The 115343-nt window shown below is 53.1% G+C and carries 108 protein-coding genes, 4 tRNA genes, 1 other RNA gene and 3 pseudogenes (2 of these 116 only partly in view); 59 read left to right on the top strand and 57 right to left on the bottom strand.

What is annotated here, in order from left to right; all coding sequences use genetic code 11:
• The 7 genes from KE671_RS02945 to KE671_RS02915 all read left to right on the top strand — a co-directional run.
• Window positions 1-249 carry the 3' end of a heavy metal response regulator transcription factor gene (locus tag KE671_RS02945; protein WP_023320379.1) on the top strand. Its footprint begins 432 nt before the window's first position, so 249 of the gene's 681 nt are visible here — the last part of the coding sequence; its start codon lies off the left edge, out of view; the stop codon is at window positions 247-249.
• A gap of 14 nt (window positions 250-263) precedes the next feature.
• A complete protein-coding gene (locus KE671_RS02940) occupies window positions 264-1721 on the top strand; it encodes a heavy metal sensor histidine kinase (RefSeq protein WP_206161632.1) in 1458 nt (485 codons plus the stop codon).
• A 100-nt stretch (window positions 1722-1821) separates the two neighbouring features.
• A complete protein-coding gene (locus KE671_RS02935) occupies window positions 1822-2442 on the top strand; it encodes a flavodoxin (protein WP_432759326.1) in 621 nt (206 codons plus the stop codon).
• A 51-nt stretch (window positions 2443-2493) separates the two neighbouring features.
• Complete coding sequence (locus tag KE671_RS02930; protein ID WP_206161630.1) at window positions 2494-3144, top strand: DUF4405 domain-containing protein; 651 nt, start codon at window positions 2494-2496, stop codon at window positions 3142-3144.
• Between the two features lie 104 nt (window positions 3145-3248).
• Window positions 3249-3728 (top strand): (R)-mandelonitrile lyase, encoded by a 480-nt coding sequence (locus tag KE671_RS02925; RefSeq protein ID WP_206161629.1) that lies wholly within the window; start codon window positions 3249-3251, stop codon window positions 3726-3728.
• On the top strand, window positions 3706-4467 hold the full coding sequence (locus KE671_RS02920; RefSeq protein WP_206161628.1) for a carboxymuconolactone decarboxylase family protein: 762 nt from the start codon (window positions 3706-3708) through the stop codon (window positions 4465-4467). The genes KE671_RS02925 and KE671_RS02920 overlap by 23 nt, the downstream gene beginning before the upstream one ends.
• 138 nt (window positions 4468-4605) lie before the next feature.
• Window positions 4606-5670, top strand: a complete 1065-nt coding sequence (locus KE671_RS02915; protein WP_206161627.1) for an alpha/beta hydrolase — start codon at window positions 4606-4608, stop codon at window positions 5668-5670.
• 52 nt (window positions 5671-5722) lie between these two features.
• On the opposite strand, the gene KE671_RS02910 is transcribed toward KE671_RS02915, so the two are convergent.
• On the bottom strand, window positions 5723-6595 hold the full coding sequence (locus KE671_RS02910; RefSeq protein WP_206161626.1) for an aldo/keto reductase: 873 nt from the start codon (window positions 6593-6595) through the stop codon (window positions 5723-5725).
• Window positions 6596-6815: 220 nt separating this feature from the next.
• Here KE671_RS02910 and KE671_RS02905 point away from each other — a divergent pair, with 220 nt between their 5' ends.
• On the top strand, window positions 6816-7715 hold the full coding sequence (locus KE671_RS02905; RefSeq protein ID WP_123707304.1) for a LysR family transcriptional regulator: 900 nt from the start codon (window positions 6816-6818) through the stop codon (window positions 7713-7715).
• Between the two features lie 89 nt (window positions 7716-7804).
• On the opposite strand, the gene KE671_RS02900 is transcribed toward KE671_RS02905, so the two are convergent.
• The 4 genes and pseudogenes from KE671_RS02900 to KE671_RS23020 form a co-directional block, all read right to left on the bottom strand.
• Entirely contained in the window at window positions 7805-8596 is a 792-nt protein-coding gene (locus KE671_RS02900; protein WP_206161625.1) for a carboxymuconolactone decarboxylase family protein, read from the bottom strand.
• A gap of 27 nt (window positions 8597-8623) precedes the next feature.
• Window positions 8624-8974, bottom strand: coding sequence for a cyclophilin-like fold protein (locus KE671_RS02895; protein WP_206161624.1), 351 nt, complete (start codon window positions 8972-8974; stop codon window positions 8624-8626).
• A gap of 218 nt (window positions 8975-9192) precedes the next feature.
• Window positions 9193-10242 (bottom strand): NAD(P)-dependent alcohol dehydrogenase, encoded by a 1050-nt coding sequence (locus KE671_RS02890; protein WP_206161623.1) that lies wholly within the window; start codon window positions 10240-10242, stop codon window positions 9193-9195.
• 365 nt (window positions 10243-10607) lie between these two features.
• Window positions 10608-10694 (bottom strand): annotated as a pseudogene (locus tag KE671_RS23020) (LysR substrate-binding domain-containing protein); the annotation flags it as partial.
• Here KE671_RS23020 and KE671_RS23015 point away from each other — a divergent pair.
• Window positions 10673-10972: an Lrp/AsnC family transcriptional regulator gene (locus KE671_RS23015; protein WP_432759323.1), complete on the top strand. Its 300-nt coding sequence runs from the start codon at window positions 10673-10675 to the stop codon at window positions 10970-10972. The pseudogene KE671_RS23020 and the gene KE671_RS23015 overlap by 22 nt on opposite strands.
• On the opposite strand, the gene KE671_RS02880 is transcribed toward KE671_RS23015, so the two are convergent.
• Entirely contained in the window at window positions 10969-12096 is a 1128-nt protein-coding gene (locus tag KE671_RS02880; RefSeq protein ID WP_206161908.1) for an MFS transporter, read from the bottom strand. The genes KE671_RS23015 and KE671_RS02880 overlap by 4 nt on opposite strands.
• Before the next feature lie 140 nt (window positions 12097-12236).
• Entirely contained in the window at window positions 12237-13295 is a 1059-nt protein-coding gene (locus tag KE671_RS02875) for an alpha/beta hydrolase (RefSeq protein ID WP_206161907.1), read from the bottom strand.
• A 245-nt stretch (window positions 13296-13540) separates the two neighbouring features.
• Between KE671_RS02875 and KE671_RS02870 the strand changes: the two genes are divergently transcribed.
• A complete protein-coding gene (locus KE671_RS02870; protein WP_206161906.1) occupies window positions 13541-14443 on the top strand; it encodes a LysR family transcriptional regulator in 903 nt (300 codons plus the stop codon).
• Window positions 14444-14565: 122 nt separating this feature from the next.
• Here KE671_RS02870 and KE671_RS02865 read toward each other — a convergent pair whose 3' ends face one another.
• Both KE671_RS02865 and KE671_RS22765 read right to left on the bottom strand, forming a co-directional pair.
• On the bottom strand, window positions 14566-15486 hold the full coding sequence (locus KE671_RS02865; RefSeq protein ID WP_206161622.1) for a hypothetical protein: 921 nt from the start codon (window positions 15484-15486) through the stop codon (window positions 14566-14568).
• Window positions 15487-15729: 243 nt separating this feature from the next.
• Entirely contained in the window at window positions 15730-16209 is a 480-nt protein-coding gene (locus KE671_RS22765; protein WP_241029719.1) for a hypothetical protein, read from the bottom strand.
• 284 nt (window positions 16210-16493) lie between these two features.
• Between KE671_RS22765 and KE671_RS02860 the strand changes: the two genes are divergently transcribed.
• Window positions 16494-17345, top strand: a complete 852-nt coding sequence (locus KE671_RS02860) for an aldo/keto reductase (protein ID WP_206161621.1) — start codon at window positions 16494-16496, stop codon at window positions 17343-17345.
• A gap of 26 nt (window positions 17346-17371) precedes the next feature.
• Window positions 17372-18361, top strand: coding sequence for an aldo/keto reductase (locus KE671_RS02855; RefSeq protein WP_206161620.1), 990 nt, complete (start codon window positions 17372-17374; stop codon window positions 18359-18361).
• Window positions 18362-18395: 34 nt separating this feature from the next.
• Here KE671_RS02855 and KE671_RS02850 read toward each other — a convergent pair whose 3' ends face one another.
• The gene (locus tag KE671_RS02850) at window positions 18396-19289 is read right to left on the bottom strand and encodes a LysR family transcriptional regulator (protein ID WP_206161619.1); all 894 of its coding nucleotides are present in this window, start codon (window positions 19287-19289) and stop codon (window positions 18396-18398) included.
• A 148-nt stretch (window positions 19290-19437) separates the two neighbouring features.
• Between KE671_RS02850 and KE671_RS02845 the strand changes: the two genes are divergently transcribed.
• The 7 genes and pseudogenes from KE671_RS02845 (at window position 19438) to KE671_RS02815 (ending at window position 25300) form a co-directional block, all read left to right on the top strand.
• Window positions 19438-20211: an SDR family oxidoreductase gene (locus tag KE671_RS02845; protein ID WP_206161618.1), complete on the top strand. Its 774-nt coding sequence runs from the start codon at window positions 19438-19440 to the stop codon at window positions 20209-20211.
• 140 nt (window positions 20212-20351) lie between these two features.
• Entirely contained in the window at window positions 20352-20603 is a 252-nt protein-coding gene (locus tag KE671_RS02840; RefSeq protein WP_206161617.1) for a DUF1471 domain-containing protein, read from the top strand.
• Window positions 20604-20659: 56 nt separating this feature from the next.
• Window positions 20660-20979, top strand: a pseudogene (locus KE671_RS02835) (helix-turn-helix domain-containing protein).
• A gap of 377 nt (window positions 20980-21356) precedes the next feature.
• Window positions 21357-22277 (top strand): helix-turn-helix transcriptional regulator, encoded by a 921-nt coding sequence (locus KE671_RS02830; protein WP_206161616.1) that lies wholly within the window; start codon window positions 21357-21359, stop codon window positions 22275-22277.
• A 38-nt stretch (window positions 22278-22315) separates the two neighbouring features.
• Window positions 22316-23413 carry a chemotaxis protein gene (locus KE671_RS02825; protein WP_206161615.1) on the top strand — a complete coding sequence of 366 codons (1098 nt, stop codon included), beginning with the start codon at window positions 22316-22318 and terminating at the stop codon, window positions 23411-23413.
• Between the two features lie 46 nt (window positions 23414-23459).
• Window positions 23460-25031, top strand: a complete 1572-nt coding sequence (locus KE671_RS02820) for a cobalamin adenosyltransferase (RefSeq protein ID WP_206161614.1) — start codon at window positions 23460-23462, stop codon at window positions 25029-25031.
• Window positions 25028-25300 (top strand): YkgJ family cysteine cluster protein, encoded by a 273-nt coding sequence (locus KE671_RS02815; RefSeq protein WP_206161613.1) that lies wholly within the window; start codon window positions 25028-25030, stop codon window positions 25298-25300. Before KE671_RS02820 ends, KE671_RS02815 begins: the two co-directional genes overlap by 4 nt.
• A gap of 187 nt (window positions 25301-25487) precedes the next feature.
• On the opposite strand, the pseudogene KE671_RS02810 reads toward KE671_RS02815, so the two are convergent.
• The 3 genes and pseudogenes from KE671_RS02810 to actS form a co-directional block, all read right to left on the bottom strand.
• Window positions 25488-25778, bottom strand: a pseudogene (locus KE671_RS02810) (tyrosine-type recombinase/integrase); the annotation flags it as partial.
• A gap of 78 nt (window positions 25779-25856) precedes the next feature.
• A tRNA-Gly gene (locus KE671_RS02805) sits at window positions 25857-25930 on the bottom strand.
• Between the two features lie 79 nt (window positions 25931-26009).
• Entirely contained in the window at window positions 26010-26759 is a 750-nt protein-coding gene (gene actS, locus KE671_RS02800) for an amidase activator ActS (protein WP_206161612.1), read from the bottom strand.
• Window positions 26760-27080: 321 nt separating this feature from the next.
• Between actS and xdhA the strand changes: the two genes are divergently transcribed.
• The 3 genes from xdhA to xdhC are packed head-to-tail and all read left to right on the top strand — an operon-like array spanning window position 27081 to window position 30743.
• On the top strand, window positions 27081-29378 hold the full coding sequence (gene xdhA, locus KE671_RS02795) for a xanthine dehydrogenase molybdenum-binding subunit XdhA (RefSeq protein WP_206161611.1): 2298 nt from the start codon (window positions 27081-27083) through the stop codon (window positions 29376-29378).
• Window positions 29379-29388: 10 nt separating this feature from the next.
• The gene (gene xdhB / locus KE671_RS02790) at window positions 29389-30267 is read left to right on the top strand and encodes a xanthine dehydrogenase FAD-binding subunit XdhB (RefSeq protein ID WP_206161610.1); all 879 of its coding nucleotides are present in this window, start codon (window positions 29389-29391) and stop codon (window positions 30265-30267) included.
• Window positions 30264-30743, top strand: coding sequence for a xanthine dehydrogenase iron sulfur-binding subunit XdhC (gene xdhC, locus KE671_RS02785; protein ID WP_206161609.1), 480 nt, complete (start codon window positions 30264-30266; stop codon window positions 30741-30743). The genes xdhB and xdhC overlap by 4 nt, the downstream gene beginning before the upstream one ends.
• 88 nt (window positions 30744-30831) lie before the next feature.
• Here xdhC and KE671_RS02780 read toward each other — a convergent pair whose 3' ends face one another.
• The gene (locus KE671_RS02780; RefSeq protein ID WP_206161608.1) at window positions 30832-32610 is read right to left on the bottom strand and encodes a sigma-54 interaction domain-containing protein; all 1779 of its coding nucleotides are present in this window, start codon (window positions 32608-32610) and stop codon (window positions 30832-30834) included.
• Between the two features lie 467 nt (window positions 32611-33077).
• Here KE671_RS02780 and ygeW point away from each other — a divergent pair, with 467 nt between their 5' ends.
• From ygeW to arcC, 5 genes are read left to right on the top strand one after another with little or no spacing between them, the layout of a single operon-like run.
• Window positions 33078-34265 (top strand): knotted carbamoyltransferase YgeW, encoded by a 1188-nt coding sequence (gene ygeW, locus KE671_RS02775; RefSeq protein WP_042999387.1) that lies wholly within the window; start codon window positions 33078-33080, stop codon window positions 34263-34265.
• Window positions 34266-34321: 56 nt separating this feature from the next.
• Complete coding sequence (gene dpaL, locus KE671_RS02770) at window positions 34322-35518, top strand: diaminopropionate ammonia-lyase (RefSeq protein ID WP_206161607.1); 1197 nt, start codon at window positions 34322-34324, stop codon at window positions 35516-35518.
• A gap of 59 nt (window positions 35519-35577) precedes the next feature.
• Window positions 35578-36789: a YgeY family selenium metabolism-linked hydrolase gene (locus tag KE671_RS02765; protein ID WP_206161606.1), complete on the top strand. Its 1212-nt coding sequence runs from the start codon at window positions 35578-35580 to the stop codon at window positions 36787-36789.
• A 48-nt stretch (window positions 36790-36837) separates the two neighbouring features.
• Window positions 36838-38244 (top strand): dihydropyrimidinase, encoded by a 1407-nt coding sequence (hydA, locus tag KE671_RS02760; protein WP_206161605.1) that lies wholly within the window; start codon window positions 36838-36840, stop codon window positions 38242-38244.
• A gap of 13 nt (window positions 38245-38257) precedes the next feature.
• Window positions 38258-39190: a carbamate kinase gene (gene arcC / locus KE671_RS02755; protein ID WP_206161604.1), complete on the top strand. Its 933-nt coding sequence runs from the start codon at window positions 38258-38260 to the stop codon at window positions 39188-39190.
• Between the two features lie 101 nt (window positions 39191-39291).
• On the opposite strand, the gene yqeB is transcribed toward arcC, so the two are convergent.
• Both yqeB and yqeC read right to left on the bottom strand, forming a co-directional pair.
• Window positions 39292-40917, bottom strand: a complete 1626-nt coding sequence (yqeB, locus tag KE671_RS02750) for a selenium-dependent molybdenum cofactor biosynthesis protein YqeB (RefSeq protein ID WP_206161603.1) — start codon at window positions 40915-40917, stop codon at window positions 39292-39294.
• A 48-nt stretch (window positions 40918-40965) separates the two neighbouring features.
• The gene (gene yqeC / locus KE671_RS02745) at window positions 40966-41733 is read right to left on the bottom strand and encodes a selenium cofactor biosynthesis protein YqeC (protein ID WP_241029718.1); all 768 of its coding nucleotides are present in this window, start codon (window positions 41731-41733) and stop codon (window positions 40966-40968) included.
• Window positions 41734-41781: 48 nt separating this feature from the next.
• On the opposite strand from yqeC, the gene mocA reads away from it, so the two are divergent.
• From mocA to idi, 11 genes are all read left to right on the top strand, one after another.
• Window positions 41782-42354 (top strand): molybdenum cofactor cytidylyltransferase, encoded by a 573-nt coding sequence (gene mocA, locus KE671_RS02740; RefSeq protein WP_206161601.1) that lies wholly within the window; start codon window positions 41782-41784, stop codon window positions 42352-42354.
• A gap of 378 nt (window positions 42355-42732) precedes the next feature.
• A complete protein-coding gene (gene ygfK / locus KE671_RS02735; RefSeq protein WP_206161600.1) occupies window positions 42733-45837 on the top strand; it encodes a putative selenate reductase subunit YgfK in 3105 nt (1034 codons plus the stop codon).
• A gap of 2 nt (window positions 45838-45839) precedes the next feature.
• Window positions 45840-47168, top strand: coding sequence for a putative aminohydrolase SsnA (gene ssnA / locus KE671_RS02730; RefSeq protein ID WP_206161599.1), 1329 nt, complete (start codon window positions 45840-45842; stop codon window positions 47166-47168).
• Window positions 47169-47213: 45 nt separating this feature from the next.
• Window positions 47214-47993 (top strand): molybdopterin-dependent oxidoreductase FAD-binding subunit, encoded by a 780-nt coding sequence (gene ygfM / locus KE671_RS02725; RefSeq protein ID WP_206161905.1) that lies wholly within the window; start codon window positions 47214-47216, stop codon window positions 47991-47993.
• Entirely contained in the window at window positions 47990-50860 is a 2871-nt protein-coding gene (locus KE671_RS02720; RefSeq protein WP_206161598.1) for a molybdopterin-dependent oxidoreductase Mo/Fe-S-binding subunit, read from the top strand. The genes ygfM and KE671_RS02720 overlap by 4 nt, the downstream gene beginning before the upstream one ends.
• 162 nt (window positions 50861-51022) lie before the next feature.
• Entirely contained in the window at window positions 51023-52423 is a 1401-nt protein-coding gene (locus tag KE671_RS02715) for a nucleobase:cation symporter-2 family protein (protein WP_206161597.1), read from the top strand.
• A 17-nt stretch (window positions 52424-52440) separates the two neighbouring features.
• Complete coding sequence (guaD, locus tag KE671_RS02710; protein WP_206161596.1) at window positions 52441-53757, top strand: guanine deaminase; 1317 nt, start codon at window positions 52441-52443, stop codon at window positions 53755-53757.
• Between the two features lie 32 nt (window positions 53758-53789).
• Window positions 53790-55157 (top strand): NCS2 family permease, encoded by a 1368-nt coding sequence (ghxQ, locus tag KE671_RS02705; RefSeq protein WP_206161595.1) that lies wholly within the window; start codon window positions 53790-53792, stop codon window positions 55155-55157.
• A 63-nt stretch (window positions 55158-55220) separates the two neighbouring features.
• Window positions 55221-56669: a nucleobase:cation symporter-2 family protein gene (locus KE671_RS02700; RefSeq protein WP_206161594.1), complete on the top strand. Its 1449-nt coding sequence runs from the start codon at window positions 55221-55223 to the stop codon at window positions 56667-56669.
• A 1-nt stretch (window position 56670) separates the two neighbouring features.
• Window positions 56671-56796 (top strand): hypothetical protein, encoded by a 126-nt coding sequence (locus KE671_RS22760; RefSeq protein WP_225622841.1) that lies wholly within the window; start codon window positions 56671-56673, stop codon window positions 56794-56796.
• 133 nt (window positions 56797-56929) lie between these two features.
• On the top strand, window positions 56930-57475 hold the full coding sequence (gene idi, locus KE671_RS02695) for an isopentenyl-diphosphate Delta-isomerase (RefSeq protein ID WP_206161593.1): 546 nt from the start codon (window positions 56930-56932) through the stop codon (window positions 57473-57475).
• A 67-nt stretch (window positions 57476-57542) separates the two neighbouring features.
• On the opposite strand, the gene lysS is transcribed toward idi, so the two are convergent.
• The 5 genes from lysS to xerD all read right to left on the bottom strand — a co-directional run bounded on the left by lysS (window position 57543) and on the right by xerD (window position 63631).
• The gene (gene lysS, locus KE671_RS02690) at window positions 57543-59060 is read right to left on the bottom strand and encodes a lysine--tRNA ligase (RefSeq protein WP_206161592.1); all 1518 of its coding nucleotides are present in this window, start codon (window positions 59058-59060) and stop codon (window positions 57543-57545) included.
• Window positions 59061-59069: 9 nt separating this feature from the next.
• A protein-coding gene (prfB, locus tag KE671_RS02685) for a peptide chain release factor 2 (RefSeq protein ID WP_206161591.1) occupies window positions 59070-60168 on the bottom strand; the annotation gives its coding sequence in 2 pieces (ribosomal slippage) (window positions 59070-60092 and window positions 60094-60168; 1098 coding nt in all).
• A gap of 90 nt (window positions 60169-60258) precedes the next feature.
• A complete protein-coding gene (gene recJ, locus KE671_RS02680; protein ID WP_206161590.1) occupies window positions 60259-61992 on the bottom strand; it encodes a single-stranded-DNA-specific exonuclease RecJ in 1734 nt (577 codons plus the stop codon).
• A 5-nt stretch (window positions 61993-61997) separates the two neighbouring features.
• Entirely contained in the window at window positions 61998-62711 is a 714-nt protein-coding gene (gene dsbC, locus KE671_RS02675; protein WP_206161589.1) for a bifunctional protein-disulfide isomerase/oxidoreductase DsbC, read from the bottom strand.
• Window positions 62712-62734: 23 nt separating this feature from the next.
• Complete coding sequence (xerD, locus tag KE671_RS02670) at window positions 62735-63631, bottom strand: site-specific tyrosine recombinase XerD (RefSeq protein ID WP_206161904.1); 897 nt, start codon at window positions 63629-63631, stop codon at window positions 62735-62737.
• Between the two features lie 100 nt (window positions 63632-63731).
• On the opposite strand from xerD, the gene fldB reads away from it, so the two are divergent.
• A complete protein-coding gene (gene fldB / locus KE671_RS02665) occupies window positions 63732-64253 on the top strand; it encodes a flavodoxin FldB (protein WP_102603584.1) in 522 nt (173 codons plus the stop codon).
• Between the two features lie 71 nt (window positions 64254-64324).
• Here the strand turns inward: fldB and KE671_RS02660 are convergent, their stop codons facing one another.
• Both KE671_RS02660 and sdhE read right to left on the bottom strand, forming a co-directional pair.
• Entirely contained in the window at window positions 64325-64732 is a 408-nt protein-coding gene (locus KE671_RS02660) for a protein YgfX (RefSeq protein WP_206161588.1), read from the bottom strand.
• A complete protein-coding gene (gene sdhE / locus KE671_RS02655; RefSeq protein WP_042322123.1) occupies window positions 64713-64979 on the bottom strand; it encodes an FAD assembly factor SdhE in 267 nt (88 codons plus the stop codon). The genes KE671_RS02660 and sdhE overlap by 20 nt, the downstream gene beginning before the upstream one ends.
• Window positions 64980-65235: 256 nt before the next feature.
• Between sdhE and ygfZ the strand changes: the two genes are divergently transcribed.
• Window positions 65236-66216: a tRNA-modifying protein YgfZ gene (gene ygfZ, locus KE671_RS02650; RefSeq protein ID WP_206161587.1), complete on the top strand. Its 981-nt coding sequence runs from the start codon at window positions 65236-65238 to the stop codon at window positions 66214-66216.
• A gap of 113 nt (window positions 66217-66329) precedes the next feature.
• Here the strand turns inward: ygfZ and trhA are convergent, their stop codons facing one another.
• Window positions 66330-66989, bottom strand: coding sequence for a PAQR family membrane homeostasis protein TrhA (trhA, locus tag KE671_RS02645; RefSeq protein ID WP_206161586.1), 660 nt, complete (start codon window positions 66987-66989; stop codon window positions 66330-66332).
• A gap of 162 nt (window positions 66990-67151) precedes the next feature.
• Window positions 67152-67463: a N(4)-acetylcytidine aminohydrolase gene (yqfB, locus tag KE671_RS02640; RefSeq protein ID WP_206161585.1), complete on the bottom strand. Its 312-nt coding sequence runs from the start codon at window positions 67461-67463 to the stop codon at window positions 67152-67154.
• Window positions 67464-67514: 51 nt separating this feature from the next.
• On the opposite strand from yqfB, the gene KE671_RS02635 reads away from it, so the two are divergent.
• Complete coding sequence (locus KE671_RS02635; protein WP_206161903.1) at window positions 67515-68243, top strand: MurR/RpiR family transcriptional regulator; 729 nt, start codon at window positions 67515-67517, stop codon at window positions 68241-68243.
• A 119-nt stretch (window positions 68244-68362) separates the two neighbouring features.
• Window positions 68363-69796 (top strand): 6-phospho-beta-glucosidase, encoded by a 1434-nt coding sequence (bglA, locus tag KE671_RS02630; protein WP_206161584.1) that lies wholly within the window; start codon window positions 68363-68365, stop codon window positions 69794-69796.
• A 92-nt stretch (window positions 69797-69888) separates the two neighbouring features.
• On the opposite strand, the gene KE671_RS02625 is transcribed toward bglA, so the two are convergent.
• The 4 genes from KE671_RS02625 to gcvT all read right to left on the bottom strand — a co-directional run bounded on the left by KE671_RS02625 (window position 69889) and on the right by gcvT (window position 75207).
• Window positions 69889-70632: an SDR family oxidoreductase gene (locus tag KE671_RS02625; protein ID WP_206161583.1), complete on the bottom strand. Its 744-nt coding sequence runs from the start codon at window positions 70630-70632 to the stop codon at window positions 69889-69891.
• A 60-nt stretch (window positions 70633-70692) separates the two neighbouring features.
• Window positions 70693-73566, bottom strand: a complete 2874-nt coding sequence (gene gcvP, locus KE671_RS02620; protein ID WP_206161582.1) for an aminomethyl-transferring glycine dehydrogenase — start codon at window positions 73564-73566, stop codon at window positions 70693-70695.
• A gap of 131 nt (window positions 73567-73697) precedes the next feature.
• Window positions 73698-74087 (bottom strand): glycine cleavage system protein GcvH, encoded by a 390-nt coding sequence (gcvH, locus tag KE671_RS02615; protein ID WP_206161581.1) that lies wholly within the window; start codon window positions 74085-74087, stop codon window positions 73698-73700.
• A gap of 25 nt (window positions 74088-74112) precedes the next feature.
• The gene (gene gcvT / locus KE671_RS02610) at window positions 74113-75207 is read right to left on the bottom strand and encodes a glycine cleavage system aminomethyltransferase GcvT (RefSeq protein ID WP_206161580.1); all 1095 of its coding nucleotides are present in this window, start codon (window positions 75205-75207) and stop codon (window positions 74113-74115) included.
• Between the two features lie 173 nt (window positions 75208-75380).
• Here gcvT and KE671_RS23010 point away from each other — a divergent pair, with 173 nt between their 5' ends.
• Window positions 75381-75584 carry a hypothetical protein gene (locus KE671_RS23010; protein ID WP_432759322.1) on the top strand — a complete coding sequence of 68 codons (204 nt, stop codon included), beginning with the start codon at window positions 75381-75383 and terminating at the stop codon, window positions 75582-75584.
• A gap of 73 nt (window positions 75585-75657) precedes the next feature.
• On the opposite strand, the gene ubiI is transcribed toward KE671_RS23010, so the two are convergent.
• The 4 genes from ubiI to KE671_RS02590 all read right to left on the bottom strand — a co-directional run bounded on the left by ubiI (window position 75658) and on the right by KE671_RS02590 (window position 80084).
• The gene (ubiI, locus tag KE671_RS02605; RefSeq protein ID WP_206161579.1) at window positions 75658-76860 is read right to left on the bottom strand and encodes an FAD-dependent 2-octaprenylphenol hydroxylase; all 1203 of its coding nucleotides are present in this window, start codon (window positions 76858-76860) and stop codon (window positions 75658-75660) included.
• A 124-nt stretch (window positions 76861-76984) separates the two neighbouring features.
• Window positions 76985-78163, bottom strand: a complete 1179-nt coding sequence (gene ubiH, locus KE671_RS02600; RefSeq protein WP_206161578.1) for a 2-octaprenyl-6-methoxyphenyl hydroxylase — start codon at window positions 78161-78163, stop codon at window positions 76985-76987.
• On the bottom strand, window positions 78163-79476 hold the full coding sequence (pepP, locus tag KE671_RS02595) for a Xaa-Pro aminopeptidase (RefSeq protein ID WP_206161577.1): 1314 nt from the start codon (window positions 79474-79476) through the stop codon (window positions 78163-78165). The genes ubiH and pepP overlap by 1 nt, the downstream gene beginning before the upstream one ends.
• A 29-nt stretch (window positions 79477-79505) precedes the next feature.
• Window positions 79506-80084 carry a YecA family protein gene (locus tag KE671_RS02590; RefSeq protein ID WP_125339144.1) on the bottom strand — a complete coding sequence of 193 codons (579 nt, stop codon included), beginning with the start codon at window positions 80082-80084 and terminating at the stop codon, window positions 79506-79508.
• Between the two features lie 166 nt (window positions 80085-80250).
• Between KE671_RS02590 and zapA the strand changes: the two genes are divergently transcribed.
• From zapA to KE671_RS02575, 3 genes are all read left to right on the top strand, one after another.
• Window positions 80251-80580, top strand: a complete 330-nt coding sequence (gene zapA, locus KE671_RS02585) for a cell division protein ZapA (RefSeq protein ID WP_195296554.1) — start codon at window positions 80251-80253, stop codon at window positions 80578-80580.
• A gap of 41 nt (window positions 80581-80621) precedes the next feature.
• Window positions 80622-80805, top strand: a non-coding RNA gene (ssrS, locus tag KE671_RS02580) — 6S RNA.
• Between the two features lie 20 nt (window positions 80806-80825).
• Entirely contained in the window at window positions 80826-81422 is a 597-nt protein-coding gene (locus KE671_RS02575; protein WP_206161576.1) for a 5-formyltetrahydrofolate cyclo-ligase, read from the top strand.
• Between the two features lie 392 nt (window positions 81423-81814).
• On the opposite strand, the gene serA is transcribed toward KE671_RS02575, so the two are convergent.
• Together serA and rpiA are read right to left on the bottom strand one after the other, a co-directional pair.
• On the bottom strand, window positions 81815-83047 hold the full coding sequence (gene serA, locus KE671_RS02570; protein ID WP_206161575.1) for a phosphoglycerate dehydrogenase: 1233 nt from the start codon (window positions 83045-83047) through the stop codon (window positions 81815-81817).
• A gap of 267 nt (window positions 83048-83314) precedes the next feature.
• Window positions 83315-83974, bottom strand: a complete 660-nt coding sequence (gene rpiA / locus KE671_RS02565; protein WP_042322083.1) for a ribose-5-phosphate isomerase RpiA — start codon at window positions 83972-83974, stop codon at window positions 83315-83317.
• 159 nt (window positions 83975-84133) lie between these two features.
• On the opposite strand from rpiA, the gene argP reads away from it, so the two are divergent.
• Window positions 84134-85027 carry a DNA-binding transcriptional regulator ArgP gene (gene argP, locus KE671_RS02560; protein ID WP_042322080.1) on the top strand — a complete coding sequence of 298 codons (894 nt, stop codon included), beginning with the start codon at window positions 84134-84136 and terminating at the stop codon, window positions 85025-85027.
• Window positions 85028-85034: 7 nt separating this feature from the next.
• Here the strand turns inward: argP and KE671_RS02555 are convergent, their stop codons facing one another.
• The 4 genes from KE671_RS02555 to serB are packed head-to-tail and all read right to left on the bottom strand — an operon-like array spanning window position 85035 to window position 89573.
• Entirely contained in the window at window positions 85035-85934 is a 900-nt protein-coding gene (locus KE671_RS02555; protein ID WP_206161574.1) for a LysR family transcriptional regulator, read from the bottom strand.
• Window positions 85935-85956: 22 nt separating this feature from the next.
• Window positions 85957-87189: a multifunctional transcriptional regulator/nicotinamide-nucleotide adenylyltransferase/ribosylnicotinamide kinase NadR gene (gene nadR / locus KE671_RS02550; RefSeq protein WP_206161573.1), complete on the bottom strand. Its 1233-nt coding sequence runs from the start codon at window positions 87187-87189 to the stop codon at window positions 85957-85959.
• Window positions 87190-87210: 21 nt separating this feature from the next.
• Window positions 87211-88593, bottom strand: a complete 1383-nt coding sequence (gene radA, locus KE671_RS02545) for a DNA repair protein RadA (protein WP_044253979.1) — start codon at window positions 88591-88593, stop codon at window positions 87211-87213.
• Window positions 88594-88604: 11 nt separating this feature from the next.
• A complete protein-coding gene (gene serB, locus KE671_RS02540; RefSeq protein WP_206161572.1) occupies window positions 88605-89573 on the bottom strand; it encodes a phosphoserine phosphatase in 969 nt (322 codons plus the stop codon).
• Window positions 89574-89690: 117 nt separating this feature from the next.
• Between serB and KE671_RS02535 the strand changes: the two genes are divergently transcribed.
• Window positions 89691-90335 (top strand): YtjB family periplasmic protein, encoded by a 645-nt coding sequence (locus KE671_RS02535; RefSeq protein WP_206161571.1) that lies wholly within the window; start codon window positions 89691-89693, stop codon window positions 90333-90335.
• A gap of 25 nt (window positions 90336-90360) precedes the next feature.
• On the top strand, window positions 90361-91377 hold the full coding sequence (lplA, locus tag KE671_RS02530; RefSeq protein WP_206161570.1) for a lipoate--protein ligase A: 1017 nt from the start codon (window positions 90361-90363) through the stop codon (window positions 91375-91377).
• 99 nt (window positions 91378-91476) lie between these two features.
• Here lplA and deoD read toward each other — a convergent pair whose 3' ends face one another.
• The 4 genes from deoD to deoC form a co-directional block, all read right to left on the bottom strand.
• Window positions 91477-92196: a purine-nucleoside phosphorylase gene (gene deoD / locus KE671_RS02525; protein ID WP_206161569.1), complete on the bottom strand. Its 720-nt coding sequence runs from the start codon at window positions 92194-92196 to the stop codon at window positions 91477-91479.
• 109 nt (window positions 92197-92305) lie between these two features.
• Window positions 92306-93529 (bottom strand): phosphopentomutase, encoded by a 1224-nt coding sequence (deoB, locus tag KE671_RS02520; protein WP_206161568.1) that lies wholly within the window; start codon window positions 93527-93529, stop codon window positions 92306-92308.
• 51 nt (window positions 93530-93580) lie between these two features.
• A complete protein-coding gene (deoA, locus tag KE671_RS02515; protein ID WP_046487019.1) occupies window positions 93581-94903 on the bottom strand; it encodes a thymidine phosphorylase in 1323 nt (440 codons plus the stop codon).
• Window positions 94904-95009: 106 nt separating this feature from the next.
• Window positions 95010-95789, bottom strand: coding sequence for a deoxyribose-phosphate aldolase (deoC, locus tag KE671_RS02510; RefSeq protein ID WP_206161567.1), 780 nt, complete (start codon window positions 95787-95789; stop codon window positions 95010-95012).
• Between the two features lie 261 nt (window positions 95790-96050).
• On the opposite strand from deoC, the gene KE671_RS02505 reads away from it, so the two are divergent.
• Window positions 96051-97601, top strand: a complete 1551-nt coding sequence (locus KE671_RS02505) for a YjjI family glycine radical enzyme (protein ID WP_206161566.1) — start codon at window positions 96051-96053, stop codon at window positions 97599-97601.
• A complete protein-coding gene (locus KE671_RS02500) occupies window positions 97573-98436 on the top strand; it encodes a YjjW family glycine radical enzyme activase (protein WP_206161565.1) in 864 nt (287 codons plus the stop codon). Before KE671_RS02505 ends, KE671_RS02500 begins: the two co-directional genes overlap by 29 nt.
• Here KE671_RS02500 and KE671_RS02495 read toward each other — a convergent pair.
• The 8 genes from KE671_RS02495 to KE671_RS02460 all read right to left on the bottom strand — a co-directional run bounded on the left by KE671_RS02495 (window position 98425) and on the right by KE671_RS02460 (window position 104920).
• Window positions 98425-99207 (bottom strand): metal-dependent hydrolase, encoded by a 783-nt coding sequence (locus KE671_RS02495; protein ID WP_206161564.1) that lies wholly within the window; start codon window positions 99205-99207, stop codon window positions 98425-98427. The two genes, KE671_RS02500 and KE671_RS02495, sit on opposite strands and share 12 nt — an antisense overlap.
• Window positions 99204-100277 (bottom strand): patatin-like phospholipase family protein, encoded by a 1074-nt coding sequence (locus tag KE671_RS02490; protein WP_206161563.1) that lies wholly within the window; start codon window positions 100275-100277, stop codon window positions 99204-99206. Before KE671_RS02490 ends, KE671_RS02495 begins: the two co-directional genes overlap by 4 nt.
• Window positions 100278-100398: 121 nt before the next feature.
• A complete protein-coding gene (locus KE671_RS02485; protein ID WP_003019081.1) occupies window positions 100399-100560 on the bottom strand; it encodes a DUF1328 domain-containing protein in 162 nt (53 codons plus the stop codon).
• Between the two features lie 125 nt (window positions 100561-100685).
• Window positions 100686-101303 carry a molecular chaperone OsmY gene (osmY, locus tag KE671_RS02480; RefSeq protein WP_206161562.1) on the bottom strand — a complete coding sequence of 206 codons (618 nt, stop codon included), beginning with the start codon at window positions 101301-101303 and terminating at the stop codon, window positions 100686-100688.
• A 414-nt stretch (window positions 101304-101717) separates the two neighbouring features.
• On the bottom strand, window positions 101718-103307 hold the full coding sequence (gene prfC / locus KE671_RS02475) for a peptide chain release factor 3 (RefSeq protein WP_044327055.1): 1590 nt from the start codon (window positions 103305-103307) through the stop codon (window positions 101718-101720).
• A gap of 92 nt (window positions 103308-103399) precedes the next feature.
• A complete protein-coding gene (gene yjjG, locus KE671_RS02470; protein ID WP_061077931.1) occupies window positions 103400-104077 on the bottom strand; it encodes a pyrimidine 5'-nucleotidase in 678 nt (225 codons plus the stop codon).
• A gap of 14 nt (window positions 104078-104091) precedes the next feature.
• Window positions 104092-104538 (bottom strand): ribosomal protein S18-alanine N-acetyltransferase, encoded by a 447-nt coding sequence (rimI, locus tag KE671_RS02465; RefSeq protein ID WP_206161561.1) that lies wholly within the window; start codon window positions 104536-104538, stop codon window positions 104092-104094.
• The gene (locus tag KE671_RS02460; protein ID WP_206161560.1) at window positions 104507-104920 is read right to left on the bottom strand and encodes a DNA polymerase III subunit psi; all 414 of its coding nucleotides are present in this window, start codon (window positions 104918-104920) and stop codon (window positions 104507-104509) included. Before KE671_RS02460 ends, rimI begins: the two co-directional genes overlap by 32 nt.
• A 102-nt stretch (window positions 104921-105022) precedes the next feature.
• Here KE671_RS02460 and rsmC point away from each other — a divergent pair, with 102 nt between their 5' ends.
• From rsmC to KE671_RS02440, 4 genes are all read left to right on the top strand, one after another.
• Complete coding sequence (gene rsmC / locus KE671_RS02455; protein ID WP_206161559.1) at window positions 105023-106054, top strand: 16S rRNA (guanine(1207)-N(2))-methyltransferase RsmC; 1032 nt, start codon at window positions 105023-105025, stop codon at window positions 106052-106054.
• A 299-nt stretch (window positions 106055-106353) separates the two neighbouring features.
• Window positions 106354-106440: transfer RNA gene (locus tag KE671_RS02450), tRNA-Leu, on the top strand.
• Window positions 106441-106468: 28 nt separating this feature from the next.
• A tRNA-Leu gene (locus KE671_RS02445) sits at window positions 106469-106555 on the top strand.
• A 32-nt stretch (window positions 106556-106587) separates the two neighbouring features.
• A tRNA-Leu gene (locus KE671_RS02440) sits at window positions 106588-106674 on the top strand.
• 37 nt (window positions 106675-106711) lie between these two features.
• On the opposite strand, the gene KE671_RS02435 is transcribed toward KE671_RS02440, so the two are convergent.
• Window positions 106712-106948: a DUF1435 domain-containing protein gene (locus tag KE671_RS02435; protein ID WP_206161558.1), complete on the bottom strand. Its 237-nt coding sequence runs from the start codon at window positions 106946-106948 to the stop codon at window positions 106712-106714.
• Window positions 106949-107192: 244 nt separating this feature from the next.
• Here KE671_RS02435 and KE671_RS02430 point away from each other — a divergent pair, with 244 nt between their 5' ends.
• Window positions 107193-108257, top strand: a complete 1065-nt coding sequence (locus KE671_RS02430) for a diguanylate cyclase (protein ID WP_206161557.1) — start codon at window positions 107193-107195, stop codon at window positions 108255-108257.
• Window positions 108258-108369: 112 nt separating this feature from the next.
• On the top strand, window positions 108370-109158 hold the full coding sequence (gene fhuF / locus KE671_RS02425) for a siderophore-iron reductase FhuF (RefSeq protein WP_206161556.1): 789 nt from the start codon (window positions 108370-108372) through the stop codon (window positions 109156-109158).
• A gap of 28 nt (window positions 109159-109186) precedes the next feature.
• Here fhuF and KE671_RS02420 read toward each other — a convergent pair whose 3' ends face one another.
• Window positions 109187-110533 carry a PTS sugar transporter subunit IIC gene (locus KE671_RS02420; RefSeq protein WP_206161555.1) on the bottom strand — a complete coding sequence of 449 codons (1347 nt, stop codon included), beginning with the start codon at window positions 110531-110533 and terminating at the stop codon, window positions 109187-109189.
• A 235-nt stretch (window positions 110534-110768) separates the two neighbouring features.
• On the opposite strand from KE671_RS02420, the gene KE671_RS02415 reads away from it, so the two are divergent.
• Window positions 110769-111227 carry a YbaK/EbsC family protein gene (locus KE671_RS02415; RefSeq protein ID WP_206161554.1) on the top strand — a complete coding sequence of 153 codons (459 nt, stop codon included), beginning with the start codon at window positions 110769-110771 and terminating at the stop codon, window positions 111225-111227.
• A gap of 26 nt (window positions 111228-111253) precedes the next feature.
• Here the strand turns inward: KE671_RS02415 and bglJ are convergent, their stop codons facing one another.
• From bglJ to pobA, 4 genes are all read right to left on the bottom strand, one after another.
• On the bottom strand, window positions 111254-111886 hold the full coding sequence (gene bglJ / locus KE671_RS02410) for a DNA-binding transcriptional activator BglJ (RefSeq protein WP_206161553.1): 633 nt from the start codon (window positions 111884-111886) through the stop codon (window positions 111254-111256).
• A complete protein-coding gene (locus KE671_RS02405) occupies window positions 111847-112569 on the bottom strand; it encodes a helix-turn-helix transcriptional regulator (protein WP_206161552.1) in 723 nt (240 codons plus the stop codon). The genes bglJ and KE671_RS02405 overlap by 40 nt, the downstream gene beginning before the upstream one ends.
• Before the next feature lie 273 nt (window positions 112570-112842).
• Complete coding sequence (locus KE671_RS02400; protein WP_206161902.1) at window positions 112843-113718, bottom strand: helix-turn-helix domain-containing protein; 876 nt, start codon at window positions 113716-113718, stop codon at window positions 112843-112845.
• Between the two features lie 12 nt (window positions 113719-113730).
• A complete protein-coding gene (gene pobA / locus KE671_RS02395; RefSeq protein ID WP_206161901.1) occupies window positions 113731-114918 on the bottom strand; it encodes a 4-hydroxybenzoate 3-monooxygenase in 1188 nt (395 codons plus the stop codon).
• A 287-nt stretch (window positions 114919-115205) separates the two neighbouring features.
• Between pobA and KE671_RS02390 the strand changes: the two genes are divergently transcribed.
• Window positions 115206-115343, top strand: the beginning of a protein-coding gene (locus tag KE671_RS02390) for a threonine/serine ThrE exporter family protein (RefSeq protein ID WP_206161551.1). 639 nt of this gene lie beyond the right edge of the window; the window shows 138 of its 777 coding nt (coding positions 1-138); the start codon lies at window positions 115206-115208; its stop codon lies off the right edge, out of view.

Raw genomic sequence — 115343 nt, 5'->3', positions numbered from 1 at the left:
GCCGGAACGCGACTGGAACTCACTGCGAAAGAGTTTTCCCTGCTGAGCCTTTTGGCCCGGCATCAGGGGGAGATTCTGTCAAAGATGATGATAGCTGAGCAGATATGGGACATGAACTTTGATAGCGATGCCAACGTGGTTGAAGTGGCCATTAAACGCCTGCGAGCCAAAGTGGATGCGCCGTTCGACGTCAAACTGCTGCATACCGTTCGTGGCATGGGGTATGTCCTTGAAGTCCGGTCAGAATAGTGAAGGAGATAAGCATGCCTGAGCGTTCCATCTCCGTTCACCTGGCGCTGATGTTTGCCTTATCCGCGCTGCTGATTGTGTCCGTTATCGGCATCCTGCTCAGAAGCTCTTTGCATGACTCTTTGCAAAGGCAGATGCACAACGAATTGTTATTCCGTGAATCATTAATGAGCCCGTGGATCACCGCCAGAACCTCGGCTGACGGCTGGTCGACGTTGGCCAATAAATTCACTGTATTAACCAATTCTGAAGGTGAACGCGTTCGCTACTGGATAGTGAGCGATAACCCACGCTTTAGCATGGGGGGAACACCACCGGTGGGTGTTCAGTGGTCTTCTTTGCAGGAGGGCTTTAATAAAGTGCCCGGCGCATCGGAAGGCGCATGCTCGCTGTTTCTGTTAGTGAAAACTATCCCCGCCAACGGTGAAAGGCCTGAGCTGCGCTATATCGTTGCCATCGACTCCACGCCGTATATGGGCACACTGAATGCCTTCACCCGGACGCTGCTCATCATAGCCGCGCTGGGCGTGGTGATTGTCGCCTTGCTGGGATACATCGTATCAAGGATCGGTCTTCGTCCCGTTGGAGCACTCAGTAAAGAGGCCCAGCAGCTTGCACCGGGTGATCATGGCCAGCGCCTGAATACCCGCGCGTTGCCCGAAGAGCTGCAGCAACTGGCGTCATCATTTAATGGCGTGTTAGAACGTCAGGAAATCGCCTGGCGTCAGCTCGACAGTTTTAACGCCGATGTTGCGCATGAACTCCGTACCCCGCTGACCAACCTTATCGGCCAGACGCAACTGGGTCTCTCGCGCCGACGCTCGCATGAGGAACTGGAAGAATTATTGGGTTCCAATCTGGAAGAACTCGAACGCATGACGTCTATCGTTAACGACATGCTGTTCCTGTCCCATGCCCACGCGGGTGAACATGCGTCCCAGCTGACTAAGGTGTCCCTGCGAGAAGAAACCCTGAAAACAGCGGAGTATGTGGAACCTTCTTTTGCTGAAAAACAGCTTTCCCTGGATGTAGAGGGAGATGTCACCGCGCACATCGATCGGCGACTGTTCCACCGCTCACTGGCTAATTTACTGGAAAACAGCGCAAGGCATTCGCCGTCCAATAGTACGGTTACGGTGCGGTTAAGCGAAAAAGGTCATCAGGCCTGTGTTGAAGTGTCAAATCCGGGCGATCCAATAGCACCAGAACACCTACACCGGCTTTTCGAGCGGTTCTATCGCGTTGACACCTCCCGGGCGAGAAGTGATACCCACCATGGGCTGGGCCTGTCGATCGTCCGCGCCGTCGCCATTATGCACCGGGGGGATGTCTTTGCGCGTAGTGAAAACGGTAGCAATACCTTTGGGCTGACGTTTGCTAAACAGCCTGCCCCTATCCGCACAAAGGAACCCATGTCAGAGCGTCTTCCCTCTATGCCTGCTGACAAAATTGTCAGAGAGCCGTCAGTCTGATGTCAGGCTACCTGCGCCAGAATCACTGCCAAGACTCACAACGGCTGATTAAAGGAAGGAAACAGTGAGAATAAGAAAGGTATTTAGCGGGTTTCTGGCAATGATGGTCATGGGGCTTTTGGGACATCCCGCGTTCGCCGCAGAGAATTCATCCACACCGTCCCGCACGCTGATAATCTGGTTTTCCCAGCCCGAGGAAATGAAGCCCGATGCCGTGGACGGTTTTTCCGGGGCCAGCGTATTACAAAAATACACGCCAGAGACCGGCAGCACGCAGTTTGTTGCGCAGCTGATTCAAAAGCAGACTCGCGGAGACCTGTATCGCATTGAAACCGCCCCCCCCTACCCTCGCCAGCATGATGCACTGTTACGGGTTGCCGAAAAGGAGCAGCAAACTAACGCCAGGCCATCACTTAAAACGCCACTCCCCGACCTCAGCAATTACGATACCATTTACGTTGGTTATCCCATCTGGTGGTATACCATGCCAATGGTGATATATAGCCTTTTTGAGCAAAATGACTTTGCCGGTAAAACGGTCATTCCCTTTACCACCCATGGCGGTAGCCAGTTAGCCGACTCCCTGCGACAAATATCCCGCATGCAGCCGCAGGCCAGGTTAGTCACTCGTGCGCTCTCGATCTCGCGCAATGATGTTTCAGGCCCTGACGTACCCGCGCAGGTTGAACAATGGGTAAAACAAGTTCAGCCGCAGCGTTAACCCATCGGCATGAAGAAAATTTATATTTTCCAGGTCATGCAGGATACGCTGATGACATTACTTCTGCTGGTACTGATGGGATTTCATCTTCACGGTGAATTCGTGCATGAATGGGCGGGGATTATTTTTACGCTGCTCATTATGTTGCATTTATACCTTAACCGACATCGACTATGGTCACTGTCACCGAATATTCCGTTAACGATGCAGAGAGTTAACAGGGTCATTAACGCAGTGACCTTCGTTGTCATCCTGACCGCTATTGTCTCTGGCATGATGCTGTCCCGACATATTTTTCTGGCGCTGCCATTCCACAACCCGGCGAACTGGGTCAGAAAAGTACACATGACGTCGGTCCACTGGGGAATGCTCATTCTGGCGCTGCATATCGGGTTGCACTGGAAAATGTTGGCAACGTTTTTCTGCCGGTTCCTGAGCATATCCGGCAACTCACACCTTGCAAATATCATTATGCCAGGTGTTTTTTCGCTCATCGCACTACTGGGATTGTACGGATTACTGAGCCAGGACTATATCGATTATTTGCTGATGAAGGTCGACTTCTCCTTTTTCGATTACGATGAATCTGCCCTCCTTTTTTATTTCCGCTACCTGTCCATTATTGTTTTATTTGCATTAATGACGCGCCTTTTGCTTTGGTTTTTTATATTTAGAAAATGCAAAGCGATGCCACCACAATAGGAGTTAACTGACAGAATTGTCAGGCTGGCGTCAGTCTGACGACATGTCACTCTGATTAGAATCATTGCAGACCCTCCCCATCATCGTAGATAAGGACGCTTTGCATGATCAGACATTTACGTTATCTCGGGCTATTACTGCCCCTATTCGCATTTTCATCCTGGGCAGCGGAGCAAAATCTCGCTGTCCATATCGCCCCCGCAGGAAGTCAGAACACGGTATATGGGCCCGCCGAGAACTTTACCGGTCGCGTCCGGGTTGATCCTCTCTTCAAGCCAGATAGCGACATCCCTGTTTCCGGGGCTTATGTCACCTTTGAGCCTGGAGCCCGTTCCGCCTGGCATACGCATCCGGCAGGTCAGCGGCTGATTGTGACCTCGGGTGTAGGGCTTACCCAACAAGAAGGCCAGCCGGTGCAGGTTATCCGCGCCGGTGACGTTGTCTCTTGCCCGGCGGGCGTCAAACACTGGCACGGGGCGGCACCCGGCAGCGCGATGACGCATCTGGCAATAACCGGGATTGTGGATGGCAAAAGCGTTAACTGGAAGGAGAAAGTGACAGATGAACAATACCACGCCCATTAAAGCATTAGCGGCAGCTGTACTGCTGACCTTTGGTTTTGGCCTCGCGGCAAATGCTGCCCCCGTCGATAAAGGAACCTCAGACATGAACCACGAACAAAAGGTTTCAGATACGCTGTCAGCCCGCCAGCAGGCCATCCCGTTGATTGCGGCATCGATGGCCAGCAGTCAGATGGATAAGCTGAATGCAGCCCTGAATCAGGGACTGGATGCCGGACTCACGATAAACGAAACCAAAGAGATTCTCGTCCAGCTTTATGCCTACACAGGCTTTCCCCGTAGTCTGAATGCGCTTAGCGAACTGATGAAGGTCGTCGAAGCACGTCAACAACGTGGTATCAAAGACGTTGAGGGTAAAGAACCGGTTGCCCCGATCCCTGTCGGAGATGAGCTTCGCCGTGTCGGTACCGCAAACCAGACAAAAATCTCAGGCGCTCCCGTCCAGGGCCCGCTGTTTGATTTTGCCCCGGTGATTAACCAGTTCCTGCAAACGCACCTTTTCGGCGACATTTTCGCCCGCGATAACCTCGACTGGCAAAGCCGCGAACTGGCAACGGTTGGCGCATTAGCGGCCACGCCGGGCGTCGAAGCCCAGCTGTTATCGCATACACGAGCAAGCATGCGGGTCGGCCTGACGGCAGAGCAGCTGCGCCAGCTGGCACTGGTTCTGCGTGAACATGGCCAAAATGATGCAGCAACGCGAGCTGAAAAGGCTCTGCAACAGGCGCTCGATAGCAAATAAGGTAAGTTGATCAGAGACGATACGCGGCTAATCGTCCGCATTCATGAGTCTGCCAAATAAGGGCAATCAGGGGTGCTAAATAATTCACGCTGGCAACTCAGATATGATTGAACGGCAAACATAACAGAGGATGTAATCTTGAAGACTGTCTTAAAAACGCTGGCCATCTGCGTGGTGGCGGGTGGTCTGGTGGCTCAGTCGGTATACGCCGAGCCGCTGGTCATTCAGGAACAGGGAAGCTTTTCTGCTGGTGGCACCATCATCACCGCACCAGGAACATTTGACGCGAAAAAGCCGCTGGATTCAGCTGGCCAAACCTGGCACGGCGATCATGCCTCAGTGTTCTACCAAATCCCGGAGAATCCGCATAAATACCCTATCGTCATGCTGCACGGCGCTGGTCAGTTCTCCCGTACCTGGGAAAGCACCCCGGATGGTCGCGAAGGGTTCCAGAATATCTTCCTGCGTCGCGGGTTCTCAACCTATCTTGTCGATCAGCCACGCCGGGGCAGCGCCGGGCGCACGACGGTAGAAGGTACGGTTACGCCTAAACCGGATGAACAGATGTGGTTCAACCAGTTCCGCGTTGGCGTGTGGCCAGAGTATTTTAAGGGCGTTCAGTTCTCTCACGACAAAGAAGCACTGAATCAGTATTTCCGTCAGATGACCCCGAACACCGGGCCGTTTGATATCAATGTTATCTCTGATGCAATGTCTGCCGTCGTGGATAAATCCGGCCCGGCAATCCTCTTCACCCACTCTCAGGGTGGCGGGCCGGGCTGGTACACGGCGATGAAAAATGACAAGGTCAAAGCCATTATCGCCTTCGAGCCAGGCAGCAGCTTTGTCTTCCCGGAAAAAGAACTCCCTGCCCCTATGCCAAGCGCGTTTGACACGCTGAAGGGTGAGCCGGTGCCGATGGAGCAGTTTATGGCTCTGACCAAAATCCCGATTCTGATTATTTACGGCGATAACATACCGGATAAACCTGTCGCCATGCCCGCGCAGGACAGCTGGCGTGTACGTCTGGCGATGGCTCGCGAGTGGCGTGATGTGGTGAACAAGCATGGCGGGGATGTGACTGTGACACATCTGCCAGAAGTGGGAATTAAAGGGAATACCCACTTCCCGTTCTCTGATCTCAACAATGTGCAGATTGCTGATTTGGTGAGTCAGTTCCTGAAAGAAAAAAATCTGCAATAGAAAGAAGTCGTATTGAGCCTTCATTATTGAGGGCTCAATACCCAGATCAGCGTTAGCGATCGTGAATTTTCACACCAAGACAGCCACGCACAAATTCTGGATTAAAGTGTTTCACGGCATCACCAACGTAGCCTAAATCGAGCGTGTTAATTTGTTCCATTTCATTCTCAGTCAATGCGAAATCCCAGATGGCAAAGTTCTCTTCAATACGTTCCTGACGGGTGGATTTAGGGATAACAGTGACACCACGCTGCACATTCCAGCGCAGGACAACCTGAGCAACTGTTTTTTTGTGAGTATCAGCAATTCGCTGCAGCATTTCATTTTCATAGGGCTTATGCCTTCCGCCGCCTAAGGGGGCCCATGCTTCCGGCTGAACGTTGTAATACTTCATGGTTTCAAGTGCAGCAGGCTGCGCAAAGTAAGGATGCAATTCAACCTGATTCACCATTGGCCTGATTCTGACGGTTTCGCAGAAGTTTGCTAATACATGAGCATAGAAATTGGACACCCCAATCGCTTTAAGCTTACCGGCATCATAGGCATCTTCCAGTGCTCGCCACGCGCTGAAGTAATCACGCATAGCCTGATGCAGTAAATAAAGGTCAAAATATTCCAGCCCTGATTTTTCTAACGACGCCTCAATCCCTGCTTTGGCCATATCGTAACTGGCCATGTCCTGTACCCACAGTTTTGAGGTAATAAATAGCTCTTCGCGGCTACATAACCCTTCGGCAATAGCCTCGCGCACTGCGTCACCAACGGCATCTTCATTACCGTAAACTGCTGCGGTATCGATAAGGCGGTAGCCTGTACGAATAGCAGTCAATACTGACTGTTTACATTCTTCTTTCTCTGTTACCTGAAAAACACCAAAACCGGCCATCGGCATTTTCAGATTATTGTTTAATAATGAATAATCCACTTTTGAATTCCTCTGCCATAGCTGAATAATCATTCTAGAATAAAAAGACAGAAATCAGTAAGACGCGAAATCTGATATGACTTATGCACGATTTTCATAAATTACGCCCCAGAAAATCGACCTGCTTAACGCCGTAAATTACCTATCCATTAAGTGCCCCTTCGCTATGCATTACGCTACACTAGTCCATCACTTTCTTTTGGCAGTAGGGGGGGGCAGGTTGGCACGGGAAAACCTTAATGATTTAATGGCGTTTATAGTCGTCGCGCGTGAAAAGAGCTTTACCAAAGCAGCGGCACATTTAGGCGTTTCACAATCAGCCCTCAGCCATACTATTCGAACCCTCGAATCCCGTCTTGGGATGAAACTTCTGACCCGCACCACGCGCAGTATTTCGTTGACCGATATAGGGCAATCCATGTTCGATGACCTCGGCCCTTATATCGATGGGATCCAGGGGCGATTACAGTCACTGAAGGACCTCAACAGTAAAGCCGCCGGTACGGTACGTATATCAACGTCAGATTATGCAATTGGCTCTGTGATATGGCCCAAGCTTGAGCCGCTACTTAAGGAATACCCGGATATTACTCTGGAGCTGATTGATGACTATGCGCTGACGGATATTGTCTCTGGCCGCTTTGATGCAGGAACGCGGCTCGGTGAGCAAATATCTAATGGCATGATCTCAGTGCGTATCGGCCCGGATGTGCGCTTTGCTGTCGTCGGTTCTCCTGATTATTTTTCCCGTCACCCTTACCCGCAGCATCCTAACGATCTTATTGATCACAACTGCATCAATCTTCGGTTTCCCACCCACGGTAATTTGTATGTCTGGGAGTTCGAAAAAGAGGGAAAGAGCCTGAACGTCAAGGTCAGCGGTCAGCTTGTGTTTAGTCGTATCTATCAGAATTTGCAGGCCGCTATAGAAGGATACGGGCTGGCACACGTTCCCCGTGATATAGCAGAGAAACAGCTCGCCCGCGGCGAACTGATTAGCGTCCTTGAAGACTGGTGTCCTTACTGGGATGGTTATTACATTTACTATCCGGAAAACAGAAATCACTCGAAAGCTTTCCAGCTCGTGATTGACGCGCTGCGCCACTACAAACATCCCTGAACAGGCCCCGGCAGGATTAACGACATGTGACTCCTGGGAGAAAAAAGCCAGCATCTGTTCAGGTCCCGGCTTTTGCGAATCGTCATCCGTCAGGTGTGATTCCTGCCTGTAAATACCTCTTTAAATACAGGTAAGGCTGAGAAAATGTTTGGCCAGCCCGCCACAAAGGCCAGCTGTGTCAAGACCTCTGAGGCCTGAGTCTGGGTCAAACCATTATCCATCGCCCGATTAAGATGATACGGCACTTGCGCCACTTGCCCGGCGGTAACCAGTGCGCTAACCGTTACCAGGCTTCGGTCCCGTGGTGCCAGACCCGGCCGCAGCCACAGGTCAAGGAATAGTGCATCCGTGGTATATCTCACTACCCCCGGTGATACCTTGCCAAAGTTTGACTCAACCATCGTAGCACGTTGGTTTTCCGACGCTTTATCCAGAGGCAGGAAATCCACTTTATCCCCTGGCAAGGATGCCGTATCGATATGGCGGTGCGCAAAGACGTTGCGGGCAACCAGCGCCGCAGAGGTGGCGTTTGGCCAGCCAGCATAAAATGCCAGATGGGTAATAACCTCGGAGATTTCAGCGGGCTTCACGCCGCTATCCAGCGCCACGTTAAGGTAGTGCGGAAGCTCAGCCGTATCATTCCGACTGATGAGTGCTGCAATCGTGACCAGGCTTCGGTCGCGACGTGACAACTCCGGACGATTCCAGAGATCTTTTTCAATAAATCGTTCAGCATACGCAGCCATAGCGGGTGCGACTTCAGCAACGGCGCCATGTGTATCTTTTGATGTCATTTTCAAACTCCTGTTTTGCGTGGTTTGGGAAACGCATCCGCTCATCAATAACAGAGAAAGAATCGCCAGAAATGTTCTGCTTATCATTCATGTTCTCCCGCCGAGTGACGATGATTACCTCAACAGTTCAAATCTGGCGCTGTAGGTATCAGGGTGTACGGGCAATGCGTCCGGCTCATCTAATTGCCCAAGTTTTATTAAGCCAGGCACATAGCTATGAGATTTATAAAAAATAGCCAGATTTCCCCATGGGGCATAAAGGGTTATATCGCCTTTTTTTGCTGACGTTCCTTCAGGTGAACCTTCGGTGGTCAACCGGGAAGGCAAGTCACTTATTTTCTCTTCCCCTGCATAATCTTTGAGTTGCAACGTAAGCGGCAATAAGGCCGCAAACTCGCGGCTCACAGGAGAGTTATTCAAGGTAGCGGTAAGAGTTTTATCGTTAAGTATGATATTTATCTTCATTACGTCCCCCTCTGTATTTCGCGCGCTCGCCAGAGTCGAACACATGAATATAAGACCCAACATGACCGTTCCTGAAAATATGGAAAATACACGTTGGGTTTTTGAATAAATAAACATGAGGAGCCACTCGGACGATGTTAATTGCGACTGTTTTTAAAAAGACGCAGAGGTGTTGTGAAAGCGGTAGCAAACGCGCACTACCGCCTGTGTATTTGCGTTTATTCAGCGCTCAGCGAGGCCATATCAATGACGAAGCGGTGGGCCATGTCTCCCTGTGCAAGGCGAGCGAAAGCATCGTTGATCTGATCGATATTTATCATTTCGCACTCAGGATAGACATCGTGCTTCGCGCAGAAATCCAGGACTTCCTGGGTTTCCGCAATGCCGCCGATCAGCGAACCCGCAACGCGACGGCGTCCCATGATTAGAGGAACCGTGAGCGGTTCATCCATCAGACCAACCTGGCCGACAATGACTAACGAGCCATCAATATCTAATAACGGGGTATAGATATTCAGGTCATGCTTAACGGGTGCTGTATCAATAATTAAATCGAATGCACAGGCTGAATCCTGCAATGCCTGCGGATCGGAAGAAGGCAAAATGCCTTTCGCACCCAGCGCCTTTGCCTCTTCCTCTTTGTTCTTATTGCGGCTGATGACGGTCACCTCGGCCCCCATCGCCACGGCCAGCTTAACCGCCATATGGCCCAGACCGCCTAATCCGATCACGCCAACGCGACTTCCCGAACCCACATTCCAGGTACGCAGCGGAGAGAAGGTGGTGATACCAGCACAAAGGATCGGCGCGGTCTTTGCCAGGTCCATATTTTCCGGCACGCGCAGGACAAACTCTTCGCGTACGACAATATGTTTGGCGTATCCGCCCTGAGTGATTTCGCCGCTCAAGCGATCCGGTGCGCCATAGGTAGGAGTCATCCCGTTACGACAGAATTGCTCTTCGCCATGCTCACACTGATCGCAGTGCAGACAGCTATCCACCATGCAGCCAACGGCGACATGATCGCCTGGATGATATTTTTTAACATTCTGCCCCACGGACGTGACGACCCCCACAATTTCGTGCCCCGGGATCAATGGATAAGGCTGCGGGCCCCAGTCTCCATTGACCGTATGCAGGTCTGAGTGGCAAACGCCGCAGTAAAGAATTTCAATAGCGACATCGTTTTCACGTAAATCCCGACGCTCAAAATGATAAGGAACCAGTTTCGCGTCGGCAGCGTGCGCTGCATAACCAACCGTTTTCATTAATACCTCATATCGTGACGGGAAAATGGCGTTGTTTTAGTATGCAATCAGATAATTATGACAGATGAAGCCGTATCGCCTGTTAAAGACTGTTAATAACAACGCCCTTTTTCAGTTTCAGAATCAGTAAAGCCCCTGGTTAGCGCGTGCAATTATCTGGCAAGCAACGCGCCAATTAATGAAGGTGCCATATTCGATGCGAAGATTATTCGTCAAAACGATCATAAAGGTAACAACAACGACTTTCTTCGCACAACAGCACAATTGTGATATCAATAATGAACAAAATTAATAAATCGCAAAGATCACCATGAACATCTACGAGATTCGCCGCTCTGTACTTAACAGTGTGTTACTGATTTTTATCACGCCGTTCTGGCTATCAGAAAATCGATGAGCGCTTTCACTCTTTTGGTTTTACCCACGTTTTTTGGGGACCGTAGCGGTCCTGGATGGCTGCAAGCCGGGACGGTCGCTGTTAACGTTTCTGGTTATCGACACCAGTAGCTATCAAGCAACGCGCGCCCTTTTGCAGTTCACCAGCCGCAAGGAAGTGGAAGAGTTACACACCGTTGCCGGCGACGGCAGTGTCTTTATCAAAGTACGCGCCGCCGATACCGAATCGCTGGAAAATTTCCTTATGGAGATTCAGAGCCTTGAGGGCGTACGCTCCGTACGCAGCTATATTGCGCTTCCCACATTTCTGGAGCGCGGGCCCTCGCCGGATTAACGCGCACCGGCCTTCTGGCGTGCGGTAAAAAAGGTTAGTACGCACGCGCAGAGGAGCAGCACACTGCTCATGGCAAACGTGCTATGCCAACCAAGGTGGTCAAACACGATGCCTCCTGCCGTTGATCCAAGGGCGATGGAGAGCTGAATCACCGCGACCATGAGCCCGCCTCCGGCTTCAGCGTTGTCAGGCAACGTACGTGCAATCCATGTCCACCATCCGGTTGGCGCGGAGGTGGCCAGCATGCCCCATAACCCTAACAACAGAGAAACCGTCCAGACCTGATGCCCGGTCAGCATCAGGCCGATGGCAATGACGGCCATCAACCCAGGTATGGTCATCAGCGTGAGGTAGAATTTTCTGTTGAGGAATGTCGAGACGATCAATGTGCCAATAAAACCGGCTACACCGATAACCAGTAAAATCAACGATAAACCAGAAGCGTCAACCTGCGTCTCCGACTCCAGGAACGGGCGCACATAGGTAAATAGCGTAAACTGACCCATGAAAAACAGGCCACAGGCCAGCATGCCAACCGCAACCACGCAGCGGCTAAGTATGCGGAATACCGCTCCACGTGGCGTGTGGTTTTTATTAGCGTCCATACCAGGCAGGCTGATGCACTGCCAGATAAAGGCAACAACCGCGATGGGGACCAGGCACAAGAAAGCGCCTCGCCATCCGACTGTGGCCCCAAGATAGCTCCCCAGCGGTGCAGCCACTACCGTAGCCAACGCATTACCGGCGTTGAAAATCGCCAGCGCACGTGTGACCTGATGCTGCGGCACCAGACGAATCGCCGTTGCCGCAGACATCGACCAGAATCCGCCAATCGCAATACCAATCATCGCGCGACCGGCCATATACACCAGATAACTGGAAGCCAGCGCAATAATAAGCCCCGATACGGCCATCAGAAACGTCATTCCCAGCAGCAGAAACTTACGATTCATCTTTCCAGCCAGCGTTGAAAGCGTCAGGCTGGTCAGGACCGCCAACGCGCCAGAGATAGCAATTCCCTGTCCTGCCAACCCCTCCGTCACGCCCAGGTCACGGGCAATCGGCGTGAGCAGGCTGACGGGCATAAATTCAGAAGCAATCAGCACAAACACGCACAGGGTCATGGCAAAAATACCGCCCCAGTATGCGCGCTGATGATGAGGTGATGGTGTTTGGTTTAGCGTCGACATAGTGAAATTTCACAAGGTCAGGATAAAAGCCACCTGCCAGAGGCCGGTGGCTTTGCATCAATTCAGGAGAGGGTTTATTTCAGTTTGGTCTGGAAAAATTGTTCGAACTTCGCGAAAGGTATTTTTCCGGCAACGTTATCATACAGATCCACGTGATTTGCCCCAGGCACCACCACCAGCTCTTTGTCTTTACTGCCGACCGCCTTGAAAGCATCTTCAGCAAAATAGCGTGAATGCGCTTTCTCACCGGTCACAATCAGCGTCGGGATGGTGATTTCACTGGCGTAGCTCAGCAGCGGCATATTCATAAATGACAGCGGCATCGTTGCCGTCCACGCCCCGATAGAGTTAACGGAACGTTCGTGGAAGCCGCGCGGCATGCGATAGTAATCGAAGAACTCTTTCAGTACCGGATGCGGATTTGCCGGCAGCGTTTCTGGCAGAATGCGCTCGCCCGCGCTGACCTTGCCGTTGCTGTCGACATTAATATCATGACCACCGTGAGCGAACGTTCCGCTCTGCGCATCCTTCCAGCGCTGTTCATTCAGATACTGCAGAACAGCACGACGGTCGGCGGTGGAATAACGGTCTTTGCCATCACCCACGCCATGGCCCATCGCCCGGCTCATGTCGTACATCACGCTGGTGGCCACCGCTTTAACGCGGGTATCCATCGCGGCGTCGTTCAACGCCATGCCACCCCAGCCGCAAATACCGAGCAGCCCGATACGGTTGCGATCCACCTCTTTTTGCAGCCCTAAGAAATCCACGGCCGCGCTGAAATCTTCAGTGTTGATATCCGGAGAGGCGACGTTTCGCGGATAGCCGCCGCTTTCCCCGGTGTAAGAAGGATCGAACGCCAGGGTAACAAACCCTTGTTCCGCCAGCGTCTGCGCATACAGGCCGCTGGATTGCTCTTTCACCGCGCCGAATGGCCCGCTGACCGCAATCGCCGCCAGCTTGCGATCGCCACGATCTTTGGGCAGGTAAAGATCGCCCACTAAGGTGATGCCATATCGGTTCGGGAACGAGACTTTACGATGATCGACTTTCTGGCTCTCGGCGAAGGTCTTGTCCCATTTATCTGTCATGGATACAGGGGCGTTCGGATTGGTTGAATCAGCATAACACATTGTTGTGACTCCACTTAATGATGCAAATAACAGCATGGCCGGCATCGCGGTTTTTAGCGTTCGGGTGAAGGCTTTCATAAAAATCCCCATAAAAAACAACAGAGAGATACAGGTTTCCTGCGGACAACGCTACGGTGCTTTGTTTTGATGGGGTCATTATAGTGAGCAGAATTAGTGCTGATTAGAGGGCGATTACTGCTAAGATTAATACCATATTGTTATAAATTAGTGCTGAGCTTGCTGTCATTCAGGGGAATTATTCAATGGCGAAAAGGGAAAACTACAACGAGCTGTACCTGTTTATGCAGGTGGTGCGGGAAGGCAGTTTTACCGCGGCGGCTCAGCGGCTGGGGCTTGCTCAGTCCGGGGTAAGCCGTTCTGTTCGTGAGCTTGAAGAAAGGCTGGGCGTCCAGCTGCTGGTGCGCACCACGCGTAAACTGTCGCTAACGCAAGCAGGCGAGCAGCTCTACCAGAAGACGGCATCTGGATTTGATACGTTAGATCTTGGGCTTGCCACGCTGGCGCACTATCGAGAGACGCCCTCCGGCACGGTGCGTATCAATGCCAGCCAGCACGCGATTGATAAATGCCTGCTGCCAAAGCTTGCGGTATTTAAACAGCGCTATCCTGATATCAGGCTTGAACTGATGAATGAGAGCCGGTTCGTCGATATCATCGAGGAAAGATTCGATGCCGGCGTCCGTCTGGGGCCTGAAGTCGGCCAGGGCATGGTCGCAGTACGCATTACGCCCGATATGGAGATGGCGATTGTGGGTACTCCGGAACATTTTCGTCGCTATGGTTTTCCGCAAACCCCGACAGATTTAAAGACGCATCCCTGTATCGCCTATCAGTTTGCCGACGGCAGCGTATACCAGTGGGAACTCACTCAGGATGATAAAAAAATCACTCATCGGCCTGAAGGGCAATGGGCCCTATCCGACAGCTATATGGAAGCAGAGGCCGCCCGGCTGGGCCTCGGATTGGCCTATGTTCCTGTTGAACTGGTCGCCGATGATTTAGAACACGGTAAGCTTATCAGGGTGTTGCAGCGTTACAGCCTGCGAATGGAGGGATTGTTTCTCTATTACCCTCATCGCAACGTCTCCCCCGCCCTGCGGATGGTCATTGATACATTGAAAATCTGAACGTTAACAACGCCCGACTCTTCACTGTGCAAAATTGTGTCAGGTAGTCCCTCTGCTTTCAATTCCAGGGTCTGCTGAGAGCGAGAAGCGGACATTAAGATCCCCTGTTGATGTGTTCTGCTTTATTTTTCGCGAAAGAAAAAATGCACTTTCCCTTGCTGTAATGCAACGGCAGGCAAACCTTCATCATCATGAGGTGACAGGTAAATAACTACCCACGCAGGAAGATGGCTACTGACCTGTTGCATGAAGGCATAATTCATACGCTCATTTTCTGCATCAGAATGACCTGCGTTTTTATTAAATACCGAGCTGAGGGAACTTCCATTTAAACCATCGTGTCTTATGAAATAACTTTTCCCGGTCGCATTTGAACCTATGAACTCAGGAGTGCGGACAATTTTTTCTGCATCGTGGAAGCTTGTGAAAAAAGTACAGATCGGGGTATTCTTGCGGGCAGGGTCGAAATAATCATCCTTTGGAAGCTCACATCCTGCATCTTTATCTGCAAATTTAATGGTTAGATAGCGTGAAGCATTGGTTTGAAAAACGTATTTTCCTAACCAGTCGTTGTACCCCGCCCCCTTACGAACCCTAAATTCGCGTTTAGATTCATTTAGGGTCGCCAGGACAGCAGATTCTATTTTATCTGAGAGCACAAGTGAAGCCGCCTGGGGGGTGGTTGCCAGTTCGGTAGGGATCCAGGCAAGGATCCCATTTGATTGCCAATCTTCCACACTCATACCCGTGTCACGATGTTGCAGTAACGGGGTTAAGGGCAATGTCACTTCATTTAATTTAGTATTTCCCTCGACAGGGTAAGCGAAATTGTAATCCGTGCGGCTGTACATTTTACTTTGAGACTGGTTAACCAACGCGTCGCTATATGTGTCCATGCCGGATGCATTCATGATATTCCAGGCGATGCTATGTTCAGCGCGATAATTGTATGGTTTTTCAGATTGGTCACGAATGCCAGAGCAGGCCGTCAGTAGCAGCGTGGTACATACAATTGACAGTGACCTCGATAAAAAAATGTTCATCCATTCTTCCTGTTGTTTGATCCCGTGAAACCAGTATCGGCTATAGCCGCCAATAACGTTAATGTAAATCTTCATGGGTATATAACAAAGGGGGGTTTTTACAGGAAATATCTTGAAAAAATACAAATTGTGATGAACCTCCGCTTCTGGCACATTGCGTAAGGGCTAACGGCCCGCAGTAAGTGAGTAACGGATGTTTACTGCTGACAATGATCGCACCCAAGATAAGATAGGTGGTGTCACTCAATCTATCCAAGGTACAGGTTCACCAATATAAGTGTGTGTGCAGCAACGACATGTCACCTTAACGTCATTTCTCGTGATTGAAGGGTTTACCTGTTGCAGAATTCCATTCTCATCAACAAACAGACCTGGGTAGAAACTGCTTTCACCAATGCAGACTAAATCCCTTCGCTGATGCTCATGTAGCGCGACCAACCAGAATACCGGCTCGGTGGTATCAAGACGCCCACATACTTCGCTGAATATTTCATTCCACGGCTTGCCAATCTGTTTGATCAGAAAATAAAACAATGGTGTGTAGTCTCGGCCACGCTTCTGTCTGCTATGCATTGTCTCGCGCTTTACCAGTAGCTCATCTCCGACTATTTTGCGATTTCGTTCCCACCGATACTCAGCACCTGGATTATTAGAATGGTGCCGCGTCGTCGTGTTGACGCTGCGATATAGTTTACGGGACTTATTCTGTTGATGAATACGCATAGCTCGATCTCGTGCATCCTTTCATTTGTGGGTCAGTAGCCCCTTTTGAACCTAGATTCAATAGTGTGTGGTTGTATAAAAAACGGTCATACTTAAAGGCTGTCTCATTCTGCTCAAATATCGTCCTCCTGACAACTACCAAAGGGCCGCTCCTGGCACAAAGCCGACCGTCAGACCCTCTACATTAATGAACACATCTAATAAACCCTAGCTAATTGCCCTATCTAATCGAATAAATCAGCTTGCGTTATGCTTTTCCAACACAACAGCTGAAGGATAACGTCATGCAAACTGTAAAACTGAACAACGGGATTGAAATGCCCCTGCTGGGCTTTGGCGTGTTTCAGATGTCTGATGCCGCTGAATGCGAAAGAGCCGTTATTGATGCCATCGATACGGGATATCGCCTGATCGATACCGCCGCGTCTTACCAGAATGAAACCCAGGTCGGGAACGCACTGAAACAAAGCGGTATCGCCCGTAACGAGCTCTTTGTAACGACCAAACTTTGGCTACAGGATACCCATTACGAAGGCGCTAAAGCCCAGTTCGAACGTTCTCTGAATCGGCTGCAACTTGATTACGTCGACCTGTATCTGATTCACCAGCCTTATGGCGATGTCCATGGGGCATGGCGTGCAATGGAAGAACTGCAGCAGGCAGGCAAAATTCGTGCTATCGGCGTAAGCAACTTCCATCCTGACCGACTGGCCGACCTTATCGCCTTCAACAACGTGGCTCCTGCGGTAAACCAGATTGAGGTTAACCCCTTCAACCAGCAGTTGCATGCCGTTCCATGGAATCAAAGCCGTGGCATTAAGCCGGAAGCCTGGGCACCGTTTGCAGAGGGTAAAAATGGTCTGTTCCAGCATCCCGTGCTAACAGCAATTGGCCAGAAGTACGGTAAAAGCGTGGGCCAGGTTGTGCTGCGTTGGATCTTCCAGCGAGGCATCGTTTCACTGGCGAAATCGGTGCGCAAAGAACGCATGGCTGAGAACATCAATATTCTCGATTTTGAACTCAGCGCTGAAGATATGCTGCAGATTGCCGCTCTCGATACCGCTACCAGCGCCTTCTTCTCCCACCGTGACCCGGCGATGGTGGAATGGCTGACTGGCCGCAAACTGGATGTTTAAGTCGCGATATAAGAGGTATTCATTCAATGCAAAAACGTTATCTGGGTAAATCCCGACTCGAAGTCTCCGCACTTGGGCTCGGCTGCATGGGCTTAAGCCACGGCTATGGCCCGGCGACAGATACTCGTCAGGCTATCGAACTCATTCGCGCAGCGGTTGAACGTGGCGTCACCTTCTTCGATACCGCTGAAGTGTATGGCCCCTTTCTTAATGAAGAGGTGGTCGGTGAAGCCTTAAAACCGTTTCGTGACCGCGTGGTCATCGCCACTAAGTTTGGTTTTACTTTTGGCGACGACAACAAGCAGCAGATTTTAAACAGCCGTCCGGAGCATATCCGTAAAGCGGTGGAAGGATCATTACGCCGTCTTAAGACTGATGTCATTGATCTGCTGTATCAACATCGTGTCGACCCGGATGTCCCGATTGAAGATGTTGCGGGAACGGTGAAAGACCTGATCGATGAAGGCAAAGTTAAACATTTCGGTCTGTCCGAGGCGGGTGCACAAACCATTCGTCGTGCGCATGCCGTACAACCGGTCACTGCGCTGCAAAGCGAATACTCCATGTGGTGGCGCGAGCCTGAGCAGGAGATCCTGCCGTTGCTGGAGGAACTGGGCATCGGTTTCGTGCCTTTCAGCCCATTAGGCAAAGGCTTCCTGACGGGATCGATTAGGCCAGGAACCACTTTTGGGAAGGATGATTACAGAAGCCAAGTGCCGCGTTTCGCCGAGCAGGCGATTGAAACCAATGAAAAGCTGGTCTCATTGCTGGGTGAACTGGCGGCAGAGAAAGGCGTGACGTCGGCGCAAATCGCGCTTGCATGGTTGCTGGCACAAAAGCCGTGGATTGTGCCTATCCCTGGAACTACGAAACTGCACCGGCTGGAGGAAAACCTGGGGGCTGCCGACATCATTCTTTCGCAGGATGACTCACGGCAGATAACCCAGGCGCTTGAAACGATTAAAATCGTCGGCGAGCGTTACTCTCCTGAGCATCAGGCTCGCGTGGGCCGTTAACACTCGAACGGGCCCTCTGTGAATGGGGGACCCGTTATTCCTTGTAGCGAAGTGCATCGATCATCAGCGCAAAAGCGGGCGGATGCTGCTTGCGGTTCGGGTAGTAGAGGTAATATCCGGGGAAAGATGGACACCAGTCCTGCAGAATCTGAATAAGCTCTCCTGACTTTATATAATCCTGCACCCTGTCTTCAGGTATACAAGCGATGCCAAAACCGGATAAAGCAGCATCAATCCTTTCCTCCTGCAGATTAAACGTGACCTGCCCTTCCACTCTGACCCGTAACGGTTTCCCATCCTTCTCAAACTCCCAATGGTAAAGCCCACCGGCTGTCGGGAGGCGCATATTGATACACCGGTGATTTTGTAGCTCGTGCGGCGTTTCAGGTGCAGGATTTACAGCGAAATAAGACGGCGCTCCTACCACAGCCATTCTCATATCCGGCCCAATTCTTACCGCAATCATGTCCTTATCGACGCTTTCGCCAAGGCGGATCCCGGCATCAAAACGCCCCTCAACAATATTGACGAAGCCGTTATCGACTACCAGTTCGAGATTTATTTCGGGATATTCCCTGAGAAAGGGTTTTAGCTTCGGCCATACCAGACTTCGCGCGGCATGTTCCCCGGCAGATAAACGGATATTGCCGGAAGCGGTGCCGTTCAGCTGAACCAGCGATTCCAGTTCCTGTTCAAGATCGGCAATACGCGGTTCAAGGCAGGCAATTATTCTCTCACCGGCTTCCGTGGGGGCAACGCTTCGGGTCGTGCGGGTCAGAAGGCGGATATTCAGCCTTTCCTCCAGAGCCTTCATGGCATGGCTGAGTGCAGACTGAGAAACGCCCAGTTTGCCCGCTGCTTTGGTAAAACTTCGCTCCCTTGCCACCACAAGAAAGATTTGCAGTTCGTTGAAGTTTTCTTTGAGCATCGGCGATTTCCTTATGGAGGCATTCCCTTCACCTCACACTCATGAAGGGTGTTCATAGACACAATCATTTTAGCCCTATTACTGACAATAATGATAATTGATATTCTGACCGTATCGAAAATAAGTCTGAATTATCAGAAGGTTTATTATGAAAATACTCGTTGCAGGCGCGACAGGAAGTATTGGTCTTCATGTAGTGAATACCGCTATTGAAATGGGCCATCAGCCCGTCGCGCTGGTCAGAAATAAACGCAAAGTAAAATTGCTTCCTCGTGGAACAGATGTTTTTTACGGCGATGTTTCAATGCCTGAAACACTCACCGAATTACCGAAAGATATTGATGCCATCATCTTCACGCTCGGTTCCGATGGTCAGGGGCGTATTGGTGCCAGAGCAATAGATTACGGCGGCGTGCGTAATATTTTACGCCTATTCAGAGATACGCCTGTTCGCATCAGCTTAATGACCACAATTGGTGTGACTGAACGACTCAGCACCTGGAATCAACGTACTGAAGTTCATGACTGGAAAAGACGCGCCGAGCGTCTGGTAAGGGCCAGTGGTCATCCTTATACCATCGTTAGGCCCGGCTGGTTTGATTACAACAACGATGATGAACACAGAATTGTTATGCTTCAGGGGGATCGTCGCCACGCAGGGACACCGGAAGATGGTGTGATATCCCGGGAGCAAATCGCAGAGGTTCTGGTCAGTGCCCTGACCAACGACGAGGCAAAAAATAAAACGTTCGAGCTGGTAGCTGAGCGAGGCGGAGCACAGCAGGATCTTACCCCACTGTTTGCAGACCTGCAGACTGATGATCCACAAAAAAATGATGGGGTTTTAGACATAGACAATATGCCTCTGCGTGAAGAACCTGAGTGCATTATTAACGAGCTGAACCTATATTCAAAAAATTAACCAATCTACAACCCTGACAATTTTGTCATATAGCGGTCAGCCTCATGTCAGCTTAGGTCTGTATAATTGAATATACAGACGGGGTAATTCCCATAATACGAATCCAGTTTTAAACATAGATTTAAAAAGAGGTATTAGTTATGAAAACACTACTTATTGCTACATTGGTCATGGGGTTTATTTCAGTGAATGCCGCCTCTGCTGCTCAGGAAATTAATCAAGCCGATGGGAAAGAAAAGATGGGTGTCGTCTCAGCCAGCAATGCCTATACGCTTGATGATTTATCGAATGCGCTCTCTCGTAAGGCTGATGAGCAAGGAGCAACATCGTTCAAAATTCTGTCGACTACGGGAAATAACCGACTGCATGGGGTTGCGGAAATCTATAAGTAAATAATTAACATCCCAAACAAGAGGTGTCACAATCCTCTTATAGTGAGCATCGATTTATGTTCAGAACAGAAGACATCATCGATGAGATCACTCAATGGATTGATTCAAACTTACATAAACCGCTGAAGATAGAGGATGTTGCTGCGCAGGCAGGATACTCCAGGTGGCATCTTCAGCGGATTTTTGTACAGGTAAAAGAAGTTAGCCTTGGAACATATATTAGAGATAAAAAACTTAAACTTGCAGCTAAAGATCTTATCGCCTTTATATCTGGATTCGACTCACAACAGACTTTACTCGGTTTTTCTCTAAAAAATATAAATTGCCACCATTGAAATATAGAAACGCCGAAAAGAGAAAAAATATGAGCAGTTAAACGTTATCAGCCTTACGTAACATAGCCAAAATAATAATTTATTCCGGCATCAAAAGTTGACGGCCTTTTGGTCTGGAAGCGTCTTGTTCGGAACAAAACTCTGCCTGGTTTTTAACATACAATGTCTTGTAAGTATCTTCGATTACGTTGAAGTGTTCTGCCATCTTGATGGCGTTAGTCCTGAGGAGAGGACATGTCCACGGCCATGGAGTCAGTCCACTTAACACCACCTGTATATCTAAAACGATCTAATGTTGTTAACGATCAAAAAAATTGCCAGTATCCCTAAAAAAGTTGGCAAACCTGCCGATGAACTGACAGTCTATGTCAGCATTTCACATATAATCCATGTCAGGAAAACAGAAAAGTAGGTGCTTATGGCCAATTCAGCAAGGAGTTGCTCAGCGGGACGTTTAGTCGATATTCTGATAGAACTACAAACTTGTGGCACTGTGAATCGCTATCAGTTGATGAGGAAATTTAATATTACTGAACGAACGGTCTATCGTGATCTTAATATGCTTTCCTCATTTATAGAGGGGTGTGGTGGTGGAGAGTATCGATTGATACCTATTCGAGCTCAGAATAATCGCTACGATGCTCTTCATTACCCACTGGCTAAGTTGCTGGACGCCGACGCGGTTTTTCCTGACAGAGATGAGGATTTTTGGCTTAACTTAGAGAAAAGAGCTGCAGAACAGCATGTTAGAGTTCAGTTTGGTCGCCCTGAACATTCAGTCAGAAATGATTTGCGAAAGTATTTTAACTTATTAGAAAAAGCGATTCAGAAAAACAGCATCTGTCATATTTTATATAAAGACAAAACGCGCACCGTTCATCCTTATAAATTAGTTAACCAGAAAAATATTTGGTATCTGCAGGCGACTGAGGACGGAAAACTAAAGTCTTTTTCGTTAAGTAAAATTCGGTGGTTGGATATCCGGAAAGAGCATTTTGCTGTAGATATACCCACACTGTCATTAATTGATGAGCATCGCGATCCTTGGGTGAGTGAAGAGACGTTTGAGGTGCGGGTGCGTATTAAACACAGTATTGCTGGCTACTTCGCAAGACGAGACTTACTGCCTCAGCAAGAATTGGTTCGCGAAGAGAATGATGGCGTGACTTTGCTTTGCAAGGCCGCACATCAGAATCAAATTATTCCACTAATTCTATTCTGGTTACCGAATATAGAAATTCTGGAACCAGAATGGTTGAAAAAAACGGTCATCAACTTACTGCATAACTACATCACTGGCGATCGCGACTCCGTTCCTGTTCAGGAATGTGATGCGTAGCGGGTAACAACGACTTATTGCACAGGAGATTATTATCTATGGCATTACCATTCATTATTCTGGGCGTCGCGGCAGCGGCAACGGCGTTTGGCGGTAAAAAAGCTTATGATGGCTACCAGAAAAAATCGGAAGCTGATGATGTATTAGATCGCGCGCAGCGTCGCTTTGATAAGCATAAAGAGAGCTTTGATCTGGCAAATGAAACAACGTCGAAAAAACTGGCCGAACTGGGTGAAAAAGAGCTGGAAATCGGTAAAGATTTCAATGAGTTTAAAACGATTGCCGACGATCTGCTGGCGCGTATGGCGAAAGATGGGCATAAAGATCTTCGGCTGAAGGTACCACAGCATAACATCAATAAAATTCAGAACCTGGCGATTTCCGCCACGGAATACCTGACGACGGTCGTCGGTGCCGGGGTTTCTGGTGCTGCCGCTGGTTTTGCCGTGTACAGCGGCGTGATGGCGTTTGCCGCAGCTTCTACCGGTACGCCGATCGCCGCCCTGTCTGGTGCGGCGGCGTATAACGCTACAATGGCGGCGATTGGTGGTGGTTCCCTGGCCGCAGGTGGTTGGGGAATGGCGGGCGGCGCGATGGTGCTTGGCGGTGCAGTGGTGGCTCCGCTGATTGCTATTGCGGGCTGGGCTTACGATAGCCATGCCGAAAAGGCGCTTAACAATGCTTATCAAAGCTCCCGTGAAGTGACCGCGGCGGTGGAGAAAATGAATGCGGCTGAAGCGCAGCTGACGAAGGTGCAGCAGTATGTAAATAGCATTTATGAATCAATCACCCGTATGCATAGCGTCTTTATTCAGCACTACTTTGAGCCGCTGAAAGCGATGCATGCCATCATTGTTGAACGTCATGAGAAGAATATCACTAGCGAGATTAGTGAGTCGGAAGAGATCATGGCGATTATCGACCATGGTTATGAATTAGCCGCCATAATGACCGACGTGATCACCACGCCGTTGTTCAAGCCGGTGACGCAGGAAAACGGTGAAGCCGTTATCGAAGATGGCGTGATCCAACTGCAGACCGACAGCAACGGTATGAACCTGCTGAACAAAGAGATTCTGGACGAAAAACTGGCGGCTTCTGCTTCTGAGTTTGACGCATTTTCTTCTCGTATTTAATCAACTCGCCGGGCGAATCTGCCCGGTATTGCTATGGGCGAGCACAATGAACACAGCCAGGTTTGACTGGGGTGAAGAGTTACATCAGACGGTAGTCAAGAGTCTGACTACCTCTTTTGGGTTGGATTTTCTCTTGCTGGAGGATAAACACGGCGGCGATGTGAATACCATTCATAACGCTCGCGAGGGAGTGTATGCCTCCGATGCCGAGCGTCAACGGTACGAGCAACGCGAAGGGTATGATTCTCATCATTACCATAGCCACGAAAACTACATTGCCACCAACCGGGCGGGAAAAAAGGCGCACGAGGCCGGTACGTTGACCGATACCTACACTGGTGAGAAATTTGCGGCTAATGATAAAAAGAATCTCGACCATATTATTGCCGCCCATGAAATTCACAACGATCCAGGGCGTATCCTTGCCGAATGCGATGGTGCCGACCTGGCTAATGATTCATCAAATCTGACCTTCACGAATGAGTCGCTGAATAAGGCGAAGAAGGCGAAAACGATGGATGCCTTCGTGCAAACGCTACAAGAACAGCATGCTGTGACCACGCAGGAAATTGCCCGTTTGCGCAGCCAGCCAACGCTTTCCGAGCAAGAGCAAAAACAACTGAATAAGCTGGAAAATAAAGCAGCCGCCGATTTTGAACGGATGAAAGAGGCTGACAAAAAGGCGCGGGAAAAATACAACAGTACGATCAATCAGGAATATTACACCAGCAGCAAGTTTGCGAAGAATGTCGCCACTGCCACAATGAACAATGCATTTCGCATGGGAACACGGCAGATGTTGGGGCTGGTTCTGGCAGAGACCTGGTTTGAGTTCCACGAGCGTATTCCCGTGATGTTCGAGAAGCATCGTCGTTCATTCGATGCCGGAGACTTCCTGCAAGATGCTGCGGAGGCATTACGCGCAGTCTGGCAGCGAGTGCAGTGTAAATTCAGCACTTTCCTGACGTCCTTTAAAGACGGTGCCATCGGTGGCGTGCTCTCCAGCATTACGACGACGCTCTTCAATATCTTCTTTACGACTAAGAAGATGATGGTGCGCCTGATTCGTGAGATGTGGAACAATTTGGTACAGGCCTTTAAAGTTATGGTCTTTAACCCTGAGGGGTTAGCGCCGGGGCAGCTAGCTAAAGCGGTGAGCAAGCTGGTGGCTGCGGGTGTGGCCGTGGCTGCTGGTGTGGTGGTTAACGAAGCTTTAGCCAAGATGCTCGTCTTTCCTTTTGGTCCGGAACTGGCGGCTTTCTGCGGCGCGCTGGCGACCGGTATTCTGACGCTGGTGATGAACTACTTCCTTGAACACAGCGCATTGATGAAAAAGGTCTGGGCGTTTCTGGATACGTTTAAAGATAAGCATCAGAAAGCACTAGAGTATTATCAGCAGGTGAATGCTGAACTCGATCGTTATCTATTGGAGCTTTCGGCGTTAGAGTTTGCTATTGATACGTCTGCGCTATCGCGTTTCTCGCTGCATCTTAACGCGGTGAATAGTGAAATTGAGCGCGGTTTGTTGCTGCATGCAGAGGTTGAGCGCCGTAATATTGCGCTACCGTTTGAAGCAGGGAATACCCGCTCTGTGCGTAGCTGGTTAAGTAAGCTATGACGCTAACGCCCGCGTTTCCCTGTAACCAGTGCGGCGCTTGTTGTCGCCACGTCAATCGCGCCAGTGTAACGCAATTTCTCGATCGTGGTGACGGCATTTGTCGTCACTATCAGATGGAGACAAAGCTGTGCGCGATTTATGAAACACGTCCGCTAATTTGTCAGGTAGAAAAACAATATCAGCTTAACTACCAACAGCAATATAGCTGGCAGGAATTCATTACTCTTAATCGTGGAGCTTGTTTAATTCTAGAAAAACTTGAGCAGTAGGATGGACTGATCCCATGACCGTAGTCACGACTAGGCCAGTTTGAAAGCCTTTGGACTGATGCTGCCGTTGTTTTGACCACTTGAACCCGAATCAAAGAGCAGAATCTAAAGTAAATCACTTCGGAGACAAAAAAACACACCAAATAATAGCTGTCTAGATTTATAGATGGCTATTGCATTGTTGTATTTACCCCGCAACACGCCTATTCACTACAGCTTCTCTCATCCTTAGCTCATCAATAAAATCCCCATACCACTGCATCATTTCCCTTCTTCCTTACAGATATTGCGCATGGTTGTAAGTACCACGGATCGCGTTCATATCGACATGTGCAAGCTGCGTTTCAATCCACGCTGAGTTAAAGCCCTGCTCGTGCAGAATGGTGCTCATCGTGTGCCTAAAACCATGCCCTGTAACACGCCCGGCATAACCGATACGCCTGACTAACACAGTCAACGCCATATCACTTATAGGTTTCTATAGACTAATAGAATGCTATAACTGCTGATTTATCAAGGGAAAATTGAGTTTGGTAGACTTCAGGTGAGTTGAGTCTGGAGCGGGCGAAGGGAATCGAACCCTCGTATAGAGCTTGGGAAGCTCTCGTTCTACCATTGAACTACGCCCGCTTTGAAGTGCGTAAGGCATTATAAACTTTACGCTCTTGTTGGCAAGGGACAGACTTGCTGACTGGCGATTAATTCGCCGTCAGCATTTCGGTTTGCTGCCCTGCGGCGGCAGGTAACGCAGCGGGTCGATGGCCGTCGCGCGATAGCGAATCTGGAAGTGCAACCGCACGGAGGCCGCATCACTACTGCCCATCGTGGCGATCTTCTGTCCCGCCTTCACACTTTGCCCGTTATTCACCAACAGGGTGTCGTTGTGGGCATAGGCGGTAATGTAATCTTCACTGTGTTTGATCATAATGAGATTACCGTAGCCCCGCAGCTGGTTACCCACGTAAACCACCTTCCCTGCCCCGGCCGCATAAACCGGCGTACCGCGGGCGGCAGAAATATCGATCCCCTTGTTACCCCCATCTGCGGTGGAGTAAGGCAGGATCACCTTACCGCTGGCTGGCCATTGCCAACAACGCTGGCCCACCGGCGGCCAGGACGATTGCGGCACAGAAGAAGACGGTCTGGCGGAGGCGGTTTTGGTAGACGACTTTTTAGTGGATTTCGATGAGGCCGTTTTCGAACCACCGAGCTTTAATTTTTGCCCAACCTCAATGGTATACGGCGGCGAAATGCCATTCAGACGCGCAAGCTCTTTAACGCTGGTACCGGTCGTGCGTGAAATACGGTAAAGGGTATCCCCCCGTTTAACGGTATAAACGGCGCCAGAATAGGATCCCGTATCAGACGATTTGCTCCCCGAGCAGCCCACGACAAGCAATCCCGCACAAAGCAGCATGGCAATACCCAGGCTATTTTTCTTCAGGCGTCCTGCGCTCAAAACCGTTCCTCGCTACATACACAGACGACATATGATAGCAGCCATAATACGGATGCCAAATTTATTGAGTCGCCAGGTATTATCACGGATCGCCTGATAAACGCTATCACCGCCGTTTACCGTGTATCACAATGAGTTGATTAAACTCATAATGATACGCATAGTGCGCATCGCCAACGTTCGGATCCCTCTCCCCACAGGCCATATTATTATCTCCATCACACTTCCCTTCTCTCGCCGCTCGACTCTGCGCTTCTGGCGTAATTCTTGCCTGATTTAACGGTTGTTCAGGAACCAAAAAGTCAAATCAAGGGGACGTTTATGGATGCGCGGGAAGCAACCGCTACCGGTGAGTCATGTATGCGCGTAGATGCCATCGCTAAAGTGACCGGGCGGGCTCGATATACTGATGATTACATGATGGCGGGCATGTGTTATGCCAAATACGTTCGTAGCCCAATCGCCCACGGTTACGCCACCAGTATCAACTGTGACGAGGCGAAAAACCTGCCCGGGGTACTGGCCGTGTTTACCTGGGAAGATGTACCTGATATTCCATTTGCCACAGCAGGACACGCCTGGACGCTGGACGAGAACAAACGCGACACCGCCGACCGTTTTCTGTTGACCCGCCACGTACGCCATCATGGCGATGCGGTCGCGATTGTCGTGGCAAGAGACGAGTTAACCGCAGAAAAAGCGGCCCTGCTGGTGAAGGTGGAATGGGAAAAACTCCCGGTAATTACCACACCCGAAGCCGCACTGGCGCAGGACGCCATCCCTATTCACTCTGACGGTAATCTGCTCAATCGCAGCGAAATGACCACGGGGAATGTCCAGCAGGCCATTGATGCCGCTGACTATCAACTCCAGGGCCATTACCAGACTCCGGTGATTCAACATTGCCATATGGAAAGCGTTACCTCATTTGCCTGGATGGAAGATGACTCGCGGATTTCCATCGTCTCCAGTACGCAAATCCCACACATCGTGCGGCGGGTTGTGGGCCAGGCGCTGGATATTCCGTGGTCATGCGTGCGGGTTATCAAACCGTACGTCGGCGGCGGATTTGGTAACAAGCAGGATGTGCTGGAAGAGCCGATGGCCGCTTTCCTGACCCGTAAACTGGGCGGGATACCGGTGAAAGTCTCTCTTAGCCGCGAAGAATGTTTTCTCGCGTCCCGCACCCGTCATGCGTTCACGATTGATGGACAAATGGGGCTCAATCGCGACGGCACATTGAAAGGCTATCGTCTGGATGTTCTGTCAAATACCGGCGCTTACGCTTCACACGGCCACTCGATTGCCTCGGCGGGCGGCAACAAAGTGGCCTATCTCTATCCCCGTAGCGCATACGCTTACCGTTCTACCACCTGTTACACCAATCTCCCTTCCGCCGGTGCAATGCGAGGATACGGCGCGCCGCAGGTGATCTTTGCGGTGGAATCAATGCTGGATGACGCCGCAACGGCGCTGGGTCTCGACCCGGTCGAGGTTCGGCTGCGTAATGCGGCTTGCGAAGGCGACACGAACCCGATTACCGGCAAGCGCATCTACAGTGCGGGGCTTCCGGAGTGTCTGCGAAAAGGCCGTGCGCTATTTAAGTGGGACGACCGGCGTGCTGAATGTCTGCACCAGAAAGGCAATATCCGCCGGGGCGTCGGCGTCGCCTGTTTTAGCTATACCTCTAACACCTGGCCAGTCGGCGTGGAGATCGCTGGCGCCCGCCTGCTTATGAATCAGGATGGAACCATCAACGTTCAGAGCGGAGCCACGGAAATCGGTCAGGGGGCGGATACCGTCTTCTCCCAAATGGTAGCGGAAACCCTTGGCGTACCGGTCAGCGATGTGCACGTCATTTCAACTCAGGATACCGATATCACCCCATTCGACCCCGGTGCCTTCGCCTCTCGCCAAAGCTATGTCGCCGCGCCAGCGTTGCGTAAAGCGGCAATCCAACTGCGCGATAAGATCCTCCATCACGCTGCCGACATACTGCATCAGTCCGTCATGAGTCTGACGCTGACGGCAGGTCACATCGCCCTTATCGATCGCCCAGACTCTCCGTTACTGTCATTAAAAGAACTGGCGATGGATGCGTTTTACCACCCGGAACGCGGCGGTCAGCTATCAGCGGAATGCTCCGTGAAAACAACCACCAACCCACCGGCGTTTGGCTGCACGTTTGTCGATCTGAGCGTCGATATCGCGCTGTGCAAGGTCACCATTAACCGTATCCTCAATGTCCACGATTCCGGCCATATTCTGAACCCGCAACTGGCGGAAGGACAGGTGCACGGTGGGATGGGAATGGGCATTGGCTGGTCGCTGTTTGAAGAGATGATCATCGATGCAGAAAGTGGCCTGGTGCGTAATCCGAATCTCCTCGATTACAAAATGCCAACCATGCCAGACCTGCCGCAACTGGAGAGCGCATTCGTTGAAACGCAGGAGCCGCAATCGGCGTATGGACATAAATCCCTCGGCGAGCCGCCCATTATTCCTGTTGCTGCAGCCATTCGTAACGCAGTGAAAATGGCCACAGGCGTGGCGATTGATACGCTGCCCCTGACGCCAAAACGGTTGTATGTGGAATTCCACCAGGCTGGCTTGATTTGAGGATCTGACCATGTTTGACTTTGCTTCTTATCATCGCGCTTCAGACATTGCCGAGGCGATCGGCCTGCTGGCGCGCGATCCGCAGGCGAAACTGCTCGCCGGCGGAACCGACGTATTGATCCAGCTCCATCACCATAATGCACGTTACCGTCATATCGTCGATATTCATGATCTGCCCGAATTGCGAGGCATTACCCTGACGAAGGAAGAGGGGTTGCGCATCGGTTCCGCCACCACTTTTAGCGAAATTATCGAGCACCCCATTACACAACGCTATCTGCCAGCTTTGTGCGCAGCGGCCATCTCCATCGCCGGCCCGCAAATTCGTAATGTTGCCACCTACGGCGGGAATATCTGCAATGGCGCAACCAGCGCAGACTCGGCGACGCCAACCCTGATTTATGACGCCACGCTTGAGATCATCTCTCCAAAAGGGAGGCGTTTTGCCAGCATCAATGGTTTTCACACCGGCCCCGGAAAAGTCGATCTTGAGCAAGACGAAATCCTTGTCGCCTTTCATTTCCCACCACAGCCCAAAGCCCATACCGGCAGCGCGCATTATAAATATGCCATGCGCGATGCGATGGATATTTCGACTATTGGCTGCGCGGCGCGATGTCAACTGGATAACGGCCGTTTCAAAGAACTTCGGCTGGCGTTCGGCGTTGCGGCGCCCACACCAGTCCGCTGTCAGCATGCGGAAAGCGCGGCGCAAAATTCACCATTGACCCATCAGACGCTGGATGCGATCGCTGAATCCGTTTTGCAGGACGTCGCCCCGCGTGCGTCCTGGCGGGCAAGTAGAGAATTTCGTCTGCATCTCATCCAGACGATGACCCGGAAAGTGGTTACTGAAGCCGCTGTCGCGGCGGGAGGAAAGCTGCAATGAATGACACGAACCGAATCGCGCTGGAATGCGTCATTAACGATCGCCCTTTTCAGCTCAGCATCATGCCGGGGATGCCCCTCTCTGAACTCCTGCGCGAACAAGGGTTACTGAGCGTCAAACAGGGATGCTGTGTTGGTGAATGCGGCGCCTGTACGGTGCTGGTTGACGGAACGGCCATTGACAGTTGTCTGTATCTTGCCGCATGGGCAGCAGGAAAAGAGATCCGCACACTGGAAGGTGAATCAGATGGTAGTCAGCTCTCGCGCGTCCAGATGGCTTATGCGACATCCGGCGCCGTGCAGTGTGGCTTTTGCACACCAGGTCTGATCATGGCAACCACCGCATTGCTGGCAAAGCCGCGGGAAACGCCGTTAACCATCCTGGAGATCCGTCGAGGCCTGGCGGGAAATCTGTGCCGCTGCACCGGTTATCAAATGATTGTCGATACCGTCCAGCGCTGCGCAGAACCGGAATAATTAACGCCTCTCTCATCAGGTTGCCTCCGGGTCGATGGCGTTCACGCGCCTGTCGCCCCGATGCAACCAGGATACGCTTGCGTGCGAGTTACGCGTTCAACAGCTCATACTTTTTGATCTTACGATAAAGCGTCGCAATGCCGATGCCTAACTCATCCGCCACCTGTTTTTTGTTGGAGTGACGGGACAACGCTTCGCGGATCATCTGCTTTTCCATCTCTTCCAGTGCGGTTCCGCCGGTGTCCTCAGACAGCAACTGCGCCGCGTGAGCGACCGTTTCAACGGATTCTGGCGCTTTACCATTGTTGATCAGGTTTGGCGGTAAAAGCGTACTGTCGATCACCTCGCCAGAAGGAACCACATTGACCAGATACTCCATCAGGTTGCTTAATTCGCGCAGGTTTCCCGGCCATTGATGGTGTCTGAGCAGGGTCACCACGTCCGGCGCAATACCCGGATAGACCAACCCTAAACGACGCGTATGCAGATGCAAGAAATAGTGCACCAAAAGCTCAATATCGTCTTGTCGTTCACGTAGCGGTGGCAGGGTCAATGGGATGACGTTCAGTCGATAAAACAGATCTTCGCGGAATTTGCCTTCTGCGATGAACTGCCCGAGGTTCTGATTGGTGGCTGAAATAATGCGGATATCGACCTGAACCGGACTGCTCGCGCCAAGCGGCAACACCTCTCTCGCCTCAATCGCCCTGAGCAGTTTAGCCTGTAGCATCAGGGGCATATCACCAATTTCGTCGAGAAACAACGTCCCACTGTTCGCCGCCTGAATCAGACCCGTTTTCCCATTGGCGGAAGCACCGGTAAATGCGCCTTTGACATAGCCAAACAGCTCACTTTCCAGCAACTGTTCCGGTATCGCCGCGCAGTTGATGGCGATAAACGGTTTATTGCGTCGTTCACTCAGTTTGTGAATGGCGCGCGCAACCACCTCTTTTCCGGTACCGCTTTCACCCACGATCATGATGCTGGACGGACTGGGCGCAATACGACTAATGAGTCGCTTAAGCTGGCGCATGGCCCGGCATTCACCCACCAGTTGCTCAATATGCGGTTCATCGGTAGCAATCGATACTGAGGAACTGGTATGAGATTGATGAAAGGCCATCAGAAATAACTGCCGTCCCTGTACATGATGCAACTGGCCAATAATCAATTCACTTTTGTCATCCCAGGAGACAATATGCTGCATATGCCCGTGAGTAAAATTACTTTCAAACGTTAATGGCCGGAACCTGACCGACTTTCCCACCATATTATTCTGCGCCGCGCCGAGAATTTTTAATGCGGTTTGATTCGCGAACTGTACGCGGTTATCTTCATCAATGACCAATACGCCTTGATCCATATTCTCAATCATTGTCGAAAATATTTTACTGATGTTGTCACTCCCACTTTGATCTTCGAGAAGTTTTGAAACAAAAATGGTAGATATATGGCGGACATAATCTGAAAACTCGCGCAGGTTATCATTGATATGTTCCTGTTGCTCATGCGTTACAGCAATCAAGCTGATCACGCCGACACAGCGGTCCTGCAGAATGACCGGGGTTCCCAGAAAAGCCTTCTCACGACAGTTTTCTTTACTATCACAACCTTCACACAGCGGGTCAAAGCGGGAATGCGTCACGACCTTTTCTTTTTTACTTTCCAGTACATAGCGCAATAATCTGGAGTTGCCGCTCAACGGGCGTCCGAGGTATTTGCCATAAGCGCCGGTTCCCGCGACGCGACAGAGGTTTTCGTCGACGATCTCAACTTCGAGTTGCAAAACGCTGGCAAGCATCCTGGCGAAACGCTGAATTGTAGGTTGAATCTGCATCAAAACGGACTGCGTTGTTGCAAGCACCATAGTCTTACCTTCCGGAATCACTTAAATGATTGATCATTGAAGACATTGATGGTTCGTAGAATATAAGGATACTAACTCAGACAAAATTTGCATTGATAAAAACACAGGCTCTTTATCATTTTATAATGAAAATATGGAAGAGAAATCACATTTCTATATCAATATGAGAATCAGAGAGGTGAGTTTATCAAACTGACGGTATTTACTCCTCTTACTGGTATTATTCTGCCAGCAAGACCATTGACAGAGCGTACTATTTATTGAGCCAAACGTTTTCGTATATTCATAACGAATTACCGACAATCTTATTCTGTGATCGGTACCACATATTGCCTGATGAATTTCCCTTTATTTGCCATCGCATTCATTTTGGCACGCTTATTGTTAGTCCCTGGTATATCGGTGATGCCGCTTGTCATTACCGCGAATAAGCCACCTTGCCGTCATTCCACTACCAGGATCTTACAATGAAAACTGTTAATGAGCTGATAAAGGATATCAATTCGCTGACCTCACACCTTCACGAGAAGGATTTTTTGCTAACGTGGGAACAGACGCCGGATGAACTGAAACAAGTCCTGGACGTCGCTGCTGCGCTGAAGATGCTGCGTGCCGAAAACATCGCGACCAAAGTCTTCAATAGCGGATTGGGGATTTCCGTTTTTCGCGATAACTCCACCCGTACCCGTTTCTCTTATGCTTCTGCCCTTAACCTGCTCGGCCTGGCGCAGCAAGATCTGGACGAAGGGAAATCACAAATCGCGCACGGCGAAACCGTCCGTGAAACGGCCAATATGATCTCCTTCTGCGCCGACGCTATTGGTATTCGCGACGACATGTATCTTGGCGCGGGCAACGCCTATATGCGTGAAGTCGGCGCCGCACTCGATGACGGCTACAAACAGGGTGTCCTGCCGCAGCGTCCGGCGTTAGTTAACCTGCAATGCGATATCGACCACCCAACGCAAGCGATGGCGGATCTGGCCTGGCTACGTGAACACTTTGGTTCACTGGAAAACCTCAAGGGTAAAAAAATCGCCATGACCTGGGCCTACTCACCCAGCTACGGCAAACCCCTCTCCGTGCCGCAGGGCATCATCGGTCTGATGACCCGCTTCGGTATGGACGTCACGCTGGCACATCCGGAAGGTTATGACCTGATTCCGGACGTGATTGAAGTCGCGAAAAACAACGCGAACGCATCCGGCGGCAGCTTCCGCCAGGTCACCAGCATGGAAGAAGCTTTCAAAGATGCCGACATCGTCTATCCGAAGTCATGGGCGCCTTACAAAGTGATGGAAGAGCGCACCGAACTTCTGCGCGCCAATGACCACGCTGCCCTGAAAGAGCTGGAAAGACAGTGCCTTGAGCAGAATGCGAAACATAAAAACTGGCACTGCACTGAAGAAATGATGCAGCTTACCCGTGACGGCGAAGCGCTGTACATGCACTGCCTGCCTGCGGATATCAGCGGCGTCTCCTGCAAAGAAGGGGAAGTCACCGACGCCGTATTCGAGAAATACCGCATTGCGACTTACAAAGAGGCCAGTTGGAAACCTTACATCATCGCCGCGATGATCCTCTCCCGCAAATATCCGAAACCTGGCGTACTGCTGGAGCAATTACTGAAAGAAGCGCAACCGCGCGTGAAATAACCCGCAGAGCCGACCAGCCGGTCGGCTCTCCTTTCCGGAGGCCAAAAGGATAGGATATGTCCGTTTTCTCATTGAAGATCGATATTGCCGACAATCGCTTTTATAACGGTGAAACGTCGCCCCTTTTTTCGCAAAAGCAGGCCAAAGCCGCCCGTCAGTTTCATCAAAAGATCGCCGGCTACCACCCAACGCCGCTCTGTGCGCTGGATGACCTTGCCTGCCTGTTCGGTGTGAAGAAAATTCTCGTCAAAGACGAATCAAAACGCTTCGGACTGAACGCGTTCAAGATGCTCGGCGGAGCCTGGGCCATCGCCTGCCTGCTGTGTGAGAAATATCATCTTGATATTGAGACGCTCTCTTTCGAACAGCTCAAAAACGCTATCGGCGAAAAAATGACGTTTGCGACCACCACGGACGGTAACCACGGTCGCGGCATCGCCTGGGCGGCACAACAGCTTGGACAACATGCGGTGATTTACATGCCGAAAGGCTCAGCCCAGGAGCGCGTGGACGCCATTCTCAACCTCGGTGCGGAGTGCATCGTCACCGATATGAACTATGACGATACCGTTCGTCTGACCATGCAGCACGCGCAACAAAACGGCTGGGAAGTGGTGCAGGACACCGCCTGGGAAGGCTACACCAAAATTCCCACCTGGATTATGCAGGGCTATGCCACGCTGGCCGATGAAGCCGTTGAACAAATGCGTGCCCTAGATCTCACACCGACTCACGTGTTGTTACAGGCCGGTGTTGGGGCCATGGCAGGCGGCGTGCTGGGCTACCTGGTTGATGTCTATGGCCCGCAGAACCTACACAGCATTATCGTCGAACCGGACAAAGCGGACTGTATTTTTCGTTCCGGCGTGAAAGGCGACATCGTCAACGTCGGGGGGGATATGGCGACCATCATGGCCGGTCTGGCCTGTGGTGAGCCTAACCCGCTTGGTTGGGAAATTCTGCGTAACTGCGCCACCCAGTTTATCTCCTGCCAGGACAGCGTTGCCGCGCTGGGCATGCGCGTGCTGGGTAATCCTTTTGGCAGCGATCCGCGCGTGATCTCCGGAGAGTCCGGCGCCGTAGGGTTGGGCGTTCTGGCTGCCGTCCATCATCATCCGCAGCGCCAGGCCCTCATGGACAAACTGGCGTTAGATAAAGATGCCGTTGTGCTGGTCATCAGTACCGAAGGCGATACCGATGTGAAGCACTACCGGGAAGTGGTCTGGGAAGGCAAACATCCGGTCGCACTGTAATCACCCCTTATTGGAAAACGCTCCTAAGGAGATTCGGGAGCGAACACTGGAGAAAAGTCATGGCTAAGCACATTCCCTTTAAACTGATTCTTGAAAAAGCAAACGACTACAAAGAAGACATGACGCGTTTCCTGCGCGATATGGTCGCTATTCCCAGCGAAAGTTGCGATGAAAAACGTGTTATCCATCGCATCAAACAAGAAATGGAAAAAGTCGGTTTCGATAAAGTCGAGATCGATCCGATGGGCAACATTCTGGGTTACATCGGCCATGGTCCGCGCCTGGTCGCGATGGACGCGCATATCGACACGGTCGGTATAGGCAACGTCAACAACTGGAATTTCGATCCGTACGAAGGGATGGAGACCGAGGAACTGATCGGCGGACGCGGCACGTCTGACCAGGAAGGCGGCATGGCGTCCATGGTTTACGCCGGGAAGATCATTAAAGATCTTGGTCTGGAAGATGAATACACGCTGCTGGTCACCGGTACGGTACAGGAGGAGGACTGCGATGGTCTGTGCTGGCAGTACATCATCGAACAATCCGGTATCCGTCCGGAGTTTGTCGTCAGCACCGAGCCGACCGATTGCCAGGTTTATCGTGGACAGCGCGGACGCATGGAAATACGCATTGATGTGCAGGGGGTGAGCTGCCACGGTTCCGCCCCGGAACGCGGTGATAACGCTATCTTCAAAATGGGCCCCATCCTCAATGAATTACAGGAATTGTCACAACATCTGGCTTATGACGAATTTCTCGGTAAAGGGACGTTAACCGTTTCCGAAATCTTCTTCACGTCACCCAGCCGCTGCGCCGTGGCGGACAGTTGCGCCGTCTCCATCGACCGTCGCCTGACCTGGGGTGAAACCTGGGAAGGTGCGCTGGAAGAGATCCGCGCCCTGCCGGCAGTGAAAAAAGCCAATGCGGTGGTCTCAATGTACAACTATGACCGCCCCTCCTGGACCGGACTGGTTTACCCGACCGAATGTTACTTTCCAACCTGGAAGGTGGAAGAAGATCACTTCACCGTCAAAGCGCTGGTCAACGCCTATGAAGGTCTGTTCGGTAAAGCGCCGGTGGTCGACAAGTGGACTTTCTCCACCAACGGCGTAGCGATTATGGGACGTCACGGTATTCCGGTGATCGGTTTTGGTCCGGGTAAAGAACCTGAAGCCCACGCGCCAAACGAAAAAACCTGGAAATCACATCTGGTGACCTGCGCGGCGATGTACGCAGCCATTCCACTGTCCTGGCTGGCAACGAAATAACAATCCATCTGCCTCCCCCGGTTTACCGGGGGATTTCCGGAGTGTGCTATGCGCGTATTGATTAAAAATGGCATCGTCGTTAACGCCGACGGACAGGCAAAACAGGACCTGCTGATTGAGAACGGAATTGTTCGCCAACTGGATACGGAGATTACGCCGCCGCCCTCGTGTGAAGTGATTGACGCTGCGGGATGCTACGTTTTTCCCGGCGGCGTTGATGTGCATACGCATTTCAATATCGACACCGGACTCGCCCGTAGCTGTGATGATTTTTTTACCGGTACCCGCGCGGCGGCGTGTGGCGGTACAACAACCATTATCGACCATATGGGATTTGGGCCGACAGGCTGCCGCTTACGCCATCAACTGGAGGTCTACCAGGGGTACGCCGCACACAAAGCGGCGATCGACTACAGCTTCCACGGCGTCATTCAGCACGTCAATCATGCCATCCTCGATGAGATCCCGATGATGGTGGAAGAAGGCATCAGCAGCTTCAAGCTCTATCTGACCTACCAGTACAAACTTAACGATGATGAAATCTTGCAGGTGCTGCGCCGTTTGCATAAGGCCGGCGCGCTGACCACCGTCCACCCGGAAAACGATGCCGCCATCGCCAGCAAACGGGCTGAATTCATTGCCGCGGGATTAACGTCGCCGCGCTATCACGCTCTGAGCAGACCGCTGGAATGCGAAGCCGAAGCCATCGCGCGGATGATTAACCTTGCGCAAATTGCAGGGAATGCACCGTTGTATATCGTCCACTTATCCAATGGTCTGGGGCTGGACTATTTACGCCTGGCGAAAGCGAATCATCAGCCCGTGTGGATAGAGACCTGTCCACAATATCTGCTGCTGGATGAACGCCGTTATGACGGGGAAGACGGCCTGAACTTCATTCTCAGCCCGCCGTTACGCAATGTCCGTGAGCAGGACAAGCTCTGGTGCGGCATCAGTGACGGAGCCATTGACGTAGTGGCGACTGACCACTGCACCTTCTCAATGACGCAGCGCCAGCAGATCTCAGGCGGCGATTTCAGCCGCTGCCCGAATGGTTTGCCCGGCGTGGAAAACCGCCTGCAACTGCTCTTTTCTGAAGGCGTGATGAGCGGGCGAATTACCCCTGAACGCTTTGTCGCGTTAACCAGTGCGATGCCTGCCAGACTGTTCGGCCTCTGGCCGCAAAAGGGTCAGTTGGCGCCTGGTGCTGATGGCGATGTGGTGATTATCGATCCCCGCCAGAGCCAGGCGATCCAACATGCCCGTCTCCACGATAACGTCGATTATTCGCCCTGGGAGGGGTTCCGTTGTCAGGGGGCGATTATCAGAACGCTGTCGCGTGGCGAAACGATTTTCTGCGACGGCGTCTTTACAGGGAAAGCAGGCCGGGGCCGCTTCTTACGACGCAAACCCTTTACCCCACCCGGCGAGTGTGAAACAGACAACTGTGTATGATAAGTGAGGAAAAATGAGTAAGAAAATTGTTCTCGCGCTGGGTGGCAACGCGCTGGGTGAGGATCTGGCCGGACAGATGCAGGCCGTCAAAATCACCGCCCAGGCCATTGTGGATCTCATTGCGCAGGGCCATGAGGTTATCGTGACCCACGGTAACGGGCCGCAGGTGGGTATGATCAACCAGGCATTTGAAGCGGCGGCAAAAACAGAGGCGCACTCGCCAATGCTACCGATGTCCGTCTGCGTGGCATTGAGCCAGGGCTATATCGGTTACGATCTGCAAAACGCGCTGCGCGAAGAGTTGCTCTCACGCGGGATGCACAAACCTGTCGCCACGCTGGTGACACAGGTAGAGGTCGACGCCAACGATCCTGCGTTCCTGAATCCCACTAAACCCATCGGTTCATTCTTCACGCAACAGGAAGCGGAACAGCTGGAGAAACAAGGTTATACACTCAAAGAGGATGCGGGTCGCGGCTATCGTCGTGTCGTAGCTTCGCCTAAGCCGGTGGACATCATTGAGAAAGAGACTGTCAAAGCGCTGGTTGAGGCCGGACAGGTGGTCATTACCGTGGGCGGTGGGGGGATTCCTGTGATTCGCGAAGGCAACCATCTGCGTGGTGCCAGTGCGGTGATCGACAAGGACTGGGCCAGCGCTCGCCTGGCAGAGATGATCGATGCGGATATGCTCATTATCCTGACGGCGGTCGAAAAAGTGGCCATTCACTACGGTAAAGAAAATGAGCAATGGCTGGATCGCCTGTCGTTGAGTGATGCGGAACGCTTTATCAGCGAGGGGCATTTCGCCAAAGGTTCCATGTTGCCGAAAGTCGAGGCCGCTGCGTCGTTCGCCCGCTCCCGTCCCGGTCGGGAAGCCCTGATTACGGTGCTCAGTAAAGCGAAAGAAGGGATTGAAGGAAAAACCGGAACGGTTATCTGCCAGTAATCTGATGCGTTTTATTCACCGCGTTCGCCGGGGACGCTTCGCTCGCCCGGCCTACCTGGTTCGGGTAGGCCGGATAAGGCGGCGCCATCTGACCATTCGCATTACGCCACTTCAAGCACCTCGTTCGTTGACTTCACCCCCTGATGCATCAGCATCATAAGCGCTTCCAGCACACCGCCGCCTATCGCTCTCGCCTTATCGGAGACGCTGGTAAAATCCGCCGTCTCGCCGCGCGGGTCGATATCGCCGATTTTAAAACCGCCCACCACCGCCAGCCCGTCACTTAACAGGCCGCGCACCATCCCCGACAGCGGCGCCTTGATTTCGTTTTCTCCAATCCAGGCAATCACCTCACCCTCTTCCACCAGATCGCCTAATTTCACTCTGGCGCGCATGATGCCTGCGGCTGGCGCACGGATCACCCGTCGCGCGGTATGCCCCATGATATTGCCGGGTATCCCGGTATTTTCCTGCGCGCAGCCGGCGTAAATCACCTGTCCCAGCCAGTGGCCACGATTCGTTTCAATCACCGCATGGCAGTCTTCACCGGCAGTAAATCCGGGCCCCAACGCAATGGTCACGGGAGCCATATCTTTTCGTGTCCCCAGATTTTGTTTTGCCAGAATCGCATCCACTACGCAGACGGGTTTCAGTGCGTCAATCAGCGAACCGGCAGGATCGACCAGAATAGGGATAAAACCACGTTCGGCTAACGCCGCCGCTTCTGCCGACGAGGTGGCCAGTCTTGCCGTCACGCCTTCCACGATCGTTTCACCATCAAAGACGGCCTGCGCGAACGCAACGCTGCGGCGAATAACGGTCGGTTTCTCCACTTCCAGCATGATCACTTTGAATCCAGCATGGAACAGACGTAACGCCACGCCGCTGGCAATATCCCCCGCCCCACGGATCACCACCCGCTGATGGCCGGATGGGTGTGCGGATCGCATCATCAGTCCGCCAGGGGCATTGTTTTTGACCTGTAAGATCTCCGCCAGCACGCTGACCGCAATTTCCTGCGGCGTTTCAGCGCCAATGTTGTAGCCAACAGGCGCATGCAGGCGAGCAATGTGTTCTTCATCAACGCCCTTTTCCCGTAACTGACGCATGAATAACTGCACTTTTCGACGGCTTGCCAGCAAACCCAGCCACGCGACAGGCTGCTCGATCAGTTTGTCCAGGGCTTCGCGATCCTGATTATTCGTCGCGATAAGCACAAAGTTGTCCGGACGGATCTCAAGGGCATCTACTGCCGCGGAAAAAGAATCGGCATGTAACAACTGTACCGACGGTGGGAAAGCCTCCGGATTGACGCTCTCGCGATAAACATCCGCCACGGCAATATCAAATCCTAACAGCGCCGCCCCCTGGGCAATCGCCCGATTCACATGCCCACCGCCGATTAACACCAGCCGAGGGCGCAGGCCGTGCACGCTAATAAAGACAGACATTGCACCACCGCAGTCTGACCCGACGGCATCAGTACCATTACGGGCCATTCGTCCATGAAACATGCGCGGCTTTCTCTCCTGTAACGCCAGCAGCGCCTCGTCGATCACCTTGCGCTCCACCATGCCTCCGCCGATAGTCCCGACGATAGACCCATCCTGATGTACCAGCATCTGTGCCGAATGGCGGGGCGTGGAACCCCGGCTATCGACAATCTGCGCCAGCGCGAATGGGCGGTTTTGCTCTTCAAGTTTTGCAGCCTCTGTGAAAATATTCATACGAACCTCAATGGATATCCTTTCAGTCACCCGGTGTTCCCGGCGTCGCTATCTCACAAATCTGCGCGCGATTGCAGGCGTTTCCTGTGCATTCCCCAACCAGATAGCCTGTACATCACCCTCTGACAATGGCTGGATGAGTTCGCGTTCATCAATGGCATTCTCAGATTGAGAAAAACGATTGAGAAACCAGACGCGTCGACTGGCTGGCGGGGCATTTTTGAATGCCCCCTGTGGATGCTGAACCAATCGAACAAGCGCCTCCAGTGATAAAGGGGCCCCTTCCGTCAGGCCCGTCATTTCGGCGAACTGCGGCCAGCGATGCACCCGATCTGCCCCCACGCTTTTTCCCAGAAGGTGCCCACCCATAACGGCAATCACGCAGCAACTGCTTTCAGGTATGCAAGGTTCGTGCTCATCTGGCGCTTTAAGCGGCTTTCCACGGGCGCCGTCTGCCTCGACGAGAACCACGTCACATTCCGATCGCCTGGCCAGGGCATCGATGGCACCGGGTGCGAAACCACGCACTTTTCCCAATGACGCTTTCCACGACTGAAAGCAGGTAATGAAGGGTTGCATTAACGCGTGCCGGGGCAGCCCGGCGGGATCCCGACAGAAGAGGATCGGCCAGTCCTGGTCAGGCAGAAACATATGCGTCGTCGTGGTGATAAATACCCGTCGACCTGATAATTGAAAGAGATGTGCAAGCCAGAAAAGCGTACTGGTTTTCCCTCCGGCACCGACAATTGAAATAACCGTTGGCCCTTTCTGTGCACCTAAATCAAAGAATAAAGAAGCATGCTCCGATATACTCATAAGCCTCTCTGAAGTGACACAACGTCTAATAGACATTATGGAATCGCCATGCCTGTCGTCGACTGTATAATTACTGCTGCTGGGTTATCATCCAGAATGGGAAAATGGAAAATGATGTTACCCTGGCGCGAAGGAACAATTCTTGATACAAGTATCAAAAACGCGCTGCAATTTTGCAACAGGGTGATATTAGTTTCCGGTTATCGCGCAACGGAGATACATAATCGCTATGCGAATCAGCCTAATATTATTATTACGTACAATCCAGATTATGCTCAGGGCTTATTTACATCAATTAAGGTCGGCGCTGCCGCCGTGCACAGTGAGTATTGCTTCATCACGCATGGAGACATGCCTGAACTGAACAGAGATATCTTTAGCAAAATCTGGGGATTACGCAATGATAATGCTCTTATCCCTTACTACCACGGCCAGCCAGGCCATCCTGTATTACTCTCCCAAAAATGCCTGTTGCAGGCTATCTCACAACCAGGTGTCAGCAGCATGCGTCAGGCATTGCTGTGCGGAAAACATAATATCATAGAAATGAACGATGCCCGGATCGCTCTGGATATTGATACGCCAGAGGATTTTATCAATGCGCAAAATCGATATAAATAAATAGTGAACCTGGAGTTAAACGATTGCGTTCAAATATTCCCGAGCTCACTCCTCACTTATCATAATGATAAGCGACTGCCATTTTTGAGAAAATAGAATGCGATGATGAAATACCTTATCGCACTACCTCACCAGGCTGATTTTCATTCTCATTTAGCGCTTGTGAGATATTTCACAAAGCGGAGTTAAGTTTAGAAGCACTTCACAAAATTATATTTTTATGGCGCTGCTTTGTCAGAGTGGTGCGAATGTTGCTCTATTTCTCCAAACCGCCGGCTTTATCAGTCCCGGTCAACCAATGACATCTATGAACACGTGCGCCTTCCCGTTGCCCTGCAACGACCTGAAGGACGCCCGAGTAAAGCTAAGGAGAGGGGTATGGGGGATATAATGCGTCCGATTCCATTTGAGGAACTTTTGACGCGCCTATTTGATGAATATCAGCAGCAGCGCTCTATCTTTGGGATTCCTGAGCAGCAGTTTTATTCACCGGAAAAAGGCAAATCGATAAGCGTATTCGGTGAAACCTGTGCCACCCCCGTCGGCCCCGCCGCCGGCCCGCACACCCAGCTCGCACAAAATATCATCACTTCCTGGCTGACTGGCGGTCGGTTCATTGAACTCAAAACGGTACAAATTCTCGACCGACTGGAGCTGGAAAAACCCTGTATTGATGCGGAGGATGAATGCTTCAATACCGAATGGTCGACTGAATTTACTCTGCTGAAAGCGTGGGATGAGTATCTTAAAGCCTGGTTCGCCCTGCATTTACTGGAGCAACTGCTGCAACCTTCAAAAGCCGGTACCGGTAAGTCGTTCATTTTTAATATGAGCGTCGGCTATAACCTTGACGGCATCAAGCAGCCGCCTATGCAGCAGTCCATCGACAATATGATGGACGCGTCGGCGCATCCTAAGTTCGCACAATATCGCGACACATTGCAGCAGTGGCTACACGATGAGGCGTTCCTGTCGCGCCACGGGTTGAACGAACACAGGGAACGTCTACAGGCGCTACCGTCGCGCATTCCCGCAAAACTGGTGCAGGGCGTCACGCTGTCCACCATGCACGGCTGCCCGCCGCACGAAATCGAAGCCATCTGTCGCTACATGCTGGAAGAGAAAGGACTGAATACCTTTGTGAAGCTGAATCCGACGCTGCTCGGCTATCCTCGGGTGCGTGAAATTCTGGACAACTGCGGCTTCGCTTATATCGGCTTAAAAGAAGAGTCGTTTGATCACGATCTTAAGCTCGACCAGGCGCTGGAAATGTTGCAGCGCTTGATGGCGCTGGCAAAAGAAAAGTCGCTGGGTTTTGGCGTCAAACTCACCAACACCCTTGGCACCGTCAATAACAAAGGTGCGCTTCCCGGCGAAGAGATGTATATGTCTGGTCGGGCGCTGTTCCCGCTTTCAATCAACGTGGCGGCCGTACTTTCCCGGGCGTTTGACGGCAAATTACCCATCTCCTATTCGGGCGGCGCCAGCCAGTTAACCATCCGCGACATCTTTGACACCGGTATTCGCCCGATCACAATGGCGACCGACCTGTTAAAACCAGGCGGTTATCTGCGTCTTAGCGCCTGTATGCGTGAGCTGGAATCCTCGGATGCGTGGGGAATGGAACATGTCGATGTCGAACGCCTGAATCGGCTGGCAGAAGAAGCCGTTACGATGGCCTACACCCAAAAACACTGGAAGCCTGAAGAGCGCATTGACGTGGCCGACGGCTTACCGTTGACCGACTGCTACGTGGCCCCCTGTATTACCGCCTGCGCCATCAAACAGGATATTCCGGAGTATATTCGCCTGCTGGGCGAGCAGCGTTATGCCGACGCGCTGGAGCTGATTTATCAGCGAAACCCCCTCCCCGCGATCACCGGCCATATCTGCGATCATCAATGCCAGTACAACTGTACCCGTCTGGACTATGACAGCGCACTGAACATCCGCGAGCTGAAAAAAGTGGCGCTGGAAAAAGGTTGGGATGAATACAAACAGCGCTGGCACAAACCCGCTGGCTCGGGTTCACGTCATCCTGTTGCGGTCATCGGCGCGGGCCCGGCCGGTCTTGCTGCCGGTTACTTCCTTGCCCGGGCAGGACATCCGGTGACACTCTTCGAGCGTGAAGCCAACGCCGGCGGCGTGGTGAAAAATATCATTCCCCAGTTCCGTATTCCGGCAGAACTCATCCAGCATGATATCGACTTTGTCGCCGAACACGGCGTGAAGTTCGAGTATGGCTGTGCGCCTGATCTGACCGTTCAGGGCCTGAAAGATCAGGGTTTCCACTATGTCCTGATCGCAACCGGTACGGATAAAAACAGCGGCGTGAAGCTCGATGGCGACAACCCCAACATCTGGAAATCGCTTCCTTTCCTGCGTGAATACAACCAGGGAACTGCATTGACGCTCGGCAAACATGTGGCGATCGTCGGCGCGGGCAATACGGCGATGGACTGTGCCCGCGCTGCGCTGCGCGTGCCGGGCGTGGAAAACGTCACGGTGGTCTACCGTCGTTCGCTGCAGGAGATGCCCGCCTGGCGTGAAGAGTATGAAGAAGCTCTGCACGAGGGGGTTAAGTTCCGTTTCCTCAACAATCCAGAACGTTTTGATGCGGATGGCACACTCACCCTGCGCGTCATGACGCTCGGGGAACCCGATGAGAAAGGACGTCGCCGCCCGGTTGAAACCGACGAAACGCTGACGTTGCATATCGATAGTCTGATTACCGCTATTGGTGAACAACAGGATACCGAAGCGCTGAACGCAATGGGTGTACCGCTGGATAGCAAAGGCTGGCCAGAGGTGAATAACAACGGCGAAACCCGTCTCACCGACGTGTTCATGATTGGCGATGTCCAGCGTGGTCCGTCATCCATTGTAGCCGCCATCGGTTCTGCGCGTCGGGCCACGGATACGATCCTCTGGCGGGAGAATATCCGTTCCCATCATAGCGACAAGCGCTGGAGTAACGTCAGCCCCGCTGAAATCTATCAGCGTAAAGGCGAGATCGCGGTCGCGAGGGTCGATAAGGATGACCGTGACGCCTTTGTCGCCCTGGAGGCGGCTCGCTGCCTTGAATGCAACTATGTTTGCAGCAAATGCGTGGATGTCTGTCCGAACCGCGCCAACGTGTCAATTCCCGTACCGGGATTCCAGAACCGCTTCCAGACGCTGCACCTGGACGCTTACTGCAACGAATGCGGCAACTGCGCCCAATTCTGCCCGTGGCAGGGCAAACCGTATAAAGACAAAGTCACGCTCTTTAGCCTGCCCGAGGATTTCGACAACAGCAGCAACCCAGGTTTCCTGGTGGAAGATGGTCAGGTCAGGATCCGGTTGAATGACCAACGCTGGACATTGAACATCCGCAGTGATGGGCAGTTCGCCAGCGTCCCGCCGGAACTGGATGACATGTGCCGCATCATTAGCTATGTCCACCAGCATCACCATTACCTGCTAGGCCGCGTGGAGGTGTAATCATGATGATTCTGAAAAATGTCACCGCCGTACAACTTCATCCGGCCAGCGTGCGTGAAGGAGTGGATATTGCGATCGATAAAGACGTTATTGTTGAGGTGGGTGACGCCCTGACGCAGCGTTACCCGCAAGCGCAATGGAAAGAGATGCATGGACGCATCGTGATGCCGGGACTGGTCTGCGCACATAACCACTTTTACTCCGGTTTATCGCGCGGGATCCAGGCGAATATTGCCCCCAGTCCGGACTTTATCTCAACGCTGAAAAACCTGTGGTGGCGCCTGGACCGGGCTCTGGACGAAGAGTCGCTCTACTACAGCGGGCTGATTTGCTCACTGGAGGCGATTAAGAGCGGGTGTTCTACGGTTATCGATCACCATGCTTCACCAGGCTACATACAAGGGTCGCTCTCTACACTACGTTCAGCCTTTTTAAAGGTGGGCCTGCGCGCAATGACCTGCTTTGAAACCACCGATCGTAACGAGGGAATCAAAGAGTTGCAGGACGGCGTCGAAGAGAATATCCGCTTCGCCCGCCAGATAGACCACGCTAGGGAGACCGGTAGCGAGCCGTATCTGGTGGAAGCGCACATTGGCGCGCATGCCCCCTTTACCGTGCCCGATGCCGGTCTGGAGATGCTACGCGAGGCCATCAACGCTACCGGGCGTGGGCTGCACATCCATGCGGCGGAAGACAGCTACGATGTCTCCCACAGTCATCATCTGTACGATAAAGACCTGCTGGTCAGGCTCGCAGAATACGGGCTTATCGACCGTAAAACGCTGGTCGCACACGGCCTGTATCTGTCTGCGGAAGATATCGCGCTGCTGAATCAGCACGATGCATTCCTGGTACACAATGCCCGCTCCAACATGAATAACCATGTGGGCTATAACCACCACCTTACCCATATTCGCAATCTGGCGCTGGGGACGGACGGCATCGGCTCCGACATGCTTGAAGAGATGAAATTTGCCTTCTTCAAACATCGCGACGCGGGCGGTCCTCTGTGGCCTGACAGCTTTGCAAAAGCGCTGGCGAACGGCAACGAACTGTTGCACCGCAACTTCGGGGAAAACTTTGGCCAGCTGCAAGCCGGTTATAAAGCCGATTTAACCCTCCTCGACTATTCGTCGCCGACGCCGCTAATCGCTGAAAACGTTGCCGGGCATATCGCTTTCGGCCTCGGTTCAGGCAGCGTGCATAGCGTGATGGTGAATGGTGTGATGGTGTATGAAGACCGTCAGTTCACTTTCGATACCGATTCCATTTATGCGCAGGCCCGAAAAGCCGCCGCCAGCATGTGGCGGCGAATGGATGCGCTGGCATAGCCCATACCCTCTCCTGAACGGGAGAGGGAGTGATGAGGAATGATGATGATTGAACAATTTTTCAGGCCCGACTCCGTTGACCAGGCGCTGGAACTCAAGCGCCGCTATCAGGAGGACGCCGTCTGGTTTGCCGGGGGCAGCAAACTCAACGCGACGCCAACGCGTACCGATAAGCGGATTGCTATTTCACTGCAGGATCTGGAGCTGGAGTGGATCGACTGGGACAATGGCGCATTGCGTATTGGGGCGATGACTCGCCTGCAACCGTTGCACGACGCCCGCTATCTCCCGGCGGCACTGCGGGAGGCGATCGGCTTTATCTACTCCCGCCATTTACGCAACCAGGCAACCCTCGGCGGAGAGATTGCCGCGCACCAGAAAGAGTCCGTATTACTCCCCGTCCTGTTGGCGCTGGACGCCCAGTTGGTGTTTGGTGATGGCGAAACCCTGTCGCTGGAAAGCTATCTTGCCTCCCCAGGCGATCGCCTGCTCACCGAAATTATCATTAAAGATCCCTTCCGCCCTTGCGCCACGCGTAAAGTGAGCCGTTCACAGGCCGGATTAACCGTCGTGACGGCGGCCGTTGCATTAACCGAACACGGTGGCATTTGCATCGCGCTGGACGGCGTGGCGGACAAAGCGCTGCGCCTGCATGATGTGGAAACACAAATGCGTGAAGGTTTGGAACTGGAACAGGCGGTCGCAAACGCCATATTCCCACAGGATGATATTCGGGGAAGCGCGGCCTATAAGCGCTATATCACCGGCGTGGTCGTAGCCGATCTGTATGCCGACTGTCTGATGGCCGGGGAGGACGTTGTATGATGATTCACTTCACATTGAACGGCATGGTCCGTGAAATGAAAATTAACCCGGGCGAAAACGTACAGAAGCTGCTGTTTAACCTGGGCATGCACTCCGTGCGCAACAGTGACGACGGATTCGGTTTCGCCGGTTCGGATGCGATTCTCTACAATGGTCGCATCGTCAATGCCTCATTACTGATTGCCGCGCAGTTGGATCACGCTGAGATCCGTACCAGCGAATCACTCGGTAAATGGAATGCGCTGAGCCTGGTACAACAGGCGATGGTGGATGTCGGCGTCGTACAGTCCGGTTATAACGATCCGGCTGCCGCATTGATCCTTACCGATCTGCTGGAACGCATCGCGATTCCTGACCGTGAAGAGATTGACGATGCATTGTCCGGTCTGTTCAGCCGCGATGCGGGCTGGCAGCAATATTATCAGGTGATCGAACTGGCGGTGGCGCGTAAAAACGATCCGCAAGCCCATATTAGCGTCGCCCCTACCTTTCGCGACGATCTCGCGGTGATCGGTAAACCCTGGCCAAAAACCGATGCTGCTAAAATGGTCCAGGCCAAGCCCTGCTATGTGGAAGATCGCATCCCCCCTGACGCCTGCGTGATTAAAATGCTGCGCAGTCCGCATGCCCATGCGTTGATTACACATCTCGACGTCAGCAAAGCCGAAGCGTTACCCGGCGTGGTTCACGTTATCACCCACCGTAATTGTCCCGATATCTACTATACGCCAGGCGGGCAAAGCGCGCCGGAACCCTCCCCGCTTGACCGTCGCATGTTCGGTAAGAAGCTGCGTCACGTCGGCGATCGCGTTGCCGCCGTGGTGGCAGAAAGCGAAGAGATTGCGCTGGCCGCGCTGGAACTCATCGACGTGAAATATGATGTGCTTAAGCCGGTATTGTCGATTGACGAAGCCATGGCGGACGATGCGCCGGTCGTGCACGATGAACCGGTGGTGTACGTTGCAGGCGCGCCGGAGACGCTGGAAGAAGACAACCGCCATGCCGCCCAACGTGGCGAGCACATGGTAATCAACTTCCCGATTGGCTCACGCCCGCGGAAAAATATCGCCGCCAGCATTCATGGTCATATCGGTGATATGGAGAAAGGGTTTGCCGAAGCAGATGTGATCATTGAGCGCACTTACCACTCCACACAGGCACAGCAGTGCCCGGCAGAGCCTCACATCTGCTTTACCCGCATGGACGGCGATCGCCTGATCATTCACGCCTCCACGCAGGTACCGTGGCACCTCCGCCGCCAGGTGGCCCGTCTCGTTGGCATGAAGCAGCATAAGGTCCACGTCATTAAGGAGCGTGTCGGCGGCGGTTTTGGTTCTAAACAGGACATCCTTCTGGAAGAAGTCTGCGCATGGGCGACCTGCGTGACCGGACGCCCGGTCTATTTCCGCTATACCCGTGAAGAGGAGTTTATTGCCAATACCTCCCGTCACGTTGCAAAAGTCACGGTCAAACTTGGCGCGAAGAAAGATGGTCGCCTGACGGCGGTCAAAATGGACTTCCGCGCCAATACTGGCCCTTACGGCAACCATTCGTTGACCGTACCGAGTAACGGCCCGGCGCTCTCGTTACCGCTGTACCCTTGCGACAACGTCGATTTCCAGGTCACCACGTACTACAGCAATATCTGCCCAACCGGGGCATATCAGGGCTATGGCGCGCCGAAAGGCACCTTTGCGATGACGATGGCGTTAGCCGAACTTGCCGAACAGCTGCAAATTGACCAACTGGAGATCATCGAACGCAACCGGGTTCACGAAGGACAGGAATTGAAAATACTGGGTGCGATCGGTGAAGGAAAAGCGCCAACGTCCGTTCCTTCCGCCGCCAGCTGCGCGCTGGAAGAGATCCTGCGCCTGGGGCGGAAGATGATCGACTGGTCTTCACCCAAACCGCAGAACGGTGACTGGCATACCGGTCGCGGAGTCGCCATTATTATGCAGAAATCAGGGATCCCGGATATCGATCAGGCTAACTGCATGATCAAACTGGAATCCGATGGCACCTTCATCGTCCATTCCGGCGGTGCGGACATCGGCACCGGACTGGATACCGTTGTCACCAAGCTGGCGGCGGAAGTGCTGCACTGCGCGCCAGAAGACGTGCATGTCATCTCCGGCGATACGGATCATGCACTCTTCGACAAAGGCGCTTACGCCTCATCCGGCACCTGCTTCTCGGGGAACGCGGCGCGTAAGGCAGCAGAAAACCTGCGTGAAAAAATCCTCTTTCACGGTGCGCAGATGCTGGGTGAACCCGTTGCTGACGTTCAACTGGCGGCACCTGGCGTCGTTCGCGGCAAACAGGGAGAAGTGGATTACGCTGAGATCGCGCACAAAGCGGAGACGGGAACCGGTTTTGGCACGCTGGTCGCCACGGCCAGTTACATCACTGCAGACTTCGCGTTCCCGTATGGGGCGAACTTCGCCGAGGTGGCGGTGAATACCCGAACCGGCGAAATCCGTCTCGACAAGTTCTACGCGCTGCTGGACTGCGGCACACCGGTTAATCCGGAACTCGCGCTGGGGCAAATCTACGGTGCGTCGATGCGGGCCATCGGCCATAGCCTGAGCGAAGAGATCCTCTATGATGCCCAAGGCCATCCGCTGACCCGCGATCTTCGCAGTTACGGTGCGCCCAAAATTGGCGACATCCCCCGGGATTTTCGCGCCGTGCTGGTGCCAAGCGACGATAAGGTCGGCCCTTTTGGCGCCAAATCGATTTCTGAAATTGGCGTCAACGGTGCAGCGCCTGCGATTGCCACAGCGATTCATGATGCCTGCGGCGTGTGGCTGCGCGAATGGCATTTCACACCGGAGAAAATACTGACCGCGCTGGAAAAAATGTAACGATGTGGGCCGCTCTGGCGGCCCACCCTTATGACTCAATAATGATTAAATGCCGTCTGCGGAAATGAGATAAGCCGTTCTCAGGGCAACCTGCGCCTCAAATTCGCAGAATTTAATTCTGCTGATTCAGATGATCAAATTTACTTATTAAGGAGTGAAGGGATGTCTGATATATCACGTGCAGGCTCAGATCTGATTTACGAACTGGAGGATCGCCCTCCCTTTCATCAGTCAATTATCGGCGCGATCACCCACTTACTGGCCATCTTTGTGCCCATGGTCACGCCCGCATTAATTGTCGGCACCGCGCTACAACTCTCTGCGGAAACCACCGCCTATCTGGTTTCCATGGCGATGATTGCCTCCGGCATCGGCACCTGGCTGCAGGTCAATCGCTATGGCATGGTCGGTTCCGGCTTATTGTCGATTCAGTCGGTCAATTTTTCATTTGTCACGGTGATGATTGCACTGGGCAGCGGGATGAAAAACGACGGATTTCATGAAGAGTTGATCATGTCATCGCTGCTCGGCGTTTCATTTGTCGGGGCATTTCTGGTGGTGGGATCGTCTTTCATTTTGCCTTACTTGCGCAGAGTTATCACTCCGACCGTCAGCGGCATTGTGGTGCTGATGATTGGCCTGAGCCTGATTAAAGTGGGGATCATCGATTTTGGCGGCGGCTTTGCGGCGAAAAGCAGCGGTACCTACGGGAATTACGAGAACATTGGTGTCGGATTGCTGGTGCTGATCGTGGTGATCGGTTTTAACTGCTGCCGCAGTCCGTTACTGAGAATGGGCGGCATTGCGATTGGCCTGGGCGTAGGCTATATCGTCTCTCTGTTTCTTGGCATGGTGGACTTCAGTGGTATACGCAATCTGCCGTGGGTCACCATCCCCACCCCTTTTAAGTACGGTTTCCAGTTCAACTTTCATCACTTTCTGGTGGTCGGGACCATCTATCTGCTCAGCGTGCTGGAAGCCGTTGGCGACATTACCGCGACCGCAATGGTGTCCAGACGGCCCATTCAGGGGGATGAATATCAGTCACGCCTGAAGGGTGGCGTGCTGGCCGATGGCCTGGTCTCCGTCATTGCCTCTGCGGTGGGTTCATTGCCATTAACGACCTTTGCGCAAAATAACGGCGTTATTCAGATGACCGGCGTCGCCTCACGCTATATCGGCCGAACTATCGCCATCATGCTGGTACTGCTTGGGCTGTTTCCCATGATCGGCGGCTTCTTCACTACGATTCCTTCAGCGGTACTGGGGGGCGCGATGACGCTGATGTTCTCGATGATCGCGATCGCCGGGATCCGCATCATCATCACCAACGGGCTTAAGCGCCGTGAAACGCTGATTGTCGCCACCTCTTTGGGGCTGGGTCTGGGCGTCTCCTATGACCCGGAAATTTTCAAAATCCTGCCGGCCTCAATTTATGTGTTGGTGGAAAACCCCATCTGCGCAGGCGGTCTGACCGCCATTCTACTGAATATCATTCTCCCTGGAGGCTACCGACCTGAAGAAGTGTTGCCGGGTATCGCCTCCCCGGAGGAAACGGATTAACGGTAAAGGAGTTTACGATGTCTGGAGAACACACGTTGAAAGCGGTGCGCGGCAGCTTTATTGATGTCACCCGCACCGTCGAAAACCCGGAAGAGATCGCCTCAGCGTTGCGATTTGTGGAAGACGGATTGCTGTTGATTCGCCAGGGAAAAGTCGAATGGTTTGGTGAGTGGGAAGCGGGAAAACAGCGGATCCCTGATGCTATCCGTGTCCGCGACTATCGCGGAAAACTGGTCGTACCGGGATTCGTTGATACGCATATCCACTACCCCCAGAGCGAAATGGTCGGTGCCTATGGCGAGCAGTTGCTGGAATGGCTGAATAAGCACACCTTCCCGACTGAAAGACGCTACGAGGATCTGGAATACGCCCGCGAGATGTCGGCTTTTTTCATCAAGCAGCTCTTGCGTAACGGCACCACCAGCGCGCTGGTTTTTGGCACGGTGCATCCGCAGTCCGTGGATGCGCTATTTGAAGCCGCCAGCCATATCAATATGCGCATGATCGCCGGCAAAGTGATGATGGACCGTAACGCGCCGGATTATCTTCTGGACGACGCAGAGAGCAGTTACTTGCAAAGTAAGGCGTTAATCGAGCGCTGGCATAAAAATGGCCGTCTGCTGTATGCCATCACACCGCGCTTTGCGCCGACCTCCTCTGCGCAGCAGATGGCGATGGCGCAGCGTCTGCGGGAAGAGTATCCCGATACCTGGGTACACACCCACCTCTGTGAAAACAAAGATGAAATTGCCTGGGTCAAGGAACTCTACCCGGATCATGACGGTTATCTGGATGTGTATCACCAGTACGGACTGACCGGAAAAAACTGCGTCTTCGCCCACTGTGTACATCTGGAAGAGAAAGAGTGGGATCGCCTGAGCGACACCCACTCCAGCATCGCCTTTTGCCCGACCTCTAACCTCTACCTCGGCAGCGGTTTGTTCAATCTGCAAAAAGCCTGGAGGAAGAAGATCAACGTCGGTATGGGAACCGATATCGGCGCCGGCACCACCTTCAACATGCTGCAAACGCTGAACGAAGCCTACAAAGTGGTGCAATTGCAGGGCTTCCGACTCTCGGCATACGAAGCCTTTTACCTGGCGACGCTCGGCGGCGCGAAGGCGCTGGGTCTCGACAATCTGATTGGCAATTTTACGCCGGGCAAAGAGGCGGACTTCGTGGTGCTGGAACCGACGGCGACGCCGCTACAGCAACTGCGCTATGACAACTCAACCTCCCTGGTCGACAAATTGTTCGTGATGATGACGCTGGGCGACGATCGCTCAATTTACCGCACTTACGTCGACGGACGTCTGGTGTACGAACGGACCTGACAGAACGCTAACATCCTGCTGAGGACATCATTATGTCTGGAGATATTCTGCAAACCCCCGGCGCGTCGAAACCACGCAGCGCGCTGGATAATTACTTCAAGATTACGGCGCGTGGCAGTACTGTGCGCCAGGAAATACTGGCCGGATTAACCACCTTTCTGGCGATGGTCTATTCGGTCATTGTCGTGCCCGGAATGTTGGGGAAAGCGGGGTTTCCGCCTGCGGCCGTCTTTGTCGCTACCTGTCTCGTCGCCGGTTTCGGTTCATTATTAATGGGGCTATGGGCCAACCTGCCGATGGCGATCGGCTGCGCCATTTCACTGACCGCCTTTACCGCATTCAGTCTGGTGCTGGGGCAGCAGATCTCAATTCCTGTTGCCCTCGGCGCGGTTTTCCTGATGGGGGTGATTTTTACCGCTATCTCAGTCACCGGAGTCCGGACCTGGATCCTGCGAAACTTACCTATGGGCATCGCACATGGTACAGGGATTGGCATTGGGCTGTTCCTGTTGCTGATCGCGGCGAACGGCGTCGGGATGGTAATTAAAAACCCGCTGGAAGGGCTTCCGGTGGCACTCGGCGCATTTACCTCTTTTCCAGTATTGATGAGCCTGCTGGGACTGGCGGTCATCTTCGGGCTGGAGAAATGCCGTGTCCCCGGCGGGATCCTGCTGGTGATCATTGCCATCTCCATCATCGGGTTGATATTTGATCCTGCCGTCAAGTATCACGGTCTGGTGGCCATGCCCAGCCTAAGTGGCGACGACGGTAAGTCTCTGATTTTTAGCCTTGATATCATGGGTGCCTTACAGCCGGTGGTGCTGCCCAGCGTACTGGCGCTGGTAATGACGGCGGTATTTGATGCCACCGGCACCATCCGCGCCGTCGCCGGTCAGGCAAATCTTCTGGATAAAGACAACCAGATCATCAACGGCGGCAAAGCGCTGACCAGCGACTCCGTCAGTTCTGTTTTCTCCGGTTTAGTAGGAGCCGCGCCCGCCGCGGTCTATATTGAATCCGCGGCGGGCACCGCCGCCGGAGGAAAAACAGGGCTTACTGCTACGGTAGTCGGCCTTTTGTTTCTGCTAATCCTGTTCCTGTCCCCCCTCTCTTACCTGATTCCAGGTTACGCAACGGCACCAGCGCTGATGTACGTCGGATTGTTGATGCTAAGTAACGTATCAAAACTGGATTTCGATGACTTCATCGATGCGATGGCCGGTCTGGTCTGCGCGGTCTTCATCGTCCTGACTTGCAATATCGTCACCGGTATTATGCTCGGTTTCGTGACGTTAGTTGTCGGTCGCGTTTTTGCCCGGGAATGGCAGAAGCTGAATATCGGTACCGTCATCATTACCGTCGCGCTGGTGGCGTTCTACGCCGGCGGATGGGCTATTTAAACGATGCTCCGCGCAAACGTGCGCGGAGCTGTTCTATCGGCCTCGCCTTTCAGGAGAAAACCCATGAGCGCCATAGATTCCCAACTTCCCTCACCGCCGGGGCAAGGCCGCGCTACCGATGAGGTCGACCGTATACTATCACCAGGCAAACTGGTCGTTCTCGGTCTGCAACATGTGCTGGTCATGTACGCGGGCGCGGTCGCTGTACCGCTGATGATTGGTGACAGGCTCGGCCTCAGCAAAGACGCCATTGCGCTACTAATCAGTTCAGATCTCTTCTGCTGCGGGATCGTTACCCTACTGCAATGTATTGGCATCGGCCGCTTTATGGGGATTCGCCTGCCCGTGATTATGTCGGTGACGTTTGCCGCGGTGACACCGATGGTTGCGATTGGCATCAATCCGGATATCGGTCTGTTGGGCATTTTTGGCTCAACCATTGCCGCTGGCGTGATCACCACACTCTTAGCACCGCTTGTCGGTCGCCTGATGCCATTATTTCCACCGCTGGTAACGGGCGTGGTGATCACCTCGATTGGTCTGAGCATCATTCAGGTAGGCGTTGACTGGGCTGCAGGAGGGAAAGGTAATCCTGAGTATGGGAATCCGGTCTATTTAGGGATTTCCTTTGCGGTCTTGATCTTTATTTTATTAATCACCCGTTTTGCCAAAGGTTTCATGTCCAACGTTGCGGTCCTGCTGGGGATTATCTTTGGTTTTGCGTTGTCATGGATGATGAATGAAGTGAATTTATCAGGTCTGCATGATGCATCCTGGTTTGCGATTGTCACACCAATGGCCTTCGGCACACCTGTGTTTGATCCGGTGTCGATTCTGACCATGACGGCCGTGTTAATCATTGTGTTTATTGAATCGATGGGCATGTTTCTGGCGCTCGGCGAAATCGTCGGTCGCAAACTCTCATCACAGGATATCATTCGCGGCCTGCGCGTGGATGGCGTCGGGACAATGATTGGCGGACTATTCAACAGCTTTCCCCATACCTCATTTTCCCAAAACGTTGGCCTGGTCAGCGTCACGCGTGTGCATAGTCGATGGGTCTGCATCGCCTCTGGCGTCATCCTGATTTTGTTTGGGATGGTGCCGAAAATGGCGGTTCTGGTCGCCTCCATTCCGCAATTTGTTCTCGGCGGCGCGGGTCTGGTGATGTTTGGCATGGTCCTGGCAACCGGGATTCGCATTCTTTCGCGCTGCAATTACACGACAAACCGCTATAACCTCTACATTGTGGCCATCAGCCTGGGGGTCGGCATGACGCCGACGTTATCGCATGATTTTTTCTCCCGCCTGCCGGCCGTTCTCCAGCCGTTGCTACACAGCGGCATCATGCTGGCCACCTTCAGCGCTGTTGTACTGAATCTGTTTTTCAATGGCTACCACCATCATACCGGGCTGGTACAGGAATCCGTCTCCGATAAAAACCTGAAGGTCAGAACAGTGAGAATGTGGTTGCTGATGCGCAAGCTGAAAAAAAATCAGCAGGATGAATAGTATGAATCTCTTTTGGCGCTGCCTGATTACCTTGCTGTTGCTCATGCTGATGTCGATACCCGCAGTTTCTGACGGCATTGCGCTGGGTATCGAAAGTCGCTTCCGGTTTATGCTGCTGTTTTTCTAAAATCACCTTCCTTCCCGACATCCGTATCGCACGCTGCGGATGTCGAATTTCAGCGTTAAACGCTCCCTGAGCTAATCATTGTGTCCTGAGATCTCATATACTGGTACGTGCTTAAAATTGACAGTGAGACATTATGCAACAGGAACACGTCATTTTGCTGGATGCACAGGACACCCCTTCCGGCACGCTGGAAAAATACAGCGCCCACACCGCCAACACCCCCTTGCATCTCGCCTTCTCCTCCTGGCTGTTCAATGCAGAGGGACAGCTTTTGGTGACTCGCCGTTCGCTTGCGAAAAAGGCGTGGCCGGGTGTATGGACGAACTCGGTTTGCGGCCACCCTCAACGGGGTGAAAGTCATGAAGACGCTATTATCCGCCGCTGTCGTTATGAGCTGGGCGTGGAGATTACCAGCCTGACGCCCGTTTTCCCGGCATTCCGCTATCGGGCAACCGACCCCGGCGGGATCGTAGAGAACGAGGTTTGCCCGGTCTATGCCGCACGCGTGACCAGTGAACTGCAGATCAATAGGGATGAAGTGATGGACTATCAGTGGAGCGATCTGGAGGAGGTTTTACGCGGAATTGACGCAACGCCGTGGGTTTTCAGTCCGTGGATGGTGATGCAGGCTACGGATGATAATGCGCGCGAGCGACTGCGAGAATATTGCCGACGTTAATTAACGCCGGATGGCGCTACGCTTACCCATCCTGGGGCAAGCGTAACACGATCCGGCATTTCACCGCTTATTTTACCGGACGCATCGCCGGGAACAGGATCACATCGCGGATGGTGTGGCTGTTGGTGAACAGCATCACCATACGGTCGATACCAATACCCAGACCTGCGGTCGGCGGCAGACCGTGTTCAAGCGCGGTGACGTAGTCTTCGTCGAAGAACATCGCTTCGTCGTCGCCCGCCGCTTTCGCGTCAACCTGATCCTGGAAGCGCTGCGCCTGATCTTCCGCATCGTTCAGCTCGCTAAAGCCGTTACCGATCTCACGACCGCCGATGAAGAACTCAAAGCGATCGGTGATTTCCGGGTTCTCGTCATTACGACGCGCCAACGGAGACACTTCTGCCGGGTACTCGGTAATGAAGGTGGGCTGAATCAGATGCGCTTCGGCCACTTCTTCGAAAATTTCCGTCACGATACGGCCCAGACCCCAGCTCTTCTCGACCTTAATACCAATAGATTCAGCAATCGCTTTGGCAGAGTCGAAGTTATCCAGTTCAGCCATTTCCGTTTCCGGACGGTACTTCTTGATCGCTTCGCGCATGGTCAGTTTTTCGAACGGCTTACCGAAGTCGAACACTTCATCGCCGTAAGGCACTTCCGTTTTACCCAGCACGTCCTGTGCCAGCGTACGGAACAGTGACTCCGTCAGTTCGATCAGATCTTTATAGTCCGCATACGCCATGTAGAGTTCCATCATGGTGAACTCTGGGTTATGACGCACGGAGATCCCTTCGTTACGGAAGTTACGGTTGATTTCGAACACGCGCTCGAAGCCGCCAACCACCAGACGCTTCAGGTACAGTTCCGGCGCAATACGCAGGTACATGTCCAGATCCAGCGCATTGTGATGGGTGATAAACGGACGCGCAGACGCGCCGCCAGGGATCACCTGCATCATCGGGGTCTCAACTTCCATAAAACCGCGACCAACCATGAACTGACGAATGCCCGCCAGGATCTGAGAGCGCACTTTAAAGGTGTTGCGGGACTCATCGTTAGAGATGAGGTCCAGATAGCGCTGACGATAACGCGCTTCCTGATCCTGCAGACCGTGGAATTTATCCGGCAGCGGACGCAGCGCTTTGGTCAGCAGACGTAATTCGGTGCAGTGGATAGACAGTTCACCCGTTTTGGTCTTGAACAGCTTCCCTTTCGCGCCGAGGATGTCGCCGAGGTCCCATTTTTTGAACTGCTCGTTGTAAACGCCTTCCGGCAGGTCATCACGGGCAACGTACAGTTGAATACGGCCACCCACATCCTGCAACGTCACAAAGGACGCTTTACCCATGATACGACGGGTCATCATGCGCCCTGCAACGGACACCTCGATGTTCAGCGCTTCCAGCTCTTCGTTCTCTTTCGCATCGAAGTCAGCGTGCAGTTGGTCTGAGGTATGATCGCGACGGAAATCGTTCGGGAAAGCGATACCCTGCTCGCGCAGGCCAGCCAGCTTCTCACGGCGCGTTTTCAGTTCGTTATTAAGATCGGTTACCGCGTCAGCGCCCTGTGCGTGTTGTTCAGACATGTTGGTTCCTCATAACCCTGCTTTCAAACTTGCTTCGATAAATTGATCCAGGCTGCCGTCCAGCACCGCCTGCGTGTTGCGGGTTTCAACCCCGGTACGCAAGTCTTTAATGCGGGAGTCATCAAGGACGTAAGAACGAATCTGGCTTCCCCAGCCGATGTCGGATTTAGTGTCTTCCATCGCCTGTTTCTCGGCGTTCTTCTTCTGCATTTCCAGTTCATAAAGCTTCGCTTTCATCTGCTTCATGGCCTGGTCTTTGTTCTTGTGCTGGGAACGGTCGTTCTGGCATTGCGTCACAATCCCGGTCGGAATGTGGGTAATACGCACCGCAGATTCAGTACGGTTAACGTGCTGACCACCCGCGCCGGAGGCGCGATACACGTCGATACGCAGGTCCGCCGGGTTGATTTCGATATCAATATCGTCATCCACTTCCGGGTAGACGAACGCAGAGCTGAACGAGGTATGGCGACGGCCACCGGAGTCGAACGGGCTCTTACGCACCAGACGGTGTACGCCGGTTTCTGTGCGCAGCCAGCCGTAGGCATATTCGCCAGAAATCTTAATGGTCACGGATTTAATCCCGGCCACTTCCCCTTCTGACTCTTCAATAATTTCGGTCTTGAAGCCGCGTGCTTCTGCCCAGCGCAGATACATACGCTCCAGCATGCTTGCCCAGTCCTGTGCTTCAGTCCCGCCAGAACCGGCCTGAATATCGAGGTAGCAATCGGCGCTATCATATTCGCCGGAGAACATACGACGGAATTCCAGTTGCGCCAGTTTTTCTTCCAGGATATCGAGTTCAGCAACGGCTTCGTTAAAGGTCTCTTCGTCGTCGGCTTCGACAGCCAGATCCAGCAGGCCGGAAACATCTTCCAGCCCCTGAGACATTTGGTCTAGGGTGTCAACAATCGCTTCCAGCGAGGAACGTTCTTTGCCCAGCGCCTGTGCGCGTTCGGGTTCGTTCCAGACGTCCGGCTGTTCCAGCTCGGCGTTTACTTCTTCCAGACGCTCTTTCTTGGCATCGTAGTCAAAGATACCCCCTAAGAACGTCAGAGCGCTCCGTGAGGTCCTGAATGCGGTTTTTTACCGGATTAATTTCAAACATGGTCTGATTTCTTTTATTGGACTTGTCAAAATGCGGTGATAAGAGCGGGATTGTACCGAATCCGCGCTCTTATTTACAGAGAGGATGACGCTAAATTGGCCAGATATTATCAATGATGATCTGCAAACTGCGGTTGCCGCGAAATTCGTTAATATCCAGTTTGTAGGCAAGTTCGACTTCGCGAACGCCGTTATCCGGCCAGCAGGCGGTATCGACGTTAAAGGCGATGCCGTCCAGCAGCGGTCCTCCGCCAATAGGTTCGACCATCACTTTCAAATGCCGCTCCCCTACCAGACGCTGCTGAAGCAGACGAAAACGCCCGTCAAACAGCGGTTCCGGGAACATTTGTCCCCACGGACCGGCATCACGCAGCAGTTGCGCGACCTCCATCGTCATCTCCGCCGCGCTGAGCGGACCGTCAGAGACCACTTCACCCTGTAACAGCGAGGGATCAAGCCATTCAGTGACCAGCTCACCAAAGCGCTGCTGGAACAGGTCGAATTTAGCCTCTTCCAGAGACAGTCCCGCCGCCATCGCATGGCCGCCGAATTTAATCATCAGCCCCGGATGCAGCGTATCCAGCCGCTCCAGCGCATCACGCATGTGCAGTCCCTGAATGGAACGTCCGGAACCTTTCAGCGTGCCGTCGCCCGCTGGCGCAAACGCGATCACCGGGCGATGAAAACGCTCTTTAATACGCGAAGCGAGGATCCCGACCACCCCCTGATGCCACTCAGGATGATACATCGCCAGACCACCGGGCAACGTTTCGCGACTGCGTTCCAGCTTCTCGCACAGGGTCAGCGCTTCCGCCTGCATTCCCTGCTCAATCTCTTTACGCGTCTGGTTCAGCGCATCCAGCTCGTTTGCCAGGACCCGCGCTTCGCCAATGTTATCGCACAACAGCAGCGCCACACCGACGGACATGTCGTCCAGCCGACCCGCAGCGTTCAGACGCGGACCGAGCGCAAAGCCTAAATCGCTGGCGGCGAGCTTTTGCGCATCGCGGTTGGACACTTCCAGCAACGCTTTGATCCCCGGACGGCATTTCCCGGCGCGAATACGGCTTAAGCCCTGCCAGGTGAGGATTCGATTGTTGGCATCCAGCGGCACAACGTCCGCCACGGTGCCCAGCGCAACCAGATCGAGCAGATCCGCGAGATTTGGCGGCGCAATACCGCGTTCGTCAAACCAGCCTTTGTCGCGCAGGAAGGTGCGCAGAGCGAGCATCAGGTAGAACGCCACGCCCACGCCGGCCAGCGATTTCGACGGGAAATCACAGTCAGGCAGATTCGGGTTGATAATGGCCTCGGCGGCTGGCAGCGTCTCGCCCGGCAGATGGTGATCGGTAACTACCACCGGGATCCCCAGCATCCTGGCGTGATCCACTCCGGCATGGGATGAGATACCGTTATCGACGGTGACAATCAGCTGCGCGCCACGCGCATGGGCCTGATCGACCACTTCCGGACTTAAGCCGTAACCATCCTCAAAACGATTTGGCACGAGGTAGCTGATGTTATCGCAGCCCAGAGCGCGCATACCCAGCACGCTCAGGGCGGTGCTGGTCGCCCCGTCCGCATCGAAGTCGCCGACGACGATGATGCGCGTCCCCTCGCGAAAAGCGTTATAGAGGATCTCAACCGCTTTTTCGACGCCAGTTAGCTGTTGCCAGGGCAACATACCTTTTACGCTACGTTCCAGATCCTGTGCGTTACGTACGCCACGACTGGCATACAAGCGGCGTAACAGCGGCGAGAGATCGGCAGGCAGCTCAGCCGACTCATCGACTTCCCGCCGACGAAGTTGTATCTGTTGTTTCACGCGAATTATTTACCACTGGTCTGTTTTTGGTGCTCGTCAAGAAACGCTTTCATCTCTTTCGGCCCCTGATAGCCTGGCACGACATAACCGTTGCTCAGCACAATGGCAGGTGTGCCGCTTACGCCAAACTGCACGCCCAGCGCATAGTGATCCGCGATGTTCACATCGCAGGTCGCCGCTTTCACACCTTTGCCCGCTATCGCGTCGTCAAACGCTTTGGCTTTGTCTTGCGCACACCAGATAGACTTCATATCCTGCTCGGCCTGGCTTTCCAGTCCCTGACGCGGGAAGGCGAGGTAGCGTACGGTAATGCCCAGCGCATTGTAGTCCTTCATCTCTTCATGCAGCTTGTGGCAGTAGCCGCAGGTGATATCGGTAAAGACGGTAATGACGTGTTTTTCCTGTGGCGCTTTATAGACGATCATTTCGTTTTCCAGCGCGTTCAGATGCTTCATCAGCAGCTGGTTAGTTACGTTGACTGGCGTCGCGCCGCTGACATCGTACATCGGCCCCTGAATGATGTGTTTACCGTCTTCCGTCACGTACAGCACGCCGCTGTTGGTCAGTACCGTTTTCATCCCGGCAACCGGGGCGGGCTGAATATCCGTGCTCTGTACGCCCAGTTTCGTCAGAGACTGGCGGATCGCGGCGTCGTCGGCGTGTGCCAGGCCGGAAAACGCAGTGGTCAGCAGGGTAAACAGCATTAAACCTTTTTTCATAACCTTTCCTGTTCGCTCAGCATTCACGCTCTTGGGTGATGCTGTTGATGAAGTTGACGCAGGCGCGCTGTCGCAACATGAGTGTAAATCTGTGTGGTGGAGAGATCGCTGTGACCCAGCAACATCTGCACCACGCGTAAATCGGCGCCATGATTGAGCAAATGCGTGGCAAATGCGTGGCGCAAAACGTGCGGCGACAGCTTTTCACTGTCGATGCCTGCTAATACGGCATAGTGCTTAATGCGGTGCCAGAAAGTCTGGCGCGTCATCTGCTGCGCGCGCTGGCTGGGAAACAGCACGTCAATGGACACGCCGTTCAGCAGCCACGGACGCCCATGTTCCAGGTACGTCTCCAGCCAGTACACCGCCTCTTCGCCCAATGGCACAAGACGCTCTTTATTGCCTTTACCAATCACCCGTACTACGCCCTGACGCAAGCTGACATCGCTCATCGCCAGCCCAACCAGCTCAGACACGCGCAGTCCGGTCGCATATAAAATCTCAAGCATGGCTTTATCGCGTAACTCCAGCGGTTGGTCAACCACGGGCGCTTGTAATAATCTCTCAACTTGCGCTTCACTGAGATCTTTCGGCAGGCGCTGCGGGAGCTTGGGCGAAGCCAGCGTCGCACTGGGATCGTCGCTGCGGATCTTCTCGCGGTAAAGATGCTGGAAAAGCCGCCGCACCGCGCTCAGCAATCGTGCGGTACTGGTGGCTTTATACCCACCGTCCATCCGCTCGGCCAGCAAGGCCTGCAGATCGTCGCTTTGCGCGGTATCCAGCGACACCTGACGGTGCGCGAGCCACTCCACCAGCATGGTCAAATCACGGCGATAGGCGCTCAGCGTATTTTCCGCCAGATTTTTCTCCAACCAGAGCGCATCAAGGAATTGTTCGATGCGTGCGAGATCCTGTTCCACATCTGCCCCTTTGATTCTGCAATCTGCCATTATGACTCAATGATACGGGTTTCTGGTACACTACGCGCAAAGTCATAGCAAGTATTGAGACGTTTACGCGATGAATATTGGTCTTTTTTACGGTTCCAGCACCTGCTACACCGAGATGGCTGCGGAGAAAATTCGCGACATCATCGGCCCGGAACTGGTGACGCTGCATAATCTGAAAGATGATGCCCCGGCCCTGATGGAGCAGTACGATGTGCTGATCTTAGGCATTCCCACCTGGGATTTCGGAGAAATTCAGGAAGACTGGGAAGCCGTCTGGGATCAACTGGACGAACTCAACCTCGAAGGCAAAATTGTCGCGCTTTATGGTATGGGCGACCAATTAGGCTACGGTGAGTGGTTCCTTGACGCGTTGGGTATGTTACATGACAAACTGTCGACCAAAGGCGTCAAATTCGTCGGTTACTGGCCTACCGAAGGCTACGAGTTCACCAGCCCTAAACCGGTCATTGCCGAGGGGCAATTATTCGTTGGTCTCGCCCTGGATGAAACCAATCAATACGATCTCAGCGACGAGCGTATTCAGGCGTGGTGCGAGCAAATTCTCGGTGAAATGGCCGAACACTATTCCTGATAACCGTTTTGCCCAATGACGTACCAAACCAGAGGCCTGATAACCGTAATGCTATCAGGCACTCATCGACGTTACCCCTGCTTAGCCTGTTGCAGCATCAGCCGCCGTAAATCCCGCCATTCCGCTTCATCCATACTGTCTGCCGCGAGCCACAGATGTTGGCGTTTACCATTTTCTGAACGCAGACGCAGCATCATGCCTGTTTTGATCATCCACGGTGCATTAATGATAAACCAGTCCTGCCCCTGCCAGCGGAGCCGTCCATCCATCAGCAGTTTGACCTCTCCCTGACGGGCGTTAATTCGCCGCTGGCTACGAACACAGTCAAACACCACCAGTGAAAGCAGTATCAACCACAGCGGCGTATAACTCAGCGGCCATGGCATTAACAGAATAACCGCGGCCACCAGCCCATGCAGGAGTAGCGATAGCCACTGTGCGCGCCACGAGACGCGGAGATCAGATTGCCACAGGACCACGATCCCGATTCCGTGTCTGGATGAGTCGAACCATCTGCTCCAGTTCAGCATCTGCCGGTTTACCGTGATTCATCAACCAGTTGAACAAATCCGGGTCATCACACTCCAGCAGGCGGATAAAAATACGTTTTTCATCGTCGCTCAACGTGTCGTATTCATGTTCGAAAAACGGCATGATGGAAATATCGAGTTCACGCATACCGCGTCGGCATGCCCAGTGAATACGTGCTTTATTGTTAATATCCATGTTTTTCTTCCTGTCTCACTCAAATGAACTACCCGGCTATTGTAACGTGTTTTTCATCCTGTTTTGCGGGAATATCCGTCACCACAAGCGCGATCGCTAATTAAATCCCCAATAAGTCAACGGGTTCATGTTTTCTGGATGGCGCCTCGCAATCTGTAAGATAAGGCACAAATGGGACTATCAAAGCGCTTGCATTGGGCAATAGCTCTTTTACCATTAGTCATTATCACTGCGTTAAGCAAATCAGGACATTTTTATGGCATTTACTCCATTTCCACCTCGTCAACCATCAGCTTCAGCGCGTTTGCCCGTGACGTTGATGACGTTAGATGACTGGGCGCTGGCCACGATTACCGGAGCGGACAGCGAGAAGTATATCCAGGGGCAGGTGACGGCTGACGTGAGTCAACTGACTGAACAGCAGCATGTACTGGCCGCTCACTGCGACGCCAAAGGCAAAATGTGGAGCAACCTGCGGCTGTTTCGCGATGGCGACGGTTTTGCCTGGATTGAGCGTCGAAGTCTGCGTGACGCGCAGGTGGGTGAACTGAAAAAATACGCCGTGTTCTCGAAAGTGACGATTGCCGCAGACGACGAACGCGTGCTGCTGGGTGTCGCAGGTTTCCAGGCTCGAGCCGCACTGGCAAATCTGTTTAGCGAATTGCCCGACCGCGAAAAGCCTGTCACGCGTGAAGGAGCGACCACCCTGCTGTGGTTTGAACATCCGGCAGAACGTTTCCTGTTGGTTACCGATGTGACAACAGCAGAAACTGTGACAGAAAAACTGCGTGGCGAAGCGGAACTGAATAACAGTCAGCAATGGCTGGCGCTCGACATTGAGGCTGGTCTGCCGGTGATTGATTCTGCAAACAGCGCGCAGTTTATTCCACAAGCGACCAACCTCCAGGCACTGGGCGGTATCAGCTTTAAGAAAGGCTGTTATACCGGTCAGGAAATGGTAGCGCGGGCGAAATTCCGCGGAGCGAACAAACGCGCGTTATGGTCCCTGGCGGGTAAGGCCAGCCGTGTACCGGAAGCAGGTGACGATCTTGAAATGCAAATGGGTGAGAACTGGCGTCGTACTGGCACCGTCCTCGCGGCAGTGCAACTGGATGACGGTCAGCTTCGGGTCCAGGTGGTGATGAACAACGATATGGAGGCCGACAGCGTATTTCGTGTACGCGACGATGCCAACACGTTGCACATTGAACCGCTGCCCTATTCACTGGAAGCGTAACTCTGTAGGCCGGATAAGGCGTTTACGCCGCTATCCGGCATCTCTTGCCTGATGGCGCTTCGCTTATCAGGCCTACAGGCACGCTCACGTAGGTCTGATAAGGCAGCAGAATATTAAGCCTGCCCTACATACAAATAGATCGCCAGGAAGTGGCACACGCTGCCGCCCAGCACAAATCCATGCCAGATAGCGTGATTGTAGGGAATACGTTTACAGACGTAGAAAATCACCCCCAGCGAATACACCACACCGCCGACGGCCAGTAGCGTTACGCCTCCCGCCGCCAGTTTGATCGCCAGTTGATACACCACAATCAGGGACAGCCAGCCCATCGTCAGATAAGTCACCAGCGACAGCACTTTAAACCGGTGAGCTATCGTCAGTTTGAATAAAATACCGAGCAGCGCCAGACTCCAGATTACTATCATCAGCCCGCGCGCCAACGGCGAATCCAGCCCCACCAGCAGAAACGGGGTATAGGTCCCGGCAATAAGCAGGTAGATCGCACAGTGGTCGAATTTTTTCAGCCAGATCTTCGCCCTCTGATGTGGGATCGCGTGATATAAGGTCGACGCCAGAAATAACAGAATCATGCTGCCGCCGTACAGGCTGTAACTGGTAATCGCTGTCGCGCTGGCATTCATATCCACTGCCTGCACCAACAACAACACCAGACCGACAATACCAAACACCAGCCCAATACCATGACTGATGCTGTTGGCGATTTCCTCCGCCAGTGAATATCCTTGCGCGATGAATGGCTTCTGGACCATAACTTACTCCGGAGAAACGAACACGTTCGTGATTGCGCTTCTAGCGTAACTGAGAATGGTTCCAGTGAACACCTGTTAGCTAAAATAAATATCACATAGAAATTAATCTTTATAAATCATTATGTTGAAATGCATTTTTCAACTAACAGTTGTTCATTTAATTCAAAGGCATTTAAAATCAATCACATAAAACTGTGACTGGTTCGGGTAAATTTCGCTAATCACCCGTTTCAGTTCCTCCAGCGTCATGTTTTCCTGCTGTGCATGTTTTTCCGTCAACGTGTCGAGCGTGACGGTTGACGTTCCCCGCACCTCAATCGTGCAAAAATAGCCGTCGTCCTCGAAACGCCCTACCCGCAGAATGTCGCCAGTCCTGAAGTGAGATTCCGACTCATCACGAATAGTGATCGTTTTACGCCCTGCCAGAATGTCGTCCTGGAAACGCTGAAAAAAAGTGATGTCATTTGGCTGCATGTTATTATTCCCGTAGGTAAATTCTGATGAGTGAGTATTGCCATTGTGAGTATGTTCTCCCACGCTGCTATCGCCAGTCTCAACAACATTGAGATGTTGGTCTACAACTATGTCATTAAGAACCGTGACAAAGTCATGTATATGACCATCCGGGAACTGGCTGAAGGGGCAGGGGTATCAACCACCACCGTGCTGCGTTTCTGTCGCAAGCTTAACTGTGAAGGCTACTCCGAATTTCGCGTGCGCTTTAAATTATATTTAGAGCAGAACGAACCGCAACAGGCTAATTTTGGTGCCAGCGAGATTATCAGTTTTTTTAAAGGGGTAAATAACGATGAATTTGATCAGTTACTCGATCAGGCTGTAGAGATTATTTTATCGTCCGAACGCATTATATTTGTCGGTGCCGGCACCTCTGGAGCCTTAGCCAAATATGGCGCTCGTTTTTTCTCAAACGTCGGAAAATTCAGTAACCATATTGACGATCCTTATTTCCCGGTGACGAACGATATGGCGCGGAATGCGCTGGCGATTGTGCTATCGGTCTCTGGCGAAACCGAAGAAATCCTGCGTTTTGCCAGCCAGTTCAGCCTGCATCACTGCAAAGTACTTTCGATTACCAGCCACGAACACTCGCGCCTCGCCAGGCTGGCGGACTTTAATCTCTCCTGGCATGTACCGCAAACCCGTATTGCTGGCGTGTACGATATCACCACGCAAATTCCCGTTATTTATATTCTCGAAACGCTTGGCCGAAAATTGGCGAAAAAATTAGCGTAAAAAAACAGACTGTTTTATGGCGGTAACAAATTACCGTTTCGCTATTTTGTTATATCGTGACATTTACCTTCCCTTTGTTAGACTCAAATCAGTTTGTATTAATTTGAGACGACGTAACGATGAAAAAACTCACCTTACCGAAAGATTTTCTCTGGGGCGGCGCGGTTGCTGCACATCAGGTTGAAGGCGGCTGGAACAAAGGCGGAAAAGGCCCCAGCATTTGTGACGTTCTGACCGGCGGCGCACATGGCGTACCCCGTGAAATCACCCAGCAGGTGGTGCCGGGTAAATATTACCCAAACCACGAAGCAGTCGATTTTTATGGTCACTACAAAGAAGACATCAGGCTGTTTGCCGAAATGGGCTTTAAATGCTTCCGCACGTCCATCGCCTGGACACGAATCTTCCCGCAAGGTGACGAAACGCAGCCAAATGAAGAAGGGCTGAAATTCTACGACGACATGTTTGATGAATTGCTCAAGTACAATATCGAACCGGTCATTACTCTGTCTCACTTTGAGATGCCGTTGCACCTGGTTCAGCAGTATGGCGGCTGGACTAACCGTAAGGTCGTTGATTTCTTTGTCCATTTTGCCGAAGTGGTGTTTGAGCGCTACAAGCATAAGGTCAAATACTGGATGACCTTCAACGAAATCAACAACCAGCGCAACTGGCGTGCGCCCCTGTTTGGCTATTGCTGTTCCGGCGTGGTCTATACCGAGCACGAAAACCCGGAAGAGACGATGTACCAGGTGCTGCATCACCAGTTTGTCGCCAGCGCGTTAGCAGTGAAGACGGCGCGTCGCATCAATCCGGAAATGAAGGTGGGTTGTATGCTGGCTATGGTCGCGCTGTATCCGTTTTCCTGCAAGCCAGAGGATGTCATGTTCGCTCAGGAATCCATGCGCGAGCGCTATGTTTTCACTGACGTGCAGTTGCGCGGTTACTACCCCTCCTATGTCCTCAACGAGTGGGAGCGTCGCGGCTTTAACATTAAAATGGAAGATGGCGATGCCGCGATTCTGCGTGAAGGTACCTGCGATTACCTCGGCTTCAGCTACTACATGACCAACGCGGTGAAGGCCGAAGGCGGCAGCGGCGATGCCATTTCAGGTTTCGAAGGCAGCGTACCGAATCCGCACGTCAAGGCCTCTGACTGGGGCTGGCAGATTGACCCGGTGGGTCTGCGCTACTCGCTATGCGAGCTGTATGAGCGTTACCAGAAACCGTTGTTCATCGTTGAAAACGGATTTGGCGCTTACGATAAAGTAGAAGACGATGGCAGCATTAACGACGACTACCGCATTGACTATCTGCGTGCTCATGTCGAAGAGATGATGAAAGCGGTCACGTATGACGGTGTGGATCTGATGGGTTACACGCCATGGGGCTGCATCGACTGTGTCTCTTTCACCACCGGCCAGTACAGCAAACGTTATGGCTTTATCTATGTGAACAAGCACGATGATGGAACGGGTGACATGTCGCGTTCACGCAAGAAAAGTTTCGACTGGTATAAAACCGTGATCGCCAGCAACGGCGAGGTTCTGTGAATTTTCGCCGGATGACGGCGTAAGCACCTTATCCGGCCTACGGAGCCAGAGCTTGTAGGTCGGGTAAGGCAGAGCCGCCACCCGACAGGAAATTACTTCCCGCCTGCCAGCTCCAGAAAGCTGCCCGTGACATACGACGCTTTCTCGCTCAGCAGCCAGGCAATGGCCTGGGCCACCTCTTCCGGCTGCCCGCCACGCTGCATAGGCAACATCGACTTCACGCGATCCACCCGACCCGGCTCGCCGCCGGAAGCGTGTATTTCGGTGTAAATGAGCCCAGGGCGCACGCCGTTGACCCTGATCCCTTGCGCCGCCACCTCCAGCGCCAGGCCCGTTGTCAGAGAATCGACGGCCCCTTTCGACGCCGCGTAGTCAATATACTCCCCCGGAGCCCCCAGACGCGACGCCGCTGACGACACGTTCACAATCGCCCCGCCGTGACCGCCGTGTTTGTGCGACATACGCTTGACCGCCTCGCGACAGCAGAGGAAATACCCCGTCACGTTGGTCGCCAACACGCGGTTAATGCGCTCGGCAGAGAGGTTTTCGATCGTACTTTGTTCAAACAAAATTCCGGCATTATTGACCAGCGCCACAAGCGGCTCATTTTCACGGTCGATCGATTCGAACATCGCCACGACCTGCGCTTCGTCACTGATATCTGCACGCAGGGCGAATGCGTTTCCCCCGGCCGCGACTATCTTATTCACCACGTCGGTGGCAGCCCGAATATTGTGATGAAAGTTAACGGCAACCGTATAACCCTCATCTGCCAGTTGTAACGCGGTTGCCCGTCCAATACCGCGACTGCCACCGGTAACTAATGCTATTGCCATCCCTTCCCCCTGAAACAAAAAGGCGCCGGAGCGCCTTTAAAAGATAGTCGAATCAGCAGATTACTGGTATTCGCTCATCGGCACGCAGGCGCAGAACAGGTTACGGTCGCCGTAAACGTCATCCAGACGTTTCACGGTTGGCCAATACTTGTTCGCCACGCCCGCCGGGAAGACGGCAACTTCACGGCTGTAACCGTGATTCCACTCAGCCACCATCTCGTTCTGGGTATGCGGCGCGTTAACCAGTGGGTTATCTTCCAGTGACCAGACGCCTGCTTTCACGCTGTCGATTTCCGCGCGAATCGCCAGCATCGCATTAATAAAGCGATCCAGTTCCACTTTGCTTTCCGATTCCGTCGGCTCAACCATCAGCGTACCCGCGACCGGGAACGACATGGTTGGCGCGTGGAAACCATAGTCAATCAGACGTTTGGCAATATCCAGTTCACTGATGCCGGTCTCTTCTTTCAGCGGACGGATGTCGAGAATACACTCGTGCGCCACGCGACCATCACGACCGGTGTACAGTACCGGGAACGCATCTTTCAGGCGGCTGGCGATGTAGTTGGCATTCAAAATCGCGACCTGGCTTGCCTGCTTCAGTCCTTCTGCGCCCATCATACGGATGTACATCCAACTGATCGGCAGAATCGATGCGCTGCCAAACGGTGCGGCAGAAACCGCACCCTGGCGGGTCAGCATCCCTTCAATCTGCACCACGCTGTGCCCCGGAACAAACGGTGCCAGGTGCGATTTCACGCCAATCGGTCCCATGCCTGGGCCACCGCCGCCGTGCGGAATGCAAAAGGTTTTGTGCAGGTTCAGGTGTGAAACGTCAGCACCGATAAAGCCCGGAGAGGTGATGCCCACCTGAGCGTTCATATTCGCGCCGTCGAGATAAACCTGACCACCGAACTGATGCACGATCTCACACACTTCACGGATCGTCTCTTCGTACACGCCGTGAGTAGACGGATAGGTCACCATGATGCAGGAGAGGTTTTCGCCCGCCTGACCGGCTTTTTCACGCAGATCGCCAAGATCGATGTTGCCGTTCTTATCACAAGCCACAACCACCACCTGCATCCCCGCCATCTGTGCGGAAGCCGGGTTAGTTCCGTGCGCAGAAGCCGGGATCAGGCAGATATCGCGATGCCCTTCATTGCGGCTTTCATGGTAATGACGGATCGCCAATAAACCCGCGTATTCCCCCTGAGCACCGGAGTTCGGTTGCATGCAGACGGCATCATAACCGGTCAGTTTGACCAGCCAGTCAGAAAGCTGACCGATCATCTGGTGGTAGCCTTCCGCCTGTTCTGGCGGGCAGAACGGATGCAGTTCGGCGAATTCCGGCCAGGTAATCGGGATCATTTCCGCTGCCGCGTTCAGCTTCATGGTGCAGGAACCCAGTGGGATCATCGCCTGATTCAGCGCCAGATCTTTACGCTCCAGCGAGTGCATGTAGCGCATCATCTCCGTTTCGCTGTGATAGCGATTGAAAACCGGGTGGCTCAGGATAGCGTCATCGCGCAGCATACTTTCCTGAATCGAACGACTGTCGTGCGCCACCTCTTTATCCAGGGTGTCGATGTTCAGACCGTGGTTGTCGCCCAGCAGAACCGCGAATAATTGCAGGACATTTTCACGCGTGGTGGTTTCATCGAGCGTCATACCTACCGCGTTATGGATATCACTGCGCAGGTTGATTTCAGCCGCTTGCGCACGCGCCAGTACTGCGGCTTTATCCGCCACTTCCACGCACAGCGTGTCAAAATAGTGGGTATGACGCAGTTTCAGCCCTTTTTGTTGCAGGCCCACGGCGAGGATATCGGTCAGACGGTGGATACGATTCGCAATACGTTTCAGGCCAACCGGGCCATGATAAACAGCATACAGGCTGGCGATGTTTGCCAGCAGTACCTGTGAGGTACAAATGTTGGAGTTGGCTTTCTCGCGGCGAATATGCTGCTCACGCGTTTGCATCGCCATGCGCAGCGCGGTATTGCCCGCCGCATCTTTTGATACACCGATAATACGGCCCGGCATGGAGCGTTTGAATTCATCTTTCGCGGCGAAGAAGGCCGCGTGCGGGCCGCCATAGCCCATCGGTACGCCAAAGCGTTGCGCAGATCCAAACACAATATCCGCGCCCTGTTTACCCGGCGCGGTCAGCAGCACCAGCGCCATAAAATCGGCAGCAACGCTGACGATCACTTTGCGTGATTTCAGTTCGCTAATCAGCGCGCTGTAGTCGTGGACTTCACCGGTGGTTCCCACCTGCTGTAACAGCACGCCGAACACATCCTGGTGATCCAGCACTTTCGCCGCCTCATCCACAATCACATCAAAACCAAAGGTTTCCGCACGCGTACGCACAACATCCAGCGTCTGCGGGTGCACATCTGCGGCAACAAAGAAACGGTTCGCGTTCTTCAGTTTACTCACGCGCTTCGCCATCGCCATCGCTTCTGCCGCGGCGGTAGCTTCATCGAGCAGCGATGCGGAGGCCATGTCCAGACCGGTCAAATCCAGCGTCACCTGCTGGAAGTTCAATAAGGCTTCCAGACGACCCTGAGACACTTCCGGCTGATAAGGCGTATAGGCGGTGTACCAGCCCGGGTTTTCCAACATGTTACGCAGGATAACCGGCGGCAGCTGCACGGGGGTGTAGCCCATGCCAATGTACGACGTGAAACGCTTGTTACGCCCGGCGATGGCTTTTAATTCAGCCAGCGCAGCGTATTCGGTCGCCGCCTCGCCGACCTGCGGCGGGGTGGCGAGCTGAATGTCTTTCGGCACAATCTGGCCGATCAGCGCGTTTAACGACTCGGCGCCAACCGCATTTAGCATCTCTTGCTGCTGCGCGGCGTCCGGTCCGATGTGGCGTTCAATGAAAGCGCCGCTGTTTTCAAGCTGGCTTAACGTCTGTGTCATGGGCGATGGTTCCTGAAACGTGCAGTGAATCGTGATTGTCTGACTGGTTTGCCCGGTGGCGCTCACGCTTACCGGGCCTACGCGCGATCGGTAGGCCGGATAAGCGTAAGCGCCATCCGGCATAAGCGTATTTATTCGTCTTCGAGCAGAGCTTCGTATGCTGTCGCATCCAGCAGCGAGTCCAGTTCACTCTCATCGCTGGCTTTGATTTTGAAGATCCAACCATCGGCATACGGCTCGCTGTTCACCAGCTCCGGGGAATCGCTCAGCGCGTCGTTAACGGCCACGATCTCACCGCTGACCGGCGCATAGATGTCAGAAGCGGCTTTGACCGACTCTGCCACCGCGCAGTCGTCACCCGCGCTAACGGTCGCACCGACTTCCGGCAGGTCAACAAATACCATATCGCCCAACAGTTCCTGAGCGTGTTCGGTGATACCGACGGTGTAAGTGCCGTCAGCTTCTTTGCGCAGCCATTCGTGTTCTTTGCTGTATTTCAGTTCTGCTGGTACGTTGCTCATCAATCAATCTCCAGAAAAGGATGAATCACGCGACGGCTTTGCCGTTACGCACAAAAACAGGTTTAGTAACTTTTACCGGCATTTCGCGGTTGCGAATCTGCACAATCGCCGTTTCGCCAATGCCTGCTGGTACACGCGCCAGCGCAATGCTGTAACCCAGCGTCGGTGAGAAGGTGCCGCTGGTGATAACGCCTTCCTGCTGATTGCCCTGAGCGTCAGTGAAACGTACCGGCAGTTCATTACGCAGAACGCCTTTCTCGGTCATCACCAGACCGACCAACTGATCGTGGCCTTTTTCACGCTGGGCTTCCAGCGCTTCACGACCGATAAAATCGCGGTCAGTCGGCTCCCAGGCGATGGTCCAGCCCATATTGGCCGCCAGCGGAGTGATACCTTCGTCCATCTCCTGACCATACAGGTTCATACCTGCCTCCAGGCGCAGCGTATCACGCGCGCCCAGACCACACGGTTTCACGCCTGCTTCCACCAGCGCACGCCAGAAATCCGCCGCCTTTTCATTCGGCATCGCTATCTCATAACCTGCTTCACCGGTATAACCGGTCGTAGCAATGAACAAGTCGCCGGCCTGCACGCCGAAGAACGGTTTCATTCCTTCAACGGCCTTACGCTGCTCGTCAGTAAACAGGGATGCTGCTTTCGCCTGCGCGTTTGGCCCCTGTACCGCGATCAGCGACAGATCATCACGCACGGTGATGTCAATGGCATAAGGTTCAGCGTGTTGGGAAATCCAGGAGAGGTCTTTTTCGCGGGTAGCGGAGTTGACAACGAGGCGGAAGAAGTCTTCGGTAAAGTAATAGACAATCAGGTCATCAATTACGCCGCCCGAGGCGTTAAGCATACCGGAGTAAAGGGCCTTGCCGGTTTTTGTGAGCTTTGCCACGTCGTTTGCCAGCAGATAGCGCAAGAACTCCCGGGTGCGACTGCCGCGTAGATCGACGATAGTCATGTGCGACACATCAAACATTCCGGCATCGGTGCGAACCGCATGGTGCTCATCAAGCTGAGAACCATAATGCAGCGGCATCATCCAGCCGTGAAAATCAACCATGCGCGCGCCGCACAGCGTGTGTTGTTCGTACAAAGGCGTCTGTTGAGCCATCTTGTCCTCATTGAATAAGCGGGGCTGACCACCCTTTCGCAGCGAAAATTGTCGCCACGAAACCCGGCATCGAAGCCACTACAGCGCTCCGACGCAAACGTTCTCTTTGCCCCTGAACTTACCACCGAAACCCACGCTAAACCATAAAACAAAATTAAGCATCACATTAGCTTATGACCCAAAACCATCAAAACACGCTCAGCATAAAAAACCACAATTCAGGTATTTCACGCAGATCAACAGTAAGCATTTGCACATATCAGCCATACATATCAACATTAAATACTGAAAAAATGTCAAAACGGACTTTATGCGAAAATCAATACATTAGAAAATATAATGCGAAAAGAACAGTGAAATTAGTTTATTTCAAATGAGGAAAGCCTCCCGACGAAGACGCCGGGAGAAGGAAGTGTGACGGGATTCAAATTCTTTAAATGTGGTGAATTCTTAGCGAAGCCACTCAGGCAGATCGTTTAATCCCATTGCCTGACGGAGAAGTTGCGGTTTAATGCCTGGGAGGGTGTCAGCCAGTTTCAGCCCCATATCACGCAACAGCTTTTTCGCTGGATGCGTCCCCGCAAACAGTTCGCGAAACCCCTGCATGCCCGCGAGCATCAGCGCGGCGCTGTGCTTACGGCTCCGCTCATAGCGACGCAAATAGAGGTACTGACCGATGTCTTTACCCTGACGATGTAAACGCTTAAGTTCCTCCACCAGCTCAGCCGCATCCATAAAGCCAAGGTTTACGCCTTGTCCGGCGAGCGGATGGATGGTATGTGCGGCGTCGCCGACCAGCGCCAGACGATGCGCGGCGAACTGACGCGCATAACGTCCGGTCAGCGGAAACACCTGGCGTTCGCTTTCCACGCGGCACAAGCCCAGGCGGTTATCAAAGGCGATATTCAGCGCCTGGTTAAAACGTTCCTCACTGGCCTGCTGCATGCGTTGAGCTTCTTCGGGGGAAAGTGACCAGACGATGGAGCACAAATGCGGATCGCTAAGCGGCAAAAACGCCAGAATACCTTCACCGTGAAACGCCTGACGGGCAACAGCGCCGTGCGCTTCTTCAGTGCGAATAGTCGCGACCAGTGCATGATGATGATAATCCCAGAAGGTCAGCGGAATATCCGCTTTATTGCGCAGCCACGAGTTCGCCCCGTCTGCGCCAATCACCAGACGCGCTGTGAGCATTGCACCATCTTTCAGCGTCAGGAAGGCTTCGTTTTCGCCCCACGCGACCTGCTGTAATTCAGCAGGTGCCATCAGCGTAATATCGGAGGATTGCCGCGCCTTTTGCCACAGCGCGTAGTGGATAACCGTGTTCTCCACGATATGGCCCAGATGGCTGTAGCCCATGCTTTTGTCATCAAATTCAATACGGCCAAAACTGTCCTTATCCCACACTTCCATTCCGTGATAACAACTGGCCCGGTGGGCCACAATCTCTGACCAGACGCCCAGACGCGTCAGCAGTTTTTCACTGGCAGCGTTAATGGCTGACACGCGAAGCGCAGGATCGGCATCCGCCGCCAACGGTTGCGGTTCGCGCTGTTCGAGCACAGCGACACGTAAACCGCTGCCCTGCAGCCCACACGCGACAGCCAGGCCAACCATGCCTCCACCCACGATTGCTACATCAACACTTTGCACTGTTTACTCCTGAGAATAGGACAATCAAAAACCGTAGGCCGGATAAGGCCAAGCCGCCATCCGGCAAGGTTACCCGCCTATCGGTCGGATGACGGTTTCGCCTTATTCCGACCTACGGGTGAATTTAACGTGCCACCCAACCTAACGTCCGCTGCGCTAACGCATCACGGGCGGGCGGAAAGAGTTCCATCGCCATGAGTCCCACATTGCGGCCCATGACCAGCGGTGCCCAGCGGTTGGCAAACAGATGGACCAGACTGTCCGTTACGCCAACCGTAGCATGACGATCGTCCTGGCGGCGCTGTTGATAACACGTGAGCACACCGTAATCACCAACGTCCCTGCCCGTTGCCTGCGCGGCAGTCAACGTTTCGGCGAGGCTCATGACATCGCGCAGGCCGAGGTTAAACCCCTGCCCCGCAATCGGGTGCAGCGTCTGCGCGGCATTCCCCACCAGCACGGTGCGGTGCGTGAACGGCTTCGCCGCCGTGGTGAGCGAAAGCGGATACACGCTGCGTTTGCCCGCGTGCGTGATGTTCCCCAACCGCCAGCCAAATGCCGTCTGGAGTTCGCGGCAGAAACGTTCATCTGACCAGCCCAGAATCTCCTCGCGTTGTTCCAGCGGATGACACCACACCAGTGAACAACGACCCTCAGACATTGGCAGCATCGCCAATGGCCCATGCGCCGTAAACCGTTCAAACGCGCGGCCATTATGTGCAACAGCGGTTGAGACGTTGGCGATCACCGCCAGTTGATCATAAGGCTCCTGCTGCCAGTCAACGCCGCAGGCGGTTGCCAGCGCAGAACGGGTACCATCCGCCGCCACCAGAACGCGTCCGACGATCGTCTCGCCCGTTTCCAGCGTGACGTTCACCTGTTCCTGGGTACGCGACACGCTGGCAACCCGATCCGGGCAGTGCAGCGTGACGCCTGGTGCTTTTCGTAGCAGAGCAAACAGTCGTAGTCCTACGTCGTGCAGCTCAACCACCTGACCCAGCGCCGGAATGCGGTAATCATCAGCGTCAAGCGTCACAAACCCGGCATGTCCCCGGTCGCTGACGTGGACCGTATTAATTGCAGTGGCGCAATCGGCGATAGCCTGCCATACGCCAATTCGCGCCAGTTGTTGACAGGTTCCCGCCGCGAGCGCAATCGCCCGGGCATCAAACCCGGGATGACTGTCCACTTCAGGGGCGGTCGCTTCAACCAGATGAACCGGCAGTGTCCCTTGACTTAACCGGGAAATAGCCAGCGCCAGCGTCGCGCCCACCATGCCACCGCCAACAATAATCACGCTCATTACGTTCTCGCCGCTGCCATTAACGCTTCAATCTCATCCGCCTTTTTGACGACGCCAGCGGTCAGATTTTCGTTACCGTTTTCCGTAATCAGGATGTCATCCTCAATGCGGATCCCGATCCCCCGATAAGCTTCCGGGACATCAGCATCAGGCGCGATATACAGCCCCGGCTCAACGGTAATCACCATCCCCGGTTTAAGGATGCGGGAACGATCCTGTTCGTATTCACCGACATCATGGACATCCAGTCCCAACCAATGGCTCAGGCCGTGCATGAAGAACGGACGATGCGCGTTGTCGGCAATCAGTTGGTCCACTTCACCCTGCAAAATACCCAACCTCACCAGCCCGGTAATCATAATGCGCACAACTTCACCGGTGACCTCCTGAATCGAGGTGCCAGGACGATACAGACGCAGGCTGGTTTCCAGCGATTCCAGTACGATGTCGTAGATTTCACGCTGTGCCGGGGTAAATTTGCCATTCACCGGGAAGGTCCGCGTGATATCGCCCGCATAACCTTTGTATTCACAGCCTGCGTCAATCAGCACCAGGGAACCATCGCGCAGTTCACTTTCGTTTTCGGTGTAGTGGAGAATGCAGCCGTTTTCACCGCCACCCACAATGGTGTTGTAGGAAGGATAGCGCGCGCCGTGGCGAGTAAACTCGTGATGAATTTCGCCTTCCAGTTGATATTCAAACATCCCTGGACGGCATTTTTCCATCGCCCGGGTATGCGCCAGCGCCGTAATTTCGCCTGCCCGACGCATCACGGCAATCTCTTCTGGCGACTTAAACAGGCGCATTTCATGCACCATCGGCCGCCAGTCGATCAAGGTTGAGGGGGATTTCAGGTTCTGGCGCGAACCTTTACGCAGTTTTTCCAGCGCGGTGAAGACTATCTCATCCGCATACGCATATTCGCCCTGCGCGTGGTACACCACATCCAGACCGTTAAGCAGTTGAAAAAGCTGTTGATTGATTTCACTAAAGGCCAGCGCACGATCCACTGCCAGTTTTTCAGGCGCGGCATCTTGTCCCAGTCGACGACCAAACCAGATTTCCGCAGTCAGATCGCGAACGCGGTTGAACAACACGCTGTGGTTATGGGTATCGTCGCTTTTAATCAGTACCAGAACGGCTTCCGGTTCGTTAAAACCGGTGAAATACCAGAAATCGCTGCTCTGGCGATACGGGTATTCACTGTCCGCGCTGCGCGTCACTTCCGGCGCGGCAAAAATCAGCGCGGCGCTGCCTGGCTGCATTTGCGCAAGCAGTGCCTGGCGACGACGTTGGTATTCCTGCGGTGTCATGACGTGGCCTCCATTATCGTTATATTTTTTTAGTGTAGGGTTGGTTTACGCACTTCCGGTGCGGTCGGCGGCTGACGGGTAAAGGTGTCATGGCACAACAGCGCGGCGACACGCACATACTCGATGATCTCTTCGAGCGACATTTCGAGCTCTTCCTGATCTTCCTCTTCGTCATAGCCGAGCTGCGCGATGTTGCGCAAATCGTCGATGGCTTCGCCCGTTTCACCGGTCACTTTATCGAGCTTCGGCTGCGTGACGCCGAGGCCCAGCAGGAAGTGATTAACCCATCCCGCCAGTGCATCTGCGCGATCGAAAACGCTCACGTCATCACCTTCAGGCAGATAAAGCTGAAAAAGGAAACCGTCATCTTCCAGCGCGTCGCTGGTCGCGGAGTGCATTTTACGCAGCGCCTGCGCCAGTTCATGACCGAAGGCCAACCCTTCGTTGGTCAGGTCGTGAAGCAGCGGCTGCCAGGAGCTGTCGTTGTTGCCACCGCAAATCATCCCGCTGATCAAACCATGCATTTCCGCCGGGGTCAGTCCGGCCCCTTGTTGGTTCAAATACTGGTTCATTTCACTGTAACCAGGCATTTCGTTCTGTATAGACATAAGCATTCGTCATCAAAGGGAGGATATTCATGGTATGCTACCACTTTGGACCCTGGTGAACCAGAATAGGGCTTGTATCTTCACACCAGGGTAGCTATAGTGTCGCCCCTTCGCGGACCCAGGGTCTGGAGACGAAGGCAGCGCAGTCAATCAGCAGGAAGGTGGCATGTCTGCACAACCCGTCGATATCCAAATTTTTGGCCGTTCACTGCGAGTGAATTGCCCGCCTGAACAAAGGGATGCGTTGAATCAGGCAGCGGACGATCTGAATCAGCGGTTGCAAGATCTAAAAGTTCGCACTAGAGTCACAAATACTGAGCAACTGGTATTCATTGCCGCACTGAATATAAGTTACGAGTTGACTCAGGAAAAAGCGAAGACCCGCGACTACGCGGCGAGCATGGAACAACGTATTCGGATGCTCCAACAGACCATTGAACAGGCACTGCTTGATCAGGGTCGCATAACCGAAAAAACGAGCCAAAACTTTGAATAACACTTTTCGGTTTACTATGGTAGAGTGACCGTGAAGACAAAATTTCTCTGAGATGTTTGCAAGCGGGCCAGTCCCCTGAGCCGATATTTCATACCACAAGAATGTGGCGATCCATGGTTGGTGAGCATGCTCGGTCCGTCCGAGAAGCCTTAAAACTGTGACGACGCATTCACCTTGAACCAAGGGTTCAAGGGTTACAGCCTGCGGCGGCATCTCGGAGATTCTCCTTCTACCTGGCGATAGCCATGACATTACATTCTGAACTCCCTTTATCACGACAAACCATTCGCCAGATGATTAGGCAACGTCGTCGTGCACTCACACTTTCGCAGCAAAGCACCTTCGGTCAGCAGGCCGCGACACGCATGCTTGCGTATCCACCCGTAGTGATGGCGCACACGGTCGCCGTGTTTCTGTCATTTGACGGCGAACTCGATACTCAGCCGCTAATCGAGCAACTCTGGCATGCGGGAAAACGCGTTTATCTTCCGGTACTTCATCCGTTCAGCCCTGGTAATCTGCTGTTTCTGCACTATCACCCGCACAGTGACCTGGTCACTAATCGGCTGAGGATTCAGGAGCCTAAACTCGACGTTCGTGATGTTCTGCCGCTTTCACAACTGGACGTGCTGGTCACGCCCCTGGTCGCGTTTGATGAGCAGGGTCAGCGTTTGGGTATGGGCGGCGGATTCTACGATCGCACCCTGCACAACTGGCAACAGCATGGCCTGACGCCTGTGGGCTACGCTCACGATTGCCAGCGCGTAGAGAAATTACCGGTAGAAGAGTGGGATGTTCCCTTACCGGCCGTCGTGACGCCGTCAAAATTGTGGGAATGGTAAGCACTTCTTTGCTGATTGACACCGCCGTTTTTTTGACCTAAATTACCCTCGGTAAGGGTGAGGGAGGCGAACCTCCCTCCTGCGTTTTCGCTGTTAATATGCTGGGTAGGCGATGATTAACAGGATAAGCAGCATGATGACGTAACTCATCATCGTCCCTTTCCTTTTTAGAGCCCCTGCTTCGGTAGGGGCTTTCCCGTTTCAGCGCTGTGCTGCGCCTCTATCGTAAATTCCTTTTGTTGATGTACAACGCGTAGCGAAGCCTTTAATCATCAATTGCGGCAAGGCTCGAACGCAGAATGTATACGTTACAGAAAAGGACGACGGGAAAACGAAGAGAACAAGGGTGAAATGGCGGGCAGACACTCAGCGTCTGCCCGCATCAGTGAGGATCAGTACAGCAGGCGTGCGCGAATAGTCCCCGGAATCGCCTTCATCGCCAGCAGCGCTTTCTCGGCGACATCTTCATCCGCTTCAATATCGATAACGACATAGCCCATTTGCGCCGACGTTTGCAGATACTGTGCAGCGATGTTCACCCCCTGCTCGGCAAAAATCTGGTTCAGGGAAGTCAGCACGCCAGGACGGTTTTCATGGATGTGCATCAAACGACGCCCGCCGTGGAGCGGCAGCGACACTTCCGGGAAGTTCACCGCAGAGAGCGTAGAGCCGTTATCGGAATACTTCGCCAGTTTCCCCGCGACTTCCAGACCGATGTTCTCCTGTGCTTCCTGAGTGGAACCGCCAATATGCGGCGTCAGAATCACGTTATCAAAGTCGCATAGCGGCGAAGTAAACGGATCGCTGTTCGTTGCCGGCTCTGTCGGGAACACGTCGATTGCCGCCCCAGCCAGGTGTTTGGTCGCCAGCGCATCACACAGCGCGGGAATATCTACCACGGTGCCGCGTGCGGCGTTGATCAGCAGCGATCCCGGCTTCATCAGCGCGATCTCTTTCGCGCCCATCATGTTCTTCGTCGAGGCGTTTTCCGGCACGTGCAGACTGACCACGTCGCTCATGTTAAGCAATTCAGACAGATGCTGAACCTGGGTGGCGTTACCCAGCGGCAGCTTGTTCTCAATATCGTAGAAGTAAACGTGCATCCCCAGCGATTCCGCCAGAATACCCAACTGAGTCCCGATATGGCCGTAGCCGATGATGCCGAGCCGTTTGCCGCGCGCTTCAAACGAACCGGCAGCCAATTTATTCCACACGCCACGGTGCGCTTTGGCGTTTGCTTCCGGTACACCACGCAGCAACAGCAGTAACTCGCCAATGACCAGTTCCGCCACGGAACGGGTGTTTGAGAACGGCGCATTAAACACCGGAATACCGCGTTTTGCCGCCGCCGTCAGATCAACCTGGTTGGTGCCGATGCAGAAACAGCCAACAGCGACCAGTTTTTCCGCCGCGTTGATCACCTCTTCTGTCAGATGGGTACGGGATCGCAGGCCAATGAAATGGGCATCACGGATGGACTCTTTCAGCTGTTCGGCATCCAGCGCCCCTTTGTGAAATTCGATGTTGGTATAACCTGCCGCCCGAAGGCTATCCAGCGCCTTTTGATGCACGCCTTCAACCAGCAGAAATTTAATCTTGTCTTTCTCCAGCGATACCTTTGCCATTTCCCGACCCTGTCTTTTTATGCAATCTGATGTTGTGTGTGTGGATTTGCATCCGCCTTTCAACATATCAAAAATAATTATTGCGGCAATATGAACGTTTGCGTCACCCTGTTGAGGAACGTTCATTCAGTGGCAAATGGCAGAGGAAAATGCTGGGGATAAGTTTTTCTTTGGAGAAAACAGCAGGGCAAGATTCAAAACGTGATAGATGTCACCAAATTTGCCCTACAAAAATATTTTAACCGGGGAAGCGCTCCCCCGGTAAGATCATTTCACGATGGTTTTGACACCGTCAGCGGTCCCAATTAACGCCACATCCGCGCCACGGTTGGCAAACAGGCCGACGGTAACCACGCCTGGAATGGCGTTAATGGCATTTTCCATCGCCACTGGATCGAGGATCTCCATTCCGTGCACATCAAGGATCACGTTGCCGTTGTCGGTGACAACCCCCTGACGGTATTCCGGACGGCCACCCAGTTTAACCAGTTGGCGAGCCACTGCGCTACGCGCCATTGGGATAACCTCAACCGGCAGCGGGAAGTTACCCAGAATATCCACTTCTTTGGACGCATCAGCAATACAAATGAATTTCTTCGCCACGGAGGCGATGATCTTTTCCCGGGTCAGCGCCGCGCCGCCGCCTTTAATCATCTGCATGTGACCGTTAATTTCGTCTGCACCGTCAACATAGACGCCAAGGCTGTCGACTTCGTTGAGATCAAACACAGGGATACCGAGACTTTTGAGTTTTTCGGTTGAAGCATCCGAGCTGGAAACCGCACCTTCAATTTGACCTTTCATGGTGCCCAGCGCGTCAATAAAGTGTGCGGCTGTTGAACCGGTACCTACGCCTACAATGGTGCCGGGCTGTACATACTGAAGTGCCGCCCATCCTACTGCTTTTTTCAGTTCATCCTGCGTCATGATTGTCTCGCCTTTGTGGAGAAAAATTCACGCGCATTATAGACCATTGCGCGGAAAAATCTTCCCGACCCGCTCGCAGGCTACGGATTTCGTCTTTACCCAATGCAAATTTATGTCATAGTGCAGGACAAGCAAAAATTTCAGGAGTGTGTCAGATCAATGAAACGTCCGGACTACAGAACACTACAAGCACTGGATGCCGTTATACGTGAACGCGGGTTTGAGCGCGCGGCGCAAAAGCTGTGCATCACCCAATCTGCCGTTTCGCAACGCATCAAACAGCTTGAGAATATGTTCGGACAACCCCTGCTGGTCCGTACCGTTCCGCCGCGACCGACGGAGCAAGGGCAAAAGCTGCTGGCACTGCTTCGCCAGGTTGAATTGCTGGAAGAAGAGTGGCTGGGTGATGAACAAACAGGCTCCACGCCGCTGCTGCTGTCACTGGCGGTCAACGCCGACAGTCTGGCGACCTGGCTGTTGCCGGCCCTGGCTCCGGTACTGGCTGACTCCCCTATTCGCCTCAATTTACAGGTGGAAGATGAGACCCGCACCCAGGAACGTCTGCGCCGCGGTGAAGTAGTAGGGGCGGTGAGTATTCAACATCAGGCGCTGCCCAGTTGTCTGGTGGATAAGCTCGGCGCGCTCGACTATCTGTTTGTGGGATCCAAAGCGTTTGCTGAACGCTACTTTCCGAACGGCGTCACCCGTTCTGCGCTGTTGAAAGCGCCTGCGGTGGCGTTTGACCACCTGGATGACATGCACCAGGCCTTCCTGCAACAAAACTTCGATCTGCCGCCGGGCAGCGTTCCGTGCCACATCGTCAACTCTTCGGAAGCCTTTGTGCAACTGGCGCGTCAGGGCACCACCTGTTGTATGATCCCGCATCTGCAGATTGAAAAAGAGCTGCAAAGCGGTGAGTTGATCGATCTCACGCCGGGCCTGTTCCAGCGCCGGATGCTCTACTGGCATCGGTTTGCGCCAGAAAGCCGTATGATGCGCAACGTCACCGACGCGCTGCTGGCCTACGGTCACAAGGTGCTGCGTCAGGACTAAGCCAGTCTCATTTTGCGGTGTAGAAATGTCTGAGCTCATCGAACTGCATGGCAAATTCGATGTAGCTCATCAACGCGGGAGAGTTCAGCTTACGGCTGGGATAAACCAGCCAAAGATCGTTTCCCGCCACCGTCCATGGCGCCAGTACCGGTATCAGATAGCCCTTTTCAATTTTATCTTCCAGCATGAACGCCGGCAGCAGCGTGATCCCGGCTCCTGCGATGGCGCTTTCGCGGGCATACACCAGATTATCCGTCAGATGAACACGGTCAGGCAGGTGCTGATAATCTTCATCATCCCGATGGAATACCCACTCAGACCAGGCCTTGTGTGTAATGCAATGGTGTTCAACCAGTTGACGGGGATGGTTCAACGGCGCATAGCGTGACAGATAATCGGGCGAGGCCAGTAAATAGCGCGGACAATGGCCAATCATGCGTCCAATCAGCGAGGAATCCTGCGGCTTACCGGTACGCAACGCGACGTCAAATCCGCTGTCCACCAAATCCAACATTTCATCAGAAATACTGACTTCCAGCGAGACATCAGGGTAATGCTGCTGAAACCGGGTGTTCAGGCGCGCCAACAGCGTCGCGCCAATACCCGCTGGGGAGGTAATGCGCAACCGTCCGCTGGGATTATCACGCAGGCGCTGTACCGCGTATTCCGCGCGTTCGCTGGCCGCGAGAATCTCCCGACAGTGTACCAGGTAGTGTTCTCCCGCATAGGTCAGGTTAAGTTTGCGGGTGGTGCGATTGATCAGGCGAATGCCAACGTGCTGTTCAAGCTGGCTGACGCGCTGGCTGACGCTCGACTTCGGTAATCCCGCCTTTTGCGCGGCGACGGTAAAGCTGCCGTGTTCGGCGACCAGAGCAAACAGCGCCATATCCTGCAAGTGCTTAAACATCGCGTTCACCTCTGGGCGAGGTTCACCCTTGCTCGCCCATCATCTCTTTGACCAGTTCAACGCAGCGCAGGAAACGGCCATCGTAATCCGCCTCTTCAACATGCACGAAGTCGATGTTGTTTTCGCGCAGCATCTCCACCAGCAGCGTTTGAAACTCTTTGCGATCCACGGAGCTACCGAGGCTGCGCATACCGTCGGCTACCCACGGTGTGTTATTTTCCAGTAGGATCACCAGGTCAAAGCGGTATTCATCGATCAACGCCTGCACAAACGGATGCTCCCGCCCTTCGTATTTTTTGCAGAAGGCCTGGGTTGTGACAAAGTCGGTGTCGATAAACGCTACCTTGTTAGCGTATTTCACCGCAAAATCAATATATTGCGCATGACCCAGCGCGATTTTATCGTAGTCGGAATACTGTAGCGCCATCTCATCACCGCCGAGGTGTGAGAAGACATAGTCGCGGCCATATTCCCACGCACTGGTGGTATTGAAGATATTCGCCAGCTTGTTGACCAGCGTCGACTTTCCGCTCGACTCGCCGCCCAACACCGCCACGGTACGCACGAAGAACGGCTTCACCTCAGTCGGAATGTATTCCCAGTAGCGGAACGGATTTTCACGGATTTGTGCTCCGCTGATGCTCATAAAGGTACGTCTGGGATCGATGAGTACCGTTTCAGTACCCAGATGTTCCAGGTACTGCGGCGCATCGGCCTCCTCTGAGGTATAGATCCAGTTTGGCTCAATTCCCTTCTCCGCCATGAACGCCTTGATGCCCTTACTCCAGACATCCCAGCCGTGCGGATACGGCTCCATCCCCTCTTCGTTGAAGGCATGAATGCGGATATTTTTCTGATACTTGAATGTTTGCAATAGCCAGCGCAGGCGGTCCGGAACGGTGGGCTGTTGCGACATCGCGCTGTCTTCAAACAGCGCGCGATCGCGCGTGTCATCATAGCCCATGATGATATGCAGCTCGTCCACCTGACTACAGGCACGCTGAATCAGATAGATATGACCGGTGTGAAGCGGATAAAATTTGCCAAACACCACGCCGATATTTTTTTGCTGGCGGGGAAATTCCAGTCCAAGAAAACGGTGCAACGCCTCCAGCTTTTGCGCGCTGGGGCTTTTTATCTTGGCATTGAGAAGCTGGCTGAGATAGCCCTTCGTCATTCCACTGGCATCCGCCACTTGTTGCAGGGTACAGCCCTTTTGCTTAATCGCGGTTTTCAGATAATCAAATGACGACATGGGTAACCTCCGTTTCACTCATTATAAGTCGTCAAATACGTTTAACGCATCTGCCAGCTTCTTAACGCCAAAAACCTGCATTCCTTCTGGTGGTTTTTTCGGCACGTTGGCTGCCGGAACAATCGCACGACGGAAGCCATGTTTTGCGGCTTCTGAAATACGTTCCTGACCACTGGGCACCGGGCGAATCTCGCCTGCCAGCCCCACTTCGCCAAACACCACCAAATCCTGCGGCAGTGGCCTGTCACGCAAGCTGGAGACCATCGCTAGCAGCAGAGCCAGATCCGCGCTGGTTTCTGTGACTTTGACGCCACCCACCACGTTGACGAACACGTCCTGATCGGCCATTTGCAGACCGCCATGACGGTGCAGCACCGCTAACAGAATCGCCAGACGGTTCTGCTCCAGTCCCACCGCCACCCGCCGTGGGTTTGCCATCATCGAGTGATCGACCAGCGCCTGGATCTCCACTAACAGCGGTCTCGTCCCTTCCCAGACCACCATCACTGAACTGCCGGAAGTGACTTCATCACCGCGACTCAAGAAGATCGCCGACGGGTTGCTCACTTCGCGCAGTCCCTGTTCGGTCATCGCGAAAACACCTAACTCATTCACCGCACCAAAACGGTTCTTGTGGCTGCGCAGAGTACGAAAACGGGAATCGGCATCGCCATCAAGCAATACCGAGCAGTCGATGCAGTGCTCGAGAACTTTTGGCCCCGCCAGCGAGCCGTCTTTAGTCACGTGACCGACCATCACAATCGCCACGCCACGCGTCTTGGCAAAGCGCGTCAGGTAGGCTGCCGTCTCACGCACCTGCGCCACGCTACCGGGCGATGACTGGATATCTGCCATGTGCATCACCTGAATAGAGTCGATCACCATCAGCTTTGGCTGCTCTTCTTCCGCAATCAGGCAAATCTGCTCAATGCTGGTTTCCGAAAGCATGTTGAGATTATTGGTCGGCAAACCGAGACGGTGCGCGCGCATTGCCACCTGTTGCAGGGATTCCTCACCGGTGACGTACAGGGTTTTCATCTGCTCCGCGAGCTTACACAGCGTCTGTAACAACAGCGTGGATTTACCCGCGCCGGGGTTACCGCCGATCAGAATCGCGCTGCCGGGAACAACGCCGCCGCCCAGCACGCGGTCAAACTCTTTAAAACCGGTAGAAAAACGCGGCAGCTCTTCCAGACTAATATCGGAAAGCTTCTGGACTTTTGCGACACCCGCGCTCCCGGCATAACCACTCAGTCGCTCATTACGCGCCACCGTCGGCGATGCGGCCAGGCGCACCTCTGTGATGGTGTTCCAGGCATGACAGGCGCTGCATTGCCCCTGCCAGCGCGGATAATCCGCCCCGCATTCATTACATACAAAGGCGCGTTTTGGAGCTTTTGCCACGGTTTACCTCATTATTTCTGGTTCATGCTGCCGGAGAGAATGCAGAACACCCCCATCAGGTCAGCGTGACGGATAGTAATCTCCGTCTTTTCATTCACTTTCGGCTTGGCATGGTACGCAATCCCCAGCCCCGCGGTTTTGATCATCGGCAGATCGTTGGCACCATCGCCAATCGCCACTGTCTGCGCAATCGGAATTTCATACTCCTGCGCCAGTCGGGTCAGCGTATTGGCCTTATACTGCGCGTCAACGATATCGCCAACCACGTTGCCGGTGAATTTACCGTCCATGATCTCCAGTTCATTCGCCACCGCCGCCGTCAGCCGCAGTTTCTCGCGCAGATATTCGGCAAAGAAAGTAAAGCCGCCGGAGGCGATCGCCACCTTCCAGCCCAGCGTTTCCAGCTTCAGCACCAGTTGCGTCAGGCCCGGCATTAGCGGCAGACTTTCACGTACCTCATGCAAAATATTGGCATCTGCGCCTTTCAGCGTCGCCACACGACTGCGCAGGCTGGTAGTGAAGTCAAGTTCGCCGCGCATCGCCCGCTCGGTCACTTCCGCCACCCTGTCACCCGTACCCGCCAGTTTGGCTATCTCATCAATGCACTCGATCTGAATCGCGGTGGAATCCATGTCCATCACCAGCAGGCCAGGAGTACGCAAATGCGGGATTTTCCCCAGCGGCGCGACGTCCAGTTGCGCATCATGCGCCAGTTTCGTGGCGCGAGACGTAAGCGATCCGGCAAGGCGAATGACCTGATAATCCTCGACGCACCACGCCGCGACAATCACCATCGCCGCGCCCAGTTTACTCTGGTACTGAGTCAGACGTTGTTTATCCAGCCCGCGTCCGTACAACAGCCAGCCGCTACGTCCAGCGTGGTAATCCAGTGGCATCACCTCGTCACCACTCAAAGAAAGGGGCAAACCTGGCCATAAAGAGACATCTTCAGGCAAATCGCACCAGGTAATGTTAGGCATTAAAGCTCCTGTAAAATCATTCGGGCCGGAAAGGATCCTGGGGAAAATAACGCATGAGGCTACCTTGTAACCATCGCTTCTGGCAACATTAAGCCTCAAATTTTCAGCAGGTGGAATATGGCTCGCGCAAAACTGAAATTCCGACTTCATCGTGCAGTGATTGTATTGTTCTGTCTCGCACTGCTTGTCGCGCTCATGCAGGGCGCGTCCTGGTTCAGTCAAAATCACCAGCGGCAGCGAAATCCACAGCTTGAAGAGCTGGCCCGCACGTTGGCGCGACAGGTGACGTTAAACATCGCGCCGCTGATGCGTACTGAAACGCCCGATGAAAAACGGATCCAAAATGTCCTGCTCCAGTTGACCAATGAGAGCCGGATCCTCGACGCCGGCGTTTACGATGAACAAGGCGATATGATTGCCCGCGCAGGCGAAAGCGTAAATGTGCGCGACCGCCTGGCGCTGGACGGTAAAAAAGCCGGCGGCTACTTCAACCAACAGATTGTCGAACCCATTCAGGGGAAAAATGGCCCGTTAGGCTATTTGCGACTGACGCTGGATACCCATACCTTAGCCACCGAAGCCAAACAGGTGGATAACACCACCAACATTTTACGCCTGATGCTGCTGCTTTCACTGGCCATCGGCGTAGTGCTGACTCGCACCCTGTTGCAAGGTAAACGTACCCGCTGGCAGCAATCGCCCTTCCTGCTGACCGCCAATAAGTCGGTACCGGAAGAAGAAGAGAGCGAGAAAAAAGAGTAATTCGCTACAGGAAAGGAAAACTGACATGTCGACACTTCGCCTGCTTATTTCTGACTCTTATGACCCATGGTTCAACCTGGCGGTCGAAGAGTGTATTTTCCGTCAAATGCCCGCCACCCAGCGCGTGCTGTTTTTGTGGCGCAATGCCGATACCGTCGTCATAGGTCGTGCGCAAAACCCATGGAAAGAGTGCAATACCCGAAGAATGGAAGAGGACAACGTGCGCCTGGCGCGCCGCAGCAGCGGCGGTGGCGCGGTGTTCCACGATCTCGGCAATACCTGTTTCACCTTTATGGCCGGGAAGCCGGAATACGATAAGACCATCTCGACGTCAATTGTCCTGAATGCGCTTAACGCGCTGGGCGTAACGGCTGAAGCCTCCGGACGTAACGATTTGGTTGTGAAAACGGCGGATGGCGACCGTAAGGTTTCTGGTTCGGCCTACCGCGAAACCAAAGATCGCGGCTTTCACCACGGCACACTGTTGCTGAATGCGGATCTCAGCCGACTGGCAAATTATTTGAATCCGGATAAAAAGAAACTGGCCGCTAAAGGCATTACCTCTGTCCGTTCGCGCGTGACGAATCTTACCGAACTGCTGCCGGGGATCACGCATGAACAGGTTTGTACGGCAGTCAGCGAGGCCTTTTTCGCCCATTATGGCGAACGCGTTGAAGCGGAGGTGATCTCCCCGGACAACACGCCAGACCTGCCGAACTTCACCGAAACCTTCGCCCGCCAGAGCAGTTGGGAGTGGAATTTCGGCCAGGCACCGGCCTTCTCGCATCTGCTGGATGAACGTTTTACCTGGGGAGGCGTTGAGCTGCACTTTGACGTTGAGAAAGGACTAATCACCCGTGCCCAGCTTTTTACCGATAGCCTCAATCCGGCACCGTTAGAAGCGCTGGCCTCACGTCTTCAGGGCTGTTTGTATCGTGCGGATAGGTTGCAACAGGAGTGCGAGGCGCTGCTGGCCGATTTCCCGGAACAGGAAAAAGAGCTACGGGAACTGTCAGCGTGGCTTATGCAAGCGGTTCGATAATATCAATGCGGTTTGTAGGCCGGGTAAGGCGAAGCCGCCACCCGGCTTTTTTGCCCGGTGGCGCTACGCTTACCGGGCCTTCACTGTTCTGAACGAAAATTACTCTTTATCACCCAGCAGAACGGATTCGAGGGCGATTTTAATCATGTCGTTGAACGTGGTTTGACGTTCAGCCGCCGTCGTCTGCTCGTGAGTGCGGATGTGGTCAGACACGGTGCAGATAGTCAGTGCTTTCGCGCCAAATTCTGCCGCCACGCCATAGATACCCGCCGCTTCCATTTCCACGCCCAGGATGCCGTACTTTTCCATCACGTCGAACATTTCGCCGTCCGGAGAGTAGAACAGATCCGCAGAGAACAGGTTGCCGACGCGCGCGTCCACACCGAGTGCTTTTGCCGCTTCAACCGCGTCACGCACCATGCCGAAATCAGCAATGGCGGCAAAATCATGGTCTTTGAAACGAATGCGGTTCACTTTGGAATCGGTGCAGGCACCCATACCAATCACCACGTCACGCAGTTTCACATCGGCGCGCACAGCGCCACAGGACCCTACGCGAATGATTTTCTTCACGCCGAAATCGGTGATCAGCTCTTTGGTGTAGATCGAGCAGGACGGGATACCCATACCGTGGCCCATCACAGAGATCTTACGGCTTTTGTAAGTCCCGGTGAAACCTAACATACCGCGAACGTTGTTCACTTCGCGGACATCTTCAAGGAAAGTCTCCGCAATGTGTTTGGCGCGCAGCGGGTCGCCCGGCATCAAAACAACATCAGCGAAATCGCCCATTTCTGCATTAATGTGAGGAGTTGCCATCTTCAGTTCCTTTTGTATTGTTGTTTTTGCCGGGTGGCGGCGGTGCCTTACCCGGCCTACAAACAGTGTTACGTAGGCCGGATAAGCGTAGCGTCATCCGGCAATAGCATTACAGCATGTTTTTACCGTATTCCATTGGCGTCGTGCCAAAGTACGAGGCCAGCGTCTGACCGATATCCGCAAAGGTTTCGCGGTGACCTAACGAACCCGGTTTTACTTTCGGTCCGTATACCAGCACCGGAATGTGTTCACGGGTATGGTCAGTACCGGTCCAGCTCGGATCGCAGCCGTGGTCAGCGGTCAGGATCAGAATGTCATCTTCACCCACCAGCTCCATCAGTTCCGGCAGACGGCGGTCGAACAACTCCAGGCCGGCGGCATAACCGGCGATATCGCGACGGTGGCCCCAGGAGGAGTCGAAGTCGACGAAGTTAGTGAAGACAATCGTCTTGTCACCGGCTTCTTTCATCTCTTTAACCGTGGCGTCAAACAGCGCGTCCAGTCCCGTAGCTTTCACTTTTTTCGTGATACCGCAGTTGGCATAGATGTCCGCGATTTTACCAACGGAAACCACATGGCCGTCTTTCTCATCAACCAGTTTCTGCAACACGGTCGGCGCCGGTGGTTCAACGGCCAGATCGTGACGATTGCCGGTACGCTGGAAGTTACCCGCCTTGTCACCAATAAACGGACGCGCGATGACGCGACCGATGTTGTAACCACCTTCGGTCAGTTCTTCACGGGCGATCTCGCACAGCTCGTAAAGTTTATCCAGGCCAAAGGTCTCTTCATGACAGGCAATCTGGAACACGGAATCCGCGGAGGTATAGAAAATCGGTTTGCCCGTTTTCATGTGCTCTTCGCCCAACTGATCCAGAATCACCGTACCGGAAGAGTGGCAGTTGCCGAGATAACCCGGCAGGTTCGCACGTTTGACAAGCTTATCCAGCAGTTCCTGCGGGAAGCTGTTCTCATGGTCGCTGAAATAGCCCCAGTCAAACAAAACCGGCACACCGGCAATTTCCCAGTGACCAGACGGCGTATCTTTACCGGAAGAAAGCTCATGCGCCCAGGCGTATGCGCCAATAACTTCCGCATTAGCGTCCATACCGGCTGCGATTTTACCGGTAGACCCTTCATGCGCTTTCACCAGCCCCAGGCGGGTCAGGTTTGGCAAATTCAGTGGGCCTTTACGCCCTTTGTCAGCCTCACCTTTGGCACAGGCTTCAGCGATGTGCCCCATGGTGTCGGAACCGACGTCGCCGAAGCGATCTGCGTCTTCCGTCGCACCAATACCAAAGGAGTCCAGCACCATAATAAATGCACGTTTCATCTTGTTCTCCATTCATCTGCGCTGCAAAAAAGCGATCAGATCAGTATATCGCTATTCGGTAATGCGACGATAGACCGTAGGTGTGCTTTCCGGCGCTTTATCGTCAAGGATAATTGCCGCTTTGACGGCTTTCGCCGCTTCCTGCCAGCTGGCTTCATCTTTCGCATGGATCACCGCCAGCGGACGCTGTCCATCTACGCTGTCGCCCAGACGGGCCATATCGGTAAAGCCGACGCTGTAATCAATGGTATCCGACGCCTGGCGACGACCACCGCCCATCGACACTACCGCCATGCCCAATGCGCGAGTGTCCATCGCGCTGACAAACCCTTCACTATCAGCATAAACCGCTTTACTGAGCATTGCCGTCGGCAGGTATTTCGCGTAGTTCTCCACGAAGTCGGTCGGGCCTTTCTGGGCGGCAACCATACGCCCAAAGACGTCCGCCGCTTTTCCGTTATCCAGCACCGCCTGCAGTTTCGCCCGCGCGTCGGCGTCATCTTTCGCCAGGTTGCCGGAAATTAGCATTTCAACACACAGCGCCATCGTCACATCGAACAGGCGTGGATTACGGTATTCACCGGTCAGGAACTGCACCGCTTCGCGCACTTCCACCGCGTTACCCGCGCTGGATGCCAGTACCTGGTTCATGTCGGTTAGCAGTGCGGTTGTGCGCACGCCCGCGCCGTTGGCCACGCCAACGATCGCTTCCGCCAGCGCTTCAGAGAGTTCATAGGTCGGCATAAACGCGCCACTGCCGACTTTCACGTCCATGACCAGAGCATCCAGCCCTTCCGCCAGTTTTTTCGCCAGAATAGAGCCGGTAATCAGCGGGATGGAATCCACCGTCGCGGTGATGTCGCGGGTGGCATAAAAACGTTTGTCCGCCGGTGCGAGCGAGCTGGTTTGCCCGATGATCGCCACACCCACGTCCTTAATGATTTCGCGAAAACGGTTGTCATCCGGGAAGATATCAAATCCGGGGATCGCTTCCAGTTTGTCGAGCGTACCGCCGGTATGGCCCAGTCCACGACCGGAGATCATCGGAATGTAGCCGCCGCAGGCCGCCACCATGGGGCCAAGCATCAGCGACGTCACATCACCCACGCCGCCGGTGGAGTGTTTATCCACGATTGGGCCGTTCAGATTCAGGCTCTTCCAGTCCAGGACGGTTCCTGAATCCCGCATTGCCATCGTCAGCGAAACGCGCTCTGGCATAGTCATATCGTGGAAGAAAATGGTCATCGCCAGGGCAGCAATTTGCCCTTCAGAGACAGTGTTGTCACGAATGCCGTTGATAAAGAAACGAATTTCTTCATCGCTCAACGCATGACCATCACGTTTTTTACGAATAATTTCTTGTGCGAGAAACACGGTAACCCCCATGCGGAATCGGTGAATGGTGGCGGGCGGCGCTACGCTTACCCGCCCTACGATCCTGTAGGCCGGATAAGCGAAGCGTCATCCGGCATTGTTTGGCTTAGTAGCTGCTTGCGCTTTTGCCGTCGCCATGACCCAGTGCTTTCAACAGGCTTGCCAGCAGGCTGGATGCCCCAAAGCGGTAGTGACGAGAATCCGCCCAGTCAGCGCCGAACAGTTCATCAGCGATCGCGAGGAACTGCTGTGCATCTTCCGCCGTACGCACACCGCCCGCCGGTTTGAAACCTACGGTTTTGGACACCCCCATATCGCGGATCACTTCCATCATGATGCGTGCGCTTTCCGGCGTAGCGTTCACTGGCACTTTACCGGTCGACGTCTTGATGAAATCAGCGCCGGCTTTAATAGAGATCTCAGACGCTTTACGAATCAGCGCCTCTTCTTTCAGCTCGCCGGTTTCGATAATCACTTTCAGCAGCACGTTTGCCGCCGCACAGGCGTCTTTACAGGCTTTAACCAGATCGAAACCAACCTGTTCATTACCGGCGATCAGCGCGCGGTACGGGAAGACCACATCCACTTCGTCCGCGCCGTAAGCAATCGCCGCACGGGTTTCCGCCAGCGCGATCTCAATGTCGTCGTTGCCGTGCGGGAAGTTGGTTACCGTCGCAATACGGATATCCGGGGTCCCCTGCTCTTTCAGCGTCTTACGTGCAATCGGGATAAAACGCGGATAGATGCAGACTGCAGCGGTGTTACCGACCGGGGTTTTCGCCTGATGACACAACGCGATCACTTTTTCATTGGTGTCGTCGTCATTCAGGGTGGTCAGATCCATCAGTTTCAGTGCGCGCAGGCTGCTTGCAGTTAAATCGCTCATAACATTCTCCAACGGCGTCGCCGTATAAAATACTCACCTTGCGAGTCTGTTAGTATTCTAACATCCACTCGCCTTTACACTTCGATATACATCACAGTTAATGAAAACTACGTACAAATTTGCATTACTGTAATGAGATCAACTTCAAATAATAGCCTTTTTCTGTCGATTTCTTCTCCACTCAGGCGCATCAGGATCAAAGTGCCGGCAACACAAATTTCTAAAATATCGTTATGATCTTCGCCCTATAAAGGAACTCCGATGCCTACGACCCATGAAACCTCGCTGCAACAACGTTGCCGGCAAATCGTCACCAGCACACTCCTCAGTCCGGAACAAAAACGCCATTTTCTCGCGCTGGAAGCAGAGAACGATCTGCCTTACCCTACACTGCCCGACGGGGCGCGCCAGGCGCTGGACGACGGGGTTATCTGCGATATGTTCGAAGGTCACGCGCCGTATAAACCGCGCTATGTGCTTCCCGATTACGCGCGTTTTCTGGCCAACGGTTCAGCCTGGCTGGAACTGGAAGGGGCGAAAGATCTGGACGATGCATTGTCCTTGCTGACCATTCTGTATCACCACGTGCCTTCCGTCACATCAATGCCGGTTTACCTGGGGCAACTGGATACGTTGCTGCAACCGTATGTTAGGATTCTAACACAAGAGGCGATCGATATTCGAATAAAACGTTTCTGGCGTTATCTCGACAGAACGCTGCCTGACGCGTTTATGCACGCCAATATTGGCCCCGCCGATACCCCCATTACCCGGGCCATTTTACGCGCGGATGCTGAATTAAAGCAGGTTGCACCTAATCTGACGTTCATCTACGACCCGGAAATCACTCCCGACGATCTGCTTTTGGAGGTTGCAAAAAATATCTGCGAATGCAGCAAACCGCATATTTCCAACGGGCCGGCAAATGATAAAATTTTCACAAAAGGTCGCTATGGCATCGTCAGCTGTTACAACTCACTGCCGCTAGCCGGCGGCGGTAGCACGCTGGTGCGTCTCAATCTGAAAGCCATTGCCGAGCGCAGCACCTCTGTCTATGACTTCTTTAACCGCACGCTGCCGCACTATTGTCAGCAGCAAATTGCCATCATCGATGCGCGATGTGAGTTCCTCTATGAGAAATCACATTTCTTTGAGAATAGCTTCCTGGTGCAGGAAGGGCTTATCGATCCACAACGTTTTGTGCCAATGTTCGGTATGTATGGCCTGGCGGAGGCGGTTAACCTGCTGTGTGAAAAAGCGGGCATGAACGCACGCTACGGCAAAGATGAGACGGCGAACGATCTGGGCTATCGCATCAGCGCCCAGCTTGCAGATTTTGTTGAGAACACGCCGGTGAAATACGGCTGGCAGCAGCGTGCCATGCTGCACGCCCAGTCGGGGATCAGTTCAGATATTGGCACCACGCCAGGCGCACGTTTACCCTATGGCGATGAACCGGATCCGATCACCCACCTGCAAACCGTCGCACCGCATCACGCGCATTATCATTCCGGTATCAGCGACATTCTGACGCTCGATGAAACCATCAAGCGAAACCCGCAGGCGCTGGTGCAACTCTGTCTGGGCGCATTCAAAGCGGGAATGCGTGAATTTACCGCCAACGTCAGCGGCAACGATCTGGTCCGCGTCACCGGGTACATGGTGCGCCTGTCGGATCTGGAAAAATACCGTGCCGAAGGCTCGCGGACCAATACCACCTGGCTGGGGGAAGAGGCCGCACGCAATACGCATATTCTGGAACGCCAACCTCGTGTCGTGAGCCATGAACAGCAGATGCGCTTCAGTAAGTAAAGTTATACCGTTCTCTTGTGTGGATGGGCCGGGCAGTCGTCTGGCCCTCTTTCTGCAAGGGTGCAATCTGCGCTGTAAGACTTGCCACAACCCGTGGACAATGGGACGCTGCAACGACTGCGGCGAATGCGTCCCACGGTGCCCGCATCAGGCGTTGAGTTTCCGCACCGGGAATGTTACCTGGCAGGCCGATGTCTGCGAACAATGTGACACCTGTTTGCAGATGTGTCCCCAACAGGCAACGCCGATGGCGCAAACGATGAGCGTTGACGAGGTGTTGCGCCAGATCCGCAAAGCGTCATTGTTCATTGAGGGGATCACCGTCAGCGGCGGCGAAGCCACAACGCAGTTGCCTTTCGTTGTGGATTTGTTTACGGCTATCAAGGCCGATCCGCAGCTCCAGTCGCTGACCTGTCTGGTCGATAGTAATGGGCTGTTGAGCGAAACCGGCTGGCAGAAATTGCTCCCGGTGTGCGATGGCGTGATGCTCGATCTCAAAGCCTGGGATAGCGAGCGCCACATTGCACTCACTGGCCGGGATAACGCGCAGATCAAGCGCAGCATTTCGCTATTGGCGCAGTGTGGAAAGTTGGCAGAACTGCGCCTGCTGGTCATCCCAGGACAGGTCGATTATCTTCAGCACATTGATTCACTCGCCGCGTTCATCATACAACTGGGAAATATCCCGCTCCGGCTGAATGCCTTTCACGCGCACGGGGTGTATGGTGAGGCAAAAACATGGCCGAGCGCAACGCCACAAGAGGTGGAGACGCTGGCAAAGGCGTTACAGGAACGCGGGGTGACTAAGCTTATCTTCCCTGCATTATACCTCTAGACGAAATAACAATATCGTATTGCGATACAGCGCCTCAGCGATCGCCTCCGCAGGCTCCGCGCGCAGTTCGCATAACACATCGAATACTCTCGCCGCCTGTTCCGGACGATTTGGCTGACCCTGAAAACCATTCAGTGGCATATCCGGCGCGTCGGTCTCCAGCAACAGCGCCTCCAGCGGCAGTTGTGCCATGACGTCGCGCGTTTTACTGGCACGCGGGTAGGTAATCGTCCCGCCCACGCCGATTTTATAACCCAGTTGCACAAAACGTTCCGCCTGTTGCAGGCTGCCAGCGAAACCGTGAACCACACCGGTTCGCGGCAGGTCCTGGCGCTTAAGATGCATCGCCAGCGTGTCATGCGTACGTCGGGAATGCAGGATCACCGGCAAATCGTAGCGTTTTGCTAACCGCAGCTGTACTTCCAGAAACCGCTCCTGCTTCGCAAACTGCGGATCGTCGCGATAGCGATCCAGTCCGATCTCGCCAATGGCGATCACTTTTGTCGGGCGTGTCTCCAGCGTCTGTTGCAAACGCGCAAGATCCTCATCGGTATGTTGCTCAATCACGATGGGATGCAGTCCCAACGCGGCATATAACGGAGAAAAGCGTTCCGCCAGCGCCTGCACGCGGGTAAAGTTTTCCGCTGCGGTGGCCGGAATGATGATCTTCTCAACGCCTGCCTCGCTCGCGAGTTGCAGGCTGTGAGTTTCATCCCCGGTAAATGGTGGAAAGTCAAAGTGACAGTGGGTGTCGATAAAGCGAAAACTCACGCCAGATCCTCATTGCTGAATGTCGTATCGTTAGCCTGCGGCGCATCGCTCACCGGCGTCACATGGGCATCGTTGGCTACCGGTGCTGGCGGAACCACCACCGGCGTCGGCGTGACGATCGGCGACAGGTGGCGTGATAACGGTGGCTCCGCTGCCAGCAGTTTTCCCACGGTCGCCAGGAAATAGCGCCCACACAGTCGGCCTATTTTATAGTCTTCCCGCAGGGCTGGAATACGACTTCCCAGCGCCATGCTTTTCAGCGGCTTCGGCGGAAAGATTTCAAAGATCTTCAGCTTGCCCGGCGGTTTTTCAATAAATCGCTGAATTTCCGTATAGCTGGCTTCGTGGTGCTGAACCAGATTGACCAGCGGCTGCAGGCTGCTTTCGCCCAGCCAGCGCTCCATCCGCTTGAACCACTGCGGGGTGTAATACATTTGCGAAGGCACTGTCCGAATCACCACCAGCGTTTTCGCTCCCTGCTTCACGGCCTCACGCACCGGAATTGCATCGCTGATCCCGCCATCCAGGTAATTGGTCCCTTCCAGCGACACACCGCTACGATAGAACCCCGGGATTGCGCTGGACGCCCGGATCAGATCGAGCCAGTTTTGCGTATTGGGAGAGAAATAGTTCGGCGTATAGTCATCACCCCGACAGGCGCACATGTAAAACGATTTCCCCGTTTCGAACAGGCGCGAAGCGGTATCCATCTGCAATGGCATCTGGCTGGCCGTGGACTCTACCAGCCAGTCGAGATCGATCAGATTCCCGCCGCGCACAAAGCGTACCGGGTCAAAGAATTCCCGTTTGGTGGTATAGCGCATAATCACTTTGCGCCCGTAGCCGGGCTGATTGCACAGATAGGCTGACAGATTTTGCGCTCCCGCGGAGGTGCCGTAATAGAGATCGAACGGATTAAACTGCGCGCGCATGAACTCGTCCAGCACACCTGCCGTAAAGATGCCGCGCTGCCCGCCGCCCTCGCAGACCAGCGCCAGGCGACCCGGTTTGAACGTTCTTAATGACAACGGCGCAATATTGCCGAGCGTGACGGGTATACGCTGCCCCACCTCTGCCTTCCTGTTTCTTATTACGTAATGTGCCAAAATAACGCAAATAGGCGGCGGCTAAAACCGAAAAAGCCAGTCCACTGGACCGGCTTGACAGCAAAATCATTGCACAGTTTACGCGCTAGGGCCGCTTACGCCCTGTAAACAGGCTGACCAGGAAGAGAATAATCCCGACGACGAAAACAATTTTCGCCGCGCCCGCTGCGGTACCGGCCAGTCCACCAAATCCCAGTGCGGCGGCAATTAACGCGATAACCAGAAATATAATGCCCCAACGAAACATACGCTTCTCCTTTACCATAGTTAATGTCGACCGCTTGATATGAGCGCTCAGGCAGCTCATTCACGCTATTGTTTATGTAATGCTCATGACGTCCTCCGACCCGGGCCGGAGGAGAAAACGAAGACTTACTGCGCTTTCAGATCGTTTTTGACGCTTTTTACGCCATCAACGGCTTTTGCGATACTCTCAGCGCGCTCGATTTGCGCCTGAGAATCCACGGTGCCGGAAAGCTGGACCACACCATCGGTCGTTTCAACTTTCACTTTGCGGGAAGGGACGATGTCATCTGCCAGCAGTTTCGCTTTGATCTCGCTGGTTGTTGCCGCATCGCCGGCATAGCCTTTCACGGAGTCTGATTTACTGTCGCGCACGTGGAGTTTGTCGCTAACAGAGGTCACGCCTTCAACACCTTTTGCCACGGTCACGGCTTCTTCCGCCTGCGCCTGGCTTTCAACAAAGCCGCTCAGCGTCACGACTTTCTGATCGGTTTTGACGGAGATATCGGTGCTCTTAATGCTTTCATGATCCACCAGTGCCGCTTTTACTTTCGCAGTGATGGCGCTGTCATCCATGAAATTACCGACTTTATTCATAGAGCTATCGACTTTCTGCCCTGCACTTTCGACACCGGATTGCGCTTTATCCATGGTAGTGTTTTCTGCATACGCAGAACCCGTTGCCACAGCGGAAGTCAACATCACGGCCAGCAGAGTTTTAGAAATCTTCAGTCTTGTCATAGTCATCGATTTATTCCTGTATGGTTTGCTCATAATTTGAGCTCAGGCAACATAAGGTTGCATTGCTGAATATGGTGAAAATTCACCCAGCTCAGAAGTCAATGGCGGCGGTCACAATCACAAAACACAAAAAGTGATGATGATGCGCTGACAGATGTCTCTCTGAGTCAGTTATTAATATCGTGGCTACAATAGACATTAGCTTTAAGCACTTAAATTCACGCATTGAACGGTATTTAAAGCCAATGTTTATGTCATCACTTTGTTAAATATAGATCACAATTTTGAAAAAGCGCGGCGATTTGCGCAAAAAACAGGCTGTCATAAGCAAAACAGAGGGATTTAAGAACATTCCGCAAAGGGCTAATAAGGCAGGAAAAGTCGCAGGGCGCAGCGGCAGCCGCGCCCTGAAGGGGTAAATTAGTGTTCGCGCGTCTTGCGGAACTGTACGTCAGGATAACGCTCTTGCGTCAGGTTAAGGTTCACCATCGTCGGTGCGATATAGGTCAGGTTATCGCCGCCATCAAGCGCCAGCTGTACTTCGTTCTTACGCTTAAACTCTTCGAATTTCTTCGCATCAGCGCATTCCACCCAGCGTGCCGTCGCCACGTTGACAGACTCATAAATGGCTTCAACGTTGTACTCGCTCTTCAGACGGGCAACAACCACGTCGAACTGCAGCACCCCGACCGCGCCCACGATCAGATCGTTATTGGCGATCGGACGGAACACCTGGACCGCACCTTCTTCGGAAAGCTGTACCAGACCCTTTAGCAACTGTTTCTGCTTCAGTGGATCTTTCAGGCGAATACGACGAAACAGCTCCGGCGCGAAGTTCGGAATACCAGTGAACTTCATCATTTCACCCTGAGTGAAGGTATCGCCGATCTGGATAGTGCCGTGGTTGTGCAGACCGAGAATATCACCCGGGTAAGCCTCTTCCACATGCGAACGGTCACCGGCCATAAAGGTCAGCGCGTCAGAGATCACCACGTCTTTGCCGATACGGACCTGACGCATTTTCATGCCTTTTTCGTACTTGCCGGAGACAACACGCATAAATGCCACGCGGTCACGGTGTTTCGGATCCATGTTGGCCTGAATTTTAAAGACGAAGCCGGTGAACTTCTCTTCTTCCGCTTCCACAACACGCGTATCGGTCTTGCGCGGCATTGGCGCAGGCGCCCATTCCACCAGACCATCCAGCATATGGTCGACGCCGAAGTTACCCAGTGCGGTACCAAAGAAGACCGGGGTAATTTCGCCCGCCAGGAACAGCTCTTTATCGAACTCGTTGGAGGCGCCCTTCACCAGTTCCAGTTCATCGCGCAGCTGTTGCGCCAGATCTTCACCAACGGCCGCGTCGAGATCCGGGTTATCCAGACCTTTAACAATGCGCACTTCCTGGATGGTGTGGCCTTTACCCGTCTGATACAGATAGGTTTCATCTTTATAGAGGTGGTAAACGCCTTTGAACAGCTTGCCGCAGCCAATTGGCCAGGTGATCGGCGCACAGCCGATTTTCAGCTCGTTCTCCACTTCGTCCAGCAACTCCATCGGATCACGGATGTCGCGGTCGAGTTTGTTCATAAAGGTCAGGATCGGCGTATCACGCAGACGGGTCACTTCCATCAGCTTACGGGTACGATCCTCGACGCCTTTCGCGGCATCGATCACCATCAGACAGCAGTCCACTGCCGTCAGGGTACGGTAGGTATCTTCGGAGAAGTCTTCGTGCCCCGGGGTGTCCAGCAGATTAACCAGACAGTTATGATACGGAAACTGCATGACGGAGGTGGTTATGGAGATCCCACGCTGCTTTTCCATTTCCATCCAGTCCGATTTCGCATGCTGGCTGGAACCACGGCCTTTTACCGTACCGGCAGTCTGAATCGCCTGTCCGAACAGCAATACCTTCTCTGTGATGGTCGTTTTACCGGCATCCGGGTGAGAAATAATGGCAAAAGTGCGGCGCTTGGCCACCTCCTGCAAATAAGGAGACAACGTCATAGTTCATTCTTCTTGAGTAAACGCGGCATCGCGCCGCGCATGTTAAATACGAAAAATTGCGGCTATTTTACCCATCAGCGGGGGGGAGGCAATCAGTGTTTACACAGGAGCTGCTCCAGTTCGTGTAATGACGATACGGTCCAGGTTGGCTCGATGCCTTCCGGCTGCTCGCGATGATGCGCATTCAGCCAGCATGTAGAAAGCCCGGCGTTGATGCCACCGAGAATATCGGACGCGGCGGTATCCCCTACCATCAACACCCGATCGCGATCGGGATTGCCCGCCTGCGCCAGGGCGTAATCAAAAATCTTCGGATCCGGCTTCGCCACGCCTACTTCTTCGGAAATGACAAGTAAATCAAAGTAGTCGCGAAGTCCCGTGCGCTCAAGGCGGATCTGCTGCAGGGAAGTAAAACCATTGGTAATAATGCCAATTTTGGCTTTGCCGCGAATCGCATTGAGCAGCGAAACGGCTCCCGGCAGCGGCGCGCAAATTTCGGCCATCGCGTTCATAAAGGCATCGTTAAGCGAGCCTGGCTCAACCTTTAACCGTTCTGCCCAGCTCTGGAAGCGGGCATGCTGAAGCTGTAATGAGGTGATCGCGCCGTTCTGATAATCCACCCACAACGGTTTATTCACGGCCTGGTAGTCCTGAAAATCTTCAGCGGTAAAGGTGATGCTGTAGTCGAGAAACATCCGCTGTAAGCCAGTAAACGAGTCAAACGTGAACAGCGTTTCGTCGGCATCAAAGAAAATCCAGTCCCACTTCATCATTACACCTTCTTTTACATACTGATTGGCAGTGCCATTATGATGGCGTCCTCGCGACCGTCAGCGGTCGGATAATAATTGCGGCGAATCGTTGCCTCGTTAAAGCCTAAGCTTTCGTACAGTGCGATGGCGGCAACGTTGGAAGCGCGAACCTCCAGCCACAGCGTCAGGACGCCGCGTTTTTCTAATTCATCAATGAGATATTCCAACAGCGCTTTCCCTAATCCCCGGCGTTGAAAGTCGGGATCAACGGCAATGTTGAACAGCGTAGCTTCATCCAGCACGACCTGGGTAATGGCAAACGCCGCCATTCGCCCCTCTACCGTCAATTGATAGTTGAGGTAACGCTCCCCCTGATTACTGGCAAACGTGTGCTCACTCCAGGGAAACGCATGGGCGCGCTTTTCAATCTGAAACGCGGCGGGTAAATCACTCTGACTGAGGGAAGAAATCGTGTTCATGTGTGCAGATTTGTTGCCATAGTGCGGCGCGTGCCGCTGGGTTTGCCCGCAATTCATCAAATGCCGGCGTTGCAACCTGCGCACCTTCCAGTAACAGCGGCGCATCTGTTCCCATCTTCCAGCTGTTGCAACGGCTGCCCTGCGGCAACATTGCGACGCGTTCGGGCGTCACCTGCAAAACCTGATCGGGGCTCAGCATTAATGCACGCAGAATGTCACTGACCAGAGGTTCAGTCAGCGGCGGCAGTGTTTCACCGATCATCACCAGACGAACGTGTGCAGGAATAGAAATCGCGATCTCTCCCTGCAACGCGCCGGGGCGACGCAGCGACCACTGGGTAATGCCCAGCTGTTGTAACTGCCAGTCTCGTCGGGTTGTCATAGCGAATCGCTCCTGTATCCAGGGGCGCAAATATAGCAAATTAGTCGAATAGACGCCATCAAACGTCTATAATCGCCCGCTGTATGAATTAAGGAGTTTTCCATGTCTGCTTTTACCCCGGCAAGTGAAGTCTTGCTGCGCCACAGTGATGATTTCGAACAAAGCCGTATTCTGTTTGCCGGAGACTTGCAGGATGACCTGCCCGCGCGTTTTGAAAGTGCAGGCCGCCGCGTGCATACACAACAGTTTCACCACTGGCAGGCACTGAGCCGCCAGATGGGCAACAACGCGCGCTTTAGTCTTGTCGCGCAAGCGGAAGACGTTGTCGACTGCGACACCTTGATCTACTACTGGCCGAAAAACAAACCGGAAGCGCAGTTCCAGTTGATGAACATTCTGTCACTGCTTCCCGTGGGAACCGACATTTTTGTAGTCGGTGAAAACCGCAGTGGCGTACGTAGCGCCGAGCAAATGCTGGCGGAATACGCACCGCTGAACAAAATCGACAGCGCACGTCGTTGCGGGCTTTATCACGGACGTCTGGAAACGCAGCCGACGTTTGATGCTAATAAATTCTGGGGCGAGTACAACGTTGACGGGCTGACGATCAAAACCCTGCCTGGTGTCTTCAGCCGCGATGGTCTGGATAGTGGCAGCCAGTTGCTGCTCTCCACCCTGACGCCGCACACCAAAGGCAAAGTGCTGGACGTCGGCTGTGGCGCAGGCGTGCTTTCTGCCGCGCTTGCCAGCCACTCGCCGAAAGTGCGTTTAACGCTCTGCGACGTCGCCGCGCCAGCAGTTGAAGCCAGTCGAGCAACCCTCGCGGCGAACGGCATTGAGGGCGAAGTCTTTGCCAGCAACGTCTTCTCTGAAGTGACGGGGCGCTTTGATATGATCATCTCGAACCCCCCGTTCCATGACGGAATGCAAACCAGCCTTGATGCCACGCAATCTCTGATTCGCGGTGCCGTCCGTCACCTGAACAGCGGCGGCGAGCTGCGCATTGTCGCTAACGCCTTCCTGCCGTATCCGCAGGTACTGGATGAGACCTTTGGCTTCCACGAGGTTATTGCCCAGACCGGACGCTTCAAAGTGTATCGCACGATCATGACCCGCCAGGCGAAAAAAGCGTGATAGCACGATAACGGCCATGCAAATGGCCGTTGAGAGGGATGACCAACCTCATCCCGATACCGGACAAGCAGAGTTCACCTCATTGAAAACAAGGAAAATCAACTCATTGATTTTCGGCTGATAACCTTAAAGAAGGAAAAACCACGTTTTTTCCTTCTTTGTCAGCAGTCTGAACGGCCATGCGAATGGCCGTTTTTGCAGCAATCACCGCTATCCCACGTAATTAACTATTGACGAAAAGCTGAAAACCACTAGAATGCGCCTCCGTGGTAGCGATTCTTTTTAAGAATCGATGGTATGCGAAGGTGGCGGAATTGGTAGACGCGCTAGCTTCAGGTGTTAGTGTCCTTACGGACGTGGGGGTTCAAGTCCCCCCCCTCGCACCATAAACCACGTTGATATTGCTCGCACTGGGCGAAGGTGGCGGAATTGGTAGACGCGCTAGCTTCAGGTGTTAGTGTTCTTACGGACGTGGGGGTTCAAGTCCCCCCCCTCGCACCAACGAGGCGATATCAGCAAAGTAAGATGACTGTGCGAAGGTGGCGGAATTGGTAGACGCGCTAGCTTCAGGTGTTAGTGTCCTTACGGACGTGGGGGTTCAAGTCCCCCCCCTCGCACCAATTATCTTATCTTCCTCTCCTGAGCGTTTGCGATTATTCATCCCTGATTCCAGTTCATCATCACCAGCATTATTCCGCCGATCAACACCACACATGATGGTAACAGCACAAAGTGCCGTAATTGTTTGTGATAGAGCATCGCTGGCGTCAGCAGCAATCCGAATACAATAATGGTCTTCCATGCCCCGAGAGAAAGATCGGCAAACGCCAGCCCGGCAATCACGATCCCCGGCAGCAGAACTCCCCAACCGCTGCCCAGCGCCCGTTGCAACATGGTTTCACCTCTCACACTGATAATGATAACCAATATCATATGATAAGTTTTCTCATTTGTCAGTAGCTCATACACCATTCCCATAAGCTTTACTTAAGCAATGATGACATGAATTATTTAAGGTGATAAATTGCACAGCGGTAAACGTAAAGACACAATAATCTGATTTTAAGCGAGCATCTTCTCGCCCATTATTTGTGTGACCTGAACAGTGTAATTGTTAGATAAATAATGACGTTAAGATATGACTGCACAATCCTGGCAAACTCTGCGTACTAAAAAATATCAACTCTCCCTGCGACTTTTTTTGTTTCTCAACGCCATTTCCGCGTTGTTTGCCGTAGCCTTTCCGATCTATCCCAGTAAAACCATCTCCACACCAGGATTCCTCATCCTTGTGCTGAGCACTGCGTTACTGACATGGCATGTAAGGTATGCGAAGAAACGGATTAATCTCCATGCCATCTCGATACTCTTTGGTGGATTATGGGCCGCGCACATTACGCTAAAATATCTGGCTCAGCACAATCCTGACGCTTCTTTTTTGCTGATGGCACTTCTGACGGTGTTATTTATTGGTTCAATTGCTTTTGCCAATAATATCATCACATTCACGCTTCATTCGTTGCCATCCTTATTAGCCTGTTTATGGCTAAACGGCAACGAACACGGCCTTCGGTTGCTATTTTTTATGGCCCTGCCCATGGTCGGTATTGCGATACAACATGTGATTCAAAAGCGCTATGACGACTTTGCCCAGCAATTGATGTTCAAACTGCTCGCCGAAAAAGAGACGCTGACTGATCTGAGTATGCTTGATCCATTAACGGGTTTGTACAATCGACGTGGACTCGAGCATAAGCTGAAAACCGTGCTGGAACTGGACACGCATGAGCATTACGTTTTGCTCATCGACATCGACCATTTCAAAGCCTACAACGATCACTATGGGCATATGATGGGCGATCAGGCGCTGATCCGCGTTTCCGCTGCGATCCGCAACGCCGTGCGTTCACGTGATGTCGTTGCCCGATTTGGCGGTGAAGAGTTTATGGTGTTACTGACGGCGAGCGATCCACACACAGCCCGCGAGGCGGCGGAACGCATTCGACAGCATGTATACGATCTCAAAATTCCCCATATGTTCAATGAGCGCGTCGCAACTCACGTCACGATCAGTATCGGTATTGCGCCTCTGGTGGAAAGAGATGTCGAAAAGGCGATTCTTCATGCCGATCGGGCGCTCTATAAAGCTAAGGATCTGGGGCGTAACCATATTTTAGTCAGTGGCGATCCGGGTATCGCCTGACGAACTGTGCGCATTCGTGCGCCGTTAAACGCCAGACTGACAAAGATCTTGCTATCGATCATGCCTATCGCTAGGATTAGCAATCATTATCATTTAGATTACTATCCAACTTATGGCCTATCGTTCCGCACCGATCATTGACGATGTCATCTGGCGAACGCATCTCAACCCACAGATGCCCACGCTAGCTGAAGCCGTGCGTGCAACCCTAGCCCAGACGCGTGAGCATCTGCTGGATTTTATCCGTCTTGATGAACCCGCACCGCAGAGTGCGATGACGCTGGCACAATGGCGTCGCCCCAGCGAGCTTCAGTCTTTGCTGGCAATTTACTCCGATCATATTTATCGTAACCATCCCACACAACTGCGCGAAAATAAGCCGCTCATCTCGTTGTGGGCACAGTGGTACATAGGTCTGATGGTGCCTCCACTGATACTTGCCCTGCTCACGCAGAAAACAGCAATTGATGTCTCTCCTGAACATATCCATGTTGAGTTTCACGAAACGGGGCGCGCTGCGTGCTTCTGGATTGACGTGCATCAGGATCAACTGGCGACAATACAATCCCCTCAGGTACGAATGGAAACGCTGGTTAAGCAGGCGCTTACCCCGGTCATTCAGGCGCTTGAGGCGACCGGAGAGATCAACGGCAAACTTATCTGGAGCAATACCGGCTATCTGATTAACTGGTATCTTACGGAGATGAAACCGTTGCTGGGTGAAGCGTTGCTGAATTCGCTGCGCCAGGCCTGCTTCTTTGAAAAGCAGTTGTCCTGCGGGGCTGACAACCCTCTCTGGCGCACGGTCGTCCCTCGTGAAGGAATTCTGGTACGCAGAACATGCTGTCAGCGTTATCGTCTGCCGGACGTTCAGCAGTGCGGTGACTGTACACTCAAGTAAGCAGGGAGCATTCGCCCCCTGCTGATGACTACGCAATCTGTTCGTTTTCCGCGTCTGAGCGTTGCGCCTCTTCCGCTTCTTGTTCCAGCAGTTGCTTCTCGTACACTTTAAAGAACGGGAAGTAGATGATTGCCGACACCATTGCCAGAAGAACCACCAGAATCGCGGCACGATAATCCCAGCCTAATGCCCACGCGGCTCCGACTGGCGCTGGCGCGGTCCACGGAACCACCGAGATCACGCGACCAATCAGATCCAGTTTCATCGCCGCCCATGCCAGCACGGCGTTCACCATCGGCGCCAACAGGAAAGGAATAAAAAACACCGGGTTCATAACAATCGGCGTACCGAAAATCACCGGCTCGTTAATGTTAAAGATACTGGGTACTACGCTCAGTCGACCTATTGAACGCAGATGCACGGAACGACTGCGCAAATAGCAAATCACCAGACCCATCGTCGCACCCGACCCGCCAATCACAATGAAGAACGTCCAGAATGCCTCCATGAAAATATGCGGTAATGGTGCGCCCTGCGCCAGCGCAGTCTGGTTCATACCAAGGTTAGTCAGCCAGAACATTTGCAGCATCCCGGAGACAATCGCCGCACCGTGAATACCGGCAAACCACAACAGATGGCCAATCAGTACCGCCAGTAAAATCGCTGGCAGAGAATCGGCAGCTGATACCAGTGGTTTGAAGATGGACATAATAGCTTGCGGGATGAGCATGTCGAACTGTGCCTGAATCAGCAGGCTGAGCGGGTACAACGTCAGCACCACCACCAGCACCGGTATCAACAGATCGAATGAGTTTTTGATCATCGGCGGGACCTGATCGGGTAAACGAATGCCGATGTTATGCGCTTTCAGAAAGCGCATCATTTCTACGCAGTAAATCGCCACCAGAATTGCCGTAAAAATCCCCGTTCCGCCGAGGCTGTCCACAGGCAAAGTGCCTTTTGTTTTGGGCGCGGCAACCAGTAAAAACGCCATGACTGAGAGCATGGCACACATGAACGGATCCAATTGATGTGACTTGACGTAATGTTTACCCAGGTTATAGGCAATGGCGGCACAGATATAGATCGACATGATCCCCATAGTCATATCAAAGGGGGTCAGGATCTGCCCTTCAAACTGCTTTGCCAGATCCAGCCATGTCCGGGCAAAGCCCCAGGTGGTATCGGGCGAAAACGGAGGATAGGCAAATACCAACAGAAACGATCCGACAATCATAAATGGCATTGCGGAGATAAAGCCGTCACGGATAGCCATAACATGACGTTGTGAAGAAATGCGCCCGGCAATCGGGCTGACATAGTTTTCAACAAACCGGAAAATCACATTAAAGACTGCATGGTTGGTAGATTTCATAAGTGGCTCTTTTTATGTGATACAGAGGAAGTGACAGCTCCAGTATTAATCGCTCTTTCACGGACTGCAACCGGTTACGGTAACCGGTTTCCGTGAATGTGAAGAGGATCGATAAATCGCCCATGTTGCTGGTTTGTTACATTAAAATATTTACAGTACAGGACGACTTATGCCAAATTACGCCAGCAGTTTTCTGAAGCGTTGGGGACTGTTGAAATCGAGTCAGGAGAATCGAATGAGTCTGCAATCGGTACGGCAATTTCTGGCCGAATATGCCCCGGATATTGAAATCATTGAATTAAATCAAAGTACCGCGACGGTTGAACTGGCGGCAAAAGCGCATAACGTCCAACCCGGACAGATAGCGAAGACCCTTTCGCTTAAGGTTAAGGACGCCATCATCCTGATTGTCGCCAAAGGCGATGCAAGACTGGACAATAAAAAGCTCAAAAGCACTTTCGGCGCCAAAGCGCGCATGCTGAGTAGTGATGAGGTCGTCAACGCAACAGGACATCCCGTTGGCGGGGTGTGCCCATTCGGGCTGGAAACCCCGCTGCCTGTTTATTGTGATGTCTCATTACGCGCATTCACCGAAGTCCTTCCTGCAGCCGGCGCCACACATAGCGCAGTGCGTATCGCACCAGAGCGTATGGCTGAACTGACTTCAGCCACCTGGGTTGATGTATGCCAGTAATCGCCCACTTTTTGCTTTCACAACAGTTAAAGCAAAATATTCGCCGCATTCAGTAAACCGGCGTCAGAATTGACGCCCAGTTTCGACATCACATTAAACTTGTGCGCCCGGATGGTCTTAATATTCCGCGCCAGTTCAATCGCGATTTGCGGCATTGAGTAACCGTAGGACATGAAGCGCAGAATCTCACGCTCTGTCGGACTCAGCATACGACTCTGATTGAGATACCAGAGATTACTGTTACTCTCGCCGATCCGCCGCGTGCCACTTAGCGCGGTAAATAACGCCTCTTGCAGCACAGGGAGCGAGGCGGCTTTGTTCAGCACACCGTCCAGCGGTAAGGGCGACAGTGCGCTAATTAGACGCGCTTCAACATCATCATCCGCAATCACCAGGCGACGCATGCCGGGATAATTTTCAGCCAGTTCTGTCAGGCTCAACAGCCCCACCCGTCTGTCTTTTCTGACCGAAGAAAGAGAGAGGATAATGGCTGAAAACACGGTTGTACTCATCGCCTGTTGAAAATCATCCAGCGTCAAAAAGAGGTGCAAATTATATTGGTTATCAGACGTTGCGTTAAATAAATGCTGAATACCAATACCACTCATCACACATTTTTCTATGAGTGCGACATTTCGCGTACTGTCTCTATTTTCCATTCTTCTGTCTCTCCATATACTGATGGTAAATTCAGCTCTCTGGCTCCCTGAGAGCTGTTAATCCATGCGTACATTCCCGCATTGCTGTGTATTGATAGTCGGCGCATCGCGCTATTTTTTTGGGCGCTGATGGTTTTGTTACTCTTTTTAAGAAGCGTCGCAATCTGATTAATCCCCCAACCTTTCCCAAGCAGTCGCAGGACTTTTCGCTCTGAAAGCGTCAAGAGAATGGCGTGGGAACCAAACTCCAGATGTTCTGACTGAGGGGGCGACAACAACATTTTGCTGATTCGGTCAGGGCTGTTGCGTCCAGAACGGATAGTACTTACCAGACTTTCAATCGGTTCGACATCAGACAGCAGCGTACTGGAGGGGCGCATCAACAATTCGACCGCGTGCGCGTAATACGCGCGCGACACAAGGAAAACCCAATGGATATCAGTGTATTGAGAAAGAAGTGCGTAGAATCGCTCACAAACGGTGCGCGGGTGATGACATTCACCGGTTAAATCCACAATCACCAATTCCGTCTGACGCAGTTGTAGTGACGTGAGTTCTTCTACAACACCACAGGTGGTGAGTTCATACTCCGGGAAATGCGTTTGCATAACCCCATGTAGTCCCGCTTGTATTACAGGAACTTTACTGATAATAATTCCGTTTTTGCAGCATCCTGGCAGCATACATCCTCCACATTCATATGAATTTATCATCTGTTATTAATGAGTCGCTTTTGAATTATCACATACAATTATGCAATACAAAAAACAGAGCAATAGACAATATGAATTTTTTATCCCTGGTTTTTTTGTGTTAATTCCGAAAGATGCGGTTATACAACTATCATAGGGTATAATACAAGTCGATATTGTCGGCAGGGGTTCCAAATTCCAGAGCAAGATATTAAATATTCTTATTTTATATACGAATTTTTTATTTATCCAAATTTGGACAAACTATTTGTTCTTAATTAATTCCCGGTATGCCTTCGGAGATAACGAGGAGTGTTTTTTAAAGAAACGGGAAAAATAGGTAACATCGCTGAATCCCAGATAGTCTGAGATCTGGCTTATGGTCATGCTGGTATATTGCAGGCTTCGTTTGGCTTCAAGCATCAACCGCTGATGCAAAACGTTTAATGCACTGCAATGATGAAATTCACGGCATAACTGATTCAGATAATTTGCAGAAAGCCCGATTCGATGCGCATATTCTGCAAGGGGAAGATGTTCGCGATAGTGACTCTCAATCTGCCGGGCAAAAAGGCGTATTGCACTACGCCGCCGCACCAGGGTGTTATTCGGTGGCTTAACTGGCCGACTCTGCCGACGAAGCCAGACCAGCAGCGCACTCAGTAATGAAAACAACATCATTTCTCGCGCCTCGTTATCGGTCTGATACTCCTTTTGCAAGGCAGAAAAAAGCGTCCGGATGTGACTGCGAGACTGAGCCACTGGCACACACTGAGGGGTATTCAACATTGGTAACGGCTGTGGAAACTGAGATTCCAGGCGGCCAATTAGCGGTAACGCCAGAGAGAGAACATAGCCCTTGGTTCCTGGGGAAAAGCGAAAACCGTGGACACAAAGCGCAGGGACAACCTGAATACAGGCATCACGCATCACCGTCGTCTGCCCCTCGATTTCGATCGTCGCTTCGCCCCGATCCAGGTAGAGCAACTGAACGATCTCCGCATGCTGATGCACCCGGATATGCCACTCATACAAACTGCTGCGCTGATGAATTGACTCGCAGTGCAGAAGGTCGGGAGTTGGCCATCCCTGTTGTTCACCATACAATTTAAAAACAGGGATAATATCAGCCGGTTGCATCATTTTTCCTCATTACACCCCTACCTTTTCATAAGGCAGCCCGACGTAGTTTTCCGCAATCGTCATCATTCCAGCCCGCGACCCCAGGTAGTACTGACGATCCGCCTCCTGCATCTTGCGATCAAAATCGCTTTTTTCCTGAAAATCATGCAGCAGGTGGGTCATAAACCAGCTGAATCGTTCCCCTTTCCATACCCGATTAAGGGCCAGCCGGGAATAGGTGGCCAGCAGATCGCTACGCCCGTGCTGATAGTACTGCGTCAGAATGCGCCATAAATAATTCACGTCGGACGCAGCCAGATTCAGCCCCTTTGCACCGGTCGGCGGAACAATATGCGCCGCATCACCAACCAGAAAGAGCTTGCCATACTGCATCGGTTCCACCACATAACTACGTAATGGCGCAATACTCTTTTCAAGTGAGTGACCAGTCACTAACTTCGTGGCCAGTTCATCAGGCAGACGCCTTTTCAGCTCGCTCCAGAAACGATCATCGTTCCAGGATTCCACCTGCTCGCTGAGCGGGACCTGCAAATAATAGCGACTTCTTGTTAGTGAGCGCTGACTACAAAGTACAAACCCGCGCTCGTGATGCGCATAAATCAACTCCGGATTGACCGGCGGCGTATCGGCAAGCAGCCCCAGCCAACCGAAAGGCCAGATGCTTTCGTATTCGCGGATGACTTCGCGCGGAATACTTTGACGGGAAACGCCGTGGAAGCCATCACATCCGGCAATGAAGTCACATTCAATACGGCATTTTTCCCCTTCTTTCTCAAAGGTGACAAAAGGATGGTCACTTTTAGCATCATGAATGGCTACCTGTTGAACGCCATAAATCGTCGGTGCACCGCAGTCACTACGCGCCTGCATCAGGTCTCGTGTGACTTCCGTTTGCCCATAGACCATCACACTTTTGCCACCGGTCAGTTCGCTCAGCGCGACGGGAATACGTTTACCATCAAAAATAAACTCAACGCCATGATGCACCAGACCTTCGCTGTCCATACGCTGCGCAACGCCTGCTTCCCGCAAAAGCGAAACCGTCCCACTCTCGAGGATCCCCGCCCGGATGCGCCCCAACACATACTCCGGCGTCTGACGTTCAATAATAAGTGTACGGATCCCCGCCTTATGCAGTAACTGCCCCAGCAGCAAACCGGAAGGTCCTGCCCCAATAATTGCGACCTGAGTTTTCATCACATCCCTCACCTGCAAGTTGATTATTTGTTTAATCAATGTTGATTAAAAGTTTCAAATTGCATTTTTGATAAGCAGGCACAGAAAAAGAAGGTCTAAAAGGAGATAAAAATTGCACTTTTCACCGATTTCGCAAAACTGTGGTGCGGTTCAAATTTTGACCGCTGCATGGCAGGTTCTTTTTTCAACAGAAAGATTGATCTCAGCCGGAGCCAAAAAATGCGTGCTTCATGATACAAAGGAGACATTCGACAGTACGCAACGCGTCTTTTCAGCCAGAGCAAGTCATGCAAGAAGAGCAGTCATTACAGCGAACGGTTACACGATTATGCATTCAGTGTGGGCTTTTTTTACTACAACACGGCGCGGAGAGTGCATTGGTTGATGAACTCTCTACCCGACTTGGGCTCGCATTAGGGATGGAC

This window comes from Citrobacter amalonaticus (genome assembly GCF_018252635.1).
GTDB classification, from domain to species: domain Bacteria; phylum Pseudomonadota; class Gammaproteobacteria; order Enterobacterales; family Enterobacteriaceae; genus Citrobacter_A; species Citrobacter_A amalonaticus_E.
Note: the sequence above shows the minus strand (reverse complement) of the source record. Positions and strands in the feature narration are given on the sequence as shown.

Bases quoted from the DNA above. Each gene is read 5' to 3' on its own strand.
- KE671_RS02900 (WP_206161625.1), bottom strand. From the start codon at position 8,596: ATGATAAGCAGAACATTTCTGGCGATTCTTTCTCTGTTATTGATGAGC.
- ssnA (WP_206161599.1), top strand. From the start codon at position 45,840: ATGATGATTCTGAAAAATGTCACCGCCGTACAACTTCATCCGGCCAGC.
- bglA (WP_206161584.1), top strand. From the start codon at position 68,363: ATGAAAAAACTCACCTTACCGAAAGATTTTCTCTGGGGCGGCGCGGTT.
- arcC (WP_206161604.1), top strand. From the start codon at position 38,258: ATGAGTAAGAAAATTGTTCTCGCGCTGGGTGGCAACGCGCTGGGTGAG.
- ygfM (WP_206161905.1), top strand. From the start codon at position 47,214: ATGATTGAACAATTTTTCAGGCCCGACTCCGTTGACCAGGCGCTGGAA.
- rpiA (WP_042322083.1), bottom strand. From the start codon at position 83,974: ATGACGCAGGATGAACTGAAAAAAGCAGTAGGATGGGCGGCACTTCAG.
- ygfZ (WP_206161587.1), top strand. From the start codon at position 65,236: ATGGCATTTACTCCATTTCCACCTCGTCAACCATCAGCTTCAGCGCGT.
- fldB (WP_102603584.1), top strand. From the start codon at position 63,732: ATGAATATTGGTCTTTTTTACGGTTCCAGCACCTGCTACACCGAGATG.
- KE671_RS02720 (WP_206161598.1), top strand. From the start codon at position 47,990: ATGATGATTCACTTCACATTGAACGGCATGGTCCGTGAAATGAAAATT.
- zapA (WP_195296554.1), top strand. From the start codon at position 80,251: ATGTCTGCACAACCCGTCGATATCCAAATTTTTGGCCGTTCACTGCGA.
- KE671_RS02485 (WP_003019081.1), bottom strand. From the start codon at position 100,560: ATGTTTCGTTGGGGCATTATATTTCTGGTTATCGCGTTAATTGCCGCC.
- KE671_RS02715 (WP_206161597.1), top strand. From the start codon at position 51,023: ATGTCTGATATATCACGTGCAGGCTCAGATCTGATTTACGAACTGGAG.
- deoD (WP_206161569.1), bottom strand. From the start codon at position 92,196: ATGGCAACTCCTCACATTAATGCAGAAATGGGCGATTTCGCTGATGTT.
- KE671_RS02765 (WP_206161606.1), top strand. From the start codon at position 35,578: ATGGCTAAGCACATTCCCTTTAAACTGATTCTTGAAAAAGCAAACGAC.
- KE671_RS02895 (WP_206161624.1), bottom strand. From the start codon at position 8,974: ATGAAGATAAATATCATACTTAACGATAAAACTCTTACCGCTACCTTG.
- fhuF (WP_206161556.1), top strand. From the start codon at position 108,370: ATGGCCTATCGTTCCGCACCGATCATTGACGATGTCATCTGGCGAACG.
- KE671_RS02780 (WP_206161608.1), bottom strand. From the start codon at position 32,610: ATGGTGCTTGCAACAACGCAGTCCGTTTTGATGCAGATTCAACCTACA.
- KE671_RS02920 (WP_206161628.1), top strand. From the start codon at position 3,706: ATGAACAATACCACGCCCATTAAAGCATTAGCGGCAGCTGTACTGCTG.
- deoB (WP_206161568.1), bottom strand. From the start codon at position 93,529: ATGAAACGTGCATTTATTATGGTGCTGGACTCCTTTGGTATTGGTGCG.
- KE671_RS02505 (WP_206161566.1), top strand. From the start codon at position 96,051: ATGCCTACGACCCATGAAACCTCGCTGCAACAACGTTGCCGGCAAATC.
- KE671_RS02925 (WP_206161629.1), top strand. From the start codon at position 3,249: ATGATCAGACATTTACGTTATCTCGGGCTATTACTGCCCCTATTCGCA.
- osmY (WP_206161562.1), bottom strand. From the start codon at position 101,303: ATGACTATGACAAGACTGAAGATTTCTAAAACTCTGCTGGCCGTGATG.
- KE671_RS02845 (WP_206161618.1), top strand. From the start codon at position 19,438: ATGAAAATACTCGTTGCAGGCGCGACAGGAAGTATTGGTCTTCATGTA.
- KE671_RS02435 (WP_206161558.1), bottom strand. From the start codon at position 106,948: ATGTTGCAACGGGCGCTGGGCAGCGGTTGGGGAGTTCTGCTGCCGGGG.
- rimI (WP_206161561.1), bottom strand. From the start codon at position 104,538: ATGAACACGATTTCTTCCCTCAGTCAGAGTGATTTACCCGCCGCGTTT.
- KE671_RS02935 (WP_432759326.1), top strand. From the start codon at position 1,822: ATGATGGTCATGGGGCTTTTGGGACATCCCGCGTTCGCCGCAGAGAAT.
- gcvT (WP_206161580.1), bottom strand. From the start codon at position 75,207: ATGGCTCAACAGACGCCTTTGTACGAACAACACACGCTGTGCGGCGCG.
- serB (WP_206161572.1), bottom strand. From the start codon at position 89,573: ATGCCTAACATTACCTGGTGCGATTTGCCTGAAGATGTCTCTTTATGG.
- KE671_RS02850 (WP_206161619.1), bottom strand. From the start codon at position 19,289: ATGCTCAAAGAAAACTTCAACGAACTGCAAATCTTTCTTGTGGTGGCA.
- KE671_RS02575 (WP_206161576.1), top strand. From the start codon at position 80,826: ATGACATTACATTCTGAACTCCCTTTATCACGACAAACCATTCGCCAG.
- KE671_RS02855 (WP_206161620.1), top strand. From the start codon at position 17,372: ATGCAAAAACGTTATCTGGGTAAATCCCGACTCGAAGTCTCCGCACTT.
- gcvP (WP_206161582.1), bottom strand. From the start codon at position 73,566: ATGACACAGACGTTAAGCCAGCTTGAAAACAGCGGCGCTTTCATTGAA.
- KE671_RS02700 (WP_206161594.1), top strand. From the start codon at position 55,221: ATGAGCGCCATAGATTCCCAACTTCCCTCACCGCCGGGGCAAGGCCGC.
- serA (WP_206161575.1), bottom strand. From the start codon at position 83,047: ATGGCAAAGGTATCGCTGGAGAAAGACAAGATTAAATTTCTGCTGGTT.
- KE671_RS02830 (WP_206161616.1), top strand. From the start codon at position 21,357: ATGGCCAATTCAGCAAGGAGTTGCTCAGCGGGACGTTTAGTCGATATT.
- KE671_RS02880 (WP_206161908.1), bottom strand. From the start codon at position 12,096: ATGACCCTGTGCGTGTTTGTGCTGATTGCTTCTGAATTTATGCCCGTC.
- ghxQ (WP_206161595.1), top strand. From the start codon at position 53,790: ATGTCTGGAGATATTCTGCAAACCCCCGGCGCGTCGAAACCACGCAGC.
- KE671_RS02405 (WP_206161552.1), bottom strand. From the start codon at position 112,569: ATGCTGCCAGGATGCTGCAAAAACGGAATTATTATCAGTAAAGTTCCT.
- rsmC (WP_206161559.1), top strand. From the start codon at position 105,023: ATGTCTGCTTTTACCCCGGCAAGTGAAGTCTTGCTGCGCCACAGTGAT.
- yqfB (WP_206161585.1), bottom strand. From the start codon at position 67,463: ATGCAGCCAAATGACATCACTTTTTTTCAGCGTTTCCAGGACGACATT.
- sdhE (WP_042322123.1), bottom strand. From the start codon at position 64,979: ATGGATATTAACAATAAAGCACGTATTCACTGGGCATGCCGACGCGGT.
- KE671_RS02825 (WP_206161615.1), top strand. From the start codon at position 22,316: ATGGCATTACCATTCATTATTCTGGGCGTCGCGGCAGCGGCAACGGCG.
- KE671_RS02430 (WP_206161557.1), top strand. From the start codon at position 107,193: ATGACTGCACAATCCTGGCAAACTCTGCGTACTAAAAAATATCAACTC.
- mocA (WP_206161601.1), top strand. From the start codon at position 41,782: ATGCCTGTCGTCGACTGTATAATTACTGCTGCTGGGTTATCATCCAGA.
- KE671_RS02865 (WP_206161622.1), bottom strand. From the start codon at position 15,486: ATGAACATTTTTTTATCGAGGTCACTGTCAATTGTATGTACCACGCTG.
- KE671_RS23010 (WP_432759322.1), top strand. From the start codon at position 75,381: ATGACCCAAAACCATCAAAACACGCTCAGCATAAAAAACCACAATTCA.
- KE671_RS02535 (WP_206161571.1), top strand. From the start codon at position 89,691: ATGGCTCGCGCAAAACTGAAATTCCGACTTCATCGTGCAGTGATTGTA.
- nadR (WP_206161573.1), bottom strand. From the start codon at position 87,189: ATGTCGTCATTTGATTATCTGAAAACCGCGATTAAGCAAAAGGGCTGT.
- KE671_RS02415 (WP_206161554.1), top strand. From the start codon at position 110,769: ATGAGTCTGCAATCGGTACGGCAATTTCTGGCCGAATATGCCCCGGAT.
- KE671_RS02875 (WP_206161907.1), bottom strand. From the start codon at position 13,295: ATGTGTTATGCTGATTCAACCAATCCGAACGCCCCTGTATCCATGACA.
- yjjG (WP_061077931.1), bottom strand. From the start codon at position 104,077: ATGAAGTGGGACTGGATTTTCTTTGATGCCGACGAAACGCTGTTCACG.
- deoC (WP_206161567.1), bottom strand. From the start codon at position 95,789: ATGAGCGATTTAACTGCAAGCAGCCTGCGCGCACTGAAACTGATGGAT.
- KE671_RS22765 (WP_241029719.1), bottom strand. From the start codon at position 16,209: ATGCGTATTCATCAACAGAATAAGTCCCGTAAACTATATCGCAGCGTC.
- yqeC (WP_241029718.1), bottom strand. From the start codon at position 41,733: ATGAGTATATCGGAGCATGCTTCTTTATTCTTTGATTTAGGTGCACAG.
- KE671_RS02890 (WP_206161623.1), bottom strand. From the start codon at position 10,242: ATGAAAACGGTTGGTTATGCAGCGCACGCTGCCGACGCGAAACTGGTT.
- KE671_RS02930 (WP_206161630.1), top strand. From the start codon at position 2,494: ATGACATTACTTCTGCTGGTACTGATGGGATTTCATCTTCACGGTGAA.
- KE671_RS02860 (WP_206161621.1), top strand. From the start codon at position 16,494: ATGCAAACTGTAAAACTGAACAACGGGATTGAAATGCCCCTGCTGGGC.
- pepP (WP_206161577.1), bottom strand. From the start codon at position 79,476: ATGACACCGCAGGAATACCAACGTCGTCGCCAGGCACTGCTTGCGCAA.
- KE671_RS02940 (WP_206161632.1), top strand. From the start codon at position 264: ATGCCTGAGCGTTCCATCTCCGTTCACCTGGCGCTGATGTTTGCCTTA.
- KE671_RS02420 (WP_206161555.1), bottom strand. From the start codon at position 110,533: ATGAAATCTACCAACCATGCAGTCTTTAATGTGATTTTCCGGTTTGTT.
- ubiH (WP_206161578.1), bottom strand. From the start codon at position 78,163: ATGAGCGTGATTATTGTTGGCGGTGGCATGGTGGGCGCGACGCTGGCG.
- prfC (WP_044327055.1), bottom strand. From the start codon at position 103,307: ATGACGTTGTCTCCTTATTTGCAGGAGGTGGCCAAGCGCCGCACTTTT.
- xdhC (WP_206161609.1), top strand. From the start codon at position 30,264: ATGAATGACACGAACCGAATCGCGCTGGAATGCGTCATTAACGATCGC.
- gcvH (WP_206161581.1), bottom strand. From the start codon at position 74,087: ATGAGCAACGTACCAGCAGAACTGAAATACAGCAAAGAACACGAATGG.
- yqeB (WP_206161603.1), bottom strand. From the start codon at position 40,917: ATGAATATTTTCACAGAGGCTGCAAAACTTGAAGAGCAAAACCGCCCA.
- KE671_RS02815 (WP_206161613.1), top strand. From the start codon at position 25,028: ATGACGCTAACGCCCGCGTTTCCCTGTAACCAGTGCGGCGCTTGTTGT.
- lplA (WP_206161570.1), top strand. From the start codon at position 90,361: ATGTCGACACTTCGCCTGCTTATTTCTGACTCTTATGACCCATGGTTC.
- xdhB (WP_206161610.1), top strand. From the start codon at position 29,389: ATGTTTGACTTTGCTTCTTATCATCGCGCTTCAGACATTGCCGAGGCG.
- hydA (WP_206161605.1), top strand. From the start codon at position 36,838: ATGCGCGTATTGATTAAAAATGGCATCGTCGTTAACGCCGACGGACAG.
- KE671_RS02625 (WP_206161583.1), bottom strand. From the start codon at position 70,632: ATGGCAATAGCATTAGTTACCGGTGGCAGTCGCGGTATTGGACGGGCA.
- KE671_RS02555 (WP_206161574.1), bottom strand. From the start codon at position 85,934: ATGTTTAAGCACTTGCAGGATATGGCGCTGTTTGCTCTGGTCGCCGAA.
- ygfK (WP_206161600.1), top strand. From the start codon at position 42,733: ATGGGGGATATAATGCGTCCGATTCCATTTGAGGAACTTTTGACGCGC.
- KE671_RS02590 (WP_125339144.1), bottom strand. From the start codon at position 80,084: ATGTCTATACAGAACGAAATGCCTGGTTACAGTGAAATGAACCAGTAT.
- xdhA (WP_206161611.1), top strand. From the start codon at position 27,081: ATGGATGCGCGGGAAGCAACCGCTACCGGTGAGTCATGTATGCGCGTA.
- dsbC (WP_206161589.1), bottom strand. From the start codon at position 62,711: ATGAAAAAAGGTTTAATGCTGTTTACCCTGCTGACCACTGCGTTTTCC.
- bglJ (WP_206161553.1), bottom strand. From the start codon at position 111,886: ATGGAAAATAGAGACAGTACGCGAAATGTCGCACTCATAGAAAAATGT.
- pobA (WP_206161901.1), bottom strand. From the start codon at position 114,918: ATGAAAACTCAGGTCGCAATTATTGGGGCAGGACCTTCCGGTTTGCTG.
- ygeW (WP_042999387.1), top strand. From the start codon at position 33,078: ATGAAAACTGTTAATGAGCTGATAAAGGATATCAATTCGCTGACCTCA.
- dpaL (WP_206161607.1), top strand. From the start codon at position 34,322: ATGTCCGTTTTCTCATTGAAGATCGATATTGCCGACAATCGCTTTTAT.
- KE671_RS22760 (WP_225622841.1), top strand. From the start codon at position 56,671: ATGAATCTCTTTTGGCGCTGCCTGATTACCTTGCTGTTGCTCATGCTG.
- KE671_RS02500 (WP_206161565.1), top strand. From the start codon at position 97,573: ATGAACAGCAGATGCGCTTCAGTAAGTAAAGTTATACCGTTCTCTTGT.
- guaD (WP_206161596.1), top strand. From the start codon at position 52,441: ATGTCTGGAGAACACACGTTGAAAGCGGTGCGCGGCAGCTTTATTGAT.
- KE671_RS02635 (WP_206161903.1), top strand. From the start codon at position 67,515: ATGTTCTCCCACGCTGCTATCGCCAGTCTCAACAACATTGAGATGTTG.
- KE671_RS02460 (WP_206161560.1), bottom strand. From the start codon at position 104,920: ATGACAACCCGACGAGACTGGCAGTTACAACAGCTGGGCATTACCCAG.
- KE671_RS02820 (WP_206161614.1), top strand. From the start codon at position 23,460: ATGAACACAGCCAGGTTTGACTGGGGTGAAGAGTTACATCAGACGGTA.
- KE671_RS02840 (WP_206161617.1), top strand. From the start codon at position 20,352: ATGAAAACACTACTTATTGCTACATTGGTCATGGGGTTTATTTCAGTG.
- KE671_RS02400 (WP_206161902.1), bottom strand. From the start codon at position 113,718: ATGCAACCGGCTGATATTATCCCTGTTTTTAAATTGTATGGTGAACAA.
- idi (WP_206161593.1), top strand. From the start codon at position 56,930: ATGCAACAGGAACACGTCATTTTGCTGGATGCACAGGACACCCCTTCC.
- argP (WP_042322080.1), top strand. From the start codon at position 84,134: ATGAAACGTCCGGACTACAGAACACTACAAGCACTGGATGCCGTTATA.
- trhA (WP_206161586.1), bottom strand. From the start codon at position 66,989: ATGGTCCAGAAGCCATTCATCGCGCAAGGATATTCACTGGCGGAGGAA.
- lysS (WP_206161592.1), bottom strand. From the start codon at position 59,060: ATGTCTGAACAACACGCACAGGGCGCTGACGCGGTAACCGATCTTAAT.